The organism is Halorubrum sp. CBA1229 (assembly GCF_003721435.2).
Taxonomy (GTDB): Archaea; Halobacteriota; Halobacteria; order Halobacteriales; family Haloferacaceae; genus Halorubrum.
Window position 1 is genome coordinate 169,323 of the sequence record NZ_CP054586.1, and the last position, 115,343, is coordinate 284,665.

Genomic DNA, 115,343 nt, shown 5'->3' on the forward strand with positions numbered 1-115,343 from the left:
CGAACCCGATGCCGATCACCAGCCGGCCCATACGCAACCGACCGTCGATGAGACGACCCCACTCGGAATCAGTTGGCACGGGCAGGCTACCCGGCGGGAAGACTGGATGACGACACTACCCCAATTCACGAATACGGAAGACGACGATGACGATCACGCTCGGGCCCCGCTCGCGTCACTCATCGATCAGCTGACCCGGGCCGAACACCCGATCGCCTTCCAGGTACTCTTTCAGCGGAAATCGGACTGGACGCACGAGGCACGAGAGCGCCAGCGGAAGCTCCGTGAAGGCGAAGACCGGGTCGTCGATTGGTTCTTCGGAGAACTCCTCGGGAATACGGAGAACGAACCACAGAGCCCGTCGAACACCGGGCGACAGCGTCGGTATCTCGACATCGGTGGGCGGGAGCGAGTCGAGGCTATCGACGAGAAGGAGCCACAGCACACGTTCACGGTGAATATGCGGGCACTTTCTCTCGTGACCTCCGACCGACAACGAGAGCGGGTTGACCATCGTCTCGACGATATCGGATCCGTGTTTGACCACCTAAACGGGCCGCACTATCGGCTCCGACCGAAGCGCATCCGCCGTGGGCTTCGAAAGGGGCGGCGGGCCAAGAAGCACGCCGACCGGGTACTCAACGCTACGTTGGCTACCAAGAGCGACTGGCGGAAGACCCGCCCCGATCTCGTCCTCGGCCCGGCTGAGTTGGCGAACTTCGTGGTCGTTCCGCCGGCAACTGACCTCACGACTGAGGGTGGGCGGGGGTCCGACGCCGAACCCGAGAGCCGGACGCCCCTGCCACTCCCGGCGCAGGACCACATGGATGCGTTCACGGATTCGGGGATGGCTATCGGCCGCGGTCTCGGGGAGGACGACACGCCCACGCCGGAGCCGATGCGGATTCCTCCACATCTGCTGCCGTTTCACGTCGGCCGGTTCGCGAAGAGCGGCGCCGGCAAATCGGTCGCGCTGATCAACGACGCGCTCTCCCTGTACGACCAGACCACGGGCCCCGTGTTCCTGATCGACTCCAAGGGCGGGAACCTCCCAGAGAACTATATGCGGGCTCACGGGAAGCGGTTCGGCAACGAGGACCTCGAAGAGAACGTCCTCCACTTCTCGGTGCCCGACATCCTACCTGGGTTCGCGTTCTTCGACATCACGCCGGCGCTGGAAGATGGGGTTCGTCGCGTCGACGCAATCCAGGACAAGGCCGACCACTACGAGGAGCTCATCAAGCTCGTGATGGGGGCGGAGCGATACGAGGACGCTATCGCCTCGCCGACGCTCATCAAGTACCTCATCAAGGCGATGTACGACGAGGAGTACGGCCTCGAAAACGGACACTTCCGGCAGGATACGAACTACTTCACCCACGACCAGTTCGAGCAGGCGGTGACCCAGTTCCATGCCGCCGGCCCACCAGATTCGACACCCGAAGATGCACCGCGAGCCAGCGACCCGCAAGTCGCGGAGAAACTTGAGCGACATCTGCGCTCGAACCCGGCGACGTTCTCGAACGTCGTGAGCGGCATCAGTAACCGGATGGACTACATCACGCAGGACGCCCACCTCCGACGGATCTTCAACAATACCCAGTCGCAGTTCGACTTCCGCGACCTCCTCGACGAGGACAAGGTAGTCATCTTCGACCTCGGCGATCTCCGCGACGAAGCCGCCCGCGTGATGACCGGCGTCATTCTGACACAACTCTATGACGCTGTCAAGCGTCGCGACGGCGACGAGCTGGCCCGCAAGCCAGACGACTACGTGGCGAACCTGCTCATCGACGAAGCGTCGTCGGTCGTCGTCTCGGATACGCTGACGACACTGCTCGAAAAGGGGCGGGAGTTCCGGCTGTCCATCGAACTCGTGACGCAGTTCCCCGAGCAGATGAAGGAGGCCGGCAACCGCGAGGTCTACCTGAACGTCCTGAACAACATCGGCAGTCCGCTCGTCGGAAAGATCGCCGTCGACGCCGACATCGCCGAGGCACTCTCACACGAGGCGATGGATCCCGTCGAGTTCAAGAATCGGATCAGTTCGCTCCCGCGTGGCGAGTGGATCGCCCAGCTCCCGAGTCCAGAGTTCGGCGAAACCGGTCCGGATCCGTTCAGTATCGAGCCGCTCTCGATTCCACCCGGTCATCCCGACAGCGACCGGCCGCTAACCGGGGCAGAAGAAGAACGGTTCCAGGACGCGCTGGAGACAGTCCACGAGCATACTCGTGAAGAGTATGGTGTTGCCGGCGGGACGACTGTCGAGAGTCGTGACGCGGCCACTGACGTCGCCTTGGAGAACGCTGACGAGTTGCCGCTCGAAGTGGCGATGGCCCGTGCGATTCGCGCTGTCCAGCTGTCGAACGACGTCCGCGAGACGAACGGCTGGGTGTCCGTCGAGGAAGTCGATGAGGAATTGCTCTCGCGCATCGAGGAGGACACGATCGAGGCGCAGGGCTACGAGACGCTTCCGGAGGTACGGGAGGCGTCCTCGCTCATCGAGGTCGATCTCCCGGACGGAGGATCGTCGGTTCAGTGTCGGCTCACAGATGAAGGCGAGCAGGCAGCCACGCCCGACACGTCGACGTCACCGACCGGCGGGGGCGAGCACCACGATTCAGTGCTCGAGACGGTCGAGCAGTCGCTCGCAACTACGGGGTTCTCCGTGGAGATCCTCGATCAGAACGGGGAGTCCCGCCCCGACGCCATCGCGACGCATTCGGACCTCGACTGGGAGCTCCAGGTCGAAGTCGAAACCACCACCCACGTCCGGCCGGCGAAGGTCCTCTCGAACCTCCGAAAAGCCCAGGAACAGGAGCGAATCCCGCTGTTCGTCGTCGCAGACCACAACGATCAACCAGCCGCCGAGATTGCCGACCGGCTCGCGAAAATCCTCAGCGAGCCGCGAAATCAGCTCTCATCCGGTGAGACGCGGCTGTATACGATGAACCACAACGTCACATTCAACGGCGGTGCGCGAGCCGCGGATGGGGTGACGGCTGTCCGGCCGGCCACTGGCGGCAGTCGCCACACCCGCTGGTTCGAGCAGGACGGTGCGTTCGTTCTCGAGGATAGTGCCGGGGATCAGCATGCCCGGATCGACTCCTTCGACGCCGTGTCGAAAGACCAATTCCCGGCGACATACAGCTACGACGCCGAGAGCGAGACATACACCGTCTTCAGGCCAGGAGAACTCCCCGAGTCCTACGAGTCACGCGAGGCGTTCGAAGCGGAGTGGGTACCTGTCAAGCGCCCGTTCGTGCCCAGTACCGACCTACCTGTTCCGGATTACACAGAGCGCACGTATGCGATTGCGACGACTGAGGGCGACCAGACACTAGACATCTACGCGCCAGACACGGAGACGGCCACCGGCTTTTCAGCACTCGTGGACGCGATCCAGGACAGGACGCTCCATCCAGCAGGGGAACCCCCGGATGACTCGACCGATTCCGACGCGCAAGAAGACGACGAGGTGGACCCGTACGGCATTCAGGCATTCGTCCAGGACCGGCTCACTAAATCCGACGACGGGGTCGTCGCGGTCGCTGAGGTCTACGATGCGTACGAGCAGTATGCGGCGACCGGGGGATACGAGGTGAAGCCGAAAAACCGATTCACACAGACGCTTCGCGACCACGCTCAGTTCGAGCGTGACAAGAAGTGGTTGGACGGCCAGACACGGCGGTGTTACGTCGGAATCGAGTTGTCCGACGCCGGCGACCAGGAGGGACCAAGCGATGCCAGTGCGTAGTCGTTTCGCTCCCGGTCAGGAGGTGCAGGAGCACACGAGATGACGCTCTCCGAATCAGCTATCCGCGAGCACTACCGTCGTGCCAAACCCGTCTACGAGGCCCTGGCGACCGTCACAGACTGTCCAACTATTGGGTTGAACGACTTCGTCGGATGGTACATCAAACGCGACCACGACGACGTCGAGGCGATCAAGGCCGGGTATCCGCAGCGCGGGCGGGTTGCCCGTCTCGATCGTGACTACGACGAGATTCACGGCCGCCTCGACCGGACCCTCTATGCCGTCACCACTTACAAGACACCGACCGCCTTCCAGCGGTGGGAACCCTGTCGCTACGACGAGGCCGAGGGGACGACCGTCTGGCGGGACGAGCCCCCTACCCCCGGGTATGCCGACCTCCGGGCAGTTCCCGCCTGGGGCGATATTGACCTCGCCGACGACATCAAGCCCCAGCGAGGCGACCTCAATGCCGAGACACAGGCGCTCGTCGAGCGAACGCTCGACGCCTACATCGACGAGTATGCGACGCTCTACGGCACGCGGGACGCGGTGTATGCGCTGGACTCCGTTGGGGGCGCGTACGTCTTCGGGGCACCGGAGGCCACGCTCCCGATTGCGGACCACTTCAGCGATGATCCGGATGCGCTCGAACGAGTGTACGACGAGTTCCTCGACCGCTCGAACGTATGGCTCCAGGAGGCAGAGGCCCGCGTGAACGAACGCGTCGACGGCGCCGGCGACGTCATCCAGCCCGACTGGGTGAACAACAAGAACCGCCAGTACAAGCCGCCACTCTCGATCCACGCCGATCACGATGCCGTCGTCACGCCCATCGCGACCGACGACGTCCGCTACGAGCTCCGTCCGTTCGAGACCGTCGATGACACCCTTATCGAGCAGGCGGTCAGATGGGCTGATGATCTCACGCGAGTCGAGCACACGGGTTGTGTCGACTCGCTGGTCGCGACACTCTGGCCGGATCTGTACGAGGACCACGACGGGTGGCGGGCAACGCTGAAGGCGTGGGTCGAAGCGGAGCGTGAGCGGGAACGTGAACGTCAGCGACAACGTGAGGCGGCGCTCCAGCGACGTGAGGAGCGGTTGGCAGAACTCGACGGTACCCTCGAAGGCCGGCCCATTTCGCCGTTCAAAGAGGACGTCTACGAGGCTGTCGAGAACATTGATATCACCGAGATCGCCCGCCACTACGCGAGCGATGCCTACGATACAGATCCGAACCAGCCACGGCCGCAGTTCGACCCGTGCTGGCGCCACAGTGAGAGCGGTCAGTCCTGTTTCGTCGACGAACAGGCCAACACCTTCGGCGATTCGAAGGTGAACGCCGGCGGCGGGCCGGCGAAACTGATGGCGCTCGCGACGGGGATTATCTCCGACGCCGATACGGACCTCGATGGGGAGGACTACTGGGCGGCCGTCGACGAACTGCGGAGCGCTGGCTACGACATTCCAGTGTGGGTTCCGGAGGCCGGGTCAGACCGCGTCGACGGCGGAACCTACGACCAGATGCCTTTCTGGGCCGTTCGGAAAGCGGCTGTCCCGCTCGAAGTCTGTCCCGAGGACGCATTCGTCGATCGCGAAGGCGAGAATGGAACCTACGAGGGATTTCCCGGCTACGAAACCTACAGCGAGACGCTAGAAGCCATCGAAGCGGCAGGCCTGAACCACGGACGAGACCCAGTCACGCCCGATGAGGACGGAGCTGACGGTGAATCGGAATCATCCGTCGAGTCTCCTACGAGCGATGAGCCAGCGGGCGACTTGGGCCGGGCTCATCTTCGCGAAAAGAATCGGCTGTTGACAGCGAAGGTGGCGCGCCTCGAGTCTGAACTTGAGGAGAAATCAGACCGAATCGATGATCTGGAAGCAGAGGTCGATCGGCTCCGAACGGAACTCGCGACGGTCCGTTCGGAACGTGACCGGTTGGAAACCGCTCTCAAGGATCGGGAGTCTGAACAGAAGATCAAGCAAGATCAAGAGAGCAAAACTAACAATCTGTCCCCACTGGATCGAGCGAAACAAATTATTCCGTTCGATATGTAGAGGTATTTTTTATGTTGATCTTGAAACTCTCCGTCGCTTAGTGGAGTTGGTACAGAGTTAGCAGGACCCTTGACTATGGTGCCCAATGACGTTATTACACGATGTTTTTTAGACGATAAGCTGTAATCAGGTGCGTATGGCAGAGAATAATTCATTAATTTGGGGTGAGTAATATCACACCTGAAACCGAATTCTACGTTCCAGAATATGTAGAATTTGTTCGTATTGATGAGTCAAAAGCGATTATTTCTATGCCACTCAGTAAGAAAGAGATGCGTGGTGCTTCAGTTGATCTTGTGGAGCATGTTATTGCGTTGGGTAGAGATGGGTCGACCGTCTCAGAGGTCAATCAGGAGACTGATGTCTCTACTGAAACTATTTCGGCTCTTTTGTCACAATTGGAGACTGCGGATATTATCCACAAGACCCACCCAGAATACGACTTTTGGGATTGGTTAGTTGATTCTCCCCCAAAAGCACGAAGATCTGTCCAAGAAGCGACGATCGGGCTCCTTGAATCGGATTGTTCGTCTACGTTTCATAACTTCCATGTGGAGTCAACAACTTTCTGCTTAAGCTCAATATCCGACATTACAGAAAAAACAGATGATCTTGACATATTAGTCACCGGGTCAATTGGTGCCTATCCAGAATTCCATCAGGCAGTGGCAGAGGAAGTTCAAGAGATGACTCTTCCTTGGTTACCGGTGAGGTTAGTTGGTACTGAGGTTCGACTCGGTCCACTGTCAGGGGTTGGGAAACCATGTTACAACTGTTATCGTAAACGGTTGTTAGCAAGTGCTTCAAATCCAGAGGTACACTCAAGAAAGATGGTTTCTCGCGAAGAACACAGCAACCAACCACCTTACCCTGAGGCTGCTCATCAACTGTTAACCTCACAGGCAAGGTTAGAGATCCATTCGGTACTAACTGATGAACTAAGACCAACGACTGACGGTTCAGTGTTGTTTACCGAAATTCAGACGTTGGAATCAAACATAGAAGATGTACTGAAATTGCCGGGGTGTGAGATTTGCGGAACGAATTAGATGCTCCAGATGTCGGTACGCTTCTGAAAGGAAGTGACATTTCACTTGAAACTACGATCAGTCTTGGAAAAGAATTGGTTGACTCGAGAGTGGGCCCAATCGTCCACTTCTCGAAACCAGAGATATCGCGACAGTCAGTTCCTGTATACCAGTATCAGACATTAATACAGAAGACATCTCGGATATCCTCAACCGGGCTTTCAGATCCACCAAATACGGCTGGAACGAGTCTTATGGAGCCCCAGGCAATGATTACTGCGATTGGAGAAGCAATCGAACGCTACTGCCTGTCAATGACTAATTTATCTGACTTTGAGTTTGGTGCGTATTCCGAGTTTTCAGAGATTGCAGTCCCACCGGCCGCATTCAATATGTTTTCTGAATCACAATTATCTCAGCGAGGGTTGTCGGAACGTATACTGAATGAAGGGAAGTACCACTGGACTGCAACCAGAGAAATAACTTCTGGCGACCGGAGACTAGTGCCCGGCCAGCTTATTTATCTTCCATTCAATCATAATACAGTATTTCGCTCTCCGATCTCAACGGGTGCCGCTACTGGAACAGGATATCTAGGTGCATGTTATCGCGCAATTTGTGAGATTATAGAAAGAGAATGCCTAATGATAACCTATTTGAATAAACTTTCGGTTCCCCATATAGACAAATCTACTATTCCTGATGAGGCTAAGACATATCATAATATATTGAAATCTCGTGGAAGAACAGTATATTTGCTCAATATCTCTTTAGACCAACCAGTTCCAACCTGCTTGGCAATAGCAGTTGATAGTGAAAGTAGGCCAGCTCTCAGTCTGGGATTGGGATGTGATTGGAACATGGGAGATGCCGTTAGAGATGCGCTTCGTGAAGCTCTCCAAATCAGTGATTGGGAGGTCGAAGATCTGAATAAACCGCCATCCCCCTCTGACATCGACTCAGTTGAGGAACGTGCTCGGTTTTGGGCACCTGATGAGAGAATCTCAGATATTCGGTTTTGGTTGACGCCCACCGATGAGATCGCTGTCGAAGATTGTCGTGAAGCAACGGACAAAAACCCGTTAGAGACGATACTCAGATATCTCAATAAGCGTGATTATGAGTGTTATATCGCAGATGTAACGACCTCAGATGTAGCACAGTATGGGTTTAAGACTGTGAAGGCAATTATTCCAGAAATGCATCCAATGCATTTGCGAGAAAAATTTCGATATCTTGGTGGGAATAGACTTTATGAACTTCCGGTCGAGATCGGTCTATCGAATATAAAAAATACAGAAGACGAACTCAATCAAGTTCCACAGCCATTCCTATGACATCACGAAAACGCATTGCTGGCGATTTCTTATATGAGGTTTATCACGAGAACAGTAAAAATTTCGAGCTTGAGGCACTTGACGACGTGCCTGACAGCTGGACGGAGATTGAGTACAAAACATATGATAGCACAGAATCTATTCCGCTATCAGATGTTGATGGAGATATTGGTAATTTGATTTCTCAACGGAGGTCTACAGATGAGTTTGATTCCGGACCACTTGAATTAGAACAGGTATCACAATTACTTGGAACATCGATGGGGATTACGACCAATCAAGAAGATCCGAACGATCAACGCAGAGCCTACCCATCTGCGGGCGCCAGATATCCAGTCGAAGCATATATTTTTGCCAACTCTGTCAATGGCTTAGATGAAGCAGTATATCATATTAACACACTCGACAATAAACTTGAAAGAGTCAACAAGTATTCCTCTGATTATTCTTTAGATTTTATTTCAGGGGAAGAATCAAATGAGGCACCGCTGATTGTGTTCCTATCTGCTGTATTCCACCGATCAACAGAAAAATATGCATCTCGTGGGTACCGATATACAATTCTTGAAGCAGGGCACATAATGCAGAACCTCTGTCTTGTGGCAACAGAACTTGACTTAGCGTGCCGTCCCTACGGGGGTTTCATCGAGGATACTGCAGATGAATTTTTAGAGTTACCAGAACGGGAGACAACCATATATGTTGGATTAATTAGCTCCACAAAATAAGCCGGGTTAGTCAGGAAGATTTGAAAGTGTGTCTTCCATATCGCGCAGCAATCGGTTTGCGGCTTCATTTTGTCTGGACTTGTCATAAGTACCCCAAATATCCTCAAACGCCCGCATTAGGAGGAGTATGTTTACCGCTCGATAAAGTGAAAAGCGTTTTTTTGAGGCTAAAGAGTCCGGTATTGGTTTCTCCTCACAGTATCCGCTAAAGAACTCCTCTCGTAGCACTCTACGTAGATGGGAGTCAGAATATAAGCGGTCTATCAGCAGGTACCCTGAACTACATAAATCATACTCCGAGTGCCCTGGGATTGATCTTTCCCAGTCAAGAATACCGGTTATCTGCCCACCGTCCTGTTTTTGTTCAAAAATCATATTTCCAAGCCGGTAATCTTGATGCATAAGTACCGGAGTCGGATCTGATTTTAGTATAGGAGATAACTCGGTCATGGCCGTACGCACACGGTCTGGATATTGGCTAAATCTCTTGTTCGTAATTCCTCTTGTCCCCATTTCAATGAACGATTCTAACTCTTCCTCCCACGATTGGTAGCAACCACTGCTCTGGAAAGACTCTTCAGAAAACTCAAGTCGTCCATAGGACTCAAACGTAATTTTCTGATGCAATTCGCCTAGATACTTGCCTGCTTGGTTAATTATTGATGGTACTATTTCATCAGATGGTAACTCAGTTTTATTAAACTCGTCACCGGGTATCGCCGTCATCAGTATCCATGGCGGTGAAGATGTGGTAGAAATTCCTGCCGCAAGGACACCGGGGACTGGGATTGTTGTTTTCTCCGAGAGATACTTATATAGGCGTAATTCCTTTTGTGCATATCGGGAATCGTCATTAAAGTCGTATATTTTTAAAATAGCAGTTTGTTCGTTATACCGATCCAGCTCGAGCCGATACAGCGTATTCAGGCCCTTCTTAATCTTCTCAGAAGAGACCAACTCCACTCCATCACCGAGAGCTGTTACTGCATCCGAAATTATTATATCCGGATTGCCACTCATCGCCACGGAGTTCCTTTCCTGACATTTTGTATCTTAGGGTCGCTTCCAACAGACCTATTCAAGTTTGAGTATGTACATCTCCCAAAGATACTTGATATCTCGTGACAATCCCCAGATGTGATGCTAGAAGTCAAAGACGACAACCTCGATCTGGAAATTGAAGAACTGAGTGATGAGCGATCTACGGACAAGTATACTGCACACTCCAGCTGTAGTCCATCTTCAGCTCCGAGCTGTGGCGGTAGCTAACTGAGCCCGACCGCTATTCAAACTGTAGATCTTATTTCTGACGAGCAGGACGATTGAAATCCAAATCTCAACTTCCGAGAGGTGGTATTCGGGGGAAGAAGGTCAGACATTAGTAGACCACTGAGAAGAGAAGAAGCGGAATCTATCGACTGACGGTGCAACCTGACACCTCCTCCGAGCGGCACTAGACAGCCGTCAAATCTCTACCGGTGTTAGCTTCCAAAATCGCAAGACAGCTCCACTAGACAGCTGTCTTCGAAAAGGGGTGAGATTGCGTACTCTATAAGATCGGCTGTCAGGTAGCGCAGTCTTGCGATTTGAGGGTACCTGACAGCCAAAAAATCAACCGATATATGGTGGGGGTGGCCGCCCAAAGTTGCGTTCGCGGCCAACGGGGCCGAGGTGCCAGGCCGCAGGCCAAGCGAGAGTAGGCTGCCACCCGGACGATGGCGTGGGGCGTGGAGGGTGAAGGAGCAGGTCGACGTAGTGACAGGGAGTGGGTGGCTGTAGGAACTGTTTTTCTGCCCCAGAATGGGGTGCAGGGCGGTTCGTGCGCTGCCCCTGATTCGTATGTCTGGTCCGGATAGATACGACGATACGGCAGACGATCACGAACGGTTCGAAGCGGAATTGCTCGCTCAGGATCGGGATTCCCGGTCACCATCGACGGCTGATCTCGACGACGAGACGGCCCGCCAACTGGTTCGAGAGCTACTCGATGCCGGAACGATCACACCGGTCGTCGACCAGCGGCTCCTCGTTCACGAGCCCAGCGGCACAGCGTTCGAATCGATGCAGCAGCTCGCCGTCTTCCACACGGGCTGGATGGCCGCCCACGACGCCGGCGAGGCGGACGAATGATACAGCAGACGCTGGCCGGCTGTGCCTTCTGCGAGGCGCCACCCGGGACAGAGACCGGGATCGCCTACACGTGGGGGAAAGAGGAGCGGGTCAGCCACCCGATTTGCGTCGACTGTGCGATTCAGGAGACGCCGGATCCCGATGAACGAGATCATTACGCCTGTGACAGCTGTGGCCTCGTCGTCGACGCGCTCGCAGCGCTCACACGGTTTCGGATCGAACTCGGGCACCTCGAAGGCCCGATACAGGTCTGTGCGCGGTGTAGTCCAGGCGGGCCAGCAACGTACTGGACGCGCGACCTCGACGCGCACATCATCTCTGACTGACCCGCCGAGCGGTCGTCAACGTGAGTGGCACGGCGCCCACGGCGGGAGGGTCACAGTTGTCCGTAGCTGTCCCACCCCACGCCCCAGCAGCGCTGGTTGTGTCGCTGTCCCGTCGCTCCGCTATCTTCAACAGACGGGCGCTCCTCGGGATGACTATGGACTGCCCCGCGTGCGGGTCCCCAGTCACCCTCGAGGTCGGACCGGACCGGCCGCTGTCGACGTCGCTGTCCGACGCCGTCCTCACAGCGGAAGAGGACGAGCAAATCGAGGTGGCGCGAGACTGTTGGGACTGTGGCTGGCACGAAACGCGGGCGCTTCGCGTCACATCGATCGACACGACCGCCGGCGACGAGACTGCCGTCGATCGAGCCGCACTCATCGACGAGATTACCGACGAGCTCGCGTCGATCGAGAGTGTGAGTACGCTTGAGGAGACGCTGGCTGCAATCCGCCGGCAGCGAGAAACCGACCCGGCGAGGACCGCTACTGATGACACCACGGAGTGACTCGCAATGCCTGATACAGAGTCCAACTATGACGTTCGTGAGCAAACCGGGAACCCCGACCACGCATCGGTCGACGATGTGGTCGACCTCGTGATCCACCGGGCGCAGAACCCGCGAGCCGAGCACGAGGATGGGCATTTCGATACGGCGGTCGCCTCTCTCGTCACCAGGTACGGAACGGAGTCAGTCCGGACAGTCATCCACCGCATCCTCGTCGACGACGAGCCGTTTCGGACCGCCACGAACGGCCTCGAAATGCGCAACGTCGACGGCGTTCGGATCGGGACCGCCGCCAGCTGGTTCCTCGAGGAGCTGAACGCCCAGGACGACGGCTGAGGGACCGGTTGAAAGCCCGTGGCGACGGTTCGTCGAGTCCCCATTTTTAACTCCTATTCGTCCTATGTACCCGCCGAGGCCACAATGGTGCCCTCCATCCCGAGAGACTCAGATCCATCCCCCGATCTAGTCGTTAAAATCGTCGAGACGTTGGAAGTCCACGGGCTCCCCAGCGATTCGTATCAGCTCCACGACGCCGTCGACGTCGAGGCACTCGAACAGCTTCTCGCCTCCTCAGCCGGCGATGTCGAGGTCCGGTTCACTGTGGAAGGGATTCAGCTCGCTGTCACCCACGACGGCGTCGATGTCCTTCTCGACGAGCCAGCCGGGGCACCGGACCAGTAGCACAATCGGATTCGTCGACGGCGACGTTCCCTGAAAGCCCTCGGCCGCTCGGCATCCCGCGACCACCGCTGCGCTCCTCGTCCCTGCGGTGCTTACGGGGTCGGGGGACGGCCGAGGCGGCCTCGCCCTTTCTGAGTCCGCCAGGACGGTAGCTGGGTCGCCGAGTGTCGCGGCCGGCTGGACAGGTGTGTGCGTACCGGCCCGCCCCGCGCGCCGCTGCCGCCCTCCGCGTCGCTCGCGACCGACCATTCCGGGCTGCCTGCCTGCGGTAGCGGGCGGGCTGCCGGGCTAAAATGAATGTGCCCTCGACGCCAGCGGGAAAGCGCGGGGGGTTGCGCGGCGTCGCTGCTCACCCCCCACGCTTTCTCCGCTGGCCGCTCGCTCCGGGCGGGTCGGCGCGCGGTGCTGGTTGGGGCAACCTCATGCAGGCGCGCTCTCGCTCGCGCCCGGTAGGGCGCTCGCGAAGGCGCGAGCGAGAGCGCGCAGATGGTTCTGTCGGTCGTTGTCGTCGGAAAACCGCGATGTAGGAGCATCGCGGTGTCGGCGCGTGAGCGCCTTCGGAGCACTGAGACTCCAATGTCTAGTAACAACTCGAGTCGCAAGGTCGTTACGGTGGATGAACAGGCGTTCGAACGAACCGAAGACGCCGGCGTCGACGAGGACGGCTTCGAGGTCGTTGACGACAAGCCGGAGTTCCGGGCGACGGTCCAGCAGGAAACGCAGGCGAAGGTGGATTCCAACCACCCAGACGGCATCGTCCAGGACTTCTCGCACCTGCCCCTCGCGCAGGAAGAGAAGATTCGCGCCCGGGAAGCCGAACTGGAGCACATCAGCGCCCAGGCGGAACTCGGCACCCAAGACGGGCGGGCGAAGCGAACTCGCGAGGTCGTCACCGAACGGCGGCAGCGCAAGCGGGCGGAACGCACCCCCGAGCGGACGGATCCGCGCGAGCGCCTCTCCCGGATGGAGCTGGCGAAGGTGAACCAGGAAGCAGACCGGATCGCCCAGCGGCTTCGGACGGACCACAGTCGAGCAGCCGTCTCTCGGGTGCTCGCGAGGCGGGTCGCACGGGGGCAGGACATCACCGAGGCGGTGTTCGCGACGATGGACGAACTGAAGGCGGCTCCCGGCGCCATCTGCCCGATCGAGGACGTCCCGGACGTGCCGACCGACGAGGTGAGCATCGAAGGCGAGATCGTGAAACTCTGGCCTCCGAGCGATTCAGCCATAGCCCAAGTCGGTCTCATCGCAGACGACACCGCGGCGACGAAGTTCACCGTGTGGCGCAAGAGTGACTGTACGGCCGTCGCTGAAGGCGAGCGAGTGCGGCTTCGAGAAGCGAAGGTCAACTGGCACCAGGGGCGCTGGTCGTTGGCGCTGACCTACAACAGCATGATCGTCTTCCCGGATCGCGACGACCGCTGGTGGGAAGAATAGGGGCGTAGCCCCTTCTTTTTCTGGTGAGTGCCGGACCGGCCCAAGCCCCGCCGCCCCACCCACCGCTCCGTGCTCGCTCCCTGCGGTCGCTGCGCGCGCAGCCACGACCTTGCTCAGTCGTGGGCGGGAGCAACGAAGCTCCTCCAATCTGATGGCGATAGTAGTGTTTTTTCGCGCCGGCGAGGGGTGCAGCGCGATGACAACCAACCCAACCGAGTACCACGATCTCGATGCGTGGTTCGCCGGCTTCCTTGACGGCGAGGGCTGTATCCGCATCGCGATTGCCGATCGGGAGCGGTACAGTACCGGTTTCGAACTTGCACCAATGGTCCGAATTGCCCACGAACAGCTGACCGGACTGCTCGACGCAGAAGGCTGGATCGGCGTGACTGTCCGTCCCGAAGACGGATACAAAGTCAACCATCGACCGCAACCGCAGGTAGAAATCAGTCAGTCGTCACAGGATCGCCTGATGGACGCCCTCTGTGCGTACTGTGACGCCCGCGACATCAACTGTTTTGTGACGACGCTTGAATACGACGACGATAGAGCTGATCAGTACGTGTGGGGCGTCCAAGGGATCAGCACGACACAGGAACTCCTCACCCCGCTCCGCGATCAGTTTATTGTCAAACGCGAGCAGGTCGACCTCTTCCTCGATGAGATCATCCCACGATTGGAGGATGGCGTCCACCACGACAAGGAGGGCTTCCTCGAGGTGATGCACTACGTCGACCGCTTCAACGCGTACAAAGGCGGGAGTCGCGGCAAGTACACGCTTGACTACTTCGAGGACCTCTGGGAGATGGAATACACTCCCGAGTAGCTGTATCGCGCGGTGTTTCCACGGGAAAAGCAGATTGGGAATCCCATTTGTGTTAGTGAGCGCCGGACCAGCCCAAGCCCCACCGCCCCACCCTCCGCTCCCGGCCTCCCTCCGGTCGGCCGGCAGCCACAACCAGAGTCACATCTTTCAGGAGTAGTATACCAAGGGGCAAGATCGCTGTCGCGGCGGAGTCTGTTTATTTGCCCCCTTGGAGAGGCGGAGGGCACACCAGAACCTGCCTCCGAGCACCAATGTCCGAGGAACGTACTCTCACGGCCCGAGAGCGGCTTCGCATTCACCTCCGCGAAGCCCGCCGCACGACCGACTCGCCGATCGTGGACGCACAGTTAGCGGCCGCGCTGGACGCCTGGAACGACCTGCCGCCGACACCCCTACGGGAGTGTCCCATCTGTGGGAAGGTCGGATTACCAGAACGAATCCAGCAACACAAATGTAAGTAGATATAATCAGAGGCACAGTTGATAGTTGGTTATTTTACTCATCTTATTCAGATATAAATTCGATAAATAGCGGATTGCTATTCTCCTCGTATTCTACTTCAGCTATGACCGAGTGATGTGATGAAAGAAAATTAAGTCACAGGTTTGGAGTCGTGAATGTTGCGCATAGAGGTTAGGTATCAGGTTATTTGGCACGAGAAAAAACCAAATAACACCTTACTGTTGCCACGTGGAAGATCTTGAATAAACCGACTATTTCCTTCGTCGGTTCTTTAGGCGCCATTGTCCAATCGTGCCTGTTCACGCAGGCGGAATAGTGTCCTAGCAAGTTCATTTGCATTATCGCTGAGAGCTTCGATTTCTCCCTGACTGAGGTTGACTTGAATTGAATGAGCATTTGCATTCGCCCGTGTGCGGAACTGATCAAGCCGATTTACGAACGATGCATCCAGATCAGGATTATATGGTCTGAACTCCCCAATGTTATCACTGAAATTTTCAATAAGTTCAGAGAACGGCTGAAAACGGCCTTGGCTTGGAATATAGAATGTTTCTAGATGCTCGTCCGTGCCGAGTCGTAGCCGAAGAACCTCGATTAACAGATTCTCTAGCAACTTCCGACTAAGAACCATAGTCGCGTCGTAAATATGGTAGCGGTAGCTCTGATTGATGTCTTCCACAAGTGGCTCGTAGAAGTCATCGTTAGGAGGATCAGCTGTGATGAAGAGGTCGTCACTATCTCGTGGTGTCTCTTGGCTTGTTCGTAGTGATACCAGCTCTCCGTACCGTGTGAGTCCTTCTTGGGTCAAATCCCATTGGTTATCTCGTCGTTGAAAGTATCCCTCGTCGCGTAACTGGCTGGGATACGCTCCGATTGAGTCTTGAGGAACTTGTCGGAGAGAAGGCTCGACTGTGCCACGAATTTGGCTGGTGGAAAATGGATTCTCATCTTCGATTTCCCGAAGGTAGTAGCCCGCCAATCCAATGATGTCGGCGTCTCGTAGGTCTTCGGATACGCTGTCGAGTAGGTCGTCGAATGTTGGCATAGCTGGTTTACTATCCAATTACTGCGTGGTTATGTATTACGTGTGTTTGGTGACAAGAATTATGTATTCCCGCTGAAGTCCTTCACGTAATGTCTGACGAGGGAGTACACGATGATAACCCGCTTGATGATATTTTCGTCGATGGCGACCAGATGGACCGCGAACTTGTCGCCTCAATTCTGGAACCGTACATGGCTATTGACAGTGAAGACGGCGAACTTTATCCAAAAGAGGCGTACGGGAACCTCAATTCCAAAGGACAAATTCAGATTGTGCTAACTGCCGAACGAGCGAAGGCCCTCCAAGGATTGGCTGATTCGGCTTCACTGGGGCCGTCTGCGATTAGCGAGCTCGGTGGCATCAATGAAAATACAGTGAAGCCTGCTGTCAGAGATCTGGCGGACGACGGTCAGATTGCAGATACGGATGATGGTTATGAGGTCAGAAGTCCACATCTAAGTCAAATCGTGGAGAAACTCGACGATAGCGAGGAATAGCCGGACTTCCAGTCACACCCCAACTAATTCACGAATCCGACTTCGTGCCTCCCGTAGGCCCGGTCGAGTGAGCGCAACTGTCGCGCTTGGGCCACGACCACTCCTATCGAAATATGAATCCGTCCCCTCGATATTATGATATATACCTGTCAATTGGTCCGGATCGATGCCCGAGAATTCAAGTGCATCCTTCAGGTCAGATGAATAAACTCTATCCGCACCGTAGCACTCTTGCCACGTACCAAGTAGAATAAGCGTGCCGTGAAGTTGCCGTTCTTGTCGTGTCTCTCCAAACCCAGTTGTATCTGCTACTATGAACGGTTCCTCTTCCAGTTCTGGATCTATGTCGATAACCTCGGTTAACTGTTCAGAGCTGATGTTAAGTTCTGAAGCAAACTCTACAGATGGACTGGCTTCCTCCGTCTCGGTCTCAACTCTGGTGTTATTGTTATTTTGTTCGTCAGAACTAGAGGGTTCGGTGTCATCGCCCCAGTCTGCAGTTACGGATGCCTGATCCGGCTCGGGATCTGGTCCTCCGGTCGAAGTGTCTAACTCAAGGATCTGTTCTTCGTTGGATTCTAAGAATTCCAGTATCTCCAGTACCTCCGATTGGTAGTCATCATCATCAGATGCTTCGATTTCAACTTCTAATGGCCCCTTTTTGAGTGTGAGCCGAACATCCATAGATGCTATAAATCATACAATCGAATTAAAGCTATCTAGTATCTGACCTAGAGATAAACCCTTAGTATTACATAGCAGCTAAGGAAGATTTTGATAGTATGGGCAACGAGACTGATACTGACCCACTCCAGCAAGTCGTAGTGGACAAAGACGAGGTTAACCGTGAACGGCTGGCTGATGCCATCGAAGGGATCATCGGTGTCGATAATGATTCTGGAGAACCAGTCCCGCTCTCAGACTACCACGAACTCGGAAACGAATCGAAATTCGTAGTTCGACTCCTCGCACGACGAGCTGCACTTGCTCTTGAATTCATCGAAGAAAGTGAGTTGGGTGTATCGAGCAGCGAGCTTGCTGACCGTATGGATCCCAGTGATAGTACTATCCAGAACTATGGTGGGTTGGACTTCGTCGATAACAACGAGGACCATGGCGGTTATTTTATCCCGGGTTATGCTGTCGAATCAGCAATAAATCATATTGAGAACGTGATTGAATCCGAATAACAGGTTTGGGCCGTAAGGACTCACTGTTCCGCTACAAGTTTAGTTGCCACGAAGCAAATATTTTTGCCAGTAGATCCTTCCTCACGTGAGATTCTAGATTTCTCCATTTATTTTCAGAGGCACACCTAATTCCTGGTCTGGTCTGACCGGTAGATAAGGAGATCAAATCCCCATAGTGTACAGAATCCGCCACAAAGACTATACTATTGGCACGAAACAAATTCAATATACAAAGAAGACTATTTTGAGATTATGGCTCAAAACACACAGTTTCCCATCAGCACAATTAAACAAGCAATTCGAGATATCCAAGAGTGTCAGCCCTTCGTTACCACAACGGACATCGCTGAGGAAGTCGGTTGCACACCGGAAACAGCACGACACAAACTGATCGAACTCACCGACCGAGGTCTCCTCACCTCCTGTCGAGTAGGTGCTCGAGCAAAGGTCTGGTTCGCCCCGCAATGGATTACGATAGATGGGGACGAATCTTCCACGAATCAACCACCAGACACACCAGCCGATTCGGGTATCCCTCCATCAGAACCTAACAACAAAGAGTCGACACAAGGCACACCTGAGGCGACTGCTCCAAATGACCCTGAGCCAAGCGCAGAAAACGTCTTGTTCTTCCCTAGTCGGCGCGAAATTGTCGTGGACTCACCGACAGACAAGACCCAACAAATCCTCGCCCAAACCGCTCATCTTATCGACTCGACTGGCGATGGATATCTCTACAAAATCGATGAGACAGATATCTGGAACGCTCCTTACGACTCATTCCCCGACCTCCGCAGTGACCTGATCAAACTCATCGGTGAGGACCGATGGGATGGCGGCTTCGAAAGCCGCATCCACGACGACTGGGATCGAGCCCATCAGTTCCATCTTCACACCCACTCGGACGGATACACCATCCTCAAGGCCCGCGACGCAGACGTCTTCGAGAACGTCGCCAAACGGAATCTTGAGTACGGTGACCACTATACCGAATTTCTCTCAGATACCGAGCTTCGAGTGACCACTGACAGCGAAGCTGCGGTCAAGGAGACTCTCTACGAAGAAGGATACCCGGTCATCGACCAGCGCCGCCTCGAGGAAGGAGCCAAGCTCGATATCCAGTTGACCCAGGATATCACACTCCGCGATTACCAGGAAGAGTGGGTCAAGCAGTTCGAAGGCCGCAGAGCCGGTGTGTTTGTCGGTCCCTCTGGGAGTGGAAAGACAATCGCCGCACTCGGGGTAATGAAACGTATTGGTGGAGAGGCGCTTATTATCGTACCGAACCGTGAACTGGCACAACAGTGGACTGACGAGCTTCTTGAGAAGACATCGCTACGGCGCGGCCAAGTTGGCCAGTACCATGGTGGCACGAAGCAGATTCGACCAGTAACGATCGCCACCTACGATATCGCGGCGATGAGCCGTCATCGTGAGCTGTTCAACGAACGTGACTGGGGGCTCGTTATCGCTGACGAGTGCCACCACTCGGTGGCATCAACGTGGAAGCGATTCCGTGAGATTCAGTCGAAAGCACGACTTGGCCTCTCTGCAACGCCAGTCCGAGAAGCCGACGATCCGAAGGAAATCTATACGCTCATCGGGCCGCCAATTGGCACCGACTGGGGATCACTATTCGCCGACGGCTGGGTTGAGAAACCGTCTGTGGAACTCATCGCTGTCCCCTGGGCAAGCGATACGGCTCGCGACCGTTATCAGCGTGCTTCGGGGAGCAAGCAACTCATCGAAGCAGCACGGAACCCACAGAAGATTCCGGTCATCGATACGCTTCTCGACGATCACAGCGACCAGAAAACGCTCATTTTCGTCGACTGGATCCGCCAAGGCAAAGAGTTGGCGTCGGAACTCAACATACCGTTCGTGTACGGTGAAACCAGCCATGACCAGCGCGAAGAAATGTATGAGCAGTTTAGAGCGGGCGAGATTAACGCGCTTATTGTGTCTCGGGTCGGTGACGAGGGAATCGACCTGCCGGATGCTGAAATCGCTGTTCTCGCGTCAACAATGGGCTCCTCACGATCACAGACCGGGCAGAGAGCCGGTCGAACGATGCGCCCGCTCGGTGATGCAACGGTCTATATCATCCTCACGAAGGGGTCGGGCGAAGAGGATTGGGGTCGTGAAAGCACACAGTACCTCTCCGAGAAAGGTGTGGATGTCACAAAAACTAGTTGGGAAACACTCAAGACCGACGGTTAATAGTCAGAAATTATAATAGTACGCCCTTAGTGACTCTCGTTATGGCAGACAGTGAGGACGAGCCTCCCGAGTCGCTCCGGTTACATGTCAGCATCGGAAACGCCACAGTCGAGGTCGAGGGGCCAGCTGCCGACGCCGAAACCTGGTTTGAGGCCCTCCGTGAGGATTTCCTCCCTGAGGTCAATACTACCACTGTAGAAACCACCGCGAGCCAGCCCTCAAACAATCCTGATGGAGCAAATGAATCTGGAAGCTCTTCTAGTGAGGACAGTGTCACAGATAAGGCGCGGTCTCTCCCAGAATACTACAAGATAGCGGGCGATATTATCAAGCGGGATCGGGCACTGCTCGTCGGGTGGTATTTGGAATACCACGAAGATACAGGTGATTTCACCAGTAAGGAAGTCGAGTCTCGGGCACAGGATGCGAAAATCGGCCTTGGCCAGAATGTTTCACGCGACCTCAGTAAGCAAGTACAAGAAGGTCGCTTGGATGTCGTTGACCAGCGAGACGGTTCAGACGCATATCATCTCACAAGAAGCGGCGAAGAGTACGTCCAAGAAGATCTGCTATCCGACTTAGAAAACTCGTAGTGGGTAACCCCATTAGCTAGAATTCAAAACTGCCAACTCGATTTGTCAGGATAACTGGCTGTTCCACCAGTGGTGCTACACCTCTTCAGGAATGTCATCGCAGGCATCCGGAATATACTGAGATGGGATGAAGTAACCGCCATTCTTCTTATCTGTCTCCACATAATCCATATCAGATGCGTACGCTCGAATTGTTGAAGCGTTACCATTCACGATCGCCGCTATTTCTTTTGATTCTGCCCCCAGCTCTTCCTCTGATATTTCGCCAAGAATCTTAGCTGCACGGCGATAGAGGAGATACGTGACAAACTTTTTTCGACTAGAGAGGTTCTTAAATCCCGCCATTGGGACCATTTCCCCAGTTTCAGAGTCAATAGCAACAACACCCTGAAGCGTCTCTAAAATTCGCTTTCTGTTGACATCCTCCTGATCTACGTAGAGTTTTTCGAGGTCTTCCCTGTCCTCACTCATGGTTGCGGAGACGTAGCAGACACCGACACAAGTATTTATGGCTAAACGTTCTCCGGCGGAAGTTCAATTTCAATCTCTCCCCAGTCTGGAGTCGAATTTTTAATGGCAGCATCGAGGTACAGGTCATCTTTAACATCGACTGTTCCGCTCCAAACACAGATCTCTTCAGATTCTTCTCTGATTAATTCGTACTCAATAGTAATCTTGAATCGAACCGATTCCACATTATTCTCTCCAAAATGCTGGATTACCTCATGGAATTTTCCTTGAATCTCTTCTCCGAAGAGTTCATCCTGAAAATCTGGAATTGGGTCTGATTTGAATTCAATAGCTTCCGAGTTTGAGGTCTGTTCCTCAAGAGAACGAGCAAATGGATTTTTTCTGTATAGCGGGGTAATGGCACTGATTTCAGAACCACTTATTGATGATGGATACTTATTGACCGTGATTGTCACAGCCAAATTCTTTGCGACGCCATTCCCGAGATTGGACAGCTCGAAAGATAATTGATTATTGTCAGCCACCCAGCTGGTGAACTCCAATTCTGGTCGATGACTTGCGCTCATCCACCGTTCCTGGCGGTGTTGAATCGCCGTTTGCTGCTTGTATAGGAACACCAACCCAAATGTGAGCACCAGCGACCCGATACCACCAACAATTTGAGCGAAATTACTGGACTCAACTGGCGGGTCAAATGAAATGATATTGACTACGCCCTCAAATTCCAGAGCTAGCCAAATAACTGCTACCAATAAAGTTGTAACCCCGAGAACCTCCATCTTTCGTCCCCGTAGACGGTCGAGATCGAGATACGAACGAATTTTATTCATTAATTATCGAGGGATTGGTGATACTTCATTCAGTTTGGAGAGACGAGGCGAGGTTTTGTTCAATACTGAGCGCACTAGATGTTTCTAGGTATTGGTTTTGACTCTACGGGTTAGTCGTCCTCTGTTTCGATATATGAGATTGCTCTGTCAATCGCATATCCCGGGATGATGTACCCATCGCGTTCCTCGTCGTTTTCAACGAATTGGAGTTCGCTAGCGTAATTGTTCACCGCTGAGGAGCTCACTTCGAGGTTTTCAGCGAACGTAGCGCTACCAGCGCCCTGTTCTTCATCAGATAGTTCACCAAGTGCTACTGCTCCACTCCGGTACAGAAGCTGCGCAACAAACTGCTCTTTGTTCGATAACTCGTGGTATGCCTCGTGGAAAATTGGGTCGCCGGTATCTTTGTCGACCCCGATAACGTCTTTCAGAGCGTCTCGAAGTCGTTGCTGGTTTACAGCGTCCTTGTCCTCATAAAGGTCTTCGAGGGGACTGTCTTCTTTGTCACACTCACTCATTGAAATCACCTACTGTGGTATGGAAACAGACATACGAATAATCTTCGACTCTATTGATTTCCCGCCTACTGAGCGGAAGTTACATTTCGTAGTCTAGAAAGTATATTTAACAACATGTCAATCAGAGAATCGCATCACTAAGATTCAGTAAACTCTCGAATTTTGCGGAGCGCCTCATCTATCGAGAATTCTTCGGGCAGGTTCGCCTGTTCACGATGCCAATCACTAGGCATCTCCCTAGGAGGATTGAAATTCACACGTTGCGTCTTCTCCATTTCGTGAGCAGGCACGTATCTCGCTGTGCCCTCTTCGTGGATGGCACCAGCAAATATATCGACGGTACCTTCGGGGTACTTTTCTGGAGAAATTTCTAACTCGTAACGATATTCATCATAGTCGCTCGCAGTTTTCACCTGAACTCGTAATAGCTCCCCCCCAACGTCGATTACCAAGTCGTATTTTTGCTCGTGACCATGGGGATAGGCTACACCATACCCATTTCGAAGGATATCTGCCGCGACTAAGGCTTCTGACGCATCACCCCGCCAACCTCGTTCCAAATCCATACTAACCCACTAACAGTGCTACTACAGAAAAGTACGTCTGACTAGTCTCCGCTTCAATGTGTGCTCCACCCTATTGAGATGAGATACGCTACAGTAACTCAAGTACTGAAATTTGAGCCATAATCCGACTAAATCCAGATCTGTACTCGATAGCGTCTATTTACCCCTCCGATGGGTGAGGGCCCTCTCGAAACGGGTCCCGAACACAGGTGAGAACAATGGCAATCAGAGACATCTACGAAACTGGCTTCGACGAAGATGTCCAAACGGAGTCAAGCGCAAACCGATGTCCCGAGTGCGACGGACACGTCACTACCAACGTGAAGGAAACGGTCTGTGAGGACTGTGGACTCGTTATCGAGAAACAACGTATCGATCACGGGCCAGAGTGGCGAGCGTACGATGTGGACGAGCGCGAGCGAACAGGCGCACCGTTAACGACGGCCCGCCACGATCGAGGCCTCTCGACCGAGATCGGCCACGGAACCGATGCGCACGGGAACGAACTCTCAGGCCAGAAACGCCGACGGCTGGCCCGGATGCGACGTGAGCAGACCCGTGGTCGCTGGCGGTCCAAAGCGGAACGGAATCTTGCACACGGGTTGGGCGAGGTACGCCGGCTGGCAAGTGCGCTCGAGCTCTCCGAATCGATTCGTGACCAGGCGTGCCAGCTCTTCCGGAGCGCCCAGAGCGAGGATCTACTTCGAGGCAGATCCATCGAGGCCATCGGCGCAGCGAGTGTTTACGGTACCTGCCGGTGTAACCAACACCCGCTCCTCCTCGAGGATGTCGTCGACGCCGCCCGAGTCGAGTCCACTCGTATCACCAACGCCTACCGAACACTGAATCGCGAATTGGAGCTTCCGGCACCACCAATGCGCCCGACATCGTTCGTTCCGCGGCTGATCTCGGCGCTGGAGTTAGACCACGACATTCGCCGACGCGCGAACGAACTCGCAGAACGCGCCGAGGGGACAACCCTCGCGAACGGCTGTCAGCCATCGGGCGTCGCGGCCGCCTGTGTCTATCTGGCTGCCCAAGAGCAGGGCGCGCTGATTACCCAATCCACCGTCGCGTCGGCAGCAGAGGTGTCAGTCGTGACGCTCCGAAGCCGGCGAGACGAACTCCAAGCGATCTGAGACGCCTCCGGTAGAGGAATACCTACATACCGGCAGAGAGTCTACCAGGGGGTATGGATCTGGACGAGACTGTCGAGTATCTGTCGACAGAACTCGATATCGAGCGGAGTGAGCACGTTCGCGAGGTCGGTCGAGCGGTCGCCGAGCTCCGTGACTGACTCCGTCGCAGGCAACCGGATTTATTTCGTGGTCGCCGAATCCGTCCCCGCGTTTTCTCACCCTCGAGTTTAAATACCAAACCGGAGGAAACGCGGAGCGAATCGATGACGAACCGCAACTCAGACCGAGACGCGTTCCAACCTGTCGGAGAGGGCGCTCTGGTGCCGGACCCAGCACTGGATCAGCCAGCAGACGGCCAGCCAACCCGCCAGCGTGAGGCCTCGCATTCGGATGGGTATCCGGATGGAACTACCGACACAGACCGAGCCTGTGTCTCCTGTGGCGCATCGATCCCGGCGTCGCAAGGAAAATGCCGGTTCTGTCTCGAACACGAACTCGACGGCGCGTCGGAGTCGGGTGCTGCGAGTTCCGAGCAGACACTGCGTGGTGTGATCCACTTCCTCGTCGAATCCGGGACGTTCTACGGCGCCGTGGCAAAGGGAGCAGCAGCAGCGACGCTTCTCTCGTCAGGTCACGACCAGCCCATCGACGACTGTACGCTCATCTACGATCTCGACGACGAGCCCGCACCCCAGCTAACCGAGCGCTGGCCTAGGCTGTCCGCTGCTGCCGATGTGACCTCAGCGACCGGTGAGGCGTTGCTAACAGCAGCCCGTGAGCGGACAGCGTGGGACGAGACGAGCGATCGTTCCCAGACGGAGATTCCACGCGTCTATGATGAGCGTGGCCAGGGAATCCGTGCTGAGTCGTCACTCGAGCACACGCTCGACGACAGCGATCAGCTGTGGATCGTCCCAGCAATCGCTGTTGAAACAGTACCCCACGAAACGGAGTCCACCAGTGCCGGAGCCGAAATTCCGACCGTGACAGGCCTCGAGTGCCAGTACTGTACGAGAGAAACAGAACATCGGTTCAGGACACGGGAGTCGCTCCCTGACGAGACCTGGACGGGCCAACCAATCTGGGAGTGCCAGGTGTGTAGCACAGGTCGCTACGGGCCTGCTCCCGAATAGGGGAGGAGAAATCCCGTAGATTAACCAACAGTCTCCGATATAGATGGCTTCTGTTGGTTAATACGGTGAGTACCCTCAAGTCCGACGGCAGTCACGGCGGGCGTTCATTCGGCAGGGTTCGCAGCGGCTTGCCGCCACAAATCGGGGCGGGAACAGGGGTAGTGAGTAACGAACCGTAACATCGTCGAGTCCGGAAACGTCACGCCGACCACGGCACGGACGCATCACCAGACGCTCGATGAACTCGCTGTCTAGACGGGCCAAGTAGGGAGCGAGGGCGCTCCATTACTCCAGTGAATCGCATCTAGCGCGGGCGGAAACTGCTGTAGTCGGTCATCGAGGACGGCGAGTGGATGCGCATCGAGAAACGTCGCCTCGTGGCGATCAACCGGCGTGTCTTCGTGATTGAGTTGGATGTGACAAGGCCCAAGGTCCGGATGATCGGCGTCCTGGTGGAAGCCGAGCATCAGATTTCGGTCCGGTTCGACCCAGTTGATGCGGTAGTATTCGCGGTCGACGCCGGCGGGGTACCAGAAGCGAATCTCCAATCGTGCTGTCGCCGCGTCGTACGAGTCACTCAGGAACGTCGTCGGATCGACATCCGCGATGACGTAGCGGGGTCGGCGTCGAGACGGACGATAGCGGACCTCTTCACACCCCGGCTGGTTCGTCAATCGGTCGTGAACGTCGCGGAGGAGGGTCCGCTGTGTATAGCGGTCGCGACCGGCAAGAAAGATCATTCTGTGAGAGAGGAGGATTAGCTCGTGGCGCGGTCAGCAACGTCGATCATCTGCTCGCGGGCGGCTTCAACGTCGGAGTAGAGTTCCAGTGCGTGCTTGATGAGGCGGCGATCCTCCTCGTTCTCGCGCCAGAACGCGATGACGTCGCGGCGGTCCCGGAGCTCCGCACTTGTGAGGTCGCCGTCGGCGAGCGACTGTTCGAGCTCCTCCCACGTCTCGACGTCGTAGGTCGCCTGCCACTCCTCGATCTCCTCTGTAATCGCGGCCAATTCACTCCGCAGCTCCTCGCGGGTGTTTTCCTCGATGAGCGTGCGGATCTCCTCGAAGAGCAGGCGCGTGTAGTCCGGCTGGTAGCGCGTGGTCTCGCCGGCCTCGACGCGACGCAACTGGCCCTGGTCGACGAGATCCTGAAGTTCCTCGTTGGTCGTACTCCAAGCGGCGTCGGCCTGCTCGCTGATCCAGTTGACCGACCGCGGTTCGCGAAGTGACTCGGCGACCGCCCGAATGCGGTCGCGGGCGCTCATCGACTCAGTCCACGATTGGACCCCATCTCGCGGGGATTCGGTCATGGGTGGCACCTCTTGGGACAGTGTTCTCGCCCCGCTCTCATATATGTTTGTACTGTCTCGCATAATCAAGAGTGAGATGCGAGCGAAGGCGTCCGGAGGTTGAAATGCGATACCGACAGAAGTTATGCGCCAACCGATGTACGACCGATATTCTGACGTTGAGGAACTACGGCCGACCGGCGAGACATCCCACATCCCGGACACGATGCTGGACGACGGGTGTGAGAGTGACCTCCTGGCGCCAACGCGTCGCGACGAGCACTGGTGGCGACGCTGATGCGCCGACGACAGTCTCGTAAGGAGTCTTTCTGCGCCGGCGAGTGGTGAGGCGCTTCAAATGGACCCACGCAACACGCCCGGATATCGACTGCATCGGTCACTCACCAATCTCAGGCGCATCGAGACGGCCGGACTCGACGACGCAGATCAAGAGCGGATCGAGGCAGCGAAGACACTCCTCCAGAACGTGAGTCTGCTCACCCAACCGCAACACAGTGGAGACGGCGATGCGCAGATCGAGCCTTGAATGGCATCGCAGCCCAGAATCCGGATATCTCACTCCGGAGGCTGTTTATTTCCCCCCAGAAGGGGTGCGGGGAGAGATCCCCGAGGACACAGATGAACCACCTCACTGAACAATTCCATATTCCCAAGGAGTAACAACAAAGGTGAATCACAGATGGACGACGCGCTACGACGCACGGTACGAATCAAACTTGACGTACCCAGAGAATGTCGTGGCGATCTCCATCAGACCAAGACCCAATTCCTCCACTGTGCTAACCGAACGAGCGAGTGGGCCTGGCGGTACGACGACGACTGTATCACCAGCAAGAGCAGAGCTGAAGAGGCCCTGTATGACGAGTTACGGGAGGAAACCGAACTCACCGCTAATCTCGTTCAGAAAGGTATTCGTCGTGCTATCGCAGCCGTCAGGGCCGGCGTCGAGAAATTGACGCAAGGTGAGAAGACCAGCCAACCCATATTCGACTCGTGGAGCATCGTGTACGACAAACGCTCCGCGACGTTCAACGACGACCACGCTACCCTCTCGACGCCGAATGGCAGAGTCACCGCCGAATACGTGCTTCCACCCGAAAATGAGCGAGAGAACACACCGTTCGGACGGTACTACGAGAGTGACAGCTGGAATGCGTCGAGTGCCACGCTCCAGTACGACGAGGATGAGGACACGTTCTACCTACACGTCACGCTGAAAAGGTCCGACTACAGAAGTGACGGAACGGAACGCCAGGAAAGCCAGTCAGGTGATGATAGCCCTGAGAACGGAGTGGTTCTCGGCGTGGACTTGAACGTGACTGGCGCGTTCGCCGTCACCTCCACAGGCGAGTTCATCGGCAGTGCAGACCTCCTCACCCACAAGCGCAATCAGTACGAGCAACGCCGCGCCAAACTACAACAGACGGGTACACGGTCGGCTCACCTCACGATCCAGTCCATTGGTAGTCAGTTCAGCGAGTGGACAGTAGACTGGCTCCACAACCGCGCCAACGACCTCATCGAAGAAGCCCGTGACGCGAAGGTAGACGGGATTATTTTCGAGGATCTTACTCATATCCGCGAGCGTATTGCGAACGGCAGCAAGTTCCAGCAGTGGGCCTACGCGAAGTTCGTGGAACTCGTTGAGTACAAGGTCGAGTCCACTGAGTTGTTCGTGGACTTCGTGAATCCAGCGTACACGAGCCAGCGTTGCTCATATTGTGGGTGTACCCACGAGGATAATCGCGACGACAAGCAGTTCGAGTGCCAGTCATGTGGGTATGAGGTGAACGCGGATTACAACGCGGCCAAGAACATTGCAAACCGATACTGCAAGTATATCCATCGCGGGCAGAAGTCTCGCGGTGGATGGGCCACCAGTCAACTGGCCCTGAAGTCAGGGACGCTGAACGTGAATGGTGAATACACACCTTCCGCCGTGCGCAGATAGAGCGGGAGTCCACTGACAAGTCTCAGGGCTAGACCCAGAGACGGTTGACTAAGTGTCGCTTTCCCATCCTGCCAAAACGGTACGTCGTTCGCGACGGCGAAGTCCTCCACACGGACCTCAGTTCCCCCGAACCGATCGACGAGTAGCGTTGTTCATCCCCCGGAAGGGGTGCGGGGCGATCCAGTCGTGAGTCGCCCCGTGAGGTGACTGCTCGATGGGACACCGCGCACTCGTTGCGTATGAACGCACAGACGGACAGTACACGCTCCACTACAGTCATTGGGGCGCAGCGAACCTGAAGCTCAAACACCGAATCTCGGCTGAGTCGCCGTTCGGTGGCGACGACACCGACTCCAAGTGGGCGAAACAGCTGCTGGCGGAACTGGCCGATGGCCTCGAGGCAGATGCCGTCGACGGCTACCTCGCCGGCGAGGATCGACCGTCGACGGTCGTCGAGCCGAAGCCCCGCGCCACCGGGCTCACCCTCGACGAGATCGTCGCTGACCATCTCGACTACCTCCACCACGAGGCGTTCTTCGTGGTGTCGACGACGTTCGAGGTGACCGCCTATCGGACGCTGTGGTTCGGGCTCCAGTACGACTCGGAGACGGTCGAACAGGGAGAGACGGTCGGGAACGGCGCGCTCGCGACGGTGCGCTGGTACGACGGCGAACCGGTCGGCGACGGCCACCTGCAGGGCCAGTTCGCGGCCCTCAAAGACGTCGTCGGCGATATGCTCGACAAGGGCGTCTTCACGCCGTCGACGGCGAGACAGTACCTGAAACGGAAGCTGGCCGAGCGAGTTGGAGACCGACAGGAGCTGCTCATTCCGACCGGAGAGTCACCCTTCGAGAAGGCGAGCCTGAACCACTCCTAGTTCGATCTGCTTCGTGGCAGGTCCTGTTTTTCAGGGGTCAGAATGGGTGATCCCCGCCATAGGCTCGTGATTCGATGACCTCAGACGACGACCCGTTTCACGACTGCGAGTTGGATTCCGAGGCGATCCTCGGAACACACACGTTCGAAGACGTCCTGTTCACCGATGAGACGGAAACCCCGGTGAACGTGCTCACCGGCGAGACACCGGCGCATTCGCAAGCAACCGTCGAGGAAGCGAAAGAGTTCGCTGCGAGTATCGACACGGAGACGCCCCAAATCGCGCTCCCCGCATCCGTCGAGTCGCAGGTCGAAACACAGAGCAAGCCCTACACGGCGGCCGCGTTCTTCCACTTCAAGGCGACAGGCTCGCTCGCACGCCACCGTGCTTACCACGCCGCCTACGAGTCGGACGCGTTCGCGGTCGACTTCGAGGCCGACTACGAATCGGGCGACCTGACCATCACTGTCGAACGAGCGGACGCATCCTGAGAATCCGCCGTCACGAGGAGAGTTTTTTCGAGCGCCGGCGATGGGTGCCGGCGCAGCTGGAGCGAGCAACGACACCCGGTGCGTCGGCGTTTCGAGGTGTTCGAGATGCACATGGTGATTTACGCACTGGTAGAGGCATCGACGCACGACGACGCGCTGGCCACCGGAAAGACGGTGTTCGACCGCCTGGTCGGCGCGGACCCACACGCCGGCGCCGTCTTCGATTACTATGTGACCTTCGATGAGGAGGACACGTCCGTTGCGGGAAAGGCGCGATGGGGTGAGCTCCCAACTGCAGCCCCCGTCGACTCTGATGACGGCGAAGACCTGCTTGAGCGTGGCTGGGAGGCGACGAAGGAGGAATTCGAGCGTAATCTCGACCGGGTGAAAGAGGCCATCGAGGAGCTCTCCGACGAGGAGATCATGCGCGACGAGGACCTCGCCCGGCACGCCTTCCATAAGGTCGGTGCGTACGACGGCCCGACGATCTTCCTGTACACCGAACACGGCACCGGCATTCGCCACCGTGGACAACTGGATCGACTCCTCGAGGAGAGTGAAGAGCTGTGGATCGTACCCGCTGACGTCCACTTCTGAATAATGCCTCCCATCACCAATTGGCGACGCGAGAGCCGCTCGCCGACACTCGCGTATCGGAACACCGAGACCGGTGCGCGAGCCGTCCTGCATCGTGCGCCGGACTCCTACCGGTACAAGTGGCGTGGGGCAATTCTCGTCGACGGCTACCCGGTCTGGTCGCGAGGGTACGAGACGAAGGATGCGACATCGTTCCGTGACGAGCTCCGGGAGCGGCCCGCACCGGACCTCAACTGCCCGGAGTGTCCGAACAACGACGTTCGCGTCGGCGAGAAGGCGGCAGACGGGGCGAAAGTCCAGCAGTGGTACGACTGCCCCGACTGTGGATACGAAGCCCCCTCACGCATCGTCTACGGCGCCGAGCGGTGAGAGGGTGAGCGCCGGGCGCTGTTTTTCGGCCGGGCACGAGGTGGTGGCCCGGGACGACCGGGTGAGTCAACCAATGACCCTCGAAGTACTTGACCGACACAGCGAGGCACTGTTCGAGTTCCTCTGGTGCCCCGTCTGCGGGCAGGAGGTCTTCACTCACATCCCCTTCGAGGGGGTGTTCTGCAAGAACTGCAACACCCAGGTCGAACTCAAAGAATCCCGAGAGACGCGCGGCTACGAGGAGGCCGTGCTCGCCTGCTTCGATTCAAGCACGACATGGAACCTCCACGTCGACGAGAAACTGCGCCGCGACCTGCCTGATGGGTCGGCACGCGTGAAGATCCTCGGCGCACCGGGAGCCTACAAGGTCGACTGGTGGAGTCCAGAGCCGGGGGAGGACTGGGAACCTGTGGAGCGCGGCGAGTTCGACGACGTCGAGGAACCATCAGAGGTGTCCCACCTGGCGTAGTGAATTGTCTGTTGCGAGGTCGTAATCAGTAGTGGAGTCGTTAAGACTGACGCAAAACACCGTGGTTCTGCCCAAGATCTGAAGACGGGGTTCTATTGAGTAGAGTAGTGGTATTCGTAGAACTACTTGAGTAACACATGGCCCACCCGTATTACGATTCCGTAATTCCGGAATAACGGAATATAATTACGCATGTGGTCGGGATACTGCCTCAATGCGTGTTGCTGCGGCCTTCGACTGGGATGGGGTGCCACGCGCCCCGGTGCTGAAGTACTACCTGTACAAGGCCACCAAGGCAGTCGAGTTCTATCGGCCGATAATGTACCTCTTCTTTCTCGCACAGGGACTCGACTTCACCCAGATCGCAATCTTAGAGGTCATTTACAACCTGACCACGCTATTCGGAGAAATTCCGACAGGCTACGTCGGTGATCGAGTGGGGCGGCGCAACAGCCTGCTTATCGGGACGGTGCTCATCGCGGTAACGCTGCTGGGAATCGGACTTTCAAGTTCGTTCCTCACTCTTGCGGTCCTGTACGCATGCTGGTCGGCGGGCTACAACTTTCGGTCTGGCAGCGAGGATGCCTGGCTGTACGATACGCTCACAGACGAACTCTCTGAGGGTGAGTTTGCACACGTTCGCGGCCGCGGAGAGTCAGCCTCGCTCGCGGTTGGGGCAGGCGCGGCCATCGTCGGTGGCTATCTGGGGAGCATCGACCTCTCGTACCCCTGGTTCGTCGCCGCTGTAGTTACCGGAGTCGGCGCGGTTGTGTTGTTGACACTCGACGATCCGGAGACGTACAAGCAGTCCGAAAGCGACGACCTGAGTTTCCGCCGAACCGTGGGTATCGTGAAGGAGGCGCTCTCCCAACGGAATCTTCGTGCGTTTATTCTCTACTACTACGTTCTTTACGCGGCAGTGACGTATCTGGTGTTCGTCTTCCTCCAGCCGATCTTCCGGACTGTTGTCGTTGACATCGGCATCGCGCCGGCACAGGTCGAATCGCTACTCGGGTGGTTCTATGCGGCCTACAGTCTGGTCGGTGCGGTACTCAGCTACTATACTGGCGCGATAAAGGAACGTGTAGGCGTCAAGACGTGGTTCGTCGTCCTACCGTTCCTCGTTGGAGCGGCTCTGGTCGGGATGTACTTCGTTCCGGTACTTGCACTACCGACGTTCCTCGTCGCTCGTGGGCTGTCGGACGTGACGCGATCGTTTGCCGGGCAGTACGTCAACAACCGGATCGAGACGCTCGGTCGGGCGACCGTTCTGAGTGCGATGGCGATGGTGAGCGGACTGGCCGTCGTCCCGTTCCAGCTCGGGAGTGGCGTCATTTCCGATTACGTATCACCCCTGTTTGCGCTCGCAGCTGCAGGCGGTGTCCTCATCGTCGGCTCAGGTCTGCTTCTCCTCTGGGAAACACCAGTGAAAGACGGTGTTCCTAACAGTTAGCGACTCAAGTGGGGTATCAGGATGTCGGGCCGATAAACGGAGGGATGCACAGGTTGCTGCGTCCTCAACTATACTACGAGATCATGACAAGCTATCTCCGCATCATTTTGTAGATATCTCGTTCCGTCTGGAAGCCTCTCGAAACTGGGGGTAGGGATTCCAGCTGGAGCACACGGCCACCTTAGATGATGCCGCCGATGACGAGTAGTCCGACGACGAGCAGCAACGTCGCAACCACGCTCCCGCCAGCCAGCAGCTTGTTCTCCATCGCCTTCTCGTGGAGGGGCATTTCGGCGTACTCCTTGCGGAACGCGCCGAGGTTCTCCTCGTCGTAGAAGTACTTCCTCTTCAGCGCGAACCGTTCGGTCACCGCACAGCCGGTACAGACCGGCTCCCCTTCGAGCCGTTCGGTCTTGCTGTGGGTGTCGCAAGCGATCGCCCCGCAGTTCGGACAGTAGGTGTACGTCTCGTCGACGCCGCTCGTCTCGCAGTGGACGCAGCGATGAATCCCGTCCTCCAGAGTGACCCGCGAGGGGCCAGCAGCATAGTATTCGTACGGATACGAGTACTCCAGTATCTCTGTCGTCTGCCGAACCTCAGGTAGATACACCGGCTCAATCGATTGCACTGAGATGTCCGAGAGATTGGGCTCACACGTCTTGTTGTACGTGACGTTATTGTCGCCGGTGTAGGTCACCGTCGTCGTGTGGTAATCCTGGAGGCGGTCAACAGCCCACTCCTTGTACTCCGTTTGGGTCTGGCCAAAGCGACGCTCCTCAACGTCGTCAAACGACTGTGCGAACTGTTCAGCGTCAAGGTCGACCGTTGCATGGAGGTTCTCAGTAACGAGTGTTGCGACGGTCTCGTCAGCAATCTGAGGATGCCCACGCTCGGCGTGGACCACGAACCGCGTCCAGTCGTTGACCCGGTGGATGACGCCCACTGACGTCTCGAAGACGGCGTTCGTGTCGGCGGTGACTGCCACGACTGGGCGAAACTGCACCCGCGAGTACGGCGATGGCACGTCCGCGGCCGCGATGTTTTCGATATCGCGAAACGCTTCCTGGACGGGGGCATCGGCGTCGGTCGCCGCATCGTACGGCCGCAACGTCTCGTCACAGAGGATCTCGATACGCCCGTTGTAGAGATCGAGGCCGATCTCGTCGGCGATCTCCCGAAGGTCCTCGCCGTCGATCAACTCGATCGGATGTGGGTCGTCGTTCCCTCGAAGTCGGTCAGCGTACTCCTGTGCAGGGTTCGTAAACCGGCCAGTCGTGACGACCATCCCTCGCTTCGGGCCGTCGAAGTCGAACGTCGCGATCGCCGAGTGGAGTTTCTGGACGACCGGGCGCCCGACCGTGCTGGTGTGTTTGCACTCGACGACGATCCCGCGACGGGTGCCGTCGATAACCTCTTCCATCATCACGTCCCGCCCCTCGTCGGCCGTTTTCGCGGCCTGCCGGACGTTTTCGTAGCCGAGATTCCGGAACACGTCCTCCATCACGTCCTCGAACTCGAACCCCGAGAGATCGTCCAGTACAGCCATCCTCAATTATGTGGACAGTACGTTGCAACTGCCAAATACGTTGCCGAACGCTACGCCGTCCTGTTTGTTGAACCCCTGAGAGGGGTGCGGGGGTCACCGAACCGCCCGCGAGCAACGAATGAACGGGAATGTACCTATGGCCAGTTCGGAATCGGTTCCAGTCGCATCGCCCGGTCAGGCTCACCGAGACGCAGTCGAATACGTCGGCTTCCGCGTCGACGGCCAAGCCGTCGTCCTGAACCTCTCGGAGCATCGGCGGCTCTCCCTCGAGCGCAGTCTGGACCTCGTCAACCACAATTCGCGTATCCAACCGAAGCTACTTACGTGATACAAGCGTATCACAGCATATGAGCACTGACAGCGACGCCGGCGGCGACGGTGAAATGGAGAAAATCAACGTCCGGGTGCCCCAGTCGCTGCTGGCACAGGTCGACGACGTCTGGGAGGAGCGTGGCTACGCGAACAAATCCGAGTTCATCCGCGACGCGCTTCGAGACGCCGTCAATCCGCCAACGCGGCTGTCCGAGGAAGCGCTGGCGCATCTGGCCGAGAGCCGCAAGCAGCGGGAGCAGGGCGAGACGGTATCGCAGGACGACGTGAAGGACCGGCTGGGCATCGATGACTGAGGTCGAGTGGACACCGAAAGCACTCGATTTGCTGGAGGGGCTCGAATCGGAAGCGCAAGAGCGGTTGGTGAAGAAACTCGACGAGGCGAAAGACTGGACCTCCCACCGACTCGAAAAGCTCACCGGCTACCCGTACTACAAGCTTCGTGCTGGCGACTACCGTGCGATCCTCACGTGGGACCGGGAAGAGGATATCCTAATCGTTGAGGCAGTTGGGCATCGCCGGAATATCTACGACCGACACCTCCCACCGTAACACACGCGGTCTACAGACCTGCTCAGGTCGGTAACGAACTCGGTCTGAAACTCAAGTACGATTCCGGTTGGTAGTGTTTATTGCCCCCGAGAGGGCTGCGGGGGAGTTCACTCCCCGTCACCGAGCTATGACTGATTCAGAGTACCCCTGGCGAGACGAATCGCTCCGTTGTGACCCCTACTGGAAGCAGGAGTTGGGGATGGGGTCGAGAGTTTATAACCCATTACGGGGGAACCGCGGAGGGAGGTGACAGATCTTTGACCGACCATATCTGTGACTACTGTGGCGAGTCGTTTGCGACCTCCAACGAGTTGGGTGGCCACGTAACCGCAGTCCATCGTCGCGACCAAATCGTAACGGACGCGGACGTAATTCTCGACGACCTCCAGCGTGTCGCAGACAAATTAGGAAAACCACCGACAGCAAAGGAGATGAGCGAGCACGGGGAGTACTCCCAGCGCGTCTGCCAGAACAAATTTGGGAGCTGGAACGAGGCGCTTCGTGAGGCTGGCTACGCTCCAAATCGGAAATTTCGACTCACCGATCAGGACCTGTTGGACGAGATTGACCGCCTTGCGGACCAGTTGGGTCGCCCGCCCTCAAGTGGGGAGATGGATCGGGTTGGGGAATATCACAGATGGACGTATGACCACCGGTTTGGCGGGTGGGAAGAAGCACTCAACGAAGCTGGCTTCTCACAACCACGGTCCTATCAAGAACGTTCAGAGATCCCTTACGGGCCAAATTGGCCGGAGCAACGGCGGCAAGCATTGGAGCGTGATGACTTCCAGTGCCAAACGCCGTGGTGTGAGATGACTCAAGCGGATCATCAAGAGCAGGTTGGGAAGGACATCTCTGTCCACCATTTGGTTCCGCGGAAGTCCTTCGTCACCCCCGATGGGCAGTTTGACCACGAACAGGCGAATCGAGTCTCGAATCTCGTGACGGTCTGTTCGAAGCATCATCTCATCTGGGAAGCCGTCGCCCCGCAGCGGTTGGATACGATTGTCGACGCCACACGGCCACCAGAGCGAGGTCGGCCGGAGGGTGTTGCTCTTCCCCTACGAGGGGATGAGGGGTAACCCCCTCGTGATTCAAATGCGACAGACAGACGAGCCTATCCCGACGCCCAATCCAGGCGCTCTCACGAACAGAGAACGACTCCGGAGGCACCTCACCAGTGCCCTCGAAAGCGCCGAGTCGGCAGAGACGAAAGCCCATCTCCGAGGAGCTCTTGCTGCGTGGCAGAATCTCCCGCCGACACCACTCGTCGAGTGTCCGCTCTGTGGAAAAGTCGGGCTTCCAGAGCGAATCCAAGCTCACGAGTGTCGACAGTCGTAGCGTCGTTTTTGCGCCTCGATGGGTGGAGGCGCAGAGCAGAACGCTTCGCGCCTTCGGAGCATGTTATGAAAGACCCAGAGGAAGCTACGGTCTTCGCAGGCCTTGATGGGCGAACCGAGACGGAACTACCCGAGTGGTACGCCGAGCAATACGGAGGTCTCGAACCAATCAGCTTCAGTGAGGCGATTCGAAACCTCCCACAGGCAGTCGATACAGCAGTCGCATATCGCAACCCGTACACCGACGAGTGGGTCGAAACAGAGCGGTTCAACGCAATCGTCGAGCCATCCCGGCTACAAGCAGAAGCAGACGGTGATACCGAAGCAGAGTCGCTATTTCACATCCCGACTGACTCCTACTCGATCATCAACCCGGTCGACGTCTACGGGCCGCTGGAGGAGGTCCTCCGCGAGGAGACCATCGACGGGGCCCCGCTGGGCGAGGTGATGTTCGGCGAGATTCGGCGCTACCGGGGCGGCGGCGAAGTCCATATGGACATCATGTTCGACGGCCTCGAGGTGCGCCTGCCCGGCCGGTCGGACCCGATCACGATGGGCGTCACGTCGGGCTACGACTTCTTCGGCGAGCACGCCGTCTACGTGGAGGGGTTCGCCCAGGACGGCTACTGCTCAAACACGATGCGCTCGCTCACCGACAAGGAGGTCATCAAACACGTCGGCGACGTGCGGAACTTCCGGACCTGGTGGGAGGAGCTCCTCGCACAGGTCGAACTCGTCGCCGACGACCTCTTCGAGTTCATCCGGGACGCCCAGGACATCGACCTCGACTTCTCGGAACTTCCGTTCACCGTCACGGAGTTCTACACCCTGCTGGGCTTCCCGGACTACCTGGCCGAGCGTGCCGCCGGCGATGCAGAAGCCAATGCGGCGTCCCCCTTCGAGATCGATATGTGGACGCTGCATTCTGGCGCGACGTACGCTCTCACCCACTTCTTCCAGGGGAAAGAGGGGGCATCCCTCGATCAATACGTTCGGATCGCCAACGACATTCTGTTCAACCCGGAAGGTACGATCGAGCGCGTCGAGCAGGCGTACGAGCAGCAGCTAGAGGCGGACGGTGACGACGGGTCACAGGCCTCGCTGGCCGGCGAACGAGCGCTGGCGAGCATCGAGCGCGTCAGCGACGACCTGCAGGAGAAAGTCGAGCAGTTCGAAGAACGCGAGGACGCGCTGCGTGAGCGGTTCCAAGAGGCGATGGCCTGACGCCGCGGCGGTGACGTAGTCGACTGTTCTGTTTTTCTCGCCCTCGAGGGGTGGAGGGGTACCGAGATGGAACAGTCCACGATTAGCGACGGGAGTGACGACGAATTCCCACCTGAGAAGCGTCTTGAAGCACCGAATTACCGATTGATCAAGGCCGGTATCGCGACGATCCCGGATATGGAAACCCTCCAAGAGTGTGTTGCCTACGAGAACGCCCACCAGAATCGAACGCAGATTCTGCGCCGGCTCAAGTGGAAGGCCGAAGAGCTCCGTGAGGGCGAAGAGTAAGCTCTGATTTTAACCAACACACTCTGCGTGAGTTCACCCTTTTGTTGGTTAATCCGCTGGGCCTCTGTTTTTCGGGCCCCTGAAAGGGTGCGGGGCAGCCAGCAGCGGCCTCGCGAGCCTAATCATGTCCCTCGAGCTGAGCTCCAGCGCCAGCACCGCCCGCGAAATCGTCGCCGCCAGACAAACAGACTTCGTGGCGTTCCTCCACCGAGCTCCCTTTGCCGGCGATGCTCTCACCCTCGGATTTCTCCCCGGGTTCCGGGAAGACTGTGGGTATCAGACGGATCAGTACCTGAACCTCGAGATTCCCGTTGGGATGCTCGACAACGATTTCCGGAGTCCCGATCTGGAGCGGTTCGTCGACCGCTTCTTCGAGTACGAACCAACGGTCGGGGTCATCGGGGACGTCGACGAAATGGACGACGTCGACGCCCACGTCTCTGCTGCTCGTGAGATCCAAGCGAGCTATCCAGAGGCCGAGCTCATCGTCGTTCCGAAGTCGCGGGAGGTGATCGACGTGATACCCGAGACCCTCGTCCTCGGGTATTCACGGGGATACGCCAACCGCCTGGCCCACGAATTCTCCGACCCAGCCGATTGGAGAGGGCGGCGCGTTCATATCCTCGGCGGGAGTCCGCCCAAGCAGCTCGACGCCATTCGACAGTTGACCCGACCGACACTCACGGACGAGCCACCAGCCGACATCGTCGGCGTCGACTGGAACGGGCTGCACCGCGGCGCACAGTTCGGTGAGTTCTGGACGGCCGACGGCTGGGACGACAGCGGTCGCGACGCCGACCACGTCACCGTGCGAAAGACGGTGCGCCACAGCCTCGCTCGCGTCCGTGAGTTCTGGAGGGCGCACGGAATCTGGCCCGAAACGACACCGCAAGACAAGGGGCTCGACGTCGAGTACAAGGGACCGAGTCCTGTCGATCTCGAGGACGCCGCCTGTACCGAGTGCGGGACGAACGTCTGGCGAACTCGCCGCGGCCCGTACGTGGCCGAATACGATACCGGCGCAATCTGTGGATACTGCAGCTACGAGTGCTACTTCAACCACCGTCACCGGAACAACCTGGAGGAGATCGTCGGCGAGCAGAGCGTCTACCTCCCGCCGACGTGACTTCGCGACCTGTTTTTCGTGCCCCCAGAGAGGGCGAGGGCTCCTTCGAAAGCTCTCAGAGGTGACTTCCAGTGAGTCAACAACAGCGTCCTGACAACGTCTCGATCGACGAGATCCCGGTCGATATCGACAACACGCAATCAGCGGAGGTCGATTCCGCCGACGTCCCCGACGAAATCGAATCCATCACCCGTGACCTCGCCGGTGAGCAGCCACCTACGAATCCGCTGGTCGTACTAAAAGCGGCCCGGTGGTGGTACATTCACGGCAAGGGCGGTACGGATCCCGCCTTCCAGTGGGCCATCGAGTGGGCGCGTCATCTTGCGACTGACACGCCTAGCGACGTCGAGCGGTTCGACGAGTTCCTCGAGTACCTCATCACGGTCGGATTGGCCGAAGAAAAACGCTCTCTACGCGATGCCAAGACTCCCTAGAACTCTGGCAGTTCGCCTAGATTGTCGCTCGCGATGTTGTTCCCGTCAGTCCGAAGGTAGGTTGTCCCGTCAACTTCTACTGTCCCGACATCATCACCCTTTGTCCATTTCCCGTTGTCATTCTTGTACGCCGTACAGTACTCTTGTCCAACCGATAAGCTGAGGATGACGGCCATTCGCGATTTGGTATCTCGGTTGACTAGTTGATCTCCATCGTCCTCATATACCTGAACTTGTTCGATAGAGTCACCACTGTATCTTACTGCAGTGATTACGTAATCTGCCCATTTGCTCATGCAACAGCGTACTCAGACGTGTAGTGTAAAATGTTGGAAAGTGGAGTGAAACTGAACACGTTGCTGACGGCTGGAGAGCTAGTTGGTGAATTTCTGTTTTTGCGCCCCTGAGGGGTGCGGCGCGTTCTGAACTGCTGCAGTCGCCGTGAACTCGATTCGGAGAACACAATGGCTACGACTAGTGACTCGTCGGTCTCCTTCGACCAGACCGACACGCGATCCGACGAGATGAACAGTACGATCAAACAGTGGATCGACGACCTCGTCGCCGGCGTCGACGACGCACAGGCCAGCGAAGAGTTCCAAGAGTGGCTCGATGTCCAGAGTCGTTTCCACGACTACTCCTACCGAAACACACTCCTCATCAAGCGGCAGTGTCCCGAGGCGAGCCGGGTGGCGGGCTACCGGACGTGGCAGGAGGAGTTCGACCGCCACGTCACGGAGGGTGAGTCGGCCATCTGGATCTGGGCACCGATCATCTCCAAGCAGTGCCCGGAGTGCGAGAATTCACCGAGCTACCACGAGGACAGTGACTGTGAGTACGACGAGACGCCACCCGAGGAGTGGTCCGAGGGCCTCGTCGGGTTCAAGCCTGCTCCGGTGTTCGACGTCTCCCAGACCGAGGGCGAGCCGCTTCCCAACCTAGACACGGAAGCGACCGGGGACGCCGGCGACCTCGTCGAGCAGTTGACTGCCGCCGCTGACGACCTCGGCGTGACGGTGCGGATCGTACCAGCTGAGGAGTGGACCCACGGCGAGGCGAAGGGCATCTGCGAACAGCTGAGTCTCGTCGACGTCCAGCCGCTCGTCGAGGTGCGCGATCGGGCGAACGAGGCCGACCTCGCGCGGACGCTGATTCACGAGTACGCCCACGCTTTGCTCCACTTCGACGTCGACGACGACACCGAGCGGTCGAAACGCGAAGTCGAGGCCGAAGCCGTCGCGTACGTCGTCGGGCGCTACTGTGGGTTGGACACCAGCGGGTCTGCGTTCTACTTGGCCGCGTGGGAGTCGGACGATCCCGAGATCGTTCGCGACCGTCTCGACCGGATCAGCACCACTGCTGAAGAGATCATCGACGCTCTCGACAGCGCCGCTTAACCAACAAGAAGGGCCGTTAGCCTATTTTGTTGGTTAAGTCTTTCAGTGCCCGCAGAGGGGCGGAGGCACTCACCGGAGACCACGACCGATGACCGAGAGATACCTTTCCGTCGTTCTTGAGGAAGCAGAACAGATCGCAACCCACCACGAACAGGTCGCCCATTCGACCGAAAATACAGCCCACGAGTATCTGCGGTACGCGGTGCTGAAACTGCTCGAAGAGGGACCGTTCGATCCGGACAGTACACTCCCTCGAATCGACGATGTGACCGTCGGATACGGGCAGGATACGGCGATGTTCGAGAACTGGCACACCGACGTCGAGTGGTGGACGACAGTCCCCCCGCAGGAGGAGTGTACGCGCTTTCGGATCTTCTACCCCATCGAGCACGAGTCAGTTCCGCGCCTCATCGTCGACGTAATGAGTGCGCTTGGGGCGGGGCGGGTCTGGACCGGGAGCGCTGTCGACTGCGGGTCGTACGACCATCACGAGCGGCGTGAAGTCCACTTCCTGTGGCCACAGGGACATCCGGTCGAGGACCTCCTTCAGGAGCGAGTCCACGGGCCTGACGCCGTCGCGCCGGATGGTGGCTGTACAGGCGACGTACGCGATCGGATGGTTGCATCAGCGAACGGTGGGCAGGTCGATGATCTCGAACCTCGTACCCGTCGCGCGGTCACCGAGGAGATGTCGGTCTCGTTGCTGGAGAAGGGCGGTCGGTACGAGGTACAGTCGGCGTCTGAGAACCGCTACGATGTCGACGTCGTCGGCGAATCCTGTACCTGTCCAGACTGGGAGCAGCGCTCCCCCGCCGGCGGATGTAAGCACCTCCGTCGCGTCGATCACGAAATCAAGCGCGGGCGAGTCCCGCGACCGGATGGCAGACTCCCGGCCGATGCGGCTGATTCCGGTTAACCAACAGACCACCCTGTTCATCCCTCGCGTTGGTTAACACAGACAGTTACGACTCTCCTGCCGTCACGGGAGCTCTTCTGTGACGTCGACGAGTTCCTCCTCGGTCTGCCAGCGATACAGCCGTCCCTCTTGCTCGAACAGCTCGAAGACGCCGTCCTGCATCCAGCCGAAGGTATGTTCTTCGTCCTCGTACACCCGCTTGAGGACGTGGCTCTTCGCGAAGAACTCTGTCGTGCCGACGAGGAGGCCCTGCTCGACGAGAAAGTCACTCGGTTCCTTCTCGGCGACGCCAACGAGGTAGGTGACGATGTCGGCAATCAGGCAGAACTTCTGGATGCTGTTGTCCCATTCCCCGCGGATGTCGACCATTCGGAACGCGTAGGCGTCCTGCCGGCGATTGAGCCGGTCGACCACCAGATTCAGCCGCCGAATCGGCTCCCGGTCGTAGTTGCCCAGCACGAAGTACGAGCGCTCATTTTCGTAGACTGGGGTCAGTTCGCTCAGGGCGTGGAGGATCTCCTCGTTGTCCGCCAGCGAGATCGCTTCGTCGACGAGTTGATCCTTCACACTGGTGAGGACTTCTTCAGGGACCGGCGGTTTCTCGTCGGGCATAGATAACTCCCCTCAGCGTCGTGCGATATGATTTACGGAGTAATTCACTAGCTTAGTTAGATGCGATTTACTCCAGAGTGATTTACCTAAGGGTAAACTACTTGTCGCTAGGACGTGTATCGTGTTGTATGAGCACAGAAACGGGGACAGCTGAGGGGACGGAATCACGGGAACTCGTCCACTTTGTCACCCAACAGACGCGGTTCGCGCTGATCAACAACATCCTCCAGCATCCTGACCAGCTCCCCTCGATGTACGAACTCGAGGAGCTCAACCCCAGCGTGAGCGACGCCACCGTCTACAAACACATCCAGAAGTTGATCGATAATGGCATCGTGAAGGAGGTCACCCTGAACGACGACCAGCGCCGGCAGGGCTACCCTAGAAAGTTCTATGGGCTCACGGAGGAAGGCCGGGAGTTCCTCGACGATCATAACCTCCTCGCAGCAGAGGACACGCTCCAGCAGATCTACGACACCATCACTGACAAGCCCGAGAAGATGGTCAAGTACGAGAACGCTCCCCGTCCGGACGGCATCTGACCGTGCGTTCTATTCTAGAATAGTTTTCTATTCACTGATAGTGGTGTGGCAATCCCGGCTCAGTGATTTGTTTCGCGTTCTTGTGCGTGGATCAGCCGTGACAGCCTGCGTGCGTATCACCGACCGAACTTCTTTCAATAACGGCTATGAGCCTGAACTATGGAACGAAAACGCATATCGTCCGGAACCGAATGGGAGTCGAAAGTCGGGTACTCTCGGGCCGTTCAAACGGGCTCTCAAGTACACGTTTCTGGAACGACAGCGACTAGCGATGATGGTGATATAGTCGGCAAAGACGACGCATACAAACAGACAAAAAAAGCACTCCAGAATATTGAAAACGCCCTTCGAGAGACTGATGGGTCACTTGAGGACGTGGTCAGAACTCGAATGTTCGTCACCGATATAAATGAGTGGGAGGCAATTGGCGAGGCCCATGGTGAAGTGTTTCGTGACGTTCGCCCAGCCACCAGCATGATAGAGGTGAACCGCCTCATCGATCCGGAGTTACTCGTTGAGATTGAGGCGGTTGCGATTGTCCCAGAGTAAGTCCTTTCCCTGTACTGGGCGATTCATGAGTCTCCTGTACTGACCGATTCCAGTTTCGTGTAGGGAGTCCTCTACAACATCTTCATACCCGTGACGACTCAATATCTGATTAACCAACAAATCTATGCCGATACGCACGTTGTTGGTTAACACGAGGCGATCGCTAATGTCCGACAAGCCACCGACGCCGCCGGCAGACCTCTCGACGGAGATGGTCGACACCCTCAACAGTTACACGCCCGAGCAGCTCCGATACGTCGCACGCTACGCTGAAGCGCTGGCATCGCACAAAGCCCGCGGCGGCCACGTTGACGAAGCGCCGGATGACGACGAGGTCGACGAGCGGCCGGATGACCTTCCGGACGACGTCCCGTCGAAGGCCACAATCACGATCAAGGAGATCAACGATAACCGCTACTACTACTGGCAGTGGCGGGACGGTGAAAGGATCCGTTCTCAATATAAAGGGCCAGTCAACCCGGACGAGTAGTTCTGACATTCATCAGTGATGACGGTTGCTAATGGTCGCCGAGAGGCTGAACCATGTCCGTCAAAGTCGAATGCGACTTCTGTGGGAATACAGTTTCAAAATCTCCATCTGTAGTTGAGCGTACAAAACATCATTTTTGTGACCGAGAATGCTATGGTAACTGGCGCAGTGAGCAGCAGGACAGCAAAATTACTCTTAAATGCGACTACTGCGGGACTGAATACAGACGATATGAATCATCACTCAAGGAGGAACAAACACACACCTTCTGTAGCAAGGAGTGTGTGGGCCAATAGAAGGTAGAAAATCGGCCTCAGACAGAGTGTACACACTGTGGTTCAATCATCAAACGAATTCAGTCAGATATCGAATCGGCGGATCGCCATTTTTGTAGTCGAGAGTGTAAGTGGGACTGGCAGCAGAAGACAGCGACCTACGACTGGGAATCGACGCCGAACTATGGACCGTTATGGAAAGACCGTCGTGAACAGGTCTTAGAGCGGGATAATCGAACCTGCCAGGGCTGTGGTCGCACCGAAGACGAACTCGGATATACGCCGCGAGTTCATCATATCCGTCCGTTCGCTACATTCGACGATGGTGAGATCGAAGCTGCGCACGACCCGTCAAACCTGGTTTCGCTCTGTGAGCCGTGTCACACGAGGTGGGAAGGAATTCCAGTTCGGCCGAAATTGATTCGGTAGACACCCCGTGTGCGATATGAAATCCACAAAGATATCTGGTTTGTACCCCCCGTGTGCGAGATGATTCTATGCTCGTTTTGGACGGACCCCGTGTGAGAGATGAATCAGTTGACGAATCAAGCCCCGACACCCCGTGTGCGAAATGAAATCGTGTATACTATTGTCAGACATAGATCCCGAGAGCGACAGGTGGTCTCACACAATCACACCCCGTGTGCGAAATGAATCCGGCTGGGGCTGCGGTAGCGCTGGGTCCTACTTGCCCTCGAAGAAATCATCTATCTGTGCGTTGACAACAGACTTGATAAGATCACCCTCATCGTCTGCCTCCTCGAGCCGAATATCAGCCCGGAGGGTTTCAGCAACCACCCCTGGATCGTCAACGAACGAGTACTCTTTGTGAACCCCGCTCCCGTAGCCGCGGCCTCGTTTTTCTGAGGTGACGAAGTTGTACGTCTCCGCCTCACTCATATAGCGGAGATAGGAGTCGCGTGATTTTGTATCAGCGTCAAGTAGCTCAGTGAGGTACTGATACACACGATATGCGACCGTGCTGGGAACAGCGTTCAGGTTGCGCTGTGAGTAGACGGGGACGATCGCGGTTGCGTACAGCGAGAGCTTCTTTTGGGTCGAGAGTCCCTGCATCTGCGTCAGCGTCCGATCCCGTTCCGCTTCTTTCTGGGCATCGCGAACGTGTCCTTCATGAACCGTCTCTTCACCCTCTCGGTCCGCTATCTCGCCGGCTTTTCGGAACAGATCGATTGCTTTCCGCGCGTCGCCGTGGTCCTGCGCGGCAAACGCTGAGCTAAGTGGAATGATACCATCTTCAAGCACATCCTCTCGATACGCATCGCGACGTCGGCGAAGAATCGACTGGAGCTGGTCCGCATCGTAATCGGAGAAAACGACATCCTGCGGATTGAACGAACTCTCAGCTCGGCCGTCGAGGTTCTCCATAAACCGGGGGTCGTTTGTAAGCGCAGCAACGGACACGTGTCCCTCGATCTGGCCGAGCTGTGAGGCTCGAGAAAGCTGATACAGCAGCTTTGAGTATGCTGGTTCGTCGTTCGGGTCCCGCTGGCGGCCGACCAAGAGGTCAACCTCATCCAAGATGATAATGACCGAGTCAAAGTTGTTGCTCAGGACTTCATAGAACCGGTTGAGTTTCTGATCGGTCGAGACGCCGCTCTGAGGAACACCGATTTCAACGCCGGCTTCATTGGCAGCGTTTTCCACGAGACGATAGACGGCTCTGTCGTGGGACTTGATTGTCTGACAGTTGATTTTAATAACCCCAAACCGGTCGTCTTGGGCGTTCGCGAGTTCAAGCACCTGCTGACAGACCGCGTTGATGATGAGTGACTTCCCCGTCCCAGACGGGCCGTAGAGAAGCATATTGGGTGGGCGGTTCCCCTGTAACGCCGGTCGGAGATAGGTGATGATGTCGTCCAGTTGGTCATCACGCCCAACGATCCGGTCCTCGTCGATGACGGCATCCGGGTCAAGAAGTCCCTTATCTCGAAACACCGAGTTTTGAACGCCCTCCTGGAGGCGACCTTTGATGGATTGTGAAAGGGACTGTTGATCCTCGCCGTCAGCCATATTTGTGGAGTTAGGTCGAAACTATAAATAAATATGGGTACCGTGTGCGAGATTAAATTTGGTGAATTCTACCGATACAGACGGTATCACGAAGGGTAGCCAAATTAATGCCGTAACCGCGGGCAAGATCAATTAGTCGGAGTGACCCCCCGTGTGCGAGATGAAATGTTGATCAGATCGTCGACCAGCTGTCGACGTCAAGGCGAGACAGACGATCTCGGTGGCAGTACTCCCCGTGTACAAGATGAAACACCTGAGGCATTCCTGACCAGCCGTGTCGATAATACCGGTTGAGGATCTTGAGTGGGGTTTGATCGTGTCGGGAGGTAACCCCCACACCCCGTGTGCGATATGAAATCGGGAAGATAGTGGGGAGGGGTAGCAGGAAGGAGAGCTCGTGAAGCATCGAAAATATACGATTCCTCGGGAAAGAGACCTCAAAGACGCTGATACTAGGATGGGGTATATATCATAGAAACCTTTACGTAGCCACTCTAATAACAATATCCGCAATAAGACTAAACTCGGTTAAAACGAAACATACTGTTTCGTGGAATAACCGAGTCCGCCCGTGGGTTTACGTCTCTATGTACCTGGCGCCTCTATCGGGTTTACGCCTTCTCGCGGGCTCTCTCATCCAATTTCGAGATGTCCGAGCGGGTTGTCGCTACCCACCGTCTCGGCAAATTCATATCGCACACGGGGTGTGGGGGTTCGACTCCGCCGGAATCAGATTAACCAACAAACTACCTTCGAACGACCCTGTATTGGTTAATAGCCTCACGTGTTTGCATACTCCGTCAACTTCGGGACTCACATCTCAGTAAGTTCTCAACGAATCTCTGTCCGATCCCTGCCAAGCAGTATCAGCACACTCTCGACGACTCCGACGTGGTGCGTTTCGAAGTACGACGTTTCGTACGATCATAACTCCTCGTGGGTAACCACGACCTGATCTCGCGAGCGCTTGCTGTCGGCGACGACAACAACGGTGGGTTCTCCAACAACGACGTCGCAGCCTGGACGGAGACCACCAGCAACTCTAACCAGCCACCGACCAGATCTGGACTAACCGTGATATCAATTTACTCATCCGCTGTATCTGCTTTATTCACTGTCGATGATCGCCTCTACGGATGGGGTTCTGTTTCCATCCTTGAGAACTGATAGGACCGGCGTGTGAGCTATAGGGGAGAAGGTCTGACGGAGGTATTGTTCCATTCACGCCGGATAGGCACGGTTGGTCGTTTGGTGTCCATCAGTGTTTTATTACTGTATTAAAACGAGCCAATACCATGTCTGGGTCGAAAGACGACCCCGTGTCGTCACTCTCGGAACTCGCTGTCTCGTTCCCGAACGCGGGCGAACTGACGGCTACGGACCTCTCTGATGGGTTACGCTCGCAGTTTGCCGACGCGGCGATCATTAGGCTGGGCGAAGCCTCACACGGCACCCAAGAGTTCTTTGAACTACGATTCCGGCTCACCCGCCTCCTCGTGGAAGAGTTTGGGGTCCGTGCGATCGGTATTGAGGCCGGGTTCGACCCGCTGTGTCGGGTCGCCGAACTCGTCGGCGCCGTCGGCGGCTGTCTCCCACTCCAGGACGCGGCCGTCGTCCAGAAAGTCGATGCTAAACGCCATCTAGGTCTCTCTGATGTTCGAGTCGCCGATAAGGTGTGGCGTGTCGTTTCCGGATTTCAACGTATGGCCCCAAGAACGCCTCTACTGGTGTTTTCTGACCGCTTGTCTGTGTTCCGCTACTTCTGGAACGATTTCCGGAATTCAGCCGGTGTACTTACCACTGTGGGAATATAAGAATCTGCCAAAGAACTATGTTCCTCTGAGCCGTGCGTTTCTATATGAACGACCGAAACCCACCAGATGAGTTTGCAGACGTCAACAAAGCGGTTGGTGAGGAATGGGAAGCAGAAACAACACCCTATGAGCGCATTCGACACGTCGTCGCGCATACGTACAGCCCCGTCTCAGCTGATGCCGTAGCTGACGATGCACAGACTGCTCCAAAGACCGCTCGTAAGCACCTGAACACACTCGCAGACGAGGGGTTTGTCGAGACGACACCCGGCGAACAGGGTGGCACGCTCTATCGCCGCTCTCCCGAATCGCTTGTCGTCCAACAGGTTGCCGACATTCTTGAGCACGTCTCGACCGATGAACTCGTCACCCGAATTCAGGAGATGCGCGAGGAACTCACCGAGTATCGGTCCGAATTCGGTGTTGATTCCCCCGAAGAATTAGCGGTCAACCAGACGAACCAGGCCCTCAGCGAGACCGGGTCCCCACAAGACGAGGTCGACCCAGAGACGATTCGTGAGTGGAAGACGCTCCGTCGGAACCTCGCGTTCGCGAACGCTGCCCTCTCGATCGGTAATGCCGAGCAATTCGTCGACAGTGACCGTCGGTCGACTGACGACACCGTCCCTGTCTGAGTAATGCGGGATTCTCCTGACCAAGCAGAAACCCATACTCTTCGGGGGGCTACGGATCGTCCAGTACTGCAGACGATTCGTGACGTCGTCGAGCAAATGGAACCACTCGCGACAGCTAAACTCGACGACTACCTCCACCCATCAGTCCTCGAAATTATGCTTGACGACGGGCTGTGTGGGGCCGACGAGGCCCGAATCGACATCCAGTGGACGACACAGAACGATTATAAATTCCATTATACAGACACGGAAGCGGTGAATTTCCGGTGGGGAAAGCATCCACACGCCGGAGACTACATTCACGTCGATGGGTTCGAACACTATCATCCACCGCCGAATGCGAGTTCTGACCCAGACGAGATCGAAGCGTCCTGTATCACTCAGTCGCCCGAAGAATTGGTCACTCGTGCGGTCCTCAAACTCTGGCGGGTCGCTTACCACACGGACTCGTATGAGCCACTTAATGCAGGTCGCAACCCGCCGTAGGAACCAATCCGAGTGCTTTCCTCCACGAACCCCCACTGAGAAGAGACTTCTTCAACCGATAGGCTTCAGCGACTTCATAGAGAAATCTGACTTTGAGCAATACCGTTCTGCAAGCTCCATCAACGCTCGAGTCCGTCGAATATCGGCGACGTTGTGAGTGATGAGTGGCTCGTAGGTGCCCCCCTTCCATGCGGTGACTGCCTCGCTACTGTCGGTGAATGGATCCAGCTCGTTCAATCCGGCGCCAATCAGTTCCTCGTAGACGCCACTCAGCGTATCTTCACTCGTATTGAAGCGTGTCTCGAAGACGTCCATCACGTCGACGTATGGCAACGCGCCAAACGGCCACTCGAGCCCGTGCGTACAGAGCCGTGTGCGAAGGGACGGGAGGTCGAATCCTCCGTCTCACCGCTCACTGTTGTACGCAACGAGCTTTGCATCACCTTGGGTGAGTGTCGACGTGACAAATGTCGCCAGTTCGTTCAGGAGTTCCTGTTCGCTGTCGTAGAGTGAGAGCTGTACCGGTGTCTGGAGAGCGTCGTTGAGCCGATCTGCGAGGCCTGCTTGTGGTGCCGTTCCGGTATGGAGAAACACTCGCGACGAGACCGCCGAGTCGAACCCTACTACTGTGAGTTCATCATCGGCCTGAAATCCCGTCGTTTCGATATCGAATGCAATCGTCGTCAACTCCGTCATTCCACACCCCCAGTGCCACTATCGCCGGAGGATTGCTGCTGTTCGCCCCCAGTTTCCGAAAGCCGTCGTTCAAGCTCTGCGAGGTGTTGCTCGTGATCGTCGAGCCGGCCTTCTTGTTCGAGATCGATGCTTCAACGGCTCTCGGAGACCGCACAGATCGACATCGACCATCCGAAACACGACTATCTCGCACCGCACGGCGGTCGCCGCGGGATGGGTGAGGTTCTTGTCCGGGCATTCGGGTACACGGTTGCAGCACGATATCTCGACAATTCGGAAGAGATGGTTCGTGAACGCTACTCACACATCGAAGCCGGTGAGTTAGGTGATGTCGCGACTGAGCCCCTCGACGAAATTGATGAATGAACTGAGTCCTGCGATTCTTGTCCCGGCTACGCTTGTCTAGATGTCCATATGGCGTGGTTACGATGTCCTTTGACTTCTGGACGTAACGATCTCCTTGGAGTACGTTCGTGTGGAACTAGAGCAAGGCCAGTGTGCATTCATCACCACCGGATCTCAGGTAGCCATCGGGAGGTCTGAGTCGGGGACGTGACGTGCCAGTTAATAGCCGACTTCTATCGGGAACGCCGTGGTGACCGCATCGGTCTGAGCGGCCCACTTCTTGCACTCCGCCTTGGTCGGGAACGCGTTTGCATACGGACAGAACAGAGCAGAAAAGATGGGAAGCGATCAAACCATACTCTCGCAAAGCTAAGACGATGAGCATATTTTCGGAAAATATCACAGATTAGCATTCGATACGTTTCTACATCGAGCATCAAGCGACGACAGATCGCGGTTGACACTCCACCAGATCTGTTCGATCGGATTGAGATCTGGTGAATACCGCGGTAATGCTACTCTTGTCATATCAATCTCTTCTACTATATTATTGATATATTCAGAAAAATGAGATAAAAAGTTGTCGCAAACGATTATGATCGGTCGGTCTGGATTCTTTTCGCGAATCTTGTGGGGTAATAATTGCCCACAGATTCCTCGCTTAGATCCGCTTTGCAGTCGACGACACTTGTTCCGTTGGACGTGTAAAATCCGAAGACGACGTCGTCAAAATTCTCTATCGGTGTCTCTTTTTGTATCGTTGGTTTCTCGAAGGCCACAACCGCCGACTGTTGTCGGTTGGTCGAGGCCACGCTTCGTCAAGAAACCCGACGACGGCACCGCCATCGGTCATTGAGTCGTCGTCAAGATCGTCGAGAGCGGCTTCGAGACGTTCTTCGAGCTGCTCTTCGGCATCGTCAGGATGATCTGGAGATTCTGGTCGAGGGATTGTATATTTAAATCAAAGATATTTGAGAATTCGCAAAAAATGTCGATACGCGTAAGATACCTCAAATGCGTCTTCGATAAGCCGCTGAATTTCGTGGGTGGTGAGCGGTTGATGCTGTTCGAGCACCTCTCGAAACTTTTCGCGTTGGTGTTCGTCAAGTTTCGGCGGACGACCATCACTGAACTCTGGTCGAAGACCGTCGACAGCGCCGTCGTTCCAGCGACCGATCCAGCGGCTCGCGGTCGGCGTCAAGACGCCGACACGCGTCGCCGCTTCGGTAACTGTATTGCCGAGATAAACGTTTTTAATCAAGTATAATCGCCGGACGAGATGTGGTTCTTCGTCCGATTAAGCTTGATCAATCGTCTCATCAATCTCTTCTTCACTGAGGTGTTTGACGAGTTGCTTCGACAGTCCGGACATATCTCATACTCTCGCTTAAATATTACAAATTCTCGACTATCACTAAAGCCGAGCGAGCGCTGATTGTAGCGGGTATCGTCGATTCTGTCGTTGTGCGCGTGGTTGTACGGAGCGAAGATACGGTGCTTGATCAGCGGTCTGGTCCCGAGATCGCGTAATCCTTCACGAAGCGATTGCTTGTCGTATCCTTTATCGGCGGCAAGAGACCGCCGATCGCCCGCATTCCGGCGGGCGATCTGCTCGGCGAGATCTGCGTCACTTCCTTCTCGATTCGTTGAGCAGTGGACGGCAAGAACAGCTTGAGACGCGATATCGACGATTTTTGTGACTTTGAGCTTCTGAACGCGGTAGCTGATTCGCTGGCAGTAGTGGCGGCTGGCTGGTGAGCGGTCGTAGAACGTCGCGTCGATCGCGGCATGTTCAGAGAGATCGTGCAGCTGCGCCGACTGGCGCAGAAGCACTCGGCACACGGTCATACTGATCCGGTCGAACGTCTTACACAACGTGGATGGTGCGGGGAGATCGGCCGTGTTAAGGCCGATATCTCCGGTTCTTTGTGGGATTTCTTTGAGCAGATCGATTATCATGAGGTAAACTGACATTATGCTGGATAATCCACAGACTCAAAGCCCTTCTATGTCCAATAAACACGCCAAAGGGGACAAATAGCCCTTTGTGTGAAGATAGTAGAATATTACACAAGCTTTGTATAGTAGAAAATCCTATTGGTAAGTAACATGGTTGAGTGCTGTAAAGTCGGTATGGCTATCGACAAATACGAACTGAAACACGATGTCGTGACAGGGGATATTAATGAGTATCTCCTAGCGAGATGGAATGGACATAACGAATTTCCCGAGACTGGGCTGAGAGCCCTCACTGATTATTTTAATCAAAAAATTCTAAAGAAAGTCTACACGGAGAACAATCGCCGAACTGTTGAAACCCAGATTGAGTCAGACTATGAAGCGCTCACCGGAGATGACGAGATCGCAAAAGAAGAGATTATTGCAGATCTTGAAACCGACGGTATTGATGGGCAGCAGCTTGCAGACGACTTCATTTCCACAAGTACTCTATATCGACACTTCAACGGCTGTCTCGAAGCTGAAAAAGAGAGCAGCCAGGATAGTTCAGATTCGAATTGGGAAGCAGAGAGTATCCAATACGCTCTGAACAACGCACTCGAAAATTCTCTAAAGGCGTTGAAGTCTCTTGAAAAGAAAGAAAAAATCCCCCACGCGACAAAGGCAGAAGTGAGCGTTTCCTTGATACTTTCCTGCCCGGAGTGTACGACACGAGTCCAGTTCAAGCGGGCAAAAGAACGAGGCTACATCTGCAAAGAGCACATGAGCGAATCTGATGATCTGTCTGAGCTTTTCGGAGAGGGAACCACCGAGACGCAAGAAGAGGATTTCCAAGCCTCTCTCGGATAGCAACTTAACCAGATCCAGCCAGTCACTTTCTCGATTGATATTTTCACGTGAGGGTGTCATAGCAGTACTTCCGAGGTTCAGCGGTACAGATCGGGATTAACGACCAGATTCTCGGCGAGCATGCTGACTGAAACTATGAGCAATCGGAATCAGTGGCAACCGAAGTCAATAGCCGAGTCGATGAGGACATGGTTCTGCCTGTTGGTGTAATATTGTCCGACCGAACAGGAGTTCACTTCCGATATACGGCCAGTGAGAGAGCGCTGCCGCTCAGCGGCAGGCACTCTCGTCAAGCTTAGCGCCTACCACGGAGAGTAGCTCTGGAGTGCTCTGTAGACTTGATGGAAACGCTGCTACCCTAGGAGAAGTGAAACAAGATATGGGGCGAAAGAGACCGACAAGGATTCCGTGCCACAGAGCACGTTCTGTTGACTGGTCCGTGTGCGAAAGAAGCCGAGTCATGGACGATACAGCCCGGATTGCGCGCGCCGCGGCATCCGGGAAAGCCCGAATAGGTAAGTCTCTGCTTCACGTGCTGGCGTCCCGGGTGAACGAACCATGTACCTCGGAATCGACGTCCACAATCGGTACGCACAGGTGGCAGTGATGGATGAAGCTGGGACGATCATCAAAGAGGTTCGCGTCGAGAACGCGAACTTCGATGACCTCGCCCAGCGGTACGCCGGCGCACAAGCCGTGCTTGAGGCGACTTCCAACTACTACCACATCCACGATACTCTGTCGGAGTACTTGGATGTGACCGTCGCTCATCCCAAAAAGATCAACCAGATCGCAGACAACGACAAGAAACCCGACCGCATGGACCCGAAAGAACTCGCGCGGATGCTCCGGTCGAACTCGGTGCCTGAAAGCTACGTTCAAACCGAGTGAGGGAAGCCCGTGCACTCGTGCGCGGGCGACAGATATATTAGTCGAAAAATGCACCAAGTACGCCAACAAAGTCACGGACTCCGCTCCGATCACGGCATCACTGAAGACGTGAAACCACTGACTGTGACGGGACGAGAGTCCCTGCGGAGACTCTCGCTCCCGACGACGTTTGACACGTTGTGGAGTCGTATCTCGACCTGATCGAGTCGCTCACCGACGAAATTGAGAAGCTTGAGAAGACAATTGAATAACGCGCGGTCGAGTTAAGTTAGTGAATGAGGCGTTCGACTTCAGAGTGCTTATGACCAAAATAGACGCCTCAGCGAATGTATCGCGTGGATCGACTTGTCGTTTGTGGAGCGAGATCGAACGCCGCGCTGGGTGATTAAAAAAAGGAATTCGCTATCATTTGACCGATATCTCTCTTCGAGAGGTGAGTAAATTTCTTGAACAATATGGGATCGATCGGAATCATGTCGCTATTCACAATTGAGTTCATAACCCGATCTACAGCCGATCTCGGCGGTCTTCGAGGATCAACTCGCGGTTGATGAAAAGATGATCCTCCTTCACGGTTAGCAGTTCTGGCTGTACGGCGCGGTTGATCCATAGACGAACGAAATCATTCACGTGAGCCTCTATCCGACCGCAAATAAACAGACGACGCGATGGTTTCTCACCGAGCTAAACCGGCGTTACCAACTCGATGATGTGACGTTTCTCGTCGATGACGCAGACTATCTTGGACTAGGTCTTGCTGAAGATGGTATTGATTTCAAGTCATTCAACATAAAAATCGGAATGCTATCGAACATGTCTTTTGTGAGGTAAAAACGCAGAACGATATGTTTCTCAAACTGTTTCAACAACGCCGAAGCAGAAACTGCTAATGAGTGGCTGAGATCGTTCGCTTTCGCATGGAATCAGCTATCTGAACATTACCTAGCAACTTGGGTAGGCTTTATTAGTAGAGAAGCCCAGTGATACTTCACGCATATGTGGAATCTTCAAATAGAGAATATTGCCGGGATCAAATCCGGTAGTGCGACTCTCGAACAGGGGACAAACGTCGTACAGGCGTCAAACTTCCAAGGAAAATCTAGCTTGCTGAAAGCTATCCAAACAGCGATGGGAACAACCGGGAAGGATGAACGTACTCACCCCCTCACAGAAGGGCAGACTGAAGGGTACGCCGAATTAGACACCGGCAATAACACCTACCGAGGAGAGCTCTCTCGCGAAGGCCGCTCGGTGATCAGGTCTGGAAACCCGTATCTGACAGAGGACACCGATATCACCTGCGCTTACCTCTTTGCTTTCCTCGGTGAAGATAATCCCATCCGCTCCGCGGTGAAGGAGGGTAATAACGAGCGCCTGACAGAGCTTCTGATGGAGCCGCTTAATGTCGAAAAGATCGATGCCCAAATTGCGGAACTCCAGAATGAGAAAAACAGTATCGAGAACGACATCAAGGAGGCCGAGAGAGCAAACAAGAAGCTCCCGAAAGCACAAGAAGAAGTCACGAGACTCGAAAAAGAACTCGAGGAGGCCCGCGAACGAAAGGATGAATTAGAAGAGCAGGTCGACGAAGATAGCGAGCAGAAGGAACTCAGCGACAAACTGAGCGAAAAACGCTCGCGTCTGAACAATACCAAGAATACGATCAAGAAGCTCGAATCACGAATTGAACGGAAGAAATCCACTCTCGAAGACAAACAGGACGAGTTGGACGATCTCGATATCCCTTCTGAACCGAAGATCAACACGGACATCCACGAAAAGGAGGAACGTATCAACGAACTCGATCTTCAGATTGACCTCCTCCGGAGAGTCCACAGTGTGAACAAGCAGGTCCTCGACGACGAAGAAGTGGAACTTGTGAGCGATGTCGAGCACGGTATTGACGGCGACAAGGTCGTCTGCTGGCTGTCTGGTGACACCACCACCGTCGACCAGATCGAAGAACAACTGAGGCAACTCAACGAGAAACGGCTTGAACTCCGCGAGGAGAAATTCGAACTCGAAAGCGAAGTCGACGAAATAGAGAAGAAGAAGCGAACGATTCGGACGAAAAAGCGAAAGCGCGACAAACTCGAAGATAAGATCGGAAACCTCAAACTAGACATCCAAGAGGACGAACAGGAGTTAGAGCAAGCGGAAGACCGAGTTGAAGACCTCCGAGAGGAGATCGAAGAGTTAGAGAGCCAGTACGAAGAGGTCCAAGAGGATCTCAACGAGGACCTGACCGACGTACGGACGGAGATTGGCTCTCTGGAAACACAGCTCAAGAACAGCCGAGAAGACCTCGAGGAACTCGACGAAGCCGCAGGCGAAGCGGATGACCTGAGAGATGAACTCGATACCGTCAAAGAGGAGATCGCAGACCTTCGCAACCGTCGCGACCGCAAGCACAAAGAGTTTGAATCTCTCTTCGAGACCGCGATGGACAACATGCTCGACCAGTTCGCTCCTGGCTTCGAAACAGTGCGGCTTGACCGCCGCGTCAACGAGGATGGATCGACCAAGGAATTCGAACTTACCGTCGTGAGAAACAGTCAGGACACGTCTGTCGAGAACCTCAGCGAAGGGGAAGTCGAACTCATCGGGTTCGTAACCGCCCTCGCAGGACATCAAGCGTTCAACGTGGACGAGATCGTCCCGGTTATCCTCGTCGACGGCATCGGACAGCTCGCTGCGGAACACATCAAGGGACTCACCGAGTTCCTTGAGGGAGCGAGCGACATGCTGGTGACCACCGCATATCCAGAAGCAGGCGACTTCGGAGGGAATTCGCTGTCCCCCGATGATTGGGATGTGGTTTCTGACGAGGAAGTAAGCCTCGCGTAAGCGAGACAGTCCATCTCCCGTTGTATTAAAGTGACGTTTCAGCGACTTATACTCCGATATACAGCGAAATCCACTGACTCAGAGACTTCTGAAACGCCCTTAGGGTGTTTCAGAGATGAGTGGTCGTCGGCGTCCGTGACAAGGACGCCGGCGACTACAATCTGTACGTGACGAATTTGACGAGGAAGTAAGCCTCGCGTAAGCGAGACAGTCCATCTCCCGTTGTGTTAAAGTGACGTTTCAGCGACTTATACTCCGATATACAGCGAAATCCACTGACTCAGAGACTTCTGAAACGCCCTTAGGGTGTTTCAGAGATGAGTGGTCCGTCAGCGGGACTCGGTCGCTAGATACGAAGCGGTTCCGCGTCGTCGGCGTCCGTGACAAGGACGCCGACGACTACAATCTGTACGTGACGAATTTGACGGGGAAAGAGTTCTTTTTGGCGGATTTAGCGCAGATCTACCGATGTCGGTGGGAGGTTGAGTTGTTGTTCCGTGAGTTGAAGACGCAGTACGAATGAGATGAGTTCGACACGAGAAACGAACACGTAGTAAAGATCCTACTGTATGCAGCGCTGCTGTCGCTGCCTGTAAGCTGCGATTTATTCGGTCTAGTGACTGAGCAGGCGGATGAGAAGTTCGTGTTTCCGATAGAGTGCTGGGCGGCGACCTTTCGGTCGCACGCCCAGCTCATCCTCCACAAACTCGGTGAATACCTCGGCTACTCACCACTGCCGCTGCTTGAACAACTGATAGAAGACGCTCAAATGATCCACAAGCAGCGACCGATCTTACAAGAGACGCTCGCTACCGCTACACAACCGAGGTGTGAGTCTTAATTGAAGACGGATGCGTACGCTGCAACAGCTATTGGAGGCATCCTGTTCGCTTGTGAGGAACGGGATAGCGTGAAAGCACTGGCGGGCTGTGCTCTTGGTATAATTATGAGGGGAAAGACTACTGTGGTTCTCGGCAGTATCCAGCCGGCAAGAACCAGCATAGAATCGGCGATGACTCGCTTTTGAAGAGGAAGAATGCTACGCTGAATGTGTTCCTTACAGGGGAACGGACCGATCTCATTGAAACGGGGGAGTCAGAATTGGGATTTAATTTCGACATACAGCGCAGGAGCCACAGTCGATCTGTAGTAGCGTTTGCAACTAATTGCGCATCGGATCGCACGTCATCGTGCGATCAAGTGCCTGAAGACGTGCAAACGCTACTATAATGACTGGCACTGTGCTGTAAGCCATCCGAACACTTTACTATGCCCAAACAGTGACTTGGGATATGTCGGATGAAGCTGCTACGGGCCAAAGAGGGGGAGAGTACGTGTATGATGCACTCGTAGACGCGGGCGTCGGGACCCTGGTGGGCCTCCCGGGAACGCAAACCCTGCCGCTCGATCAAACGGTCGCACGTCGTGATGACATCGCGTACGTTATGGCACGGCACGAAACCGCGATACCCCACATCGCGTGGGGCTACTACGAGGCAAGCGGCGATGTCGCGGCGACGGTAACTGTTCCGGGACCGGGAGATACCAACGCCGCACACGGACTCAAGAACGCCTACGACGATAACGTCCCGATAATTCATATCTCGGCCGATGCCTCCCCCGAAGAGTTCGGGAAACATCCGATCCACGAAATCGATCCTGGGACGTTCGACAACGTGGTAAAAGCCAACATCAACGTCGAAAAGCCGTCACAGTTGCGAGCGGAGGTACGGCGCGGTATCGAAATCGCGCTTACGCCTCCGTTCGGTCCCGTCAGACTCGGTATCCCGAGCGAGTTCCTCGCGAGTGAGGTTGTGTCCCCGGACGCGTCAGTCTCCCCGGAACGAGTGGAGTACGCAACCGAAACGGCGCGTTCGGCGGCCGTCGAACTCCTCGCGGAGTCCCGGCGTCCGGTACTCTACGTCGGGGGCGGAGCACGGCGCTCTGAGGCTGGACCGGCGGCCGTAGCGGCGGTGGCCGACCGTCTGGACTCGCCGGTTGCCGTCTCGGTCAAGGGAAAAGGGGTGTTTCCGGAAGACGACTCCCGGTATCTCGGTTCGACGGGCGGTGATTTCCCCGCGGGCGCTCGGGATGTTCTCGAAGCGGCGGACGTTGTACTTGCGATCGGATGCGATTTCGATGGTCCGAACACGGCGAACTGGTCGCTCCCGATGGGGGACGAACTGATCCATATAAACCTTGATCCGACCGAAATAGACGTCTCGTACGATACCGACATCGGGATCGTCGGCGACGCGGGAAGAGTTTGTTCGGCTATCGCCGAGAATCTTGAGGACCGAGACGGTGCCGAAACGTGGAACGGCCGTCAACTTGCGACGGCCGTCCGCGAAGAGTACCGGGACGAACTCCGTTCTCGGGGCCTCCTCGAGGATTCGACACCGCTTGGCACACCGGCAATAATGCGAGCGGTTCGGGAGACAATCCCGGACGAGACGGTCGTGACGACCGATATCGGTGCTCATCGTGTCTGGAGTCGGAATTCGTTCCCCGTGTATGAACGAAAGAAGTACGTCACTGCAGGGTCGTGGGCCGGTATGGGAGTCGGTCTTCCGAGTGCGATCGGGGCGAAACTGGCACGACCTGAGCTCCCGGTCGTCTGTCTTTCAGGGGACGGCAGCCTACTGATGTGTACACAGGAACTTCACACAGCGGCCGAGTACGACCTCGACGTGACGCTCGTCCTCTTTAACGATGCAGATTACGGCGCCATCAGTAAATCGTCGAAACTGGATGACGAGGCCGGAAATCGGCGGTTCTCGTGGTCGTCGCCGGATTGGATTTCCGTCGCCGAAGGATTCGGCTGTCGAGGCCGTCGTGCGAGTACGCGCGCAGAGGTGATAGATGCCGTCGAGTGGGCGCTCGACGCTGACGGTCCAACGCTTATCGATATCGCCGTCGATCCCGATGAACCGACGCCGTACGATGCCGCAGAGTACGAGACCGACATCGATCCGACGGCATACTGACAGGAATTATCTCATCTGGACGTACCGTTCCTCTCTGGCGAACATTTATCTGTTCGGGGGAAACTACATGAATATATGGCACAATCGGACTCCGAAACGATCCGCTCGGTGGAAATCGCCTGTACCGTGATCGCGACGCTCCAGGAGTTAGACGGCGGCGGTATCACGGAGATCTCGAATCGAACCGGCCACTCCAAAAGTACGATCTACGACCACCTCCGGACGCTAGAAGCGAACCAACTCGTCGTGAAGGAAGACGATCAGTACCGATTGAGCGTCCGGTTCCTCGATGTCGCCTCCCACGTTCGCGACCAGTTTGGGAACTACGACGTCATCCGCGACGAACTCGACAAAGCCGCCGAGGAAACCGGGGAGATCGTTCAGTTCGGCATGGAGGAACACAAAAAAGTCGGCTACCTCTACAAGGCGCAGGGCGACCGGGCCGTACAGACGATCTCGAGCGTCGGAACCTACCAACCGATGCACTCGACGGCGCTCGGGAAGGCTCTCCTCGCTCAGTTCTCCGACGAGCGAGTACACAAGATACTCGACCGGCAGGGGATGGAACGGCGGACGGAGAACACGATCACCGATCGCGAGGAACTGTTCGAGGAACTGGCGGACGTTCGCGACCGGGGGTACGCCATCGACGACCAGGAGAACATCCGTGGTCTCCGATGCATCAGCGTCCCTGTCGGTTCGGACGATACCATCCTCGGCGCAGTCAGCGTCTCGGGGCCGTCGAGTCGGTTCAATCAGGATCGGCTCCACGAAGAGCTACCGAAACTCATGAAGAACACGGCGAACGTCATCGAACTCAACACCAAGTACTCGTAACCGAGCGAACTGTTGACGGCCGATCACCTGTCAGGGTTCCCGAAGCTTAATAATAGTGGCGTCTGGTCTCTCGAATATGCGAGTTACTGACGTGGAGATTATCCCCGTTGCACACCGTGAACCCCGGCTGCGAAATTCTTGGGGGGGTCACAGCGACGTGGCCGCCAGAACGATCGTTCGCCTCACCACCGCCGACGGCTTTGTCGGTGTGAGCGAGACGTACGGCGACGAACAGGTGATCTCTGATCTTAATCGGAGAAGCGAACTCGTCGAGGGAATGGATCCCTACGAACGGAAGCCACTCGAACTACAGCTGCAGGACCCGATGACCTTCGGCGCATTCGAAACTGCGCTGTACGATCTAATCGGCCGGGTCCACGGCGAGCCGGTCTACTCGCTGCTCGGTGGTGCGGTCCGCGACGAGGTCGAGTTCTCGGGGTACCTCTTTTACAAACACGAGGACGCCGACCCCGAGAGCGCCGCCGTCGCGGGGGGCGAGGTTATGTCTCCTGAGGCGATGGTCGACGAGGCGAGAGCGTTCGTCGACCGGGGCGGATTCGAGGTGCTGAAACTGAAAGGTGGCGTACTCGAACCCGACGAGGAGCTGCGGACGCTCGAACTCCTCGCCGAGGAGTTCGGCCGCGACACCCCGCTTCGAATCGACCCTAACGGAACGTGGAGCGTCGAGACGGCGATACGCGTCGCTCGCCGGCTACGCAAGTCTGATCTCACCGTCCAGTTCCTTGAGGATCCGGTTCCGACGATGCACGCTCACGCCCGACTGAAGCGTCAGATCGATTTCCCGGTCGCGACCAATATGTACGTCGTCGACTTTGAGGAGATCGCTCCCGCTGTCGAGGCCGACGCCGTCGATGTCGTCCTGAGTGACCACCACTACTGGGGTGGTCTCTCCGGCAACGTCGACCTCGATCGGATCGCCCGCACGTTCGACATCGGCGTCGGGATGCACTCGAACTCTCATCTGGGTGTGAGTATGGCGGCGATGACGCACGTGGCGACGGCGATGCCGACGCTGCGGTACGCCTGCGATACCCACTATCCGTGGATGACCGACGACGTCGTTTTGCGACCGTTCGAGTTCGAAAACGGCCGTCTCGAACCCCGCGACGAGCCTGGTCTCGGCGTCGAAATTGACGAGGACGAACTCGAGCGACTCCATGAGAAGTATCGGGAATCTGACCCGCTCGCGTACTCGTCGGTGGAGTCGATGGCGGCCGAATACGCCGACGCGATGTCCGACATCGGCAGAACGGACTGGCTCCCGAACAAGCCACGATGGTGACGGACAGCGGAGTGACGGTTCTCACGTACCGGTAAGATGCTCGGTGGACGTCTCTCCAGTCAACGGCTGATCGTCACCGCTGCCGCGGTGGGAAATAAGGGGACCGCCATCCTGATGGCGACGGTGATGGCGGTCTACATCGGACGAGACGGTACGCCGCTGGCGGTGAGCCTCGTGTTCTCTGTCTTCTTCCTCGGACAGATGGTGTTCGCCCCTGTGTGGGGCGCGATCGCCGACGTCACCGGCCGTCGCAGGGGCGTTCTCATCGCATCGTCGGCGCTGGCGGCGCTGGCGATTCCGCCGCTTACCATCGTTGAGGGCGTCTGGGGGCCACTCGCCTTCCGAACACTGTTCGCGGTGTTCGCCGCCGGATTCCTACCGGTGATGTTCACGATTATGAACGAACGCGGCGGGACGACGAACCGAGGGCGTGAGGTGGGACTGTTCGGGAGCGCGGCCGCGATCGGATCGATGTTCGGTCGCTCGGCGTCTGGTCCGCTTATTGACCTGTTCGTCAGGGAGTCCGTCTATATTCTCATCGCAATCCTGGGTGCCTTCGTCGTCGTCGCGTGCCTCTTCGTCGAGGATCCGACGCCGAACGACCGGGAGACCGAGACGGGCGAGCCGTTCGTGACGGCTGTACGGGACCGACTGACCCCCACACCGAGCGGCGGTACTACCCACCTTCACGTTAACGGACTCCACTGGCTGTACGTTGCCTCGTTTCTCCGGAACACGACGGTTCTCGGGGTGACGAGCCTGCTGCCGGTGTATTTCGTCTCGAATCTTGCGCTTTCGGCCGTCGTAATGGGCGTCATCCTCGCCATCAATCCCGCAGTGCAGGTGGTCGGAATGTACAGCTTCGGACGACTCTCCGACGTGCGAGGGCGAAAGCGAATAATCACTGGAGGACTCGTCGGGAGCGGCGCGTTCGCGCTCGTCGTGGCCGGGGCGTCATTTCTACCTACGGCCCCGGCTCGCGCCGTCGTCGCAGGGGCGGGGCTCATTATATTGGGAGTCGCCTATTCCGGGCTGCAGACAGGTGTGATCGCCTTCATCGGCGACGTCGCACCCGAGGAATACGAATCCGAACTCATCGGGTTCCGCTCTACGGCTCGCGGGTTCGGCGGCGTCGTCGGTCCTCCGCTGTTCGGCGTCGGCGCCACGTTCGTCGGCTACGAGGCGACGTTCGCGGTAGCAAGTCTCCTCTCTTTCGGGAGTGCGGTTCTCGTCGCCCGGCGTCTCGTGGAGAGTCACACTCCGGACGTCACCGGGGAACCCGTCGATTGATCCGGACTGTTGCCGTCTCTTCGCGATGCTCGCCGGTCTCGGGGGTGGCGAGTACCGTGAAAACGGTACAGCAGTCCGTCTGAGGGGAGACGCTGCCCCGATTACTCGTCTCCTTGCGCTGGGTTCGCGGGGAACATTTATGCGACCCACCGGAGTGTACTCTCCTGTGTCATCTGAACAGATACTGGTCCTTAGAGACGGGGTCCACGGCATTCCGATCGAACAGTACGCAGAAGCCATCGAGGAGCGAGTGCCGGACGCTGACGTCGTTCTCGCACGGAGTCGGCAGGAGGAGTTACGACTCGCTGCGGACGCGACGATCATTACGGACCGGGCCATCGACACCGAACTGGTCGAACGGGCCGAAGAGCTACGGCTGTTCTCGTGTATCTCGGCGGGCTATGGGCACCTGCCACTGTCCGAACTCGAGGACCGTGGAGTTGCGGTCACCAACGCATCCGGCGTCCACGGACCGAACATCGCAGAACAGGTCATCGGGTACGTATTGACGTTCACACGGAGGCTCCGTGAAGGCTGGCGTCGCCAGCAGTCCGCCGAGTGGCGTCATTACCAGGCGAGGGAACTCAACGGCTCGACGGTCACTGTGGTCGGACTCGGTGCGATCGGCACGGCAGTCGTCGAGCGTCTCGAGGGGTTCGACGTGGACACGATCGGTGTCCGGTACACGCCATCGAAAGGCGGCCCGACGGACCGGATTGTCGGATTCGAGTCCGAGGAGTTCGAGCCGGCACTCGGCGAGACCGATTATCTCGTCCTTGCCTGTCCGCTTACCGAGACCACGAACGGGTTGATCGGCGACGCCGAGTTGACGACGCTCCCGGCGGATTCGATACTCGTAAACGTCGGTCGGGGCGGGCTCGTCGAGACAGATGCGCTCGTCGACGCTCTTCGAGGTCACTCGATCAGGGGGGCCGCTCTCGACGTGACTGACCCCGAGCCACTTCCGGCGTCGCATCCGTTGTGGGAGCTCGAAAACGTCCTCATCACACCCCACATGGCGGGACATACGCCGAAATACTACGAACGATGTGCCGACATTCTCGCCCGGAATCTCGAGCGGATCCGGAAGCGCGGCGATTACACGAACCTCGAAAATCAGGTCCTAACGCCGGGGTAAGAACTCACTCGATCTGCGAGACGCCGTAGTCCTCGCCGAGTTCCGTCAGGGTCTCCCAGACTCCCTCTCCGATCGGGATCCCATCTTCGAGACGGCGCGTCTTCTTGCGGGCTTCGGGTTCGCCGGGCAACAGAATATCGTCGAAGTCACCCGTCGTGTCCATTCGTTTCAGATCGGCGGCCATCGAATCGAACCGGCTGATAAAGCTATCAAGGTTCGAGAACGCCTCGACGTCGATCGCACCGACGAAATGCCCGAGACCCTCCGGTTCCGTCATATCATCGTACATTGTCGGCACGTCGTTCCCGTACACTGTGTCCAGCAGAAGCCCGCAGAACGCGTCGACGACGAGCGCTAGTCCATATCCCTTTGGCCCGCTCATCGGTCGGAGCGCGTGGAACTGTTCCGGATCCGTGATCGGTTCGCCCTCCTCGTCTATCGCCCACTCCGGTGGGATATCCTCTCCTTCTTCCTGAGCTAGAATGACGCTTCCCTTGGCCGTCTCGCTCGTGGCCATATCGAGTGACACCGGGAAGTCGTCGTACGGGAACGCGAAGGCGATCGGGTTCGTCCCGAAGTACGGATCGGAGCCACCGAACGGGGTCACATTCGGCCCCGCGTGCGTCATCGCGATCCCAATATACCCTTGTTCGGCCGCGTAGTTGGTGTAGTACGACGCCGTGCCGAAGTGGTTGCTCCGACGGACGCCGACGAAGGCGGCTCCCGCCGTGTCAGCGCGTTCGATAGCCGCGTCCATCGCTCGCCGGGTGGCGACCTGTCCGGGACCGTTGTCGGCGTCGACAATAGCGGTGGCCTCGCCGTGGTCCGCGACGGTCGGATTCGGGTCACGATTCATTCCTCCCTTTTCGAGGCGCTCGACGTACGGATCGAGGCGGACGACCCCGTGCGTGTCGATCCCCCGGAGGTTGGCGTCGACGAGGCTATCTGCGACGATCGCTGCACAGTCCGGGTCGAGTCCCGCCTGATCCAGGACTGACGTCGCGAACGTCTCCAGCTTGTCTGCTTCGAGTCTACGGTCTGCTTCTGCGTTCTCAGCCATATACACACGGACGATTCTCCGTTTTTATCTTAAGATTTGGGGATGCCAAACCCGATCGCGTTCGGACACGCGCCCAGATGACTATCACTAGGAGGGGGGACGGTCGATGTTCGTTGCTCGGAAACGTCAGGTCGATCTTCGGGTGAATGGCGTGTGCTTTCAGCGGTCGAGCCGTGATGACCTGAATCTGAACTTATCTCATATTCAATCATTACTTTTTTATTGGTATAGTATAGACACCGAACCGGAATGCCAAAAGATACCATGGAGAGGCGGCAGGTGATGAAATACGCTGCCGCGCTTGGGCTGACGAGCATCGCAGGCTGCTCCGGTAACTCCGGCGGTGACGGCAGCGACGATCAGAGTGGATCGGATCCGGGGTCGGACGATCAAACTGAAGCAGATCAGGGGCCGGACATTCCCAACACGCTAGCGAGTTGGGACTTCATCAGCGTCGACGAACCGGCGCCGATCGACGAGCGGATCACCGGAGCCGAGTGGACTCCGCCAGAGTTCGACGAGGAAGCCGTGGCGGATTCGGTCAAGTACTTCAATATGGGATCGATGAAAAACGATCCGGCGACCGCGTGGTTCCAGGACCGGGTCGACGAGCGGACCGGCATCACCGTGGAACCGATCGTCGTTCCGTCGAAGCGGGCCACGCCGAAGATCACGACGGTCCTTTCCTCGCGGGCAGAGGAGCCGGCGATGATGCAGATCGACCGGCAGATGTATATGGACTTCGTCGAACCAGGATGGCTCGAACCGGTCGATCAGCTCTGGACGGAGGCCGCCTACGAGTACTTCCCGCAGGCGTTCTCGGCGGAGTTCGCCACCGATATGGACGTCACGGCCGACGAGCCGCACCAATATATTAGCGTCGCGATTGCCGAGGGTTCGGTCAAGAACTACCGTCCCGACCTCCTGCAGGAACTCGGCTTCGACGCAGACTTCCTCAAGCGGCCGACGTGGGAGGACGTCCGCGAAGTGTGTGAGGAAGCCGATTCGCAGGACGTCGACTACTACGGCCACGCTTGGTACGGCGGCGGCGTCCGTTACCCCTCCTACCCGTGGATGCTGAAGGTGTGGTCGCAGGGCGAGCGAATCGTGCAGGACGGTGAGGTCATCTTCAACAGCGACGCTGGCGTGGAGGCGCTCGAGTGGCAACGGCAGCTCATCGAGGACGGACTCGTCCCCGACGTCCTGTCGCTCGGACAGGGAGGTCCGGAGGACCTCTTCCTCGGTGGCGAGATCGTCGGGTACACGGGCGGGTCGAAAATGATCCCGCGCGCACTCGAACAACTGGGCGAGGCCGGCGAGGCATACGACCTCGGGCTTCCCGCCAAATACGGGTCTGACGGCGAACACGCGACGTTCCTCGGCACCGACACCATCTGCATAAACCGGTTCGCGCCGCCTGAAAAGAAGAAAGCCGCGCTGGTCTACATGGACGGCTGCCGGAGTGCCGAGGCGTCCGCACAGGAGTTCGTTCAGGAAGGTAACATGCCGGCCAACTCCGCTGCGTGGGACCTCGATATCGTCCAGTCGGAGGCGCCGTTCCAGGAGATCCCGCAGGAATCTATCGAGAACGCGCGCGAGGGGCTGTGGCCCCGACAGATCCAGACGATTGAGGTGCTCGTCGCGGAACTGCAGGCAGCGTGGGCCGGACAGAAATCGCCGCAAGAAGCGCTCGACGACGCACAGGCGGAAGTCGACGGAATCCTGCAGCAGAACTGACCTGCTCTCCGCTATTGTCTCTCTCGCACGAACTGATTCTTTTTGCGGCTGTCTGTGTCGGTCACAGCCGTACGCCCAGCAGAACCGTTTCGCCGGCAGCGTCGCAGACGTCCCGTTCTCGCGCCAGAAACTGTGTCGCAACTGATGGGGAGTATCGTCTCCGTCAATCGATGCTCGCCGTCCCGTCCGACGAGAATGCGATCCGGATGGACGATCATCTCGCTGAACTGTGGGGCGGTTTCTCTGTCTGAGACCCATCTTGTCGTAATCCTGTCACAAAGATTTATTTACCTACTGCTAATGAAGCGAAATGGACACAGATAATGAGCTACGAAAACGTCAAAAGCGGGCTCCGTAGCGTCGCCTTTACCGTGACGACTCCGTTCGACGAAGAGGGCGAGAACGTACGGTACGACGTCCACAAAGAGAACGTTCGTGCTATCGAGGACGCCGGCGCGGAACTGTTCGTTCCGTGTGGGAACACCGGCGAGTACTATTCTCTCTCGAACGCCGAGCGAGCAAACGTTGTCGAGGCGACGGTCGAAGCGGTCGACGAAAGTAGTACGGTCGTCGCCGGTGCCGGTGGCAGCACAAAGAACGTACAGCAACTCCTGGGCGAGTACGAGTCGATCGGGGTCGACGCGGGGATGATTATGCACCCGGCCCACACGTACCTCCACAAAGAGGGGATCTTCCAGTACTACGATGACATCGTGAAGTCGACCAATCTCCCGATCGTTCTCTACAAACGGGGGCCGGAGCTTTCCGACGACGTCATCGCGAGACTGGGCCAGCGAGAGAACGTCGTTGGCGTCAAATACGCGGTGAATGACATCGGGGCGTTCTCCAAAGCGATTACGGCTACAGACGCTGATCTCGTCTGGCTCGATGGAATCGCCGAGCGGTTCGCGCCGACGTTCGCTCTGGAGGGAGCAGAAGGGTTTACCACTGGCATCGGTTCGTTCGTCCCGAAACCGACACTGGAACTACAAGACGCTCTCAGAAACGAACAGTGGGAGCGCGCGCGTGGAATCCGGGACCTGCTCCGCCCCTACGAGGATCTCCGGCAAGAGGCCGGCTCTGAGAACCCGTTCGGCGCGGCGAACAATATTCCCGCAGTCAAATACGGGATGGAGCTCGCCGGCCTATACGGTGGACCGGTGCGCGAGCCGCTCGTGGAACTCGATGATCAGGACAAAGAGCGCGCCGAGGAGTATTACGACCGAATCTCCTCGACGTTGGAGACAGCGAACTTCAGCGACTGATATAGTAGCGTTTGCACGTCTTCACTCGCCCGATCGCACGACAGCGTGCGGCGGACGAGCAATCAGTTGCAACCGCTGGCAGATACCGTCAGAAACGAGTCTGTGACGCATTTCGTCACCACGAAATGGCGAATCTCTTGATACGGGTGGCCGGCTCTGATGGGATGAAAGCCTGCTAAGTCCCCAGCGTGCGTGGAAGGTATGGGGGTGGTCAAAGGCCTATGATTCAACAGCGTCTCAGAACGCGTGGCTCTGATTGGCCTACCTGCCAAGGACGCACTATCATGGGAGGCCGAATAGGTGTGGCTCTGCTTTGTTGAATTCGATGACGGCGTCGGGATCACTGTTTGAGAGCCTGTTCGAGGTTGTAGACTGCGGCGGTCACCACGAGTTCGCGGAACTCGCGGTGCCACATGCAAGGGTGGACAGTGGGGCCGAATCGACGCTTGATGGTCGAAAAGGCGGTCTCGGCCATCTAGCGCTGGCCGTATCACTCGCTGTCCAACCGTGCGTTGTGTGCGTGATCGTACGCAGCAAACAGCCGTTGACGCAGCAAGGGCGGGACGCCCGCTGACCAGAGGGCGTCCCGGTGCAATTGGTCGTCATAGCCCTTGTCGCCGGCGAGACTCTCGATTTTCTCGGTGTTACGAAGGGCGGCTCGACGGCCAGTTTGGGTGTCGTGCGGCCAGTGTGCCGAGCAGTGAATATCGATGATGGCACACGAATTTGTATCAACGAGGGCCGTCGTTTTGAGCGTGCGTATGTGGCGATCCGAGCGGTGTTGGTAGTGTCTCGATGCCGTTTCGCGGTCGAAGAATGTGGCATCGATGGCACCGTGCGAACCCGGATCGCAGATGGTCGCGGACTCACGAAGGAACCCACGCCATATCGACATGGGCACCCTCTCAAACGACCGATACAGCGTTGAGGGTGCGGGAAATGCCGTCCGCGCCAGCTGTAACAGCCCGCGAACTCGACCCATTTCACTCGCCCAGTCCACGATTTCGCGGTACGTCGCGTCCATGTGAACCCGCAAAAAGTGGAGCGTCACATGCTTCCAGCCGGGAAATCCGTGGCCAGTCGGATCACTCACCGCCGTTGGACTGGCGGCACAGCGCTTTTGAGCCAGCGACGCGGCTTGCTTAACGAAGCGGAAAAGTAGGGTAGTCACATTCGACTCTTCCGCTTCGCTACTACCTTCAGAGCGACGCTATCCCGCCGCCTTCTGCGGATTCAACAGAGCAACCTCGACGGAACGCGCGTTTGGATACGGTGGGATCGGTGCGGTCCTCGGTTCGAAGAACGTGAAGGATGTCCACCTTCGGGGGCGACTCGCCGCCCGACATCGAGATCCCGGCCGGACAGATGGAGATCCACCGCGAGGCGGCAACGGACGATCGCGTGATGAAAGAGCAGGGGACGGTTGCGGTGATGGATTTGGCGAATGAGGTGAACGGACTGCCGTCGTATTACTTCTCCGAGCAGTCGTTCGAGGGGGCAGAGGGAATCAACGGCGAGGCTGTCGCCTCGAAAAAATACAAGAAAGGAACGTGTTCTGCGTGCGTCTTTGCGTGCAAACTGCTGACGCGAGACGAAGAACGGGGCATCGAGACGGAGGGCCCGGAGTTCGGGGTGGCGATGGCGTTCGGATCGAATCAGGGCGTCGACGATATCGTGCACATGATGAAGTCTAACCGGATGTATGACATTTACCGACTCGATGCCATCTCGACCGGAAACGTCGTCGCCGCGTACCTTGCGGCCGAAGACGAGTTCGGTAACAGAGAACCCGTCTGGGATCTCGTCGAGCAGATCGCCCACCGCGAGGGTGTCGGCGACGCCCTCGCTGGCGGCATCGATCGCGTACACGGGGAGCTGGGTATCGACAACTGGTCGGTGAAGGGTATGGACTTTACCGCTCACGAGGGGCGCGTCTTTCACGGTCAGGGGCCCTCTTACGCCGTCGCGAACCGCGGTGCGGATCACATGTACGCGACGTTCTACTCCGGTTGAGTATTCTCTCGTCCCGCAAGAGCAGGCGGTCGATCCGGAGGGAACGCTCGGCAAGGCCGAGACGCTGATCGAACGGGAGAATCTGATTGCACTCAACGACAGCGGCGTCGTCTGTAATTTCTCGCGGGACTATATGACTCCCGAGCGGTACGAGATGCTGTTCGGGATCGACTACGAGGAACTCCTCGCGGTGGATGGGCGAACCGTCACGTTGGAACGGCACTTCAACAACCGCTTGGGCTTCGACGGGGACGACGACAGGCTCCCGTACGACCTCCCCGACTTCGAGGCGCCCCTCGACGTGTACTACGACTCGCGCGGGTGGACCGAACAGAGAGTCGTACCCGAGGCGCAAGTGCCCAAAACTGAGAGGGAGTCCCGTACGTCTCGAGACTCGATTGACATACCGTGCAGTTAGTCGTGTTGCCACAGCCACGATAATTCCGCGGAACGTCTCGTATATCCGGATCGATAGTGGACAAATTTATTATGGTCCGCAAAGGAGGAGTAGATACCATGGGTGTTGCTAACAGAATAGCAGAAACCTACGAGAAGCTGTTCAACCGACAGACCGGACCGGAAGATATCGGACCAGTACGAGAGTTCATCAACGACCACTTCATGGGGGTCGTGTTGTTCCTCCCTCTACTGGTGCTCGGGGGACTCGTGGTGCTCCCGCTCTGGTACCTCCTCTATTCGAGCGTTCACCGGACGGGACGGTACGTCCAGGGAACGCAGTTCGTCGGACTGGAGAACTACATCCAGGCGTTCAACGATCCGATGTTCTGGATGACGCTCCAGCACTCGACGCTGTACGCAGTTGGGTCGGTTGTGATCGCGTTCCTCCTCGGACTCATCAGTGCGCTCGCGATCAATCAGCTACGAAACGAACGGTTACGGAGCACGTTCACCGTTCTTATTCTACTCGCGTGGGCAGTCCCGCTGGTCGTCACCGGACTGATCTGGCGGTTCATCCTCAACGCGAACTACGGAATTGCGAACGCCTTCCTGATACAGGCGGGACTGATCACAGAGAGCATCGGGTTCATCACTAGCTCGACGCCGGCCTTCCTCGCGATCATCGTTGTGGACGCGTGGGCCCGGGCGCCGTTCGCCACAATCATCCTCCTCGCGGGGCTCCAGACGATTCCGGAGGACCTCTACGAGGCAGCACGGATCGACGGAGCGACGGACTTCCAGATGTTCAAAGACATCACCCTCCCGCACCTCAAACCCTCTGCGGGCGTCGCACTCCTCATTATGTCGATGTTCGCGTTCCGCACGTTCTCGGTCGTGTTCGCGCTGACTCAGGGCGGGCCGAGTAACGCGACCGAAGTCCTGGCGACGTACATCTACCGAACCGGTATCGGTCAGGGACGGCTCGGCTACGCCGCCGCGCTGTCTGTGATTATGATCCTGATCACGCTCGTGTTCGTGACCTTGTACGTCAAACGAATACAGCAAGAAGCGCTCGAAACCGCATAACTGGAGATAACACAATGGCACTACTGGACACATTCGTCAGTTCGGATCGCCGATACGAGATCAGTCAACAGATTGCGAGCGTCGTCAAGTCCCGATACTTCATCATCGGGGTCTTACTACTTATCACGCTGTACTTCACGTTCCCCATCTACTGGACGTTCGTGTCGTCGATTAAAACTCTCGAAGGGATTCATCGATTCCCCCCGACGCTCATCCCGCAGGACACGATCGTTCCCCTCTGGCAGAACTACGTCGATATCTGGGTGCAACGTAACTTCGATAGCTACACGATCAACAGCCTCGTCATCGCGGTCTCGACCACGGTGATCGTGATGTTCTTCGGGACGCTCGCCGGATACGGGTTCTCGCGCTTTCGGTTCCCGTACGACGATTACGTCTTCATCGGTATCCTCGGCGCTCGCCTTCTCCCGCCGATCGGGATGCTGGTTCCGTTCTTCACCGTCTTCGGCGACTTAAACCTTCTCGACACGCGGATCGCATTAATCGTCGTGTACACGTATATGAACCTGCCCCTCGTGGTCTGGCTGATGCGAAACTTCTTCGTCTCGATTCCGTCTGATCTCGACGAAGCGGCCTATATCGACGGCGCGACCCGATTCCAGACGTTCAAGGACATCATCCTGCCGCTCGCTCGGCCGGGGATTGCCGCATCCGCCATCCTTGTGTTCTTGTTCTCCTGGCGCGAGTTCCTGTTCGCGCTCGTCCTGACCGTCTCACCCTCCGCGCGGACGCTTCCGGTCGGATCCGTCCTGTTCGTCGAAGACGTCGTCACGCTCTGGAACTATCTTGCTGCTGCCGGATTCTTGGCGATGCTCCCGGCGCTTCTCTTCGTCATCCTGTTCCAGCGCCACATCGTCAGCGGCCTCACTGCCGGCGCGGTCAAGGGATAATACCGTTCCCCGCTCTCTATCCTTCACCTCGGCGCCGCGTTCCGTCGCTTGTTTCGCTTGAAGACAATCACGCCGGTCGAATAGAGACGTCCCAGCTACGGCCGACGTGTCCTGCCTTTTCAGTAGTTGCCGAACCTAGCTGAGACTCTTCACGCTAGGCTACGTTGGTTGACCAATAGTCCAGACAGTTGAGGCGAAACAGGTCTGTCGTGCTGTGTCGACGGTCCTGTTTCCGGAACTGGAATTCGGCGTCAAACCGTGCGGTGAGTACACGAGAGAGGATTTCTGCGGAATCCTTTCTCGCATCGCTTTTGAGCAGGATCTCGCAAATACTGGCAGGAAAACGCTCCAGCTTGACCGTAGCGAGCAAGTGGACGTGACGTCTACTTGTTCGGAATCCTCTCGCCAAATCGTTGCTGTACCACTTGCGAAATCTCTCGACAGATGCCATTAACGATCAATTCGATGGCGTTCGAGATCGACTGTTCGAAGCCCTCCGATCACGGCGCGGACTTCCTCCATTCGTCGATGTTGCCATCGATCTCCATAAGTGGCGATTCTACGGCTCTGCCGACACTGACCACGTAATTACGACGTATCCTGCTCTGGGAACGAATAGAGCGTTTTGCTTCGCAACGTTGTGTATCGTTGCGCCACACACTTGATTTACCCTTGACGTGATACCAATAGACGCGAACGGCTTTCGCGCCAAGCGCGAAGCCGTTCGCTCTTTGCTCGAAACGGCTCAACAGTATGTCTCAATTCGACATGTGAACCTCGACCGTGGATTCTATCAAGTTCACGTCGTTGCAGAGTTAGATCGGCTCGATGTCGGTTATATCGTGCGTGCGCGTCAGAGTAGTGAAATGAAAAGACGTCTTAGCGCTGGCGCTGAGGCGGTCGCTGACGAGTATACGATGCAGCGAAAGCGCAAACCAACGGCGTCAGTAGATGTCACGGTCTTTGCGGTTCCGCACCGCACAAGCGAAGACGATAACATATGGTTCGTGATAAGTTCGGACGTAGATACGTCGACAGCGAAAGCGTACGCGGCGGCGTTTCGCCGCCGCTGGGGAATCAAAACATCATATCGACAGATCGGTGATCTTCTTCCGAGAACCTCGTCGCCAACGTTCTCTGAGAGGTTATTCTACTTTTTATTCGCGGTGTCGCTGTATAATCTGTGGGTGTTAGCCAACGTCCTAGCCGCACCTAGAACAGGTCCAAAGACACCACAGATCTCAACACGGATCTTCCGTAGATTGGTTCTCTCGACAGAATACGGCTGAGTACGTACTCGGATTCGACTGGGATGACCAGAGAGTACGCCGATTGTGGAGAGGTATCGCTCGGGAACGCCGCTAACGCGGCGTTTCCCCGATCTCTCAAAGAACCTGTCACAGCGGAATCTGCCAAGATCTTGAGATTCGATGAGTTCAACGGCTTGGTTGGTGCGGAGCAGGATTTGATTCGGCAACTACTGTTTGTTTGGGGAACTTTTTTGTGAGTGAGTGACAGAGCAACGTGTATGTCTGAGACAGCGATGAGTCAACAGGTGGACGATCAGGATAGAGGCGCTGACAAAAAGACGACGCTGCAGCTCGAGGGCCTGACGAAAATATACGACGAGGGGGACGAAAACGTCTTAGCTGTCGATGAGATGAACGTCGATATCAAGGACGGGGAGTTCCTCGTCTTTGTCGGTCCATCAGGCTGTGGAAAGACGACCACGCTGCGATGTATCGCCGGACTCGAAGACATCACTGATGGTGCGGTCATCATCGATGGCGAGGACGTATCGGGACAGGCACCGAGAGAACGTGACATCGCGATGGTGTTCCAGACGTACGCTCTCTACCCGCACATGACGGTCCGCGAGAATATGGCGTACCCGCTCAAGGTCCGGGGATACGACCGTGAGGACCGGGAGCGACAAGTCGAGGAGACGGCGGAGCTCCTCCAGATTCCGGAACTGCTTAACCGCCAACCTGCAGACCTCTCCGGCGGACAGCAACAGCGGGTCGCGCTCGGTCGCGCACTTGTCCGCGAGCCGAAGGTCTTCCTGTTCGACGAACCGCTGAGCAACCTCGACGCAAAACTACGCGTGCGGATGCGGACAGAACTGAACCGACTCCACAGCCAGATCGGCAAGACGTCCGTCTACGTCACCCACGATCAGGCCGAGGCGATGACGCTCGGCGATCGGATCGCGGTGATGCAGGACGCAGAGATCCAGCAGATTGCACCGCCTCAGACCGTCTACGACCAGCCGGTCAGTCAGTTCGTCGCGGGGTTCATCGGGAGTCCGCAGATGAATTTCTTCGACGGAACGGCACGGATCGAGGACGATCGCGTCGTCGTCGATACCGGGGCGTTCGAAATCACGCTTCCGGAAGTGACGAGCGAGAAGATCGAACTCGATCAACCGGGGGGACAAGAAATCTCGTTCGGGATCCGTCCGGAAGATCTGTACGCCGAATCGACCGGCGAGGAACCGGACGCTTCGACGAGCAGCTTCGAGGCCGAAGTCCTCGTCGTCGAGGAGATGGGCTCAGAGTTCCACCTCACGCTTGAACGCAACGGCGTCGAATTCCAGGGAATTGTCGAACCCGACGCCGACCTCGAACGCGAGGACCGGGCAACTATCGAACTCGACCTCGAAAAATGCCACCTGTTCGATGGCTCTACCGGCGATTCGCTGCTCTACGGTCCTGATAGCGGCAGTTGAGTGAAGGTCGTCGGTCAGTACCGTCTGAGTTCAGACAAGCGCGGACACGAGAAATGAGTACGAAGGATACCCTTGAAGTTGGTCTCACTGCCGAGACGCTGTACAATCAGTCGATCGAATCGGACGTGTTCGGAGAACTTGACGTGACGTTCCGGACGGCGGATGTCGAAACGACCGACGATGTCGTCGAGGCCTTTGCCGGCGTCGACGCGGTGATCGATCGGTTGAATTCGGTTCCGTACCCTCGCGATGTCATCGACAGACTCGCTGCGGAGGGGTGTCGCGTCCTCGCCCGGTGCGGCATCGGCGTCGATATGATCGATCACGAGTGGGCGGCCGAGCGAGGGATGTCCGTCGTCAACGTCCCCGAGTACTGTCAGGAGGAAGTCGCAGACCACGCGATTCTGTTGATTCTTGCGCTCCAGCGCGACCTCGCTGTATATAATGGCGCATTACACGCGGGGCAGTGGGACAGACGCCTCGCGACCGCCTCGATCGAACGGACGAGTACGCAGGTGCTCGGTCTCGTCGGGTTCGGATCTATCGCACGTCGGGTCGCAGAACGCGCGAACGCCTTCGGAATGGACGTCATCGCGACCGATCCCGAAGTGGACGTAGAGACGATGTCCGAGTTCAACGTGGGTGAGCGAGAGCACACGACTCTCCTCGAAACCGCAGACGTCATCTCCGTCCACGTACCCCTCATAGACCAGACCCGGGGGATGTTCGACCGGGACGCGTTCGACCGGATGAAAGATTCCGCGTATCTGGTGAACGTCTCGCGGGGCGGCATTGTCGACGAACGCGCGCTCGCTGTCGCTATCGAGGAGGACATCGTTGGGGGGGCGGCGCTCGATGTGCACGTCGAGGAACCCGCAGACAGACTGGGCGCGGGGGGGACCGCCTCCTTCGAGAGCCCGCTCAGGAGCTCCGATAACGTCCTGTTGACGCCGCACGTCGCGTGGTTTTCGGCGGCAGCCGAAGAGACGAAACGACGTCGGGCAGCCGAAGACGTCCGTCGCGTTCTGACGGGGTCAGAGCCCGAAAATCCGGTGAACGACCCGACGCAAAATATATAATCCCGGCGAGTCCAACAGCCGGTATGCGTATTAGCGAAGTAAGCGTATACTCGCTATCGTGTCCGATCGAGCCGAAGCAGGTTCGTCCGTTCTACGGCGGTTTCCGCCGTCTACACAAGCGTGATTTCGTGCTCGCTGTCGTGGAGACCGCCGACGGCGCGGTGGGATACGCGCCGGCGGGTGCGTCGAGTTCGGCGATGCGCGAGTACTTCGAGGACGCTTCTCACGACAGTTTCGCTGATCTGCTCGAGACACGCATCGCCGACGCCATCATCGGGGAGGAGATCGACGCCCCTGGCGACATCAGCGCGGCGATCCGCAATCTCGACCTGCCGACCAAGCTCGAATCCGAAGCGATCAGCGTCTTCGACGTCGCGTATCACGACCTGTGGGGAAAACGTGTGGGCGAACCCGTGTACGAACTGCTCGCAGACCGCGATGTCCAGCCGGAACCGCTGGATATGTATGCGAGCGCCGGGATGTATATGGACCCAGAAGGGTACGCCGAACAGGCGTCCGTGATCGCGGTTCGCGGGTTCGATGCGTACAAATATCGACCGGCCGGTCCGCCGGAGGAAGACATCGAGACGGTTCGTCGCATCCGCGAGCGCGTCGGCGATGAGATGGAGATTATGATCGATGCACACACGTGGTGGAAACTTGGCGAGCGGTCCTACGACTTCCAGCAGGTGGAGCAACTGCTTAATGAAATCGAGGCGTACGATCCCTACTGGATCGAAGAGCCGGTCCAGCCCGCAGATTACGACGCGTACGAACGTCTCGCCGCGGCGACCGACGTCCCGCTCGCCGGAGGGGAAAGCGAGGACTCCCCGGCAGGACTGAAGCGACTCAGCGAGACGGGCGTCGATTACCTTCAGGGCGACGTCCGTCACCACTGCGGATTTACGGGCTGCTGGGAGCTGATCGAGGCGTGTGCCGATGACGGTTCGATCACGTTCGTTCCCCACAACTTCGGGACGCATCTCGGGCTGGTCGCGAATGCGCATCTCATCACGGCGTCGCCGGAGTCGCCGTTACTGGAGTACCCCGTTTTCGGCAGCGATGTCGCCGGAATGTATCCGTTCCCGCTGGCCGAAGACGTGCTTTCGACCGACCTCGACATCGCAGATGGACAGCTGAGGCTTCCGGACAGGCCGGGACTGGGCGTCGAGGTCAACGAGAGCGTGATCGAGAACTACCCGCACGTGGACGGACCGTGGACCGAGTTCGTCTACGAATAGGGCATCGAAGACACGACACGGCTTCCTGACGGTTGGTCTGATACGGGCGGCTGTGACTGTGTTCACCCGTTTCACCGGAGAGTATCGACAGAAACGACGACAGTCCCTATCAGACGACCTGATTCACGAGTGGCTCGTCCGCCCGGAGGCGGTCGTAGTTTTCCAGGAACAGGTCTCCGAACCGGTCGGGGAAGGTATCGGATCGACCGCCGACGTGCGGCGTTATCAACACGTCCTCGCGACCCCAGAGCGGTGACTCTTCCGGAAGCGGCTCCGTTTCGAATACGTCGAGACCCGCGCCAGCGATGCTGTCGTCCCGAAGTGCGTCGACGAGCGCGTCCTGGTCGACGACCGGACCGCGAGCGACGTTCACGAGTACTGCCGAGTCGGGAAGTGCCTCGAAGGCGGCCGCATCGATCGATCCACGCGTTTCCGCGGTGAGAGGGACGATGACGGCCAAGAGATCGGTTTTGGGGAGTACACTCCGGAGGTCGTCGGCCGGGAGCACGTGCCCATCGGGAAGACAGCCGTCGTAGTCGTCCGGATTGCGCTTGATCCCGTAGACGTCCATCTCGAACGCCAACCCTCGTCTTGCGATCGATTCACCGATGTTCCCGACTCCGTACACGGTCAGCGTCTTGTTCTTCCAGTCGCCCAGTTCGAGGCTCAGTTCTGACCTGGGCCCCCACGTCCGCTCGTAGCGTCGCTGCGAGAACTCGGGTATGTTCCGCGTGAACGAGAGCGCGAGCGCGAAAGCGTGTTCGGCCACTACTGAGTCGTGGATTCCGGCCGCGTTGGAGAATTTGATACCGCGGTCCCGAAACGCGTCGACGGGGTAGGCATCGTATCCGGCACTAGTGACCTGAACCCAGTCGCCAGGTTCGAGCGCTTCGAGCAGACGGTCGTCCCACCTCACCGGATTACAAATGAGCATCTCTGCGTCTCGAAGGGCTGAAACGGTATCTTCCAGTTCGGTCAGGCCCGTCACCGACAGTTTGTCGCGACGTCCCCGGATCGCTCCCGCGATCGGTAAATCGTGAGCTACCACTACTGTAGGCATACATCCGTTACCCCGGACGGCACCATAATAGATGTTCGGTCGCTGTGGTCGGGGTGCGTCCAATTCCCAACATCCATTATGGGCTGTGTATAATGGCCATATATGCCGCAACAAGGTGTTACGGAAGCGGATACTCCGGACGCGCATACCGACGAGATGAGTGTCGGGTTCCGAACCCGATGGCTGAACGACGAACGGCTCCGGTTTATGTCCCAGCTCGGCGTCGAAGACGTCTTCGTCGACGTCGTGTCCCCGGGATACCAGGCGGACGCGTACCCCGACGACATCGAGTCCGAAGAGGCGAGACATCTCGAACTGTCGCCCGAGTCGATCCCGTCGGTCGATCGTCTTCGAGAGCTCAAAGTGCACCTCGCGGAGTTCGATCTCCGGTTCGCCGGAATCCATTCGCTTCACTACGGGATGTACGGGAACATTATGTTCGACCGGCCGGGTCGCGAGCAGCAACTCGAGGCGATCACGACGCTGCTCGAGCGGTTGGGCGATGCGGGGATCGACACGCTGGGGTACCAGTGGAATCCCCGCGGGGTGGTTCCGATGCGGACGGAGTTCGAGGCGTCCGTGCGGGGCGGTGCAACGGCGACTCGGTGGGACGAGAGTGATCTCGGCGAGATAGAGACGCCACCGGGTGAACTCGAGCGGACGTACACGGAGGCCGAGTGCTGGGAGAACTACGAAGCGTTTCTCGAAGCCGCCCTTCCGGTCGCCGAGGAGGCCGGAGTCCGTATGGCGCTTCATCCGGCCGACCCGCCGGTGTACGAGGAGATCGGCGGCGTCCCGCGGCTGTTCCGGAACGTCGCCGGCTTCGAGCGAGCGATGTCAACGGTCCCAAGCGACGCTCACGGGCTCAAACTCTGTCTGGGCTGTTTCTCCGAGATGGGTGAAGACATTCCGGGCGTGATACGGACGTTCGGTGACGACATCGTGTTCGTTCACTTCCGAGACGTCGTGGAGACGGTCCCCGAGTTTACCGAGACATTCCTCGACGAGGGGAATTTCGACCAGTTCGAGGCGGTCGAGGCGCTACAGGAGGTGGGATTCGACGGTCCGCTGTTACTCGATCACGTTCCGGAACTGGAGGGCGACACCGAGTGGCGCCATCGCTCCCGCGCCTACGGAGCTGGCTACCTCCGCTGTCTCGTCGATGGGGTTCGACGTTCGTGAGTTCTCCTCCGGAGGGATCCTCTCTCCCAACGCCGATCGATCGGTGACCGCCGCCCGGGAACACGAGGAATGTACCGTAAAGCCCGGATCCAAAACGTGTAAGTGATTCCGGGATGGACTTGGGATACTATGAGCCTTGTCAACCTGTACGTTGACGGAGAGTGGATTCCCGCGGCGGATGGTGAGCGATTCGCTGTCGAGAACCCGGCAGACGTGACTGAGACGGTAAACGAGTACGCCAAAGGCGGGACGAGCGACGCCGAACGGGCGGTAGAGGCGGCGTCTGAGGCACAACCGGACTGGGAATCGACACCGGCACCCGAACGCGGATCGATCCTGCGAGACGCCGCCGCAACTCTCGAAGACAAAAAAGATGTCCTGACCGAGCGGTTGACTCACGAGGAGGGTAAGACGCTTTCGGAGGCCGATCCGGAGGTCCAACGCGCGATCGACATCTTCTATTATTACGCGGAGAAGGCCTTCGACGACGGAGGGACCCGGAAGAACCCGAGCGGCGGTCGCACGTCCCTCTACACGGTCCGGGAACCGCTTGGTGTCGCTGGGTTGATCACGCCGTGGAACTATCCGATCGCGATCCCCGCCTGGAAGATTGCGCCGGCACTAGCGACCGGAAACACGGTCGTGCTCAAGCCGGCCTCGAACGCGCCTGGCGCCGCCGCGGCAATCGTCCGCGCTCTAGAGGATGCCGGTATCCCAGATGGGGTGATCAACTTCGTTCCCGGTTCGGGAAGCGACGTGGGCGAGGTCCTCACGACTCACGAAACCGTTGACCTGGTTTCGTTCACTGGGAGTTCCGACGTCGGCCACCATGTCTACGAGCAGGCGACCGAGGATACGAAGCGTGCACAGGCCGAGATGGGGGGCAAGAACCCTGCACTGGTCACGGCGAACGCAGATCTCGAGAGAGCTGTCGAAGCCGTTGGCGCCGGTGCGTTCGGCGTGACAGGGCAGGCGTGTACCGCTTGCTCGCGCGCTATCGTTCACACCGACCTCTACGACGAGTTCGTCGAGAGAATTGTCGAGTACGCCGAATCGATCGATGTCGGTCCCGGACTGGACGATCCGGGTATGGGGCCGCACGTCACCCAGAGCGAACTCGACTCCACGCTAGATTACGTCGACGTCGGGGTCAGCGAAGGATCGACGCTCGAAACCGGGGGCGAACGCCTGGAGGACGACGATCTATCCGACGGGTACTTCGTGTCGCCGGCAGTCTTCACCGAAGTCGACCCCGAGACGCGTCTGTTTCAGGAGGAAATCTTCGGACCGGTTCTCGCAGTGACGGAGGTCAAAGATTTCGACGAGGGTGTCGAAGTCGCCAACGACAGTCAGTACGGTCTCTCTGCGAGCATCATCACCGATGACCTCGAAGAAGCACACGCGTTCGTCGACCGATCCGAGTGTGGTGTCGTTAAGATCAACGAGAAGACGACTGGATTGGACTTACACGTCCCGTTCGGTGGTGTGAAGGACTCTTCGACGAATACCCATCGCGAGCAGGGCGACGCCGGTATGGACTTCTTCACTCAGACGAAGACCGTCTATCTGAATACGTGAGGATTCATCGGATCTGGGAGTGGCTATTGTAACGATTGGCTCTGTAGTTTCGCTAGACATGAAGCCGACGACTCCGTTATTGCTGTAGAAAGCGAAGAGACAGATCGGTGTGAGATCCGAAATCCGTCTCTTCACGCGTGTTACGGTGGCTAAGGCTAAATCAGTTGTCGCTAATCCGGATGAACCCGCCTCCCCCACTGGGGTCGTCGGGTTCGCCGAGCGGGCGAGCTCACCGTGCATGCACTCTGCATCGAGTTGTCCAAATCCTACCGCGTTGCGGTGGATTTGCTCTCATAAATGCCCGGTGTCCTTGAAGAGATCGGTCTCACCAGATTTCCACACTACACGGTGCTTCGCACGTGATTTGATCGGATTCTGACCAAGACACGGCGTGCGTTTCTCGGCTGACGCGCCGAGAAACGCACCGGCCACGCTGCTATCGATTCGACTGGCTTTGACCGTGATCAGCCCAGCCGCCACTACGCCAACCGCACGAACTACCACGTTCGAGTGCTGAAAGTCACAGTTCTCGTGGATCGAGACGCTGTACATCACCGACATCCACTTGACGACCTCAAAGAGACACGATGCGAAGATCGGCCCGCAGGTTGCCCGGCGCAACGCCGGCGACCTGCGAAGTCTCGCCGCTGATCGCGGATACGACGCGAAATCCTTTCGTGACAAACTCCGCGAAAACGGCATCGGGTGTGTGCGGGCGAAGATATTTGTAACAGGTTAAAAGAATGGATGTAAACGATGGCAGAAATCAAACGTGTGGAGGCAACAGAGATTTTGGACTGTCGTCTAGAACCCACGCTCAGGGTGACAGTAGCAACAGATAAGACAGTCGGACGCGCTGATGTCCCATGCGGTCGCTCGCGTGGTCGACACGAAGCGGTTGACCTCCGTGACGGAGGCGACCGATACGACGGTCTCGGCGTCCAGTCCGCGGTCGAGAACGTCGAAGAGCGGATCGCACCAGTCTTAATCGGTCACGATGTTTTACAACAGCGACTCCTCGACGAGTTGATGATCGAACTCGATGGGACGCCGCAGAAATCGAACCTCGGTGGGAACGCGACGACGGGCGTCTCGCTTGCGATCCTCAAGTGTGCGGCGAACGACCGAGAGGTCCCATTATACAAATATATCGGCGGTGCGAACGCACACACCTTGCCAGTTCCATTCTTCGACCTCATCGAAGGCGGGGAACTTGCGGCCGGTGAACTTGCGTTCCAAGAGCACCAAATCGTCCCGACAGGCGCAGAATCGTTCTCTGATGCCGTCCAAATCAGTGCCGAGGTGTACTATGAACTTGGTGATCAACTCGCGGCGAATTACGGCGTTCGCTCGCGTAACGTCGGCTTCGAGGGCGGGTACACTCCGGGTGACATGGCAGACCCGCGCGATGCTTTCGAAGCCGAACTACAGGCGATAGCAGAACTCGGCTATGAAGACAAGTTTATGCTTGCGGCCGACGTCGCCGCGACCCATTTCTACGACGAGGACGCGGAGACGTACGAGTTGATGGGGAAGGCGTATACTCGCGGCGAATTAATCGACTTCTATGAGAAGTTGACTGATACGTATCCGATCGTCTCGCTAGAGGACCCTCTCGGAGAGGCTGACTTCGACGGTTTCCAAACGTTGACCGACGCACTCGATATACAGGTGATTGGCGACGATCTCTTCGTCACCGATCCCGACCGACTCCAGCATGGTATCGATCAGGGGGCAGCGAACGCGTTACTATTGAAGGTCAATCAGGTGGGAACGGTGACCGAGGCGCTCGACGCGGCCTCAATGGCCTTCCGGCACGGTTACGGGGTCCAAGTGTCAGAACGGTCCGGCCAGACGCCGGATACCTGGCTCGCGGACCTAGCCGTGGGCCTTGACGCCGGCCAGATCAAGACCGGCGTGACGAGGAGCGAACGGACGGAACAGTACAATCGGATCCTCGAGATCGAATCAAACGACACGGGTTCGGAGTATGCGGCCGGACTCCCAGGATACCAGTGACATGAATCCTCACCAGTTGACACGAAGAGGAAGTCATATATGATCGAGAACGGAGCAATGCTCACGGATCATGGGAACCGAGTCGCGCGTTCGTCGCTGATAGAGGTCTGCGAGGGTACCCTAACACGGATCCATCCGGAGTCGCTCGTCATGGCGCAAGTTGAGCGGGACGACAATACACTCGTAGTCGACGGGAAACAATACGACTTGGCTGACTTGGATAGAATCTTCGTCATCGGGGCGGGCAAAGGGTCGGCGGCCGTGGTTAACGCGGTCAGAGGTCAGATAGGCGACCAACTGACCGACGGAGTCGTCGTAGAGAAGCACGGACAGGCGACATCTATTGCCGGTGTTTCCGTGGTAGAGGCGGGCCATCCGATACCAGACGAGAGCGGACTCACTGCTACAGAATCAGTGTTGGCCCTAGCGGACCGTGCCGACGAGAACGACTTGGTAATCGTTTGTATCACGGGTGGTACCTCCGCACAGTTGGTGGCACCGCCAGATGGCGTCTCGCTCGTGGATCTAGCTACTCTCACCGAGTCAATGTTGTATGCTGGCCTGCCTATCGAGGAGATCAACGCCGTCAGAAAACACGTCTCGAACGTCAAGGGCGGTCGTCTGCTTGAACGTATTCTGCCAGCAACGTGTATCTCGTTGGTCATCGTCGACGAGGTGGCCGGCGAGCCGTGGGGGCCGACTGTCCTAGACGAGACGACATACAAAGATGCTGTTGAGGTATTGCGCAAGCGTTCGCTGTGGGATGCCGCGCCGAAGTCAATCCGGGCTCATCTAAAGGGTGGTCTGCATGGGGTCGTGACCGAGACGCCAGGACCAACCGATATACAGGCAGCTCGAGGGCAAACCGTGGTGCTGGCAGGCGCAACTGACCTCTGTGATGCCGCAATGACTGAAGCCGAGCAACTCGGGTTCAACGCGACAGTGCTCTCCAGCGTTCTCGAGGGTGAGAGCCGAACGGTTGGGACTGTCCTTGCGGCCGTAGCCCGTGAAATTGCCGAACGTGACAGGCCAATAGAGACGCCCTGTGTCGTCATCTCGGGTGGCGAGACGACCGTCACCGTTGAGGACGAAGCCGGGAGAGGCGGCCCTAATCAAGAACTAGCTCTCCAGTTTGCCATCCAGACGGCCGAAAGAGATGACTTGGCGCTCATGGCTATCGGAACTGACGGGACTGACGGACCTACCGACATCGCTGGGGGACTCGTTGATGGGACGACTGCGGGCAGAGCGCTGGAGCGCAATATCAGCCTCTTCGACCACGTACACCACCACGACAGTTCGCCCGCTCTTGAGGAACTCGGGGACGCCGTCCGGACTGGGACCACCGGCACGAACGTGATGGACTTGCGGTTGTTACTGATCGAGTAGGTCCCAGAGGTGGTGTTCGTTTCATGGATTCGGACACCATCCGCTGATCGAAGGCTACGGAATATTTTCCGCAGGACAACCTGTTCGCGCAGAGCGCGCTCTGCGCGATTATTCGTTGAATCAACGTCTGGCTCTGTCACGAATGTCAGCCAGTGACTGAGCTCATTCCTGATCTTCTCGATCAGTTTACTAACCTCATCGTTGACGTATCCCTTCCGAGTGAGTTCCTCTAAATGTAATATTGCCTCCGCCCGTTTCTCATGGCGGGCGGAGGCGGATTGATCTCCTTCGGTAAACATAGTCAGATCCACGTGGAGATCATGTGACTCATCACACAACTATTGTGCTTCGTCGTATTGTTCAGAAACGAACTCTGCCTCCCGTAGCAGATGCCCTCAATATCTCTGTAGTTTCAGATGGTACGCTGGGTACGCTGACCAGCCGTCACAACTACTAGATTTTGTTGGGTGATGAGTATCAGTACCTCACAAAGCTGGTTAGTGAGAACGTCTGCTTGCTGATGGTGTGTCTACGACTAAGGAAGCAGATAGTGAAATCCACGAGGACCAGCTGCTTAACTTCCTCGTCAACCGGCTTGACGAGGAAGTCTCTCTCAACCTTGCGAACAACGCTGAAATCGGTGCTGAGGATATCTACGAGGTCCTTGTCGGTGCGACCGCCGACGGGACCTCGATCTCTACGCTATGCAACTCCAGCGAAGACTCACCATCAGCAAACACGGTCCTCTACCATCTGCGGACGAAGTTCGAGCCGGACCGGCTCGAACAAGTCGCTAACACGCTCCTTCGACGGGATATCGTCGAATTGCTTCCCGAGCAGGTGGAGATCTGCGCAGATCTCCACCTGTGCCCTACTACGGTGACGAAGACGACACAGACGGTCTCTACCACTCAGAAGCGAAACGAGGAACCACTGCGTTTCACGCTTACCGCGCATATTGACCGGATCGATCACGAAGCGGAATTAGGTGTGGTTATCGGCGAATAGTGTCGTAACGTCGACGCCGCCGATGCCGAAAACGACATCGCCGGCTACAACTGCGTCAACGACCTCTCGAACCGCGACGACCAACGCCGAGAGAAAAACTGGGTCCGCGGCAAGTCCTTTGACAACGCCGCCCCCATCTGTCCCGTGGTCGCGACGCCCGAACACGTCCCGAACGACGCGACCGTGTCCCTATCCGTCAACGGCGAGCGGAAGCAATACTCGTCGATCGACAACCTAATCTTCTCTATCGATGAGCTTATCGCCGGGATCACGGACCTGATCACCCTCGAGGAGTGCGACGTTATCGCGACCGGGACGCCGGCGGAGGTGAGCCCGCTCACGGACGGTGACACGGTCGAAGTCACCGTCGAGGGTGCCAGCACGCTCGAACACGATGTGACCGCTGGGAAGTTTTCCGGCGACACCGACCACGATTTCATGCCCGACCAGTAACTCGCTGCGTCCCACGCTCTCTATCCGCGAACATTCGAACGGGTACACGCGGAATGTCTCCGTTTCCTAGCCAATTTCCCTCGACCAGCGAACGACGCAACCGCGATCGCATTTATTATCAGACATCACTAAGCGTAAGTCATTTGTATGACTGTAACATGGTATCCAGGCGCATGGGACTCCAAACCGGACAGGCGGTGGTGTTCCGGGTCGCGGACGCGGATCCAGTGGCGAACCGCTGTGAGGGTCCCGCCTGTGATCTCGCCGGAGTCGTAACCGATCCCGGTATCGTCACCGGTGTCGTTCTCGTGGGGCTGGCGGCGCTGGTGGCGTTCGCGTACGTGCAAGATGCGAGCGAGACGTGTCAGCGCGAGCGTCGCCGTGTGCTGGACGAACGCGACGCATTCGTGGAATTTGCCGAGCGCGTCGAGGCACTGAATCCCGTCGCACCGGAGTCAGCGACCACGGGCGCCGCCGACCCTCCCACCGTCGATCACCACGCCGTGAGACCGACGAGCACGGGGGACGTCACGCTGCAGCGGTTGTTATTGATCTACGACGGAACGGTGATGTCCGTCCCGCATTACGAGGAGGAGTACGACGAGACAGTCAGCGAGAGTCTCGCGGCCGAGCTGGGACCTGATTTGGCGACGTCGCTGTCAGCTAACAAAGTGCTATCTCCGTCCGCTCAGCGCGAGATTGTGCGCCGCAGCCGCGAGGTGGCCGCCGCCCGCGAGTCGCTGGCGGAGGCCGTCGAGACCGAACTGGACGCCCTATCCGATGCCGACGCGGAGTTGACAGCGATCGACCGACGCCGCCGCCATCTCATGGAGCATCTCGCGGAGGTTGGAAGCAATAAGACGGACGCCGCGATTGACGTATGGCACCGGCTCAACGATCTCGAAGCCGAAGCAGAATCGGTAGCGATCGAGCGCCAACAAGACCTTCGAGACCCTCCGATGCGGCCAGATACCGGGATTACCGATGCCGGCGAGATGGCGTTTTACGACTACCTGTATGGTGGCACCGACGGCCCCCGTCACCCCGTGTTGTCACAGGTTGCCGACGTGACCGCCACCATTCGCACCAATCTCGACTGCACCAGCAACCGGATCAGCGACGGCAGCTGAATCCACTTCCAGCACTCCCGCCGCCACCGTGACGGCTCGTGTAACTCAGGGTGAAACCCCAGTCTCGACGGATCACCGCTGGAGAGCTGATTTATCCTACACTGGGCAGATCTATCCTAGCTGAGTAGATCCACGCCGCACCGTCTAGTTCGGGAGCGGACGGCGAACGCCCGAACGGGCGTCTCTGCCCGCCTCTACACGACCAATCGTTTGCTTCGAGGGATACACGAAGCTTTTCGCCTCTTCGACATCAAACGGCCGCGTCAAGCGATCTCTGAGCGATATCTCGAGTTGCGGATACCGTTGCCGACCCTCGGTGGCTGCCCCGGCGACGAGTCGTCGTTGACGAGGCTGTTCTTGAAACTAGCGGTCAGTTATTTTGTCATATGCTACAATCGCTCTTGATGGGATGAAAGCCTGCTAAGTCCCCAGCGCATGGAGTAAGAATGGGGTGGTAAAGGCCGATGCTACACAAGCGTCTTCGAACGCGTGCTCTTGATTGGTCTACGTGCCAAGGAAGCCGCATCATGGGACGCCGCCCGTCTGTCTGTCCGACAGACGGGCGGCAAGCCCGAATAAGTGTGTCTCTACTCCATATGCACTCCCACTCCAGAGGTCACCATGTACTACCTCGGAATCGACCTTCACAAGGACGAATCACACGTCGCCGCTTTGGACGACGATGCCGAGGTTGTCGAAGAGATTCGCGTCGCAAACGCGAATCTCGACGAAGTTGCCGAAGAATACGCCGGAGTCAAAGCCGCAATCGAAGCAACCAGCAACTACTACACGGTCTACGACACCCTCGACGAACATCTTGACGTGGTTGTCGCAGATCCGAGCCAAACCAAGGCGATTGGCTATGCTGAAGTGAAAAACGACCGGCTCGACGCGAAGTTGCTCGCGCAACTTCGCCGAGCCGGCATGATCGCTGAGAGTTACGTCCCGTCCGAGGAGCTCCGAGAGTGCCGCGCACTCGTGCGCCGCCGGAAGCGATTAGTTGAGAAACGTACGGACTTCAAAAACGAAGTCCACTCTCTCCTCGACAAACACGGGATCACCTCCGACTGGGATCCATTTAATGTGAACGGGCGAGACATCCTCGCTATCGAGGATGTCTCGCTCGGTGTAGTCGGGGATCAGCTGATGGAGTCGTTCCTCTCGATCATCAACGAGTTAACCGCTCAAATCGAGGAACTCGAAGAATTGATCGAAGAAACCGCTGCGTCTCTGGAGGAGACGCAGCTGTTGATGACGATTCCCGGCGTGAGTTTCTACTCATCGTTGCTGATCACTTCGGAGAATGGTGAGATCGACCGATTCGACGAGGCAAAGCAGGTGGTGAGCTATGCGGGACTGGATCCGGTCGTCCGCGAGTCAAGCGACTCGCGGACTGAAGGATCGATCTCGAAGCGTGGAAGTGGAGACTTACGCTGGGTCCTCGTTCAGTGTGTTCAAACAGTGGTTCACCGGTGTAACGATCCATATCTTGGCCGGTTCTACGCTCGGTTGAAACAGCGGAAGAACCACCAGATAGCGATTGTCGCAACAGCGCGGAAACTACTCGTGTCGATCTTACACATGCTGGAGCGTGAGGAGGTGTATAATCCACCAGAGGTGAGTGGCTGAGGGCCGCCGGTCCGGCGGCCCTCATCGGCCGGTCGCAGCAGTCGTGAGCCACAGCTAACGCGTTCACGTTCTGACCGCCTGCCGACTGGTTCCTGAGCTATTACCGTGCCTGCTTGCGGTTTCTCTCTCGTAATCAAGATCGGATCGGTCCCGGCAAAAAATATAGTACCGCAGACGTGGTTTGTTGAGCTAGCAGGCTTTCATAGGTGTGTAGCACATTATTGATCCCAGAGCGTGGCTTCGATTGCATGTTTGAGCGCATCTCATCCGGGTTTACGGTAGAGTTCTCGCCTGAGTTGGAACGCGCAGAAATACTGTGTGAGGCGATCTTTTGAGATGCCTCGGGCGGCGAGAGCCACCGTCGCGCTAGCTACGCGTGGCTCTCGCACGTGTTCACGTGGACTGCGTCATCGGCGTATTCACCGTCTTCTTGAACGACGTATTCACGGTCGAATTTCTCATCTTCCTCAAGTAGATCGTAAGCGCAAAAATCCGTCGGTATAGACGGTGAGAGGCTTCTGCTGGCAGTCAGCCAGCAAAGCTGAATCGTCAGTTCATCTGCGGATTTCGCTGGCATAATGTATCGTTGTCGGTGCCGCGGTCTGTGAGAACGAAAGGGGGCGGTTTGTCCTGTTCATACGTCCCGCACCCGCGTTGAGAGAGGCCGGAAGAGACGTACAGTTCGTCGATTTCGACAGATCCGGCGAGATCGAGTGACGGCGTGTCGAGCGCTTTACCGAAGCGCTCGACACGCCTGTGGATCGTTTTGTAGGTGACCTCGATTTTACACTGTAACTGCCTGAGACTCGCGTTAAACCGGTGAAAGGCGTAGATCGAAAACAGCCACTTGCGGAGCGCAATCTTCGAATGAGCGAAGATTGTGCCGGTTTTATGATTGAATGTGCCGCCGCAATCCTTAACAGATACCGCTGAAACTGCCCATAGCTGCCGTTTCTGACCGTCAGGTCAGAACGGCAGCGGGAACAAGTCACACCGTCACGCCAGCGAATCTGCTGTAACAGGTCCGCTGCAACCGATTTCGACTCAAACACATCGAGCGGAATCATCCGTGTCGGGCACCGCTGACGCGGTGCCCTTGCCCTCGTCGGCTTCACAGCGACAGCTCAGCAGTATCAACAATCTCCTACAGAAGAGCAAATATGGTATTTTAAAGGCTTTAACCGTGGTTTACACATCGATAGAGGGGAGACCGTCGAGGAAATTCAGAGAAGACATGTTCAGTAAATAAAGTTGGATTGGCATCAATTGGTATTTGCTACCAAACAGGTTGTACACATCGATAGAGGGGTGTCTGGTGAGCCATTCGTTGCTAGATATTTGTCATAATTACGTCTGGTTTCTGATCTGTGCTTTGACGACAGAGTCGACCTCGTCTTCAGAGACTATTTCAATCCGAGAGTCCTCACGCAGCGTCTCAAGGATCGTTTCCGGCCGTTCGCCGAATTGGAATTCGAGGAACATTCCGGAGCTGGGGCCGTGGCTCCGCCGTTTGAAGTCGACGAGAGAATACGTCGTGAGTTCTTTCATTTTGTTCACGTACGTTTCTTGATGGTACTGATCGGCGTCGATCGCGTCAGTCAGATACTGGTACAGGCGGTATCCCGTCGTACTCCGTGCCGTCCCATCGGGTGCCTGTGACGCGACGGCGGCTGTCGCGTACAGACAGAGTTTCTTTTGGGTGCTGATCCCGCGGACGACCTCTAACACACGGTTCTTTTCGACTTTCGCCTGGGCGGCACGAACGTGTTCTTCACGAACCCGAGCGTCACCCTCCCGTTCCGCAAGCTCGCCGGCCACGCGCATCAGATCGATGGCTTTCCGTGCGTCACCATGCGTTTGCGCGGCGAAGGCAGCTGCAAGCGGGATCACGTCGTCATCGATGACATCATCGTGGAACGCGTCTTGACGTCGCCGTAGAATAGCCTTGAGCTGGTCCGCGTCGTAATCATCGAAATGGACGTCTTCCGGGGTGAAGGAACTGACTGCCCGACTCCCCACGGCCTCCATCATTTTCGTATCGTTTGAGATAGCAACAACCGAAATGTACGCGTCGAGGTCGTCGTTCGCACCGGCTCGAGAGAGCTGATACAGCAGGCGTGAGAACGCAGGGTCCTGTTTATCACGCCGACCGACGAGCATATCCAGCTCGTCAAGCACGAACACGACTGAGTCGAAGTTTGCATTCACGATTCGGTACAACTCATCCCATTTTTCTTTCGTCGCCACACCGTGTTTCGGGACGCGGACCTCGACGCCAGCCTCGTCTGCCGCCTGTTGGGCGAGTTCATACACGGCAACACCGAGCGTATCCAGGTCTTGGCAGTTTACCTCGATCGTCCCAAATTGGATGTCTCGGGAATCACAGATGCGGCTAATGTTGTGACAGACAGCTTTGGTGATGAGTGATTTCCCCGTTCCCGACGGGCCATACAAAAACAAGTTCGGCGGACGGTTGTCGCCGAGCGCGACACGGAGCATCTTCGTAACCTCTTGGAGCTGTTCGTCACGACCGACGATGCGGTCCTCTTTAACGACAAAATTGGGATCAAGCAGTGATCGATCGCGGATGAGCCCCTGTTGTTCGTCGAACTCTAGCAGCATGTCCTCGATTGATTGTTGAGACGCGTCAGTCGACTCGGTCGCCGACTGATCGGTATCACTCCCAGCAGCAGACTCTGATTGGGATTCAACCTCCGCGGTGCTCACCACATCAGAGTGTGCCGGAGGTTCATCCTCCAGCGATCCCGGATCCTCAGAGAGATCATCGGAATCGTCGATATCCATACTCGGAGTGACACCGGCCCGTATGAAAAAGGTTCGCACCTCTATCGAAGTGTGATTCAACGTTTAGAACGTCTATTCGCTCAATACCATCGATTAGAGTATGTAGTTCGTGTCGGTTATCCGCTAGCCGGTGACGATGTGTTCGAAAGCGTCCTATCGGAGACACACCCCTCTATCGATGTGTTCGATGTCTTCACGGTGCGGGGGGTCAGGCGGGACCTTTGAGTCGAATCGTCACCGCTTGATGACTGTTCGGGCTCGAAAGCGCGGGATATCCTATAAGAACGTCTTTCAAACGATGAGCGATAGTTGTCTCACCTCCCTTCTTCTCTTTCTACAAACATACAACACACACACACACCCCTCTATCGATGTGTTTTGTCGTCAGTGTTCTATGGTTCTACAGACAACTATATTTGGCGTGCCTTTACTGTCGTCTAAAACCGCTCAAAAAGACCTTATATTCCTGTTTTCGAGAGGTACTCACTATACGCATCTCACATGACGAGGAAACCTCTCTCCAGTATTGCACAGAAACACATCGATAGAGGGGTGTGTGTCTCAACTCCCCACGAGTAGGCAGTCATGCCCGTGAGACAGGACCGATATAAACGGATCTGTTTTGATAACACCGTTGAACGATCCCTACCATTCACTCGGCTACTACAACGCGGTGTGAACACATCGATAGAGGGGTGTCTCCTCGACTTTGAGTCCAACACAACCGAGACAGGGTGTGTCAATTGGTGCTTGCTAGCGGTTGTGGTGGTGGTGTTGAAATAACGTCGAAGGATGAGGCGGTCAAAAAATTGAGTGGTTCATGCTCTCGTTCGATCGCCTCAGCGGCGATAGCGGTCGTACCGAGTTAGATTTTCTGGAGCGAGAGGCGACACCCGAGCAGGCGATGAAGCTCGGTATTCGACCCCATTCGGCTGAATTACCATTTTTGGATATATTTTTAGTTCTTGAGAAGTTGGGTGTCGATCGCCATCGGACCACCGTTCATCGGTGGGTACAGAAAGCTGATCTACAGCCGACAGACGGTGCTGATCCGAATCACGTCGCGGTCGATGAAACCGTGATTCAGCTCAATTCTGAACGATATTGGCTGTACGCTACCGTCGATCCCGACACCAACCGCCTGCTCCACGTCCGACTGCATCCGACGAAAACCAACGCGATCTCCTCGATGTTTCTCTCGGAACTGCGTGAGAAACATCAGGTTGACAACGCGGTCTTTCTCGTTGACGGTGCTCCGTGGCTGCAGGCGGCCTGCCATCGTCATGGGCTCCGATTCCAACACGTTACACATGGGAATCGGAATGCCGTCGAACGTGTCTTTCGCGAAGTAAAACGACAAACAAAACAGTTCTCAAATATGTTTAGCCACGTCGAACCGAGTACCGCTGAAAATTGGCTCCAGGCGTTCGCCTTCGCATGGAACCAGCTTATCTAAACACTACCGTTGTGGTTAACCAACAAATTCTTCTAGGAACCGTTCGTTTGGTTAAGAACGAGCCGTGCCCGCGAATGCCGTCAAGTCTGGTATTTGTGTCTCCGCGAGTTCTCGACGAACCCCGTCTGATCCCAGCCAAGCGGTGACAGCACACTCTCGACAGCTCTGATGAGTTACGTCTCATAGTACGACTCGATTCCTTGTCAGCCGCAAGCTCCTCACGTTTGTCTTCCAGTGCATCGATGAGGAGCTGCATTTAAGGAAACATCGAGTATCTCGACGACGCTGTCATCACGCTCGACGAGAGATATCGGGGTGTTGAAATCAACCAACACAGCCCTTCGTTCTATCGGCAATTTAAGCCGGGTGCTTTGGAGCCTCACCCCGAGGTAGTTCAGTATGTGAGAAGAGCATCAGCGCTACTCGTGAGTTGATATTTCGGGCATCTAACCTTTATATGTCCTACACGCGTAGTTTCACGTGGTGTGTTCACATGAAACTTGCATTAATTGGGGTCGGACAGGCAGGTGGGAAGGTGGTCGACGAGTTCTTGGCCTACGACGCACGGACCGGTGCAGATATCGTTCGTGGAGCGATCGCGGTCAACACGGCGAAAGCGGATCTCCAAGGCATCGACCGCCTCCCGAAGGACCGCCGCATCCTGATCGGGCAATCACGAGTAAAGGGCCACGGCGTGGGCGCGGACAACGAACTGGGCGCAGAGGTTGCTGAAGAGGACATCGACGAGATTCAAGGGGCACTCGACTCGGTGCCAGTCCACGAGATTGATGCGTTCCTCGTCGTCGCGGGACTCGGTGGGGGTACGGGATCGGGTGGCGCGCCCGTCATCGCCAAGAACCTCAAGCGGATCTACACCGAACCTGTGTATGGGCTCGGTATCCTGCCCGGGAGCGACGAGGGTGGGATCTACACACTGAACGCCGCCCGATCGCTCAAAACGTTCGTCGATGAGGTGGACAATCTCATGCTGTTTGACAACGACGCGTGGCGCAGTTCGGGTGAGTCTGTCGGCGAGGGGTTCGATGCGATCAACAACGAGCTCGTCCAGCGGTTTGGTGTGCTCTTCAGTGCGGGCGAGATAACGAACGGAAGCGACGTCGCTGAGAGTGTCGTCGACTCCTCAGAGATCATCAATACGCTCAAAGGCGGCGGGATCTCCTCGTTGGGCTACGCCGATGTCAGCGTGGACGAACCGGAGCGGAAAGGGTTGCTCTCGCGACTCCGTGGCGATATGGATGATGGGATAGACAGTACAGAAGCCACAAACCGGATTACAAGTCTCGTCCGGAAGGCGACGCTGGGTCGACTCACCTTACCCTGTGAAGTGAACGGGACAGAGCGGGCGTTGCTTGTCGTCGCCGGCCCACCGGCGTACCTCAACCGGAAAGGAATCGAACACGGTCGCAAGTGGCTCGAAGAACAGACCGGCTCGATGGAGGTCCGTGGTGGTGACTATCCGCGGCGTGGGGAAGGGACGGTCGCAGCGCTCGTGTTGCTCGGCGGCGTGACGAACGTCCCGCGGGTGAAAGAACTCCAACAGGTCGCGATTGAGGCTCAACAGAATCTCGGTGAGATTACTGACGAGAGCGCAGACCGCTTTGCGGAGCTGATGGATAGTGACGGAGAACTGGAGTCGCTGTTTTGAGACCGTGATGGCCTCCTTCCTGGACTCTTTCCGAAGTGGCCGTCACCTTCCGTCGTCAGATTAACCAACAGTTTGGCATACTCCGACAGTTTGTTGGTTAAGATCGGTCACCATCACGGTACAGTACTCCGTCCGACGGCGATCAGCAGTTAGTCGGACACGCGAAAAGTTCGTATGGTGTCCCTGTCGCCATGGACGACGTCGACCTCCACGAGATCGAACGCGGTGAAGATACGGCTCCAATCTCGGTAGTATAGGGGAGTCTCCTTGTCGACGTAGTTCACGTCTGGGTCAGGCGACGATGAGTCACGAATTGGTTCCTCGATCTCCGCTGTGACCAAGACGTTGTTCGTGACTCGAGCGACCTCCTTGAAGACCCACTCGACATCAGGATGGAGGTGTTGGAGCGTTTCGACCGAATACACCGCATCAAACTGTCCATCGTCGAAGTCACCGATTATATCCTCTATCGGGCCGCAGTGAAACGTTCCGTCGGCGGCAAGTGTGGGATAGGTCTCTCGCATCGTGTCGAATGCCTCGGCGTTGATGTCGACGCCTGAGAGGTTTTCGAAGCCGCCGCTAGCGAGGTGTTTGAGGTGACGGCCAGACCCACACCCGAGTTCGAGAACCGTTGCGTCACGAGGAAGGTGTCCGCTGAGAATATCGCGAATTACGGTACTCGTGTCATTCGGACCGTGATGTGCGTAGTACGCTGGTGAGTATTCGCCCGCCCGGTCTGTCCATGTGTTTTGGACGGAATGAAGATCCACGTGTATCAACACGGGCAACGGTGTAAAACGCCGTCGGACAACACCTGACTGCAGAGCTGACGGCTTCCGACGCACACTATCGATTTTTGATTTACCACACCGCGCCGTCGCCGCCGTCGCCAAGCGCATCCGGACGCTCGGAGCGTCAGGGCGGTTCGACGCATATTTCGCCGTTGACGGCAACTTCCGCGTGAATGAGTCGCTACCGGACAGCCGGCCGTTTCTTGTTGCTGTGTGCGGTCTGGGGGACGGCGTTCATGGCGACGGATGTCGGCCTTACAGATCTCCCCGCGGTCCCGTTCGCCGCCGTGCGCTTTGATCTCGCTGCCGTGCTGCTGTTCGCCGCCATTCTTGTCTCCGGTGCGGACATCCGTCCCCGGACTCGGGATGACTACGTCTACGTGCTCGTCGGCGGTGCTCTCATCATCGGCGCCCACCACGCGTTCCTCTTTGCCGGCCAGCGATACGTTACGGGCGGTGTCGCCGCTGTGTTGTTAGGGCTCGTCCCCGTGGTGACGCCCGCGCTCACCCGACTCGTCTCCACCGATGAGGAGTTCACATTTGCCACCGCGCTCGGCGTCGCGCTCGGGTTCGCTGGCGTCGTCGTCATCGCTAACCCCGACCCCGCGAATATCGCGGACAGCGTCCTCGGGGTCGCGCTCGTGCTTGCGTCCGCGCTCGCGTTCGCCGTCGCCGCAGTCGTCACCCACAGCCGATCGCCGTCGATGCCGTTCCTCTCCACGCAGGCGTGGATGATGGCCGTCGGCGCGATCGTCCTCCACGCAGCCGTGCTCGTCCTCCCTGGCCAGTCGTTCGCGGCCGCCACATGGACGCCGTCCGCGCTCGGCGCCATCGCGTACCTCTCCGTGGTCGCCGGTGTCGGCGGCTTTCTACTGTATTTCACACTCCTTGACGAGCTTGGCCCCATCGAAATGAGCTTTATTGAGTATGTGATTCCCGTCTTTGCGGCGCTAGCTGGCTGGCTCGTGCTCGGGCAGGACGTGACGCCGGCGACCGTCGCCGGGTTCGTGTTCATTCTGGCAGGGTTCATCGCCGCGAAGTGGCGGGCGCTGCGTGGGACATACTGGCGCGTAGTGACGCCACGGTGACCGTCATCGGGGATTGCTCTTTTGTATGGTTTTTTGAGAATTGAGTACGAGGTTACCCTATGGCGACGCCAGGCCAGTTCGGTGAATTCGGGGGGCGACATGTTCCAGAACCGCTTGAGGAACCGTTAGCAGAATTAGCTGCTGCGTACGAAGAGGCGATCGCTGATGACGCGTTCATGGCCGAACTCCGGGATCTGCTGGAACACTTTGCAGGGCGTCCAACACCGGTGTTCTACGCAGAAACCCTCAGCGAACGGTACGGCGCGGATATCTATCTCAAGCACGAGGATCTTCTCCACGGCGGAGCACACAAACTCAACAACACGCTCGGGCAGGCGCTGCTGGCAAAACGGGCTGGGAAAGACCGACTGATCGCAGAGACAGGCGCCGGCCAACATGGTACTGCAACCGCGATGGTCGGTGCCCTGTTGAACCTGGATACGACCGTGTACATGGGCCGCCACGACATGCAGCGGCAGGAAATGAACGTGTTCCGAATGCGGCTCATGGGTGCCGAGGTGAAACCGGTCGATCGTGGCAACCAGGGCCTCGCGGAAGCGGTCGACGCTGCGTTAGAAGACTTTGCTGCGAACGTCGCGTCAACGCATTATCTCGTCGGGAGTGTCGTTGGTCCCGACCCGTTCCCGCGGATGGTACGGGAGTTCCAGTCCGTCATCGGGGAGGAGGCACGCGAACAAATCCAAGACCTCCACGGCGACCTACCGGATGCGTGTGTGGCGTGTGTCGGTGGCGGCTCGAACTCAATTGGCCTCTGGCATGCGTTCAAAGACGACGATGTCGCGTTCTACGGCGCTGAGCCGGGTGGTACTGATGACGCGAACCACTCAGCGCCGCTGTCGAAGACAAAGCAAGAGGAACCCCAGATCTTCCAGGGAATGAAAACGAAGACCATCGGAGACGATACTGAAAACCACTCGATTTCGGCTGGGCTTGATTATCCGGCGATTGGCCCCGAGCATGCCGCGCTCCAAGAGATGGGGCGGGCTGAGTACCACGCTGTCTCAGATGATGAAGCGCTGGCCGCCTTCCGTGAACTGAGCGAAGCAGAGGGGATTATCCCCGCCTTGGAGCCGGCCCATGCGCTTGCGCTGGCCGCCAAACTGGCTGAGGAAGATCGACACGACACACTGCTCGTGAACCTCTGTGGCCGTGGCGATAAAGACATGCAAACGGCTGCGGAGCACTTTGATCTCGCAGACTGAGCTATCTCTCTGGGAACTCGCCGCTGTCCGTTGACTACAGCTCCTTTTCAAAATGGACGAGCTCGTACGATCCAGCGGTTGATGTCCCTGTCTGTTCATACCCCTGCTCGGAATAGAATTCAAGCGCGGCAGACTGCCGTGTTGAAGTCGTCGCGAGAAGCGTCTCAAAGCCAGTAGCAGCCGCTCGCCGCTCTAGTTCCCTAAGAATTTGCTTGCCATACCCCCGTCGTTGATGCGTCGGGGCGACACGCATTCGGTGGAGTTCTGCGGCCCCGGGTCTGTCACGTTCGTCGCTGTGACCGGCTTGATTTGGCAGAATCCCACCCATTACGACGAGGAACCCGTCGTAGGTTGTGAGGTCAGATATTGTGTAAGCCGATTGCTCACCCTCATTTGATAGATCGCCTTGTGACTTTTCGCCGTCGACGGTGCCGACAATGAACGTTCCTCCTGTCTCAAGATACGCTGTTTCTACTGTCCGGAGATCCCTTGTTCCTGGAACGTCAGCCGGATTGACACCCGTTTCCCGTATCGCCCATTCATGAAGAGACCAAATGGCATCGTCATCCCGCGTGTCGTAGGATCGGAGCGACAATTCGTTCGATTCCACATTATTGGGTGGCGCCTGTCCCCGCTTGAAAATATGGATCGCGAATCTCGATCTGAATGCTTCGACTTAGCTGGCGACTCGTCCACCAACCCGTCATCAAGCATGTTGGGGAATACAACAGGACCTCGCCGAGCGTCAGTCGTCGGCAGCAGCAGTCTCTGCCTGCCCCTGCCAGAGGTTCGCATATGTTCCCTCGCCCGCAACCAGTTCTTCGTGCCCTCCCTGCTCGACGATCTGACCCTGATCCATTACAACAATCTCGTCTGCGTTCTGAATCGTCGACAGTCGGTGGGCAATGATGAACGCGGTTCGCTCCTCGACCAGCCGCTCAAGGCTTTCTTGAATCAATTCTTCCGTCTCCGTATCAACATCTGATGTGGCCTCATCAAAAACGATGATCTCAGGATCATTAAGCAGTGCCCGGGCGATGGCGAGACGTTGCCGCTGGCCGCCCGAGAGTTTGACACCTCGCTCGCCGACTTGCGTGTCGTACCCATTAGGAAGATCTTCGATGAACTCGTCAGCCGCGGCGGCCTCAGCCGCCCGCTCAACCCGAGCGCGGGCGCTTTTGTCAGGCCCGTCTGCCCACTCGGCCTCGAGTGTCTCGCGGTCGCCGTACGCGATATTTTCTGCGACAGTCCCCGAGAACAGGTACGGATTCTGCTCGACAATAGCGATGGCGTCCCGCAACGACTGTAAATCATACTCCCGGACGTCAGTTCCGTCAACCCGGACGGCCCCGTCATCGACATCGTGGAATCGGGGAATAAGTTTCAGGAGTGTTGACTTCCCGGCCCCGGTCGCCCCGGCAAGCCCGATCGTTGTCCCTGCCGGCACATCAAGCGAGACATCATGTAGGACCGGCTCGCGGTCCCCGTAGGCGAAGGTAACATCTTCGAACGTGACGTCCCCGTCAATCGACGCAGGGGTGTGCGGCGAGTCGGGGCTCGTAATCGTCGGTTCGCGGCCGAGCAACCCAAACACGCGCTCAGCACTCGATTTCGCAAGCTGGTACTTATTTGCTGACTTCCCGACTCGGCGCATCGGCGAGTACAGCCGCCGTAACAGGAGGAAAAAGAGCGCGAACCCGCCAAGGGTCAGCACCCCTGCCTCGCCAGGAACGCCGGTGATGATATCAGTGCCACCGATGTAGAGAACGAGGACGAACACGACGCCGGTTAACAGCCGTAGGGTCGCAAAGAATCCACGTCGGATTCGCAGCGCCGCGACCTTCTCGTCGTGGTACGCCTCGCTCTGCGCAGCGACCCGACGCTCCTCAAAACTGTACCGGTCGAACGCTTTAATCACCGCAGCGCCACCAAGGTTGTTCTCGAGTCGCGTGTTCAGTCGAGCGACGGTCTCGCGAATCGACTTATATCGAGGCTCAATCCAGGTGAGAAACTGGCTACTAGCCAATCCGATGACCGGGACCGGTGCGAGCGCGATGAGTGCCAGCTTCGGCGAGTATGTCCACAGGATGATGGCAATCCCGCCGACCGTTGCGATCACGCGGATGAGTTGCCGGAACTCCGTGTTCAGGAACTGCTCAAGCCGATTAATATCGCTGTTGAGGATCGACATCATACCGCCGGTCTGATGATCGGCGAAGAAATCCATCGAGAGCCGCTGGAGATGGTCGTACGTGTCGTTTCGCAGATCACGCTGAACCTTCTGGGCAGTCGCTTGAAGCAGATACCGGGACACAAACCGAGCGACCGACCGGACCAGATACGCGAGCACCGCGATGAGCACGAGCTGTTCGAGCACCGCGAGGCGAGCCGCTTCGCCGGTGATCTCACCCGGCGGCAGCAAGCCCACGTCGGTCAACAGGCCTGCGTCGGCCGAGCCGCGGATCGCTCGATCGATTGCAGCCGCGACGACAATCGGTGGGACCAGCCGGGCAAACCTCGTGAGAAACGCCGCAAGCACGCCGAGCGTGAGGGTCGGCCAATAGCGCTTGGCGTAGCCGAGCAAACTCACCATCGGGTGGCCGTCAACGTTCTCCCGAGCGTGTTCAAACCCGCCGTGGTCGTCTGTCACTGTGTTCGATCACGCTTTCGCGCACAAATATCCGGTGACATGGCACTGTAACCGAGCTACGATGTTCTGGAAAGCGTAGTATTTCAAGTCTCGATAAATCACCCGCATCTATGTACGACCTCACCGGCTTTCAGCGCGACCTGCTGTACTTGGTCGACGGGCTCAACGACCCCCACGGGCTCGCGATCAAAGATGAGCTCGACGAGTACTACGACCAAGAGATCCATCACGGGCGGCTCTATCCGAACCTCGACACCCTCGTCGAGAAAGGACTCATCGAAAAAAGCCAACGCGATAAGCGGACCAACGAGTACACCACCACTCGGCGCGGGACCAGAGAAATCGAAGCCCGCGTTGAGTGGGAAGACCAGTACATCAATCGCGACACGGCGGATTAACCGCCCCAACCGATTCGATAGCGATCCCAGGGCGGTACACGACCATCTCGATCACGCGGGATATTCTATTTCTCTTGGTTGGTGCCCGTCTGCGAGATCGAGCTACACGCTTGGTAGCGATGTGGCCAGATCGCTCTGTCTTCCGGCTCATGTCTGGTCGATATCGTGTCGTGGTCGCTGTTGTTAACCAACAGTTCCCCGCTCTGAACGGTTCCTCTGTTGGTTAATTATTCGCCGGGTTCGTGTACGCCGACAACTCTGGGATCCGCGTCTCTGCGATCTCACGTCGGATCTCCGTCCGATCCCAGCCGAGCGGTGCCAGCACACTCTCGACAGCTCTGACGAGTCGCGTCTCATAGTACGACGCATCGTACGACGCTATCTCCTCGTGGGCTAACGCGACCCGTGCTCGCGAGCTTTTCTCGTCGTCGACGACTACGTACTCGATATCTTGTCCCGGGTGAATAGCGAGGTCCTGCTCGCGACCCCGTTTCAACGCAGCCACGTTTTGGGTATTCTGCGTGTACCCTTCCAGCGGCTTGGAGACACGATTTCGTTCGACGAGCTGCTTGACCGGCACCGTTCCAGCGTGGAGGCGCTTGATGGCGTCCTGGAGACAGTCGAGGACGGCGTCCGGTGACCGCGTGGCATCGAGCCGGTCGAGACACTCCCGCTGGACGGCCTCGATGAACGGCGGGGTTGAGCGCTGCCGGGCTTCGATACCTCTGATCTTGAAGTCATCGCCGCCGGCGACCTTTCCGAAGTACTTCGTCAGCGCGCCGGCGTCGCTCTCGCGCTGCGGCACGAACGCCACCCAGTCGTAGTGGGCCTCGTGTTCGAGCCGAATCTCGACGCGCTCCGTGATCTCCGTCGCGAGCGTCTCGAGGTCCTCGCGGTCCTCGTCGTCGCCGTCGGGGTCCGGGGTCACCCAGATGGAGTCGACGATACCGTGGACGACGCGCCAGCCGCCAGCTTCCAGTCGCTGTTTCGCCGTCAGCAGAATCTCACGAGCGAACGCGTTGATTGCTTCGTGGCACTCGATGCGGCCGAACTTCGCGTTGCTAAACCCTTGATAGCCGAAGCAGGCGACGAGGATCCACTTCAGCGCTCCCGACCGTCCCTCGAGTTCCGCCAGACGGTCCTCGTCGGGATCGTCTCGATCCGTCTCGCGACGGATGGCCGCCTTGATCTCGTCGCGAGCGTCGATGATCGGCTGTAGCACGTCGACGAGGTACCCCCGCTCGTCGCAGATCGAGTATCCAAGGCCGGGGACGTCGTCGCGGTCGCGGTGGCAGTCACACCGGATGACGTCCGGTGAGACGTTCCGGGTACAGATGATGTTCGGGTACAACGAGGAGAAGTCGAGTTCGTGGACGTTCTCGTGGAGGCCGACCTCGGGCGCGAAGATGAAGCCGCCACGGTCGGCGTCGTGGAGCGTCCCCATCGGCTTGTAAAACTCGTGACGCCAGGAGTTCCACGGGACGAGGACACCGCGGTCGTGGGCCTCGCAAATCTGGATCGCCGTGAGGACGTTCCCGATCGACGCCCACGCGAGCTCCTGGACGGGCTTGTTCGAGCGCGACACGAGATCGAGGACGCCCTCAAGATTTGTCTCTCCGTAGAAGAACGTGTTCGACTCGTCGATGATCGCCCGCCCGGGCACGTTGTACCGCGCCGGCGAGTGACCGACGCGGCCGTAGCTCGAGTACGTCGACCGGCTCGCAAGCTGCTGGTAGCCGACGTCCGGCCACCGACTCAGCGAGAAGTCGTCGACGCCGGCGTCCGTCGCCATCTCGTACAGGGTCGGGACGATCTCGCTCGTCGAGCAAACCAAGACATCTGGATCGTGTGCGTCGAGCGCTCTCTGGACAGCCGTGAGGAGATCCGTCGGCGAGCCGATGACAGTGTCGCCGGCGACGGACAGTTCCTCGTAGACGTCGTTGCTCGTTTCGGTCACTGGGACGCTGAGCCGGAGCGTCGACAGCTCGCTCGCCGGCGTCGGATCGATGCCGGTCTCCAGACAGTACCGGAACGCTCGCGAGAAATCGACGTTGAAACAGGCGAGATCGCCGACTGGATGCTCTGATAGGTGGCGTGTCTGTCGCGCAAGCGGTGTGACGCGGTCGACGTGGTCGACGTCGACAGCGAGAGCAGACTCGCCGTCACGACGAAATCCGGACCGCCGGGATACGATCTCGGTCGCGACGACATCCGGGTGTCGTTCATATTGTGCGCGAAGTGGTGTGAGATCGATGTCGGTCTCAGAGTCACGTGCTGCGACGTAAAACCGGGGCGTGTAGTCGTCGCGGTCGGTCGCGGTTGCGCCGTCGTTGGTCGCTTCCCACTCGAGGACGCGACCATCGTCAAGGAAATCGATTGTGAACGGCATTTGTGCAAGTCACCCACCTTCCCGTCTCTACACCGGAGTCTCGCATAATCGCCGGCGTGTCTGTTCCGGATTTCAGGGAATGGAGATCGTCTTGACAGAAACAGCGTACTCTCGCGGATTCGCGCTGTTAACCCCACTTCCAGAATCGTTTCCGAGTTTGTTAGCTGAACCTCCGGTAGCGTGTTAACCAACAGAACGACCGTCTCACTGATGACTGTTGGTTAAGACTGCTGTGGACAGTCCTCCATATCTTGGATTCGGTGATCAATATACTACCCCACAGATTATTATACCGCTCTCTCGTTGGTTGGCACATAATGTCCGAGGAGCCGTCCCCGCCCCACCGAATGAGCTCGGATGGCGGCACCGACCACCGTGACGTGAACGACGTCGTCGAAGCAGAATGGATCGAGGAGACGACGCCCTTTGAACGAGTGTACGAAGTCATCTCTCGTGTGTACGATCCGCTGTCTGCAGCACAGATCGCCGAGCGTGCCCGCGTCTCATCGACCACGGCGCGAAAGCACCTGCGAACGCTCGAGAGCGCTGGTGAGGTAACGACATCTCAGGATGGTCAGACGACGCACTACCGACGGTCGGAAACGGCTATCGTCACCGAACACGCCCAGTCGCTCCTCGCGGAACGGACGCCCGAAGAGATCGCGTCCGGCATCGCTGATATGAAGGCGCAAATACAAGCGTGGCGCGAGGAATACGGTGTTGATTCACCCGAGGAATTCGCCCGAGAGCTGGATATCGACGACGCTGACAGCGACCACGGTGCGCTCCTCACAGAATGGCAAACGACGCGGCGTAACCTCGCGCTCGCACAGGCAACACTCGCGATCGGCGAAGTGAGTCAAACTGGTCACCTCACTGGCACGGATACGGACGACGATGGTAACGGCGATACATCCGTCGTCGTATGAGTGACGACGGAGACCCCACTCCCCATACTCAGCCAGACGAGCAGTCTGAGGTGTTTGGTCCTATCGACGCCGGGGCACTACGGGAAATCCGAGACCTGTTTGTGGACCTCGAACCGCTGGTCCGGACCGCGTCGTTAGACGACCCGCTGAATCCACAGACACTTTCGGTTGAACTATCTGACGGCGTCGGAGCGGCGTCAACCGCGCGGATAGACGTCCGGTGGAGTCTCACCGGGAACTACGCCGCACACTACACAGATGCCCGAGACCGGAATTTTCGGTTCGACTGCCACCCGAAACCTGACGCGCCGCGCCGCCACTTCCATCCACCCCCTGATGCGCCGAGCCGTCCCGTTGACCCATCCTGTATTGCTGTGTCTGAGACCAGCCTTGTGACGCGCGCGATTCTCCAACGGTGGCGATACGCCTACACGAATGGAACATTCGAGGGACTCAACGACGCAGAAAACCCACCGTGATATCTTTCTCACCGTTCACGACAAGGAGGACGCCACGTTGATCGAGTCACTGGCTACCCATCACCGGATCGAGCGATTTCATCGAAAAGTCTGATTTTGAGCAGTACCGTTCTGCAACGGCCATTAGCGCTCGTGTACGCCGAATATCGGCGATGTTATGCAGTACGACCGCTTCGAAATCACCGGTCTGCCACGCGTTGACGGCTTCGCTACTTTCTTCAAATGGATCGACTGTGCTGTGGCCGGACGCCACGAGCTCGTCATACACTCCAGTGAGGCTGTTCTCGCTCGTATTGAACCGTGAGGCGAAGACCTCCATCACGTCGATGTACGGCAGCTCGGCGAACGGCCACTCGCGTTCGTGATGACTCAACCGCGTTCGAAGAAATGGCAGATCAAACCCGCCCTTCCAGGTTTCCCCGTTGTAGGCTACGAGTTTGACGTCTCGCTGTGCGATCGTGGTGTCGACGAACGTCTTGACGGCGTCCAACAGCGCGCCCTCATCATCATGAACAGAGAGCGTCACTGGTGTGGTGAGATGGTCGTTCACGTGCTGTTCGATATCTGTAGCACACGGACTGCCGTCTGTATTGAGGAACACTCGCGAGCCAATCTCGGCGTCGAAGCCGACAACGGTCAGCTGGTCAGTCGTCGAAAATCCCGTCGTCTCGATGTCGAATGCGATCGTGGCGAGTGTACTCATTCGGGTGGCTCGCTGGCTTCTTCATCGGGGAACTGCTCATCGGTGCTCTGTTCGTTGAGCCGGCGTTCGAGCGCTTCGAGGCGTTCCTCGTGGTCTTCCAATTTAGCCTCCTGTTCGAGATCGATGCTGAACAGTGCCGGCAGCAGCGGGTTCTGGTGGTTCAACAGCCCGCTCGCGTCGGCGTGCTCGCGGGCGTACTCGAACAGCTGGTCAAATCGTGGCTGGTCGCGACGCCGCAGTGCCCGCCGGAACTCCGCCCAGCGCTCTTCGATGGCCCGCAGTGCATCCCGGTAGGTTGGGTTCGTCCGCCCCATCGCTATTGACCTCCTGTATCGCTCGCCGTCCACGCATCGAGCAAGGGGTCGGCGGTGGCCGCCACCGTCTCACCGTCAGCGGTGACGCTCGTCCCGACGCCCTCCGGGGTCGGCGTCGACGGCGCCGGCGTCGTCGGTTCCACGCCGACCTGCGTGGCGCGTGCCGCGAGCAGCTGCCGCCAGTACGCGAACGTCGTCTGGTAGTACGCGCCGTCGTCGACGGGGTAGACGAGCGTCTCGACGTCCTCGCCGACGACCCGTGGCCCCATCCGGGTCTGCTCACATTCCAGATGGTGGTCGGCGACCGTCGCAATTGGTTCGGTGAATTCGTTTCGTTCGTTTCGCGTAACGAGCACCGGGATGTCGTACCCCTCGGCGTAGGTCCCTAACCGAGCAAGGGTGCGGGCCTGGAGGGTTTTTGCGTGGGTTTCGCCGAGGGTATCGTCGGCGCGGTACTGGGTGTCGACGGCCGGCGCGACGATGAGCGACGGGGTGTGTGAAGACGAGTCTTCGCTTTGACCCGATGACTGTCGACCGGATGTGCCGGTGACAGCGGTCGATTTCTGGATGACTTGGTTTACTGCCGTCGGGAGATCATCGACAGCGCCGTAGTGCTGGTACGCGGTAAATCCCCGTGCGACGTGGATCCGGTCGAGCAACCGCTGGCTCGGTGTGATCTGAGCCAGCGTCGTCGTCGTCGCGTGGCCGTTCGCATCAACCCAGAAGGTGGGGCCATCGTGTACCAGGAGATGGTCAAGTACGAGCGACTGGAGGATTGGGACGCCACGGCCGCCGTCTATGTCGAGCAGCGTGATGCCGTCGTCGAGTGACGGTAGGAGCATTTCTTCTGTGGTTGGGTCGGCTTGCTCTGCCAGGCCCAGATTGCGGTCTGCGCCCCGTGTCGGCTTGTCGGCCGCCATTCGGTTCGATGGTGGGTGGTCTCCCATACTCGATAACTAGTCACGCTCTCAATAAGCGACGGCGCGGTGCTTCCGGACTTCCAGAAAGGACTTTACAAAACGTCAATTCGGACTCTGTCACCGGATCTTGAGGAGTGGTCGACTGTTTCCAAGACTCTTTCCGAGGTGGCCGTCACCCTTGATCGTCGGATTAACCAACATTTCGGTATGTCCCGGCAGATTGTTGGTTGATTTAGCTATTCTTATTGTACCGACCCCGTCGATGATATCTGTAGATATGATATTCTAGAATATGATTATTCAGAATATTTTCATCAGGCACGACAGAAGCCACGGGAGCTCCGACTGGAACAGCTCGTCGAAGCTGCGGCCGACACGGTTCCTGGTCTCGAAGACATTTGTCCTGATTGTTGCCCGCGACCCAGGAAACGCATCATACCGGTCAGCCTCGACAGAGACACTCGTGTGACACCCGTGTCATATCGATGAGGTGCCGGTGGATGTCGTCGGCGAGCCGGTACATTGCCTCAGCCTGTTCCTTCGTTGCGATACCAAGTCTGTAATAGGTCTTCGTTCGGTTTCGGTTCCACAGCTCGGCAAGCTCCTCTCCGAACGCGTCGTCGTAGAGGCCGATCTCGGCACCACGTTGGTAGAGCCGGCGGTGGCTACTGATGACCTCCGCTGCGGACATGGCCCCATCGTGAATCAACCGGAACTGGATAGTGCGCTCGATGGCGACGAACGCCGACTCAATTACGACCGTGTAGTACCCTTGCTCGAGGAGATTCGATCCGACCTCCAGCAGCCGGCAGGCACGGCGAAGTTGGACCAACTCCGCATCGTCGACGTCCAATCCCTCCTCGATCGTTCCGGGACTGCCCTCGAAGGTTCGCTCGGCTTCCCCCAATTGGTCTCGGATATCGTCATTCATCGGCATACACCTCGGTTCGGAGTTCGGAGAGTTGGTCGGACCCGACCAACGTGATCCCGTCGTCGAACTGCGGGCGAAGTTGATCACCGATTCGTTGGACGCTGTCCGTCGATTCGACAAGCGGCTGGAACGTGTACCGATTCCCTTCGAACCGTTGGTCTTCGAGATCGCTAACAACCGTCTGGACAGTCCGGCGAGCTGCCGTTCGGTCTTCGTCGACGATCACCAATAGGTCGATGTCGCTGGCCCTATCTGCCTCGCCCCGAGCGACGCTTCCGAACAGGACGACCCCGACTAATCCATCCAACTCGTCCTGAAGTCGTTGTAGAAATGCCTGAACTGGTTGGTGGAACTCACTCTGTGGGATCGAGAGAATTGGATCTGGTTTTGTGAGCCGTTCACGGTTGATCTGGACCTGCTGAGTCCGCCCGTCTGGTGCGATCTCGATGACATCGAGCTCGGAAAGTAATGTGACCGCTTTTGAGATCGTTCCCTTATTTGCCCCGGTGAGGCTTGCGAGTTCGCTCATCGAGTACGTCGCATACGGCTGATCTATGAGAACGTTGAGAACGTCTTGCATTGCTTGGTATCGAAATACCCGATCCTCCGGAAACGGATAGCGTAGCTCTATTGAGATCGACTCTTTCCTATTAGGCATATGATTCCTATTAGGAAACAGTATGAAAACTCTGGTGGTGAACTGGCCAAATTACGAAACCGGCGACGCAGCCGCTGAGTCGACGAGCGAGTACTCCCGGTCCCGACTCGTCCCTTCTGCCTCAATCAGATTGTACTGGGCCATCTTCGAGAGATATGTTCGAACGGTGCGCTTCGTTCGGGGCTCATCAACTTCCGCAGTGTAGCGGCTGTGAATTTCACTTGGGGCGAGCGGACCGTGATCGCGAACGATATCGTACACGACCCGCTGGTGTGGCGTGAGCGAATCGAGGCTCTTCTGTTTAATCTGTGCCTTGGCGTCGTCAGCCGCATCGGCGAGAATCTCAGTCGTAATCCGATCGTGGTTCTCCCGCGCAGCCGTGCTGGCTGCGCTGCGAAGCATCCCGATAGCCAGACGGGCATCACCAGCGGCGGCATCAGCGATCTGATAAAGCTGCTCGTCGGTAATGACGCTGTTTTCAAGCCCCCATTTCGTTCGAGCGCTCAGAATGTCGTAGAGTTGCTCGTTGTGGTACTTGTCCATCCGGACGTGCTCGCTGGAGCGCAGCCGACTCACCAGCCGGTCGTCAACGCGGCTGAACAGCTCTTCTTCTTTGTTCGCGATACAGATCACCGCGAACTGCTCCATGCTGTGGAGGTCGTAGATGAGGCTCGGGTCTTCGAGTTGATCGACCTCGTCGAGGATGACGACGGTTCGAGGACCGTCGTACTGTTGGAGCCGATCAATGAGCTCGTCGTGGGGTGTCGACTGCCGATGAATGTCTATCGTCGCACCGATGTCGTCGAGGATCTGGTACAGTGTCCGGAAGCGGCTGTAGTTTCGCCAGCAGTTGACGTAGGTGGCCTCGACGTCGAGCACTTCCTCGCGGAGCCGTTCAGTGACGAACTTCGAGACACAGGTTTTACCGACACCGCTCGGGCCGGTGACGATGGCCGTGTCAGCTGGCTCGCCGTTCGTGATCGGCTCGAGAACGCTTGAGAGGTGGTTGACTTCGGCGTCGCGATGCTCGACTTCTCGAGGGACGAACCCAGCGCGGAGGACGCGAGCATCACGGATCATCGGTCGTGGGTAGTTATTCTCAGCGTGAGTGATATAAGTGTGACCGGGGAGATTCCGGAAACGCTCTGATCGCAGTGGTATCTTCACCTCGATTGCCCCGCCGTCTCTCGATTCTGATTGTGTAACCACACTGCTTCCGGAAACGTCCAGAAACCCAGTCTACGGTGTAGAGCTCGCTCTATACAGATCACAGTAGTTCGAGCCGGCTGGACCTCATGGAGAGCACTGTCTGACGTGCTCATCGAGATCGCTAGGTCGTAGATACAGACAGACAGCTTTAGCTCTGGTTGCCTGCGTCAAATACGGCGGCAAAGTCCTCGAGAAGCTCCTGAGGTGATTGCTCATCACCCTGAGACGGAAGTGGTGCTTCCCAGCAGTCGATCTGGAGTGTGTGTGCATTCGATACCGGCTCCGGGTCGGTTACTATATTAAAGATACCGGTATGATAGATAGCAAGTAGTCGCTGATCATGAACACCGACATAATCGATACCAGCCCGATCTAGGACTGCCGGAATGTCAGTGGGCTCAGATAGCGAGACAGAGGCGCTTGGAGACGCCGAGTCGCTCATATCTTAGTTTGGTCCATCGCACGGATAAAGACCCGTCTCAGGAAAGGCCGCACTCTCGACGATTAACCAACAGTAGCGGGATTTTGTTGGTTAAATCTTGATGACATCTAACTCGATCAGTTGCTGAAACAGACGACCGAACGCTGACTCAGTAGAGGACATATCTCCCGATTACCGGCGACTTAGTGTAATTATACGGGCTTTCCGCGTTTCTACATAAGAGCGAATCATCTGCGCCGGTAGTTCCGGTGACGATGGCGGTGTTGGCGGGTTTCCCGTTCATGGTAGAATCGAGGACGTTGGAGGGGTGGTTGATTTCAGCGTCGCGATGCTCGAGGTATCAGAGATCATCTGTCGCACACCCCTCGTTGCCGCTGTAAACATCTCCCGGGAAATGGTATGGTGGCTCGAAAGAGATGGACCCCTCGTTGCCGCTGTAAAACCACCGTAGAGCGGTGTATTTATGGAAAATATCCACCTGCCCGCTCACACGTTCTACTATCAACACCACATCGACCAGTAATTTTATACCAAAGCGTGTTGTTTGCTACCGTACCACGCTTTTGGCATACTGAGAGGCCATGTTGTTTTGGCGTCGAAGACCTGAACCGTATGTTTCACCGTCATGGTGTTTTCCCCCAACTCACGTAGCTGACCGGCTCTCGCTCGACTTTCTCCGAATCACCCGCAATTTCATCTGGAGGTCACACATCATTCGTGTTTACAGCGGCAACGAGGGGTGTGAGACCACCTCGATACTACTCTTAGAGCGGCAATACGCAGCCCGTTATAAGACTAGAATTCTCAAAAAGAGTTTTGAAAAGAATTTATAATGTGAAACAAACGGGATATCTACTGTGAGCGGACAACGGGAGATAATATAGGTAGCTCTCACACCCCATATTCGATATGAAATCGGAGATTGACGTAGTAGTAAGATGACTCTCACACACCGTCTTCGATATGAATTTGGTTCTTCCACAGAGAAAATTGCTCTAAACCTAATTTGTACGGTCTAATACAGCAGTATTCGTGTTTTGTTCGAGCATTTCATCTCGAAGAACCTGCTGCCACTCCTCACGATGAAATCTCGTTGACGGGCTCGGACACAGTGTTTTTGTATTTCATTTCGATGACGGGGTGTGTGGACGGGGACAATTTCCGGACTAAATGACTTCATATCGACTGAGGGGTGCTCACTTCGAAGAAGATCTACCGCGGCCAGGACTCTGAGATGAGATTTCATGATATGAAAGAAGCAGGAAATTCATTTCGACGGAGGGGTGTTCATATCGACATAGCTCCCTTCATTTCGACTCAGCCCCCTTCATTTCGACAAAGGTTATTAGCGGTTAGATCACAATGACCACTATGGAAGGCGACGAAACCGACTCGGGGCAGCCAGATACCGAGTCTGGTGGGTCACAAGAGTCCGGATCATCTGTCGTGGATAGCATCCTCGATGGCGACGTACAGACTGTTTGTCAACAACCCCACCCTACTTCGCTCACCCTGACGGGTTCGCTCGTTGAGGGAGGGGCTTGTCCGTGAGCTCGGCCTCGAACCCGTCCGGGTGGGCGGTGAATCCGCCACTCGGCGTCACCGTTCCAGACTTGAGGGCGAGTTGACTGTCGCCCGTCCGCCGAGACGACTGTTGGCCTCGATGGACGTACCGCATCCCGATGTTCTTCGCCGCATTGTAATCCGCGTTCGCTTCCGACTCACACTTCACGCACCGGAAATCCGTGCGAGTTCGGCGATTCTCCTCAGCTGTGAATCCACACTCGGCACACCGCTGTGACGTGTACGCCGAACCCACTTGCTTCACAGAGATGCCGACTGCTTCGGCTTTGTACTCCACTTGCTCGTACAGCGTTCGGAACGCCCACTTGTGCCCCCACGACGCACCCGTTCGGTCGCGGATGTCAGTCAAGTCCTCGAACGCAATTACGTCGCACTTGTATCGAAGTGCTTCATCCACAATCGCGTTCGACACTTGGTGAACCACGTCACGAACGTATCGTAGTTCGCGTCCACTTGATTGTTCGAGCGTTCTGTGGGCGCTTCGCGTGCCTGTCTGTTGGAGTCCTGCACGGACTTTCTCGAACTCGCGGAGGTTATGAGAGAATTCGCGCCCGTTGACGAATCGTGCTGTGCTGGTGACGGCGAGGTTTTCAATACCGAGGTCGACCCCGAGAACCGTTCCGTCCTCGGCGGTGTCTCGCTCGGTGTCGGTCTTGGGTCGGCGGAAGCTAATGTGCAAAAAGTAGTCACCGTCACGAGCAGTGAGCGTGCTTTCCGTGACGCTCCAGTGGTCGGAGTCGAGATACTGCCGTTGGTAGCCATCCTCGGCTTCAGGGAGCGCAAGGTCACATCGGACGCGACTCTCCGTCGTGGAGAGTGACACTGTATCGTCATCGAACAGCGTCATCGTTCGAGTGTCGTAAGTTATCGTGGGTGCGGTGAACGTCGGCTTACTGACCTGTTTGCCGTTCGAGCGGCGTTCGAGACAGCCAGTGATGGCTTGAGCTGCTTGGTGTGTGGCGAGAATCGCGTGCTGACTCCCGAGGTCGGTGTGTTCGCGCACGTCGTCGTAAGCGAGGGGCTGTACGTCGCTTTTCGCGTTACAGTTGCCCCACGCCATGTCCGTGGTGAGTTGGCACCCGCGCTTCCACTCGGAGATCGTCTCTTCGAGGAGGTCGCGTTGCTCGTCCGTAACCTCAAGACGAGTGATTGCCGTCCGACGCACGTAGTCGTCTGCCACATATATAATGTATATAGAAGGATACATATAAGTAGTGTTTATGACTGATACGAACGCGCTCCTCCTCTCCCTACTCACTCCCTTCGGTCGCTCCTTGAGGAAGGGGACTCCGCGCTACCGCTTCAGTTGAAAACAAGGACCTCGTTGACTCGAGTACGATTGTCGATCAGGATCGGATCTACGGCCGGGACGAGCAACTCGCTGCCGAAGCTCGGGCGTTTCGGGATACTCTCGATGGTGAGCGACCGCCGGATCTGCTTTTGTACGGTCCCAGTGGAACAGGCAAGACCTTGACGGTGAAAGCCGTCGCGAACAAAGTCAAAGAACGAGCTCAGGAGAGCGGTATTGAGTTCGACTTTGTGGCAGTCAATTTCAAAACGATGGAGTCCCACACGCTCGACCGCGCCGTGTGGAAGCTAGGCCACCAGACGGCACGGAAAGCGGGCGTGGTTTGGGATGTCCCTCGGTCGGGTGTCTCGACCGATATGAAATACACCCGGCTCTACGAGATCGTCGACGATCACTTCGACTCACTCGTGTTCATCCTCGACGAGATCGACGCGCTGACCGGCAGTACGGGCGCAGACGAGCCGGCCTACTCTCGACTGCTCTATAGTTTGAGCCGAGTCATGTCGGAACAGCATGTTGATACACAGCTGTCAACGGTGGTTGTCACTAACTACCCGAAGTTCCGCGAGAACCTGGACAGCCGGACTGACAGCTCTTACAACCCGAACGGGATTCACTTCTCCGATTACGACGCCAACGAGCTCATCGAAATTCTCGAACGACGTCGAGATGCGTTTAAAGACGACGCCCTCGAAGACGGAGTAATCGAGATCGTGGCTGCGTACGGTGCTCAAAACGAAGGTGACGCGCGTCGCGCGATCGATCTGCTCCGTGATGCTGGAGAGATCGCGAACCGGGCGGGCGACCCGGTGGTGACGCAGGACCACGTCAGATCGGCAAACGACTCTGTGGTGAAGAATCGGGTCCTCGAGATCGTTGGCGGGATGTCTGTCCAAAAGAAACTATCTCTGTACGCTGCCGCACTTGTCGCGAAAGAGAATGAAGGAGCGGCTCCGAGCCCCGTGGTGTACGACATCTACAAAATTCTCTGTGAGGGAAGCGACATGGAAATATACACACAAGAAACAGTCAACAGCCACATCAACAAGGCCGGAACGTACGGTGTTCTGGAAAGCGAACGGGTCAGTGGTGGATTCAAATCGGGTGTCCACTTGGTTTTCAAGTTCACCGAGCCCGTTGGGGCTGTTCTAGATACATTGAGCGAAGACGAGCGACTCCAAGAGATTCCTTCGAAAGAACTTGGGGAGGTCGTGAAGAGACGGTTGCGGGATTAGTAGTCCGGTCCGCACAGCCAGTTCGTGCTTTTTATCAACCGGCTGTTTCAGATGTCGTGCGATATAGTTCGAGGTCCTCGTTATTGAGATATCGACTCAGTTGATTATCTAGTTCTCACCCATCCAGATGAAGACCACATCGAAGATCTCCCCGAATTTTTGTCTTACTACTCACCCGAAGTGATTGCTCGTCGTGACGTGGCAGATGAGTACATGAATAGGAGTCCCATCGGGTACATCGATACAAACAGACCTGCCGGGAACAGCGAGTGAAACGGACTCACGAGCTCAGCGAACATCGGCAGCGAGAGTGCAAAGACAGTCACGGCCGCGAGAGCTCCGGTGATCGCCTCTAACAGCCGCCAAACGGCACCGTCATCGGAACCGACATTACGCTTTGAGGCATGCTGCGTCTCAGTTTTATTGGTGTGCTCATACATACCACTTGTTGAATATAATAATCAATCATTA

The 115,343-nt window shown here is 57.2% G+C and carries 102 protein-coding genes and 14 pseudogenes (1 of these 116 only partly in view); 80 read left to right on the forward strand and 36 right to left on the reverse strand.

Annotated features, from left to right (window positions below):
• The 5 genes from Hrr1229_RS17065 to Hrr1229_RS17085 all read left to right on the forward strand — a co-directional run.
• Positions 1-3,757 carry the 3' portion of a primase-like DNA-binding domain-containing protein gene (locus Hrr1229_RS17065; protein ID WP_123115151.1) on the forward strand. It extends 608 nt beyond the left edge of the window, so 3,757 of the gene's 4,365 nt are visible here — the last part of the coding sequence; its start codon lies beyond the left edge, outside the window; it ends in the stop codon at positions 3,755-3,757.
• Between the two features lie 39 nt (positions 3,758-3,796).
• A complete protein-coding gene (locus Hrr1229_RS17070) occupies positions 3,797-5,818 on the forward strand; it encodes a hypothetical protein (protein ID WP_123115152.1) in 2,022 nt (673 codons plus the stop codon).
• 164 nt (positions 5,819-5,982) lie between these two features.
• Positions 5,983-6,867, forward strand: coding sequence for a TOMM precursor leader peptide-binding protein (locus tag Hrr1229_RS17075; RefSeq protein WP_148041782.1), 885 nt, complete (start codon positions 5,983-5,985; stop codon positions 6,865-6,867).
• A 233-nt stretch (positions 6,868-7,100) separates the two neighbouring features.
• Positions 7,101-8,183: a YcaO-like family protein gene (locus Hrr1229_RS17080; RefSeq protein WP_123115154.1), complete on the forward strand. Its 1,083-nt coding sequence runs from the start codon at positions 7,101-7,103 to the stop codon at positions 8,181-8,183.
• Positions 8,180-8,911: a SagB/ThcOx family dehydrogenase gene (locus tag Hrr1229_RS17085; RefSeq protein WP_123115155.1), complete on the forward strand. Its 732-nt coding sequence runs from the start codon at positions 8,180-8,182 to the stop codon at positions 8,909-8,911. Before Hrr1229_RS17080 ends, Hrr1229_RS17085 begins: the two co-directional genes overlap by 4 nt.
• A 6-nt stretch (positions 8,912-8,917) precedes the next feature.
• On the opposite strand, the gene Hrr1229_RS17090 is transcribed toward Hrr1229_RS17085, so the two are convergent.
• Positions 8,918-9,931 (reverse strand): aminoglycoside phosphotransferase family protein, encoded by a 1,014-nt coding sequence (locus Hrr1229_RS17090; protein WP_123115156.1) that lies wholly within the window; start codon positions 9,929-9,931, stop codon positions 8,918-8,920.
• 819 nt (positions 9,932-10,750) lie between these two features.
• On the opposite strand from Hrr1229_RS17090, the gene Hrr1229_RS17095 reads away from it, so the two are divergent.
• The 7 genes from Hrr1229_RS17095 (at position 10,751) to Hrr1229_RS17125 (ending at position 14,817) form a co-directional block, all read left to right on the forward strand.
• Positions 10,751-11,041, forward strand: a complete 291-nt coding sequence (locus Hrr1229_RS17095; RefSeq protein ID WP_123115229.1) for a hypothetical protein — start codon at positions 10,751-10,753, stop codon at positions 11,039-11,041.
• Complete coding sequence (locus Hrr1229_RS17100) at positions 11,041-11,367, forward strand: hypothetical protein (protein WP_123115228.1); 327 nt, start codon at positions 11,041-11,043, stop codon at positions 11,365-11,367. The genes Hrr1229_RS17095 and Hrr1229_RS17100 overlap by 1 nt, the downstream gene beginning before the upstream one ends.
• 155 nt (positions 11,368-11,522) lie before the next feature.
• Positions 11,523-11,873, forward strand: coding sequence for a hypothetical protein (locus tag Hrr1229_RS17105; protein ID WP_123115157.1), 351 nt, complete (start codon positions 11,523-11,525; stop codon positions 11,871-11,873).
• Positions 11,874-11,879: 6 nt separating this feature from the next.
• Positions 11,880-12,209: a hypothetical protein gene (locus tag Hrr1229_RS17110; protein ID WP_123115158.1), complete on the forward strand. Its 330-nt coding sequence runs from the start codon at positions 11,880-11,882 to the stop codon at positions 12,207-12,209.
• An 84-nt stretch (positions 12,210-12,293) separates the two neighbouring features.
• On the forward strand, positions 12,294-12,554 hold the full coding sequence (locus Hrr1229_RS17115) for a HalOD1 output domain-containing protein (RefSeq protein WP_123115159.1): 261 nt from the start codon (positions 12,294-12,296) through the stop codon (positions 12,552-12,554).
• 576 nt (positions 12,555-13,130) lie between these two features.
• Positions 13,131-13,991, forward strand: coding sequence for a DNA-binding protein (locus Hrr1229_RS17120; protein ID WP_123115161.1), 861 nt, complete (start codon positions 13,131-13,133; stop codon positions 13,989-13,991).
• A gap of 196 nt (positions 13,992-14,187) precedes the next feature.
• Positions 14,188-14,817 (forward strand): hypothetical protein, encoded by a 630-nt coding sequence (locus Hrr1229_RS17125; RefSeq protein ID WP_123115162.1) that lies wholly within the window; start codon positions 14,188-14,190, stop codon positions 14,815-14,817.
• Positions 14,818-15,550: 733 nt separating this feature from the next.
• Here the strand turns inward: Hrr1229_RS17125 and Hrr1229_RS17130 are convergent.
• Positions 15,551-16,324, reverse strand: coding sequence for a hypothetical protein (locus tag Hrr1229_RS17130; RefSeq protein WP_148041783.1), 774 nt, complete (start codon positions 16,322-16,324; stop codon positions 15,551-15,553).
• A gap of 89 nt (positions 16,325-16,413) precedes the next feature.
• Here Hrr1229_RS17130 and Hrr1229_RS17135 point away from each other — a divergent pair, with 89 nt between their 5' ends.
• A complete protein-coding gene (locus tag Hrr1229_RS17135; protein ID WP_123115164.1) occupies positions 16,414-16,821 on the forward strand; it encodes a hypothetical protein in 408 nt (135 codons plus the stop codon).
• Positions 16,822-16,833: 12 nt separating this feature from the next.
• Here the strand turns inward: Hrr1229_RS17135 and Hrr1229_RS17140 are convergent, their stop codons facing one another.
• The gene (locus Hrr1229_RS17140; protein WP_148041784.1) at positions 16,834-17,505 is read right to left on the reverse strand and encodes a hypothetical protein; all 672 of its coding nucleotides are present in this window, start codon (positions 17,503-17,505) and stop codon (positions 16,834-16,836) included.
• 98 nt (positions 17,506-17,603) lie between these two features.
• Here Hrr1229_RS17140 and Hrr1229_RS17145 point away from each other — a divergent pair, with 98 nt between their 5' ends.
• The 3 genes from Hrr1229_RS17145 (at position 17,604) to Hrr1229_RS17155 (ending at position 20,824) form a co-directional block, all read left to right on the forward strand.
• Complete coding sequence (locus tag Hrr1229_RS17145; RefSeq protein ID WP_148041785.1) at positions 17,604-18,011, forward strand: hypothetical protein; 408 nt, start codon at positions 17,604-17,606, stop codon at positions 18,009-18,011.
• A 252-nt stretch (positions 18,012-18,263) separates the two neighbouring features.
• Entirely contained in the window at positions 18,264-20,231 is a 1,968-nt protein-coding gene (locus tag Hrr1229_RS17150) for a DEAD/DEAH box helicase (RefSeq protein ID WP_123115166.1), read from the forward strand.
• A 41-nt stretch (positions 20,232-20,272) separates the two neighbouring features.
• A complete protein-coding gene (locus Hrr1229_RS17155) occupies positions 20,273-20,824 on the forward strand; it encodes a hypothetical protein (RefSeq protein ID WP_148041786.1) in 552 nt (183 codons plus the stop codon).
• A gap of 75 nt (positions 20,825-20,899) precedes the next feature.
• Here the strand turns inward: Hrr1229_RS17155 and Hrr1229_RS17160 are convergent, their stop codons facing one another.
• From Hrr1229_RS17160 to Hrr1229_RS17175, 4 genes are all read right to left on the reverse strand, one after another.
• Complete coding sequence (locus tag Hrr1229_RS17160; protein ID WP_148041787.1) at positions 20,900-21,295, reverse strand: hypothetical protein; 396 nt, start codon at positions 21,293-21,295, stop codon at positions 20,900-20,902.
• Between the two features lie 41 nt (positions 21,296-21,336).
• The gene (locus tag Hrr1229_RS17165) at positions 21,337-22,074 is read right to left on the reverse strand and encodes a hypothetical protein (protein ID WP_148041788.1); all 738 of its coding nucleotides are present in this window, start codon (positions 22,072-22,074) and stop codon (positions 21,337-21,339) included.
• A 161-nt stretch (positions 22,075-22,235) separates the two neighbouring features.
• Positions 22,236-22,643 (reverse strand): hypothetical protein, encoded by a 408-nt coding sequence (locus Hrr1229_RS17170; protein ID WP_123115167.1) that lies wholly within the window; start codon positions 22,641-22,643, stop codon positions 22,236-22,238.
• Between the two features lie 137 nt (positions 22,644-22,780).
• On the reverse strand, positions 22,781-23,209 hold the full coding sequence (locus tag Hrr1229_RS17175) for a group I intron-associated PD-(D/E)XK endonuclease (RefSeq protein WP_123115168.1): 429 nt from the start codon (positions 23,207-23,209) through the stop codon (positions 22,781-22,783).
• Positions 23,210-23,427: 218 nt separating this feature from the next.
• Between Hrr1229_RS17175 and Hrr1229_RS17180 the strand changes: the two genes are divergently transcribed.
• Positions 23,428-24,348, forward strand: a complete 921-nt coding sequence (locus Hrr1229_RS17180; RefSeq protein WP_123115169.1) for a transcription initiation factor IIB family protein — start codon at positions 23,428-23,430, stop codon at positions 24,346-24,348.
• Between the two features lie 263 nt (positions 24,349-24,611).
• Positions 24,612-25,481: a hypothetical protein gene (locus Hrr1229_RS17185; RefSeq protein WP_123115170.1), complete on the forward strand. Its 870-nt coding sequence runs from the start codon at positions 24,612-24,614 to the stop codon at positions 25,479-25,481.
• A 251-nt stretch (positions 25,482-25,732) separates the two neighbouring features.
• Here the strand turns inward: Hrr1229_RS17185 and Hrr1229_RS18400 are convergent, their stop codons facing one another.
• A complete protein-coding gene (locus tag Hrr1229_RS18400) occupies positions 25,733-26,221 on the reverse strand; it encodes a hypothetical protein (RefSeq protein WP_123115171.1) in 489 nt (162 codons plus the stop codon).
• A 17-nt stretch (positions 26,222-26,238) separates the two neighbouring features.
• Positions 26,239-26,790, reverse strand: a complete 552-nt coding sequence (locus Hrr1229_RS17195) for a hypothetical protein (RefSeq protein ID WP_123115172.1) — start codon at positions 26,788-26,790, stop codon at positions 26,239-26,241.
• Positions 26,791-27,127: 337 nt separating this feature from the next.
• On the opposite strand from Hrr1229_RS17195, the gene Hrr1229_RS17200 reads away from it, so the two are divergent.
• The 8 genes from Hrr1229_RS17200 to Hrr1229_RS17235 all read left to right on the forward strand — a co-directional run bounded on the left by Hrr1229_RS17200 (position 27,128) and on the right by Hrr1229_RS17235 (position 32,997).
• A complete protein-coding gene (locus Hrr1229_RS17200; protein WP_123115173.1) occupies positions 27,128-27,316 on the forward strand; it encodes a hypothetical protein in 189 nt (62 codons plus the stop codon).
• Between the two features lie 153 nt (positions 27,317-27,469).
• Positions 27,470-28,741, forward strand: coding sequence for an RNA-guided endonuclease TnpB family protein (locus Hrr1229_RS17205; RefSeq protein ID WP_123115174.1), 1,272 nt, complete (start codon positions 27,470-27,472; stop codon positions 28,739-28,741).
• Positions 28,742-28,955: 214 nt separating this feature from the next.
• A complete protein-coding gene (locus tag Hrr1229_RS17210) occupies positions 28,956-29,618 on the forward strand; it encodes a DUF6735 family protein (RefSeq protein WP_092907631.1) in 663 nt (220 codons plus the stop codon).
• Between the two features lie 74 nt (positions 29,619-29,692).
• Positions 29,693-30,109: a hypothetical protein gene (locus tag Hrr1229_RS17215; RefSeq protein ID WP_123115175.1), complete on the forward strand. Its 417-nt coding sequence runs from the start codon at positions 29,693-29,695 to the stop codon at positions 30,107-30,109.
• Positions 30,110-30,214: 105 nt separating this feature from the next.
• Positions 30,215-30,706, forward strand: coding sequence for a hypothetical protein (locus tag Hrr1229_RS17220; protein ID WP_095637988.1), 492 nt, complete (start codon positions 30,215-30,217; stop codon positions 30,704-30,706).
• A 3-nt stretch (positions 30,707-30,709) separates the two neighbouring features.
• A complete protein-coding gene (locus tag Hrr1229_RS17225) occupies positions 30,710-31,075 on the forward strand; it encodes a hypothetical protein (protein ID WP_123115176.1) in 366 nt (121 codons plus the stop codon).
• Between the two features lie 73 nt (positions 31,076-31,148).
• Positions 31,149-31,544 carry a hypothetical protein gene (locus tag Hrr1229_RS17230; protein WP_123115230.1) on the forward strand — a complete coding sequence of 132 codons (396 nt, stop codon included), beginning with the start codon at positions 31,149-31,151 and terminating at the stop codon, positions 31,542-31,544.
• A 319-nt stretch (positions 31,545-31,863) separates the two neighbouring features.
• Entirely contained in the window at positions 31,864-32,997 is a 1,134-nt protein-coding gene (locus tag Hrr1229_RS17235; protein WP_123115231.1) for an MFS transporter, read from the forward strand.
• A 181-nt stretch (positions 32,998-33,178) separates the two neighbouring features.
• Here the strand turns inward: Hrr1229_RS17235 and Hrr1229_RS17240 are convergent, their stop codons facing one another.
• The gene (locus tag Hrr1229_RS17240; RefSeq protein WP_123115177.1) at positions 33,179-34,543 is read right to left on the reverse strand and encodes a restriction endonuclease; all 1,365 of its coding nucleotides are present in this window, start codon (positions 34,541-34,543) and stop codon (positions 33,179-33,181) included.
• 347 nt (positions 34,544-34,890) lie between these two features.
• Between Hrr1229_RS17240 and Hrr1229_RS17245 the strand changes: the two genes are divergently transcribed.
• The 7 genes from Hrr1229_RS17245 (at position 34,891) to Hrr1229_RS17275 (ending at position 39,837) form a co-directional block, all read left to right on the forward strand.
• Positions 34,891-35,169, forward strand: coding sequence for a ribbon-helix-helix domain-containing protein (locus Hrr1229_RS17245; protein WP_123115179.1), 279 nt, complete (start codon positions 34,891-34,893; stop codon positions 35,167-35,169).
• Complete coding sequence (locus tag Hrr1229_RS17250) at positions 35,162-35,425, forward strand: type II toxin-antitoxin system RelE/ParE family toxin (protein ID WP_123115180.1); 264 nt, start codon at positions 35,162-35,164, stop codon at positions 35,423-35,425. Before Hrr1229_RS17245 ends, Hrr1229_RS17250 begins: the two co-directional genes overlap by 8 nt.
• Positions 35,426-35,682: 257 nt before the next feature.
• Entirely contained in the window at positions 35,683-36,507 is an 825-nt protein-coding gene (locus tag Hrr1229_RS17255) for a C2H2-type zinc finger protein (protein ID WP_158606100.1), read from the forward strand.
• Positions 36,508-36,831: 324 nt separating this feature from the next.
• Positions 36,832-37,989 carry a hypothetical protein gene (locus Hrr1229_RS17260; protein ID WP_123115182.1) on the forward strand — a complete coding sequence of 386 codons (1,158 nt, stop codon included), beginning with the start codon at positions 36,832-36,834 and terminating at the stop codon, positions 37,987-37,989.
• A 66-nt stretch (positions 37,990-38,055) separates the two neighbouring features.
• Positions 38,056-38,277, forward strand: a complete 222-nt coding sequence (locus Hrr1229_RS17265) for a hypothetical protein (RefSeq protein WP_123115183.1) — start codon at positions 38,056-38,058, stop codon at positions 38,275-38,277.
• Between the two features lie 124 nt (positions 38,278-38,401).
• On the forward strand, positions 38,402-39,403 hold the full coding sequence (locus Hrr1229_RS17270) for a DUF6610 family protein (protein WP_123115184.1): 1,002 nt from the start codon (positions 38,402-38,404) through the stop codon (positions 39,401-39,403).
• Between the two features lie 71 nt (positions 39,404-39,474).
• Positions 39,475-39,837 carry a hypothetical protein gene (locus Hrr1229_RS17275; protein ID WP_123115185.1) on the forward strand — a complete coding sequence of 121 codons (363 nt, stop codon included), beginning with the start codon at positions 39,475-39,477 and terminating at the stop codon, positions 39,835-39,837.
• Here the strand turns inward: Hrr1229_RS17275 and Hrr1229_RS17280 are convergent.
• Complete coding sequence (locus Hrr1229_RS17280) at positions 39,834-40,133, reverse strand: DUF3892 domain-containing protein (RefSeq protein WP_121538228.1); 300 nt, start codon at positions 40,131-40,133, stop codon at positions 39,834-39,836. The two genes, Hrr1229_RS17275 and Hrr1229_RS17280, sit on opposite strands and share 4 nt — an antisense overlap.
• 168 nt (positions 40,134-40,301) lie before the next feature.
• Between Hrr1229_RS17280 and Hrr1229_RS17285 the strand changes: the two genes are divergently transcribed.
• Both Hrr1229_RS17285 and Hrr1229_RS17290 read left to right on the forward strand, forming a co-directional pair.
• Positions 40,302-41,234, forward strand: a complete 933-nt coding sequence (locus tag Hrr1229_RS17285) for an ArdC-like ssDNA-binding domain-containing protein (RefSeq protein ID WP_123115186.1) — start codon at positions 40,302-40,304, stop codon at positions 41,232-41,234.
• Positions 41,235-41,322: 88 nt separating this feature from the next.
• Entirely contained in the window at positions 41,323-42,150 is an 828-nt protein-coding gene (locus tag Hrr1229_RS17290; RefSeq protein WP_123115187.1) for a hypothetical protein, read from the forward strand.
• Between the two features lie 63 nt (positions 42,151-42,213).
• On the opposite strand, the gene Hrr1229_RS17295 is transcribed toward Hrr1229_RS17290, so the two are convergent.
• Positions 42,214-42,762, reverse strand: a complete 549-nt coding sequence (locus Hrr1229_RS17295; protein WP_123115188.1) for a hypothetical protein — start codon at positions 42,760-42,762, stop codon at positions 42,214-42,216.
• Positions 42,763-42,890: 128 nt separating this feature from the next.
• Here Hrr1229_RS17295 and Hrr1229_RS17300 point away from each other — a divergent pair, with 128 nt between their 5' ends.
• From Hrr1229_RS17300 to Hrr1229_RS18310, 4 genes are all read left to right on the forward strand, one after another.
• Positions 42,891-43,304 (forward strand): helix-turn-helix transcriptional regulator, encoded by a 414-nt coding sequence (locus tag Hrr1229_RS17300; protein WP_123115189.1) that lies wholly within the window; start codon positions 42,891-42,893, stop codon positions 43,302-43,304.
• A 159-nt stretch (positions 43,305-43,463) separates the two neighbouring features.
• Complete coding sequence (locus tag Hrr1229_RS17305; RefSeq protein WP_123115190.1) at positions 43,464-43,853, forward strand: RidA family protein; 390 nt, start codon at positions 43,464-43,466, stop codon at positions 43,851-43,853.
• Between the two features lie 166 nt (positions 43,854-44,019).
• Positions 44,020-44,343, forward strand: coding sequence for a hypothetical protein (locus Hrr1229_RS17310; protein WP_123115191.1), 324 nt, complete (start codon positions 44,020-44,022; stop codon positions 44,341-44,343).
• A 572-nt stretch (positions 44,344-44,915) separates the two neighbouring features.
• Positions 44,916-45,047, forward strand: a complete 132-nt coding sequence (locus tag Hrr1229_RS18310; RefSeq protein ID WP_255212621.1) for a hypothetical protein — start codon at positions 44,916-44,918, stop codon at positions 45,045-45,047.
• A 255-nt stretch (positions 45,048-45,302) separates the two neighbouring features.
• On the opposite strand, the gene Hrr1229_RS17320 is transcribed toward Hrr1229_RS18310, so the two are convergent.
• Entirely contained in the window at positions 45,303-46,649 is a 1,347-nt protein-coding gene (locus Hrr1229_RS17320) for an orc1/cdc6 family replication initiation protein (protein WP_004595565.1), read from the reverse strand.
• A 1,295-nt stretch (positions 46,650-47,944) separates the two neighbouring features.
• On the opposite strand from Hrr1229_RS17320, the gene Hrr1229_RS17325 reads away from it, so the two are divergent.
• From Hrr1229_RS17325 to Hrr1229_RS17335, 3 genes are read left to right on the forward strand one after another with little or no spacing between them, the layout of a single operon-like run.
• The gene (locus Hrr1229_RS17325) at positions 47,945-48,463 is read left to right on the forward strand and encodes a hypothetical protein (RefSeq protein WP_176329446.1); all 519 of its coding nucleotides are present in this window, start codon (positions 47,945-47,947) and stop codon (positions 48,461-48,463) included.
• Between the two features lie 44 nt (positions 48,464-48,507).
• Positions 48,508-49,098: an Rrf2 family transcriptional regulator gene (locus Hrr1229_RS17330; RefSeq protein WP_123115192.1), complete on the forward strand. Its 591-nt coding sequence runs from the start codon at positions 48,508-48,510 to the stop codon at positions 49,096-49,098.
• Between the two features lie 3 nt (positions 49,099-49,101).
• On the forward strand, positions 49,102-49,584 hold the full coding sequence (locus tag Hrr1229_RS17335) for a hypothetical protein (RefSeq protein WP_123115193.1): 483 nt from the start codon (positions 49,102-49,104) through the stop codon (positions 49,582-49,584).
• A gap of 51 nt (positions 49,585-49,635) precedes the next feature.
• Here Hrr1229_RS17335 and Hrr1229_RS18315 read toward each other — a convergent pair whose 3' ends face one another.
• Both Hrr1229_RS18315 and Hrr1229_RS18320 read right to left on the reverse strand, forming a co-directional pair.
• On the reverse strand, positions 49,636-49,899 hold the full coding sequence (locus Hrr1229_RS18315) for a hypothetical protein (protein WP_255212600.1): 264 nt from the start codon (positions 49,897-49,899) through the stop codon (positions 49,636-49,638).
• Between the two features lie 90 nt (positions 49,900-49,989).
• The gene (locus tag Hrr1229_RS18320; protein WP_255212601.1) at positions 49,990-50,280 is read right to left on the reverse strand and encodes a hypothetical protein; all 291 of its coding nucleotides are present in this window, start codon (positions 50,278-50,280) and stop codon (positions 49,990-49,992) included.
• 117 nt (positions 50,281-50,397) lie between these two features.
• Here Hrr1229_RS18320 and Hrr1229_RS17345 point away from each other — a divergent pair.
• A pseudogene (locus tag Hrr1229_RS17345) lies at positions 50,398-50,646 on the forward strand (site-specific integrase); the annotation flags it as partial.
• A 967-nt stretch (positions 50,647-51,613) separates the two neighbouring features.
• Complete coding sequence (locus tag Hrr1229_RS18325) at positions 51,614-51,892, forward strand: hypothetical protein (RefSeq protein ID WP_255212602.1); 279 nt, start codon at positions 51,614-51,616, stop codon at positions 51,890-51,892.
• Positions 51,893-52,047: 155 nt separating this feature from the next.
• Here the strand turns inward: Hrr1229_RS18325 and Hrr1229_RS17360 are convergent.
• Positions 52,048-52,578, reverse strand: a pseudogene (locus Hrr1229_RS17360) (transposase); the annotation flags it as partial.
• A 180-nt stretch (positions 52,579-52,758) separates the two neighbouring features.
• On the opposite strand from Hrr1229_RS17360, the gene rdfA reads away from it, so the two are divergent.
• From rdfA to Hrr1229_RS17410, 10 genes and pseudogenes are all read left to right on the forward strand, one after another.
• Complete coding sequence (gene rdfA / locus Hrr1229_RS17365; protein ID WP_176329447.1) at positions 52,759-53,433, forward strand: rod-determining factor RdfA; 675 nt, start codon at positions 52,759-52,761, stop codon at positions 53,431-53,433.
• 558 nt (positions 53,434-53,991) lie between these two features.
• Positions 53,992-54,572: pseudogene (locus Hrr1229_RS17370) on the forward strand (transposase); the annotation flags it as partial.
• An 82-nt stretch (positions 54,573-54,654) separates the two neighbouring features.
• Positions 54,655-55,308, forward strand: a pseudogene (locus Hrr1229_RS17375) (IS6 family transposase).
• Positions 55,309-55,320: 12 nt separating this feature from the next.
• The gene (locus Hrr1229_RS17380; RefSeq protein ID WP_123115196.1) at positions 55,321-57,171 is read left to right on the forward strand and encodes an archaea-specific SMC-related protein; all 1,851 of its coding nucleotides are present in this window, start codon (positions 55,321-55,323) and stop codon (positions 57,169-57,171) included.
• 331 nt (positions 57,172-57,502) lie between these two features.
• Positions 57,503-58,012 (forward strand): annotated as a pseudogene (locus tag Hrr1229_RS17385) (transposase); the annotation flags it as partial.
• Between the two features lie 451 nt (positions 58,013-58,463).
• Positions 58,464-60,158, forward strand: a complete 1,695-nt coding sequence (locus Hrr1229_RS17390; RefSeq protein ID WP_123115197.1) for a thiamine pyrophosphate-binding protein — start codon at positions 58,464-58,466, stop codon at positions 60,156-60,158.
• Positions 60,159-60,233: 75 nt separating this feature from the next.
• Positions 60,234-60,995 carry an IclR family transcriptional regulator gene (locus tag Hrr1229_RS17395; protein WP_123115198.1) on the forward strand — a complete coding sequence of 254 codons (762 nt, stop codon included), beginning with the start codon at positions 60,234-60,236 and terminating at the stop codon, positions 60,993-60,995.
• Between the two features lie 55 nt (positions 60,996-61,050).
• A complete protein-coding gene (locus Hrr1229_RS17400; RefSeq protein WP_158606102.1) occupies positions 61,051-62,298 on the forward strand; it encodes an enolase C-terminal domain-like protein in 1,248 nt (415 codons plus the stop codon).
• Between the two features lie 126 nt (positions 62,299-62,424).
• A complete protein-coding gene (locus Hrr1229_RS17405) occupies positions 62,425-63,588 on the forward strand; it encodes an MFS transporter (protein WP_176329448.1) in 1,164 nt (387 codons plus the stop codon).
• A 166-nt stretch (positions 63,589-63,754) separates the two neighbouring features.
• Positions 63,755-64,726 carry a D-2-hydroxyacid dehydrogenase gene (locus Hrr1229_RS17410; RefSeq protein WP_123115201.1) on the forward strand — a complete coding sequence of 324 codons (972 nt, stop codon included), beginning with the start codon at positions 63,755-63,757 and terminating at the stop codon, positions 64,724-64,726.
• A gap of 4 nt (positions 64,727-64,730) precedes the next feature.
• Here the strand turns inward: Hrr1229_RS17410 and Hrr1229_RS17415 are convergent, their stop codons facing one another.
• Entirely contained in the window at positions 64,731-65,786 is a 1,056-nt protein-coding gene (locus tag Hrr1229_RS17415; RefSeq protein ID WP_123115202.1) for an Ldh family oxidoreductase, read from the reverse strand.
• 249 nt (positions 65,787-66,035) lie between these two features.
• On the opposite strand from Hrr1229_RS17415, the gene Hrr1229_RS17420 reads away from it, so the two are divergent.
• A complete protein-coding gene (locus tag Hrr1229_RS17420; protein WP_123115203.1) occupies positions 66,036-67,523 on the forward strand; it encodes an extracellular solute-binding protein in 1,488 nt (495 codons plus the stop codon).
• A 323-nt stretch (positions 67,524-67,846) separates the two neighbouring features.
• A complete protein-coding gene (locus Hrr1229_RS17425; RefSeq protein ID WP_123115204.1) occupies positions 67,847-68,788 on the forward strand; it encodes a dihydrodipicolinate synthase family protein in 942 nt (313 codons plus the stop codon).
• Between the two features lie 340 nt (positions 68,789-69,128).
• Here Hrr1229_RS17425 and Hrr1229_RS17430 read toward each other — a convergent pair.
• A pseudogene (locus tag Hrr1229_RS17430) lies at positions 69,129-69,959 on the reverse strand (IS5 family transposase).
• A gap of 73 nt (positions 69,960-70,032) precedes the next feature.
• Between Hrr1229_RS17430 and Hrr1229_RS17435 the strand changes: the two are divergent.
• From Hrr1229_RS17435 to Hrr1229_RS17465, 7 genes and pseudogenes are all read left to right on the forward strand, one after another.
• Positions 70,033-71,219 (forward strand): annotated as a pseudogene (locus Hrr1229_RS17435) (aldehyde ferredoxin oxidoreductase C-terminal domain-containing protein); the annotation flags it as partial.
• Positions 71,220-71,317: 98 nt separating this feature from the next.
• A complete protein-coding gene (locus Hrr1229_RS17440) occupies positions 71,318-72,286 on the forward strand; it encodes a sugar ABC transporter permease (RefSeq protein ID WP_158606092.1) in 969 nt (322 codons plus the stop codon).
• 14 nt (positions 72,287-72,300) lie between these two features.
• On the forward strand, positions 72,301-73,197 hold the full coding sequence (locus Hrr1229_RS17445; RefSeq protein ID WP_123114972.1) for a carbohydrate ABC transporter permease: 897 nt from the start codon (positions 72,301-72,303) through the stop codon (positions 73,195-73,197).
• Positions 73,198-73,874: 677 nt separating this feature from the next.
• Positions 73,875-74,486, forward strand: a complete 612-nt coding sequence (locus Hrr1229_RS18330; RefSeq protein WP_255212603.1) for a transposase — start codon at positions 73,875-73,877, stop codon at positions 74,484-74,486.
• Between the two features lie 254 nt (positions 74,487-74,740).
• The gene (locus Hrr1229_RS17455) at positions 74,741-75,925 is read left to right on the forward strand and encodes an ABC transporter ATP-binding protein (RefSeq protein ID WP_255212622.1); all 1,185 of its coding nucleotides are present in this window, start codon (positions 74,741-74,743) and stop codon (positions 75,923-75,925) included.
• A 53-nt stretch (positions 75,926-75,978) separates the two neighbouring features.
• On the forward strand, positions 75,979-77,004 hold the full coding sequence (locus Hrr1229_RS17460; RefSeq protein WP_123114974.1) for a C-terminal binding protein: 1,026 nt from the start codon (positions 75,979-75,981) through the stop codon (positions 77,002-77,004).
• 23 nt (positions 77,005-77,027) lie between these two features.
• On the forward strand, positions 77,028-78,245 hold the full coding sequence (locus Hrr1229_RS17465) for a mandelate racemase/muconate lactonizing enzyme family protein (RefSeq protein WP_123114975.1): 1,218 nt from the start codon (positions 77,028-77,030) through the stop codon (positions 78,243-78,245).
• Between the two features lie 109 nt (positions 78,246-78,354).
• Here Hrr1229_RS17465 and Hrr1229_RS17470 read toward each other — a convergent pair whose 3' ends face one another.
• Positions 78,355-79,233 carry a D-2-hydroxyacid dehydrogenase gene (locus Hrr1229_RS17470; RefSeq protein WP_158606093.1) on the reverse strand — a complete coding sequence of 293 codons (879 nt, stop codon included), beginning with the start codon at positions 79,231-79,233 and terminating at the stop codon, positions 78,355-78,357.
• Positions 79,234-79,512: 279 nt separating this feature from the next.
• Here Hrr1229_RS17470 and Hrr1229_RS17475 point away from each other — a divergent pair, with 279 nt between their 5' ends.
• From Hrr1229_RS17475 to Hrr1229_RS17495, 5 genes and pseudogenes are all read left to right on the forward strand, one after another.
• Entirely contained in the window at positions 79,513-80,487 is a 975-nt protein-coding gene (locus Hrr1229_RS17475; protein ID WP_255212604.1) for a mannonate dehydratase, read from the forward strand.
• Positions 80,488-80,616: 129 nt separating this feature from the next.
• On the forward strand, positions 80,617-82,065 hold the full coding sequence (locus Hrr1229_RS17480; RefSeq protein ID WP_123114978.1) for an aldehyde dehydrogenase family protein: 1,449 nt from the start codon (positions 80,617-80,619) through the stop codon (positions 82,063-82,065).
• Between the two features lie 109 nt (positions 82,066-82,174).
• Positions 82,175-82,768: pseudogene (locus Hrr1229_RS17485) on the forward strand (transposase); the annotation flags it as partial.
• 53 nt (positions 82,769-82,821) lie between these two features.
• On the forward strand, positions 82,822-84,084 hold the full coding sequence (eno, locus tag Hrr1229_RS17490; RefSeq protein WP_123114979.1) for a phosphopyruvate hydratase: 1,263 nt from the start codon (positions 82,822-82,824) through the stop codon (positions 84,082-84,084).
• Positions 84,085-84,123: 39 nt separating this feature from the next.
• A complete protein-coding gene (locus Hrr1229_RS17495; RefSeq protein WP_123114980.1) occupies positions 84,124-85,473 on the forward strand; it encodes a DUF4147 domain-containing protein in 1,350 nt (449 codons plus the stop codon).
• Positions 85,474-85,481: 8 nt separating this feature from the next.
• On the opposite strand, the pseudogene Hrr1229_RS17500 reads toward Hrr1229_RS17495, so the two are convergent.
• Positions 85,482-85,931: pseudogene (locus tag Hrr1229_RS17500) on the reverse strand (transposase); the annotation flags it as partial.
• Between the two features lie 67 nt (positions 85,932-85,998).
• Here Hrr1229_RS17500 and Hrr1229_RS18335 point away from each other — a divergent pair.
• From Hrr1229_RS18335 to Hrr1229_RS17515, 4 genes and pseudogenes are all read left to right on the forward strand, one after another.
• A pseudogene (locus Hrr1229_RS18335) lies at positions 85,999-86,423 on the forward strand (ISH3 family transposase); the annotation flags it as partial.
• A pseudogene (locus Hrr1229_RS17505) lies at positions 86,416-86,934 on the forward strand (fumarylacetoacetate hydrolase family protein); the annotation flags it as partial. The pseudogenes Hrr1229_RS18335 and Hrr1229_RS17505, both read left to right, overlap by 8 nt.
• Positions 86,935-87,107: 173 nt before the next feature.
• On the forward strand, positions 87,108-88,064 hold the full coding sequence (locus Hrr1229_RS17510) for a hypothetical protein (protein WP_176329450.1): 957 nt from the start codon (positions 87,108-87,110) through the stop codon (positions 88,062-88,064).
• A 621-nt stretch (positions 88,065-88,685) separates the two neighbouring features.
• Positions 88,686-89,693 carry an IS110 family transposase gene (locus Hrr1229_RS17515; protein ID WP_123114981.1) on the forward strand — a complete coding sequence of 336 codons (1,008 nt, stop codon included), beginning with the start codon at positions 88,686-88,688 and terminating at the stop codon, positions 89,691-89,693.
• 263 nt (positions 89,694-89,956) lie between these two features.
• Here Hrr1229_RS17515 and Hrr1229_RS17520 read toward each other — a convergent pair.
• Together Hrr1229_RS17520 and Hrr1229_RS17525 are read right to left on the reverse strand one after the other, a co-directional pair.
• Positions 89,957-90,760: pseudogene (locus tag Hrr1229_RS17520) on the reverse strand (IS1595 family transposase).
• Between the two features lie 280 nt (positions 90,761-91,040).
• On the reverse strand, positions 91,041-92,498 hold the full coding sequence (locus Hrr1229_RS17525) for an orc1/cdc6 family replication initiation protein (protein WP_255212605.1): 1,458 nt from the start codon (positions 92,496-92,498) through the stop codon (positions 91,041-91,043).
• A gap of 820 nt (positions 92,499-93,318) precedes the next feature.
• Between Hrr1229_RS17525 and Hrr1229_RS17530 the strand changes: the two genes are divergently transcribed.
• Both Hrr1229_RS17530 and Hrr1229_RS17535 read left to right on the forward strand, forming a co-directional pair.
• The gene (locus Hrr1229_RS17530; RefSeq protein WP_123114983.1) at positions 93,319-93,954 is read left to right on the forward strand and encodes an IS6 family transposase; all 636 of its coding nucleotides are present in this window, start codon (positions 93,319-93,321) and stop codon (positions 93,952-93,954) included.
• Positions 93,955-94,447: 493 nt separating this feature from the next.
• On the forward strand, positions 94,448-95,620 hold the full coding sequence (locus Hrr1229_RS17535) for a tubulin/FtsZ family protein (protein WP_123114984.1): 1,173 nt from the start codon (positions 94,448-94,450) through the stop codon (positions 95,618-95,620).
• Between the two features lie 149 nt (positions 95,621-95,769).
• Here the strand turns inward: Hrr1229_RS17535 and Hrr1229_RS17540 are convergent, their stop codons facing one another.
• Positions 95,770-96,390: a class I SAM-dependent methyltransferase gene (locus tag Hrr1229_RS17540; protein WP_123114985.1), complete on the reverse strand. Its 621-nt coding sequence runs from the start codon at positions 96,388-96,390 to the stop codon at positions 95,770-95,772.
• A 194-nt stretch (positions 96,391-96,584) separates the two neighbouring features.
• Here Hrr1229_RS17540 and Hrr1229_RS17545 point away from each other — a divergent pair, with 194 nt between their 5' ends.
• Both Hrr1229_RS17545 and trpB read left to right on the forward strand, forming a co-directional pair.
• Entirely contained in the window at positions 96,585-97,499 is a 915-nt protein-coding gene (locus Hrr1229_RS17545; protein ID WP_123114986.1) for a DMT family transporter, read from the forward strand.
• Positions 97,500-97,558: 59 nt separating this feature from the next.
• Complete coding sequence (trpB, locus tag Hrr1229_RS17550) at positions 97,559-98,722, forward strand: tryptophan synthase subunit beta (protein WP_123114987.1); 1,164 nt, start codon at positions 97,559-97,561, stop codon at positions 98,720-98,722.
• A 34-nt stretch (positions 98,723-98,756) separates the two neighbouring features.
• Here trpB and Hrr1229_RS17555 read toward each other — a convergent pair whose 3' ends face one another.
• Positions 98,757-99,332, reverse strand: a complete 576-nt coding sequence (locus tag Hrr1229_RS17555; protein ID WP_123114988.1) for a GNAT family N-acetyltransferase — start codon at positions 99,330-99,332, stop codon at positions 98,757-98,759.
• 135 nt (positions 99,333-99,467) lie between these two features.
• Positions 99,468-101,372: an ABC transporter ATP-binding protein gene (locus tag Hrr1229_RS17560; RefSeq protein ID WP_123114989.1), complete on the reverse strand. Its 1,905-nt coding sequence runs from the start codon at positions 101,370-101,372 to the stop codon at positions 99,468-99,470.
• 110 nt (positions 101,373-101,482) lie between these two features.
• Here Hrr1229_RS17560 and Hrr1229_RS17565 point away from each other — a divergent pair, with 110 nt between their 5' ends.
• The gene (locus tag Hrr1229_RS17565) at positions 101,483-101,770 is read left to right on the forward strand and encodes a helix-turn-helix transcriptional regulator (protein ID WP_123114990.1); all 288 of its coding nucleotides are present in this window, start codon (positions 101,483-101,485) and stop codon (positions 101,768-101,770) included.
• Between the two features lie 223 nt (positions 101,771-101,993).
• Here Hrr1229_RS17565 and Hrr1229_RS17570 read toward each other — a convergent pair whose 3' ends face one another.
• A complete protein-coding gene (locus tag Hrr1229_RS17570; RefSeq protein WP_123114991.1) occupies positions 101,994-104,159 on the reverse strand; it encodes a type B DNA-directed DNA polymerase in 2,166 nt (721 codons plus the stop codon).
• Positions 104,160-104,539: 380 nt separating this feature from the next.
• On the opposite strand from Hrr1229_RS17570, the gene Hrr1229_RS17575 reads away from it, so the two are divergent.
• Together Hrr1229_RS17575 and Hrr1229_RS17580 are read left to right on the forward strand one after the other, a co-directional pair.
• Positions 104,540-105,088, forward strand: a complete 549-nt coding sequence (locus Hrr1229_RS17575; RefSeq protein WP_123115207.1) for a winged helix-turn-helix domain-containing protein — start codon at positions 104,540-104,542, stop codon at positions 105,086-105,088.
• On the forward strand, positions 105,085-105,567 hold the full coding sequence (locus tag Hrr1229_RS17580) for a hypothetical protein (protein WP_123114992.1): 483 nt from the start codon (positions 105,085-105,087) through the stop codon (positions 105,565-105,567). Before Hrr1229_RS17575 ends, Hrr1229_RS17580 begins: the two co-directional genes overlap by 4 nt.
• Before the next feature lie 46 nt (positions 105,568-105,613).
• On the opposite strand, the gene Hrr1229_RS17585 is transcribed toward Hrr1229_RS17580, so the two are convergent.
• The 9 genes and pseudogenes from Hrr1229_RS17585 to Hrr1229_RS17620 form a co-directional block, all read right to left on the reverse strand.
• Positions 105,614-106,270, reverse strand: a complete 657-nt coding sequence (locus Hrr1229_RS17585) for a ribonuclease H-like domain-containing protein (protein ID WP_123114993.1) — start codon at positions 106,268-106,270, stop codon at positions 105,614-105,616.
• Entirely contained in the window at positions 106,267-106,584 is a 318-nt protein-coding gene (locus Hrr1229_RS17590) for a hypothetical protein (RefSeq protein ID WP_123114994.1), read from the reverse strand. Before Hrr1229_RS17590 ends, Hrr1229_RS17585 begins: the two co-directional genes overlap by 4 nt.
• 2 nt (positions 106,585-106,586) lie before the next feature.
• A complete protein-coding gene (locus Hrr1229_RS17595; protein ID WP_123114995.1) occupies positions 106,587-107,531 on the reverse strand; it encodes a hypothetical protein in 945 nt (314 codons plus the stop codon).
• Positions 107,532-107,946: 415 nt separating this feature from the next.
• Positions 107,947-108,435, reverse strand: coding sequence for a hypothetical protein (locus Hrr1229_RS17600; protein ID WP_123114996.1), 489 nt, complete (start codon positions 108,433-108,435; stop codon positions 107,947-107,949).
• Positions 108,428-109,015, reverse strand: coding sequence for a nucleotidyltransferase domain-containing protein (locus Hrr1229_RS17605; protein ID WP_123115208.1), 588 nt, complete (start codon positions 109,013-109,015; stop codon positions 108,428-108,430). Before Hrr1229_RS17605 ends, Hrr1229_RS17600 begins: the two co-directional genes overlap by 8 nt.
• 129 nt (positions 109,016-109,144) lie before the next feature.
• On the reverse strand, positions 109,145-110,173 hold the full coding sequence (locus Hrr1229_RS17610) for a Cdc6/Cdc18 family protein (protein ID WP_123114997.1): 1,029 nt from the start codon (positions 110,171-110,173) through the stop codon (positions 109,145-109,147).
• Positions 110,174-110,450: 277 nt separating this feature from the next.
• Positions 110,451-110,744 carry a hypothetical protein gene (locus tag Hrr1229_RS17615; protein ID WP_148041780.1) on the reverse strand — a complete coding sequence of 98 codons (294 nt, stop codon included), beginning with the start codon at positions 110,742-110,744 and terminating at the stop codon, positions 110,451-110,453.
• 232 nt (positions 110,745-110,976) lie between these two features.
• Positions 110,977-111,081: pseudogene (locus Hrr1229_RS18340) on the reverse strand (AAA family ATPase); the annotation flags it as partial.
• A gap of 1,170 nt (positions 111,082-112,251) precedes the next feature.
• Positions 112,252-113,508: an RNA-guided endonuclease TnpB family protein gene (locus Hrr1229_RS17620; protein WP_123114998.1), complete on the reverse strand. Its 1,257-nt coding sequence runs from the start codon at positions 113,506-113,508 to the stop codon at positions 112,252-112,254.
• 128 nt (positions 113,509-113,636) lie between these two features.
• On the opposite strand from Hrr1229_RS17620, the pseudogene Hrr1229_RS17625 reads away from it, so the two are divergent.
• Positions 113,637-114,872 (forward strand): annotated as a pseudogene (locus Hrr1229_RS17625) (AAA family ATPase); the annotation flags it as partial.
• 167 nt (positions 114,873-115,039) lie between these two features.
• Here the strand turns inward: Hrr1229_RS17625 and Hrr1229_RS18345 are convergent.
• Entirely contained in the window at positions 115,040-115,312 is a 273-nt protein-coding gene (locus Hrr1229_RS18345) for a hypothetical protein (RefSeq protein ID WP_255212607.1), read from the reverse strand.
• Positions 115,313-115,343: the final 31 nt, after the last annotated feature.

Bases quoted from the DNA above. Each gene is read 5' to 3' on its own strand.
- Hrr1229_RS17070 (WP_123115152.1), top strand. From the start codon at position 3,797: ATGACGCTCTCCGAATCAGCTATCCGCGAGCACTACCGTCGTGCCAAA.
- Hrr1229_RS17080 (WP_123115154.1), top strand. From the start codon at position 7,101: ATGGAGCCCCAGGCAATGATTACTGCGATTGGAGAAGCAATCGAACGC.
- Hrr1229_RS17085 (WP_123115155.1), top strand. From the start codon at position 8,180: ATGACATCACGAAAACGCATTGCTGGCGATTTCTTATATGAGGTTTAT.
- Hrr1229_RS17090 (WP_123115156.1), bottom strand. From the start codon at position 9,931: ATGAGTGGCAATCCGGATATAATAATTTCGGATGCAGTAACAGCTCTC.
- Hrr1229_RS17095 (WP_123115229.1), top strand. From the start codon at position 10,751: ATGTCTGGTCCGGATAGATACGACGATACGGCAGACGATCACGAACGG.
- Hrr1229_RS17105 (WP_123115157.1), top strand. From the start codon at position 11,523: ATGGACTGCCCCGCGTGCGGGTCCCCAGTCACCCTCGAGGTCGGACCG.
- Hrr1229_RS17110 (WP_123115158.1), top strand. From the start codon at position 11,880: ATGCCTGATACAGAGTCCAACTATGACGTTCGTGAGCAAACCGGGAAC.
- Hrr1229_RS17115 (WP_123115159.1), top strand. From the start codon at position 12,294: ATGGTGCCCTCCATCCCGAGAGACTCAGATCCATCCCCCGATCTAGTC.
- Hrr1229_RS17120 (WP_123115161.1), top strand. From the start codon at position 13,131: ATGTCTAGTAACAACTCGAGTCGCAAGGTCGTTACGGTGGATGAACAG.
- Hrr1229_RS17125 (WP_123115162.1), top strand. From the start codon at position 14,188: ATGACAACCAACCCAACCGAGTACCACGATCTCGATGCGTGGTTCGCC.
- Hrr1229_RS17130 (WP_148041783.1), bottom strand. From the start codon at position 16,324: ATGCCAACATTCGACGACCTACTCGACAGCGTATCCGAAGACCTACGA.
- Hrr1229_RS17135 (WP_123115164.1), top strand. From the start codon at position 16,414: ATGTCTGACGAGGGAGTACACGATGATAACCCGCTTGATGATATTTTC.
- Hrr1229_RS17140 (WP_148041784.1), bottom strand. From the start codon at position 17,505: ATGGATGTTCGGCTCACACTCAAAAAGGGGCCATTAGAAGTTGAAATC.
- Hrr1229_RS17145 (WP_148041785.1), top strand. From the start codon at position 17,604: ATGGGCAACGAGACTGATACTGACCCACTCCAGCAAGTCGTAGTGGAC.
- Hrr1229_RS17150 (WP_123115166.1), top strand. From the start codon at position 18,264: ATGGCTCAAAACACACAGTTTCCCATCAGCACAATTAAACAAGCAATT.
- Hrr1229_RS17155 (WP_148041786.1), top strand. From the start codon at position 20,273: ATGGCAGACAGTGAGGACGAGCCTCCCGAGTCGCTCCGGTTACATGTC.
- Hrr1229_RS17160 (WP_148041787.1), bottom strand. From the start codon at position 21,295: ATGAGTGAGGACAGGGAAGACCTCGAAAAACTCTACGTAGATCAGGAG.
- Hrr1229_RS17165 (WP_148041788.1), bottom strand. From the start codon at position 22,074: ATGGAGGTTCTCGGGGTTACAACTTTATTGGTAGCAGTTATTTGGCTA.
- Hrr1229_RS17170 (WP_123115167.1), bottom strand. From the start codon at position 22,643: ATGAGTGAGTGTGACAAAGAAGACAGTCCCCTCGAAGACCTTTATGAG.
- Hrr1229_RS17175 (WP_123115168.1), bottom strand. From the start codon at position 23,209: ATGGATTTGGAACGAGGTTGGCGGGGTGATGCGTCAGAAGCCTTAGTC.
- Hrr1229_RS17180 (WP_123115169.1), top strand. From the start codon at position 23,428: ATGGCAATCAGAGACATCTACGAAACTGGCTTCGACGAAGATGTCCAA.
- Hrr1229_RS17185 (WP_123115170.1), top strand. From the start codon at position 24,612: ATGACGAACCGCAACTCAGACCGAGACGCGTTCCAACCTGTCGGAGAG.
- Hrr1229_RS18400 (WP_123115171.1), bottom strand. From the start codon at position 26,221: ATGATCTTTCTTGCCGGTCGCGACCGCTATACACAGCGGACCCTCCTC.
- Hrr1229_RS17195 (WP_123115172.1), bottom strand. From the start codon at position 26,790: ATGACCGAATCCCCGCGAGATGGGGTCCAATCGTGGACTGAGTCGATG.
- Hrr1229_RS17200 (WP_123115173.1), top strand. From the start codon at position 27,128: ATGGACCCACGCAACACGCCCGGATATCGACTGCATCGGTCACTCACC.
- Hrr1229_RS17205 (WP_123115174.1), top strand. From the start codon at position 27,470: ATGGACGACGCGCTACGACGCACGGTACGAATCAAACTTGACGTACCC.
- Hrr1229_RS17210 (WP_092907631.1), top strand. From the start codon at position 28,956: ATGGGACACCGCGCACTCGTTGCGTATGAACGCACAGACGGACAGTAC.
- Hrr1229_RS17215 (WP_123115175.1), top strand. From the start codon at position 29,693: ATGACCTCAGACGACGACCCGTTTCACGACTGCGAGTTGGATTCCGAG.
- Hrr1229_RS17220 (WP_095637988.1), top strand. From the start codon at position 30,215: ATGCACATGGTGATTTACGCACTGGTAGAGGCATCGACGCACGACGAC.
- Hrr1229_RS17225 (WP_123115176.1), top strand. From the start codon at position 30,710: ATGCCTCCCATCACCAATTGGCGACGCGAGAGCCGCTCGCCGACACTC.
- Hrr1229_RS17230 (WP_123115230.1), top strand. From the start codon at position 31,149: ATGACCCTCGAAGTACTTGACCGACACAGCGAGGCACTGTTCGAGTTC.
- Hrr1229_RS17235 (WP_123115231.1), top strand. From the start codon at position 31,864: ATGTACCTCTTCTTTCTCGCACAGGGACTCGACTTCACCCAGATCGCA.
- Hrr1229_RS17240 (WP_123115177.1), bottom strand. From the start codon at position 34,543: ATGGCTGTACTGGACGATCTCTCGGGGTTCGAGTTCGAGGACGTGATG.
- Hrr1229_RS17245 (WP_123115179.1), top strand. From the start codon at position 34,891: ATGAGCACTGACAGCGACGCCGGCGGCGACGGTGAAATGGAGAAAATC.
- Hrr1229_RS17250 (WP_123115180.1), top strand. From the start codon at position 35,162: ATGACTGAGGTCGAGTGGACACCGAAAGCACTCGATTTGCTGGAGGGG.
- Hrr1229_RS17260 (WP_123115182.1), top strand. From the start codon at position 36,832: ATGAAAGACCCAGAGGAAGCTACGGTCTTCGCAGGCCTTGATGGGCGA.
- Hrr1229_RS17265 (WP_123115183.1), top strand. From the start codon at position 38,056: ATGGAACAGTCCACGATTAGCGACGGGAGTGACGACGAATTCCCACCT.
- Hrr1229_RS17270 (WP_123115184.1), top strand. From the start codon at position 38,402: ATGTCCCTCGAGCTGAGCTCCAGCGCCAGCACCGCCCGCGAAATCGTC.
- Hrr1229_RS17280 (WP_121538228.1), bottom strand. From the start codon at position 40,133: ATGAGCAAATGGGCAGATTACGTAATCACTGCAGTAAGATACAGTGGT.
- Hrr1229_RS17285 (WP_123115186.1), top strand. From the start codon at position 40,302: ATGGCTACGACTAGTGACTCGTCGGTCTCCTTCGACCAGACCGACACG.
- Hrr1229_RS17290 (WP_123115187.1), top strand. From the start codon at position 41,323: ATGACCGAGAGATACCTTTCCGTCGTTCTTGAGGAAGCAGAACAGATC.
- Hrr1229_RS17295 (WP_123115188.1), bottom strand. From the start codon at position 42,762: ATGCCCGACGAGAAACCGCCGGTCCCTGAAGAAGTCCTCACCAGTGTG.
- Hrr1229_RS17300 (WP_123115189.1), top strand. From the start codon at position 42,891: ATGAGCACAGAAACGGGGACAGCTGAGGGGACGGAATCACGGGAACTC.
- Hrr1229_RS17305 (WP_123115190.1), top strand. From the start codon at position 43,464: ATGGAACGAAAACGCATATCGTCCGGAACCGAATGGGAGTCGAAAGTC.
- Hrr1229_RS17310 (WP_123115191.1), top strand. From the start codon at position 44,020: ATGTCCGACAAGCCACCGACGCCGCCGGCAGACCTCTCGACGGAGATG.
- Hrr1229_RS17320 (WP_004595565.1), bottom strand. From the start codon at position 46,649: ATGGCTGACGGCGAGGATCAACAGTCCCTTTCACAATCCATCAAAGGT.
- Hrr1229_RS17325 (WP_176329446.1), top strand. From the start codon at position 47,945: ATGTCTGGGTCGAAAGACGACCCCGTGTCGTCACTCTCGGAACTCGCT.
- Hrr1229_RS17330 (WP_123115192.1), top strand. From the start codon at position 48,508: ATGAACGACCGAAACCCACCAGATGAGTTTGCAGACGTCAACAAAGCG.
- Hrr1229_RS17335 (WP_123115193.1), top strand. From the start codon at position 49,102: ATGCGGGATTCTCCTGACCAAGCAGAAACCCATACTCTTCGGGGGGCT.
- Hrr1229_RS18315 (WP_255212600.1), bottom strand. From the start codon at position 49,899: ATGGACGTCTTCGAGACACGCTTCAATACGAGTGAAGATACGCTGAGT.
- Hrr1229_RS18320 (WP_255212601.1), bottom strand. From the start codon at position 50,280: ATGACGGAGTTGACGACGATTGCATTCGATATCGAAACGACGGGATTT.
- Hrr1229_RS18325 (WP_255212602.1), top strand. From the start codon at position 51,614: ATGTCGATACGCGTAAGATACCTCAAATGCGTCTTCGATAAGCCGCTG.
- rdfA (WP_176329447.1), top strand. From the start codon at position 52,759: ATGGCTATCGACAAATACGAACTGAAACACGATGTCGTGACAGGGGAT.
- Hrr1229_RS17380 (WP_123115196.1), top strand. From the start codon at position 55,321: ATGTGGAATCTTCAAATAGAGAATATTGCCGGGATCAAATCCGGTAGT.
- Hrr1229_RS17390 (WP_123115197.1), top strand. From the start codon at position 58,464: ATGTCGGATGAAGCTGCTACGGGCCAAAGAGGGGGAGAGTACGTGTAT.
- Hrr1229_RS17395 (WP_123115198.1), top strand. From the start codon at position 60,234: ATGGCACAATCGGACTCCGAAACGATCCGCTCGGTGGAAATCGCCTGT.
- Hrr1229_RS17405 (WP_176329448.1), top strand. From the start codon at position 62,425: ATGGCGGTCTACATCGGACGAGACGGTACGCCGCTGGCGGTGAGCCTC.
- Hrr1229_RS17415 (WP_123115202.1), bottom strand. From the start codon at position 65,786: ATGGCTGAGAACGCAGAAGCAGACCGTAGACTCGAAGCAGACAAGCTG.
- Hrr1229_RS17420 (WP_123115203.1), top strand. From the start codon at position 66,036: ATGCCAAAAGATACCATGGAGAGGCGGCAGGTGATGAAATACGCTGCC.
- Hrr1229_RS17425 (WP_123115204.1), top strand. From the start codon at position 67,847: ATGAGCTACGAAAACGTCAAAAGCGGGCTCCGTAGCGTCGCCTTTACC.
- Hrr1229_RS17440 (WP_158606092.1), top strand. From the start codon at position 71,318: ATGGGTGTTGCTAACAGAATAGCAGAAACCTACGAGAAGCTGTTCAAC.
- Hrr1229_RS17445 (WP_123114972.1), top strand. From the start codon at position 72,301: ATGGCACTACTGGACACATTCGTCAGTTCGGATCGCCGATACGAGATC.
- Hrr1229_RS17455 (WP_255212622.1), top strand. From the start codon at position 74,741: ATGAGTCAACAGGTGGACGATCAGGATAGAGGCGCTGACAAAAAGACG.
- Hrr1229_RS17460 (WP_123114974.1), top strand. From the start codon at position 75,979: ATGAGTACGAAGGATACCCTTGAAGTTGGTCTCACTGCCGAGACGCTG.
- Hrr1229_RS17465 (WP_123114975.1), top strand. From the start codon at position 77,028: ATGCGTATTAGCGAAGTAAGCGTATACTCGCTATCGTGTCCGATCGAG.
- Hrr1229_RS17475 (WP_255212604.1), top strand. From the start codon at position 79,513: ATGTCCCAGCTCGGCGTCGAAGACGTCTTCGTCGACGTCGTGTCCCCG.
- Hrr1229_RS17480 (WP_123114978.1), top strand. From the start codon at position 80,617: ATGAGCCTTGTCAACCTGTACGTTGACGGAGAGTGGATTCCCGCGGCG.
- eno (WP_123114979.1), top strand. From the start codon at position 82,822: ATGGCAGAAATCAAACGTGTGGAGGCAACAGAGATTTTGGACTGTCGT.
- Hrr1229_RS17495 (WP_123114980.1), top strand. From the start codon at position 84,124: ATGATCGAGAACGGAGCAATGCTCACGGATCATGGGAACCGAGTCGCG.
- Hrr1229_RS17510 (WP_176329450.1), top strand. From the start codon at position 87,108: ATGGGACTCCAAACCGGACAGGCGGTGGTGTTCCGGGTCGCGGACGCG.
- Hrr1229_RS17515 (WP_123114981.1), top strand. From the start codon at position 88,686: ATGTACTACCTCGGAATCGACCTTCACAAGGACGAATCACACGTCGCC.
- Hrr1229_RS17525 (WP_255212605.1), bottom strand. From the start codon at position 92,498: ATGGATATCGACGATTCCGATGATCTCTCTGAGGATCCGGGATCGCTG.
- Hrr1229_RS17530 (WP_123114983.1), top strand. From the start codon at position 93,319: ATGCTCTCGTTCGATCGCCTCAGCGGCGATAGCGGTCGTACCGAGTTA.
- Hrr1229_RS17535 (WP_123114984.1), top strand. From the start codon at position 94,448: ATGAAACTTGCATTAATTGGGGTCGGACAGGCAGGTGGGAAGGTGGTC.
- Hrr1229_RS17545 (WP_123114986.1), top strand. From the start codon at position 96,585: ATGAGTCGCTACCGGACAGCCGGCCGTTTCTTGTTGCTGTGTGCGGTC.
- trpB (WP_123114987.1), top strand. From the start codon at position 97,559: ATGGCGACGCCAGGCCAGTTCGGTGAATTCGGGGGGCGACATGTTCCA.
- Hrr1229_RS17565 (WP_123114990.1), top strand. From the start codon at position 101,483: ATGTACGACCTCACCGGCTTTCAGCGCGACCTGCTGTACTTGGTCGAC.
- Hrr1229_RS17570 (WP_123114991.1), bottom strand. From the start codon at position 104,159: ATGCCGTTCACAATCGATTTCCTTGACGATGGTCGCGTCCTCGAGTGG.
- Hrr1229_RS17580 (WP_123114992.1), top strand. From the start codon at position 105,085: ATGAGTGACGACGGAGACCCCACTCCCCATACTCAGCCAGACGAGCAG.
- Hrr1229_RS17585 (WP_123114993.1), bottom strand. From the start codon at position 106,270: ATGAGTACACTCGCCACGATCGCATTCGACATCGAGACGACGGGATTT.
- Hrr1229_RS17590 (WP_123114994.1), bottom strand. From the start codon at position 106,584: ATGGGGCGGACGAACCCAACCTACCGGGATGCACTGCGGGCCATCGAA.
- Hrr1229_RS17595 (WP_123114995.1), bottom strand. From the start codon at position 107,531: ATGGGAGACCACCCACCATCGAACCGAATGGCGGCCGACAAGCCGACA.
- Hrr1229_RS17600 (WP_123114996.1), bottom strand. From the start codon at position 108,435: ATGAATGACGATATCCGAGACCAATTGGGGGAAGCCGAGCGAACCTTC.
- Hrr1229_RS17605 (WP_123115208.1), bottom strand. From the start codon at position 109,015: ATGCAAGACGTTCTCAACGTTCTCATAGATCAGCCGTATGCGACGTAC.
- Hrr1229_RS17610 (WP_123114997.1), bottom strand. From the start codon at position 110,173: ATGATCCGTGATGCTCGCGTCCTCCGCGCTGGGTTCGTCCCTCGAGAA.
- Hrr1229_RS17615 (WP_148041780.1), bottom strand. From the start codon at position 110,744: ATGAGCGACTCGGCGTCTCCAAGCGCCTCTGTCTCGCTATCTGAGCCC.
- Hrr1229_RS18345 (WP_255212607.1), bottom strand. From the start codon at position 115,312: ATGTATGAGCACACCAATAAAACTGAGACGCAGCATGCCTCAAAGCGT.